Source organism: Candidatus Neomarinimicrobiota bacterium, assembly GCA_016784545.1.
In the GTDB taxonomy this organism is placed as follows: Bacteria; Fidelibacterota; UBA8477; order UBA8477; family JABMPR01; genus JABMPR01.
In genome coordinates this window covers 1-81,121 of sequence record JADHUM010000007.1, presented here as the reverse complement: position 1 = coordinate 81,121, position 81,121 = coordinate 1, and the positions used below count along the sequence as shown (strand labels likewise).

The following is an 81,121-nucleotide window of genomic DNA, read 5'->3' as shown; positions in this document are numbered from 1 at the left end:
AATAACAAGAATAAATACAACTTATCTAGTTTATTATCAAAAGGTTACGCATGATCTGTCTAGTCGCGGGATCGAAACCCTAACTAAGTATCCTCTATTGGACCCCCGTTTTCACACAGCCTCTTAATTCGGGTGCTTTAAAGAAATCCTATTTAGGCTCAAATTCCTACTTCAGAAGCAGCATTCGTTTGGCCTGGGTGCCAAATTCGGTTTCCAGGACAACCATATACACGCCAGCGGCATAAGCACTTCCATCAAAGTGAAGGGTATGCTTTCCACTTGGGAGATTGTCATTCACCAGAATTTCCAATTCTCGACCTCGAATATCGAAAATGGAAATCTGAGTTTGCATACTTGAAGGCAGATCAAAACTAATCACCGTCTCGGGATTGAAAGGATTGGGATAGTTCTGATACAGGCTGACCTGAGCTGGCAATTGGGTTTCAAGTGAAGGATCAATTGAAACGCCTCCCATCTTTTTAACAACCCTGAGTTCATCAAAATGAATTTGACCAGCAGCATCACCGGCTTCCTCATCATAGGATAATTGAAAACTATCGATACGATACCCATCTCCATCAAGTATTTCGTTGCCAATCCAGATTCCCACCAGTTCCGGATCGCTCAAATCCCATTCAAGCAGTCTCCAACCTTCCCAATCCACAACATGATAAAGGGATACTTCATGATTGGGCCAGGAAACACCAATTTTTTCATCCAATGCAAAACGCAGCCTGTTTCCGCTGGCATCTCCATAGACAAAGCATTGCAAAATGTATGAATTATCGAAGACAACATCCCGCGCTGCTCCACCGGATAGATATTCCCTGATCATATACGGACCTGCTCCCCCATCATATTCAGGATCCCAGGCGTATTTCAGATAAGCAGATTTCTTCCTTGAGCTATAATCATAGGATGCAGGCAGGTAGACCAGATTGGTATACTCAAATTCTGTGAGAGAACCGAGAATTCCAGCAGTGGTACCGCTATATCCAGGGGCAGCCCACGATCCCAGGGTTCCGCGCATATCATCGATGAGAATGGACTCGGTGTAATGATTCAATTGGGTTACAAAGCTGACAGTCACTTCTTCAACCATGGCATTCCCGGCAGTATCCGTTATGGATGTGTTTAGATGAAGCGAATAGGTCTCGCCACCAATTAGTGGTTCTTCAGCTCGAACATCAATAATGGATCTGACTTCATTGGCTGAATGAACAGGATCAATTTCAATCTGTTCATCCCCCATCATTAAGGTGACATTGGTTTCATTTACAGTAGCTGGATCCAGCAGTTCGTTGAATGTGAAGCTGAGAACCCCCATCACATCAAAGGAATCTACACCGGCAGCTGGATCAGGAAACATGGACCTGATTTCTGGTCCGGTTAAATCCACACTATGAGTTGAGAAGCTAATTGAGTAGGCATCTCCGGGGACCCCATCCCCATTTCCATCAAGTTGCACACCATTTACGTCCATTGATGTGGCACCGATGGTCAGAGTATAGGTCGTACCAAATTCATAATGACCATCTACATAAAGTCTCAGTCTTTTATCACCAGGACTCCATAAGTAATCATCCATCTCAATGTCAGGTGTGAATACAATGGCGGCATTCACACTGGCAATGTCCATGGTCTTGCTAAAGTTGATATCAATGATATCGACCACACTTACTGTATCTCCATCCGTTGGTAGGATATCTGCAACTTGTGGTGCATACGATGGTAATGGGGCTGACACTACTATGTTTGAGGTAAGGGATTCATTCCAGTACCGATCCAGCATGGTGGAGGCATAATAGTATTCAGCGTTATGATCCTGATTGCCATCAAAGGCGTCAACTATGCTGTAATTATCCTGTCCAAAATGAACATCAACAATTGTGGATTGATCCTGATCGATACTATTCAGTGCATCCCGATAAACCACAAACCATTGGTCCTCAGATAGACCGGCTGGCGGTGCAATATCTAGCTGGATGTTTAGTTCATCTAATTGAGTCAGACTAATACCAGGGGTGCCTGGGGTGGCATCCAGGATGAGGCCCGTATCACGAACCTTGGTCTTTTTGGCAAAGAATCCAGCCCCGGCATTGTCGAAATAATCAAAGTCCTTCCAGCTGCCATATGAGAAAAACTGGAAACCATCAACCCAACTGACATTTCTGACCGCATTAATAATACTGGTATGATTTCCCCAGCTATCCACCATTAAATAAGAGCCAGGACCTGCCGTAAAGAGGCGTCCAGCCGTAATCCCGGGCTGAATATACTCACTCCAACAATCAGGGCAGTTGCCTTGCAGCATGCCAATAAATGAAGTGGCTGTCAGCCAGTGATAGTGCATGGGTGTGAGTTGGTCGATACTACCATCATTAAACCATTTTGCAGCATCTTGATAGACCACATTATACCCGTTCCACCCAGACCAATTGTATTTCCCCAGCGCAGCAACAGACAGACGCACATAGGGCTTCTGGGTCTGAATAGAATCGTGCAGAGCTTCAACCAGACTGGTAACAGAGGATCTCCAGAACTCAGGCCAGCTTGCATAACCCTCAGGTATTCCACCGCTGTAGGGATGATCAATATCATATAGATAACGACCGCTTTGTGGATCGAGTAAGTTCAGCATCATGGTCGGATCTGGGACTTGATCAAGCTGACTGATCTCAGCTACGGGATCAGGGTGTGGTTGTCTGAACAACAAATCGCTGTATTCGTTCCAGCGTACATAATCGAGGTGGATCCCATCAATATCGTAATTATTGACTATCTCCATGGCGACATCTACGAGATATTCTCGTACTTCAGGCAATCCAGGAGATAGTGCTCTACTGGATGGCATGGGGATATCCTGCTGATCCCGGCAAACCCATTCGGGGTGATCCCCGGCTGGTGTTCCCGGAGCGGTTGATGCCGCTTGAAAAGTGTTAAACCAGGCGTGTAGCTCCAACCCCCGCATATGTGCCTGTTCGACGGCGTATGCCAGTGGATCATAACCTGGATAAGAACCCCCTGCGTAATACCCCCAGGGTTCAAATGATGAATTATAATAGGCTGTTCCGCCCTGGCGGGCTTGCCATAGGACTGCGTTCATGTTGGCTTCAACATGATTATCTAAAATTTCTCTTACGCGAGCCTGATTTTGAGCGACTGTGCTTCCAGCATTTATATGCTCCCAGGTAATAACCCAGGTAGACCGCCACTCATCGTTGGTGGGCTGGGCCATGATTTGTTGCACGACAAATAGAACAGTCAATATTGCGAATAGTTGTTTCTTCATGTGGGACTCCATTTTTTTCACCCGCTAATGTAAGCCAAGGGGAATGAAAAAATGCGGTACTTAAAAATAATGAAAAAAAAGGGGCTGAATTAACAGCCCCTTCTTCAAACAATAACGGTTAATTACTTAACCAAAGTCATGCTTTGAGTATACATGGCTCCATTGGCTGTAAATTTAGCGATATAGACACCAGCTGCAAATTGAGAAGCATCAAAGGTGAATGTATGTTCGCCAGCTGAGAGATAGCTGTTGTTCAATACAGCAACTTCTGCTCCGCGCATGTCATAGATGCGAAGATCAGCTACGCCACCATCCTTCAAGACAACATCAAGCTTGGTGCTTGGGTTGAAAGGATTTGGATAGTTAGCTTTTAGAGCATAGCCACTAATCATAGTACCAGTATGTTCCCATACGCCAACAACATCTTTTTCAATTTTGAAAATAGCAGGATTGTCCCAGCTATTGAAAAATGTGACGTAGGCAGTGTTACCATCAGCGGCAAAATCAATACCACGAGGTTTGATACCAAGAGCAACCATGGAAGCACCAACGATGAAACTGTCAACCATTGTATCCGTGGCTGGATCAAAAGCATAGAAACCACAGTTTTGGAAGGCTGCACCACCTGTGTTACCAACCCACAGACGACCAGCTGGATCCCAACCGGTTGCTTCTACAGAAAGACCTGGAAAAAGTGAATCAATATCAGCGGTGAAATCACCATAGACATCGCCGGTGCTGCTATTGAAACGGACCAGTCCGTGGCTACCAGTGAAATTGCAATGATAGATTGCACTTCCATCAGGAGCAACTTCGATGGTACGTGAGTAACCACCGAGCATATCGGCAGGCACCAGATTATCAATTAATTCCCAATCTGCATCATAGGCATTGATAGGACCAGCACTGGCAACAACAGCGTTACAGTACATGTTGCCATCATCATCAAAAGCAGCGGCAGTAATGGATTCTCCATCCCATGGATCATCATCTGGATCAGCCGTTGGGTAAGGTGTTATTTTGTCCATACCTTCACCAGTTAGATGATTGATGCGATAAAACGTACACCAGGAACCGGCGACGATATTACCGTTATCGTCTGTCCTCAGCCCACGATTTGAATTCTGAAGTGTATCTGTCACACCATCAACAGTTAATTGTATGATAGGTGAAAAACTGGCTTCGGTTCCATCTGGGTTGAAAACATAAATGGCACGTACACCATCTTCATAATCAGCAGTACCGCTACCTGTGTCAATCATGACGGTTTCAGAGTTATAATATGGTGTGTACCAAATTTTCCCTGCGCCATCAACCGCCAGTCCCTGTCCATAAGCATCCAATGTATCAGCAGCTTCTGTACCTAATCCACCGGTCCAACCGCCCCAATATTGGCCATATGCCGAAAAGGCAAATAGACTCAGGATTAACATCATTGTTACCGTTCTCTTCATGTAATACCTCCTAGTTTTGTATAGCCGTACACATTGGTGTTCGGCCCATGAATTGAGTTGTCGTTTTATTGCTAATTGCGCCCGTAATATAGCGCACTTGTCAAAGATTGTGCAATGCGAAATGCCCCTGTAGGGAGCTCATCGGTTGAGCTATTCATTGTCCGGGCGCAATATATATAATTGCCATTTCCCCAGGACAGATGTGTTGCTGGAGAAGTCAGCACAGCGTTATAGAATGGCTCGACGGCCTGTGTCGCAAAATTAATGGTTACGATTGCTGGACCGGCTGATTCGCTTAGACCAATATAAAAGAGACCATCAGAGTCCACGACCATGCTCAAAATATTCTGATCCGTTGAATATTCAGCATCAGCCCAATCATAGACTAATTCCCTGGGACCCAGTTCGTCACCAGCTAGAATTTCGTGGCGCCATATTGCTTCAGTTACGGTTACAGCTACATCGGTTCCCTCATAGATGCCTGCCACATAGACATAACCATCATAGACCCTCATGGCTGTATAGCTGTAGTCCTCTGCCAGGGCAACCCCGCGGTTGGTCTCAGCTGTGATATCAATAAAATACAATGAATCATTTTTGCCACCGCAGTAGAGGTTCTGGTCTACATTAAAATCAAAACAGGCTATTTTTGAACCAACCCTGTGCCAGCGATCGGCAGCACCACCTGCTGCATCAACACGATATACATAGGGATTATTCCTGCAAAAATAAACGGTTCCTCCTGGACCCATTTTCAGGTCATTGGTTGTGGCACTTAATCCTGTGCCAAATTCTGTACGGACCCCCAGGGTATCAACCTTGTAAAGAATCTTGTCGGTTCCTGCAATAAATACATTCTCATCTGCATCAACAGCTACTGCATTGGGAAGCTTTTCAGGTTTCTCCCCGATGAAGCTACCCCATTCGATTACAGCGCGTTCGATACGAAAATCCTGGTCATAAACCGCCCCGGCATAGGCACCCTGTACAGCAACCATGACTTGTACACCACTGATAGCATTTAGTGAAGCATCGGTGATGACAATGGGCATTGTCAAAACCAGTTGTGCTGCAGTGGATAACTCGGTATTAAGGGTGGCAGTAACGCCATTAAAAGTGACTTGATTCTCTGTAAGCGTTGGTGAAAAATTCTCACCGCTAATGGTTACCGTGGTGAGACCATCATAGGCCACATCTGGTGGATCCAATGAAGTGATAACGGGTGTTGCTCCACCTGCATCATCTGGATTCCAGATTGGATCTGGATAGTCATCATATTCACAGCCGATCCCCCCAATGAGAATGAGGCCAATAATTAAGCAACTGAATAAATTTTGTGTTCTCATAAACTTAATTCTCCAAATCCTACGCACGGATCATTTATCTAATATGTAAATCTTACGGTTATCATCTGAACTTCATCCAGGATTCCAAAAGGTATGTACGCATAATCAACCCCGAGACCAAAACGTGAAACGCCAAAACCAAAGGAAGAAGCTCTTTCATCGCGATTGTCGAGATAGCCATATCGTAGATAGAGCATATCCAGGAGCTTATACTCCATACCTATATTAAGATATTCTGGATAGGAACGTGAATGAACAGCATCCACACTCATCATTAATGAGTGGGCATCAGAAAAGTTGGGGATGAGATCAATCAAATCCATAGAGAGACCCATGGTGAATGTTAGAGGCAACTGGAAATTTTCTTCCAGATAGGCGATTTCATTTGAAAAATTCCTCACATTCATTCCGAAGGATATTCCCTTAAACCCTGTATCAAATAGGGTTCCAAAATCAAAAGCTACTGCCGAAGTAGAAAACTTCTGAACAGAAAGACTATCTTTCACATCTGCTTGAGTTGGATGGATCTCAACAACTGCTCCACCGAGCTGCTGTACTGCATATTTAATCTGTGAACCGATTGAAAACCTATCAGACAGACTCACCGCATATCCAAAACCCAGACTGAGAGCAGAAGGTTGAATGGTATGCGTTTCAATCCATCCTGGTTCGTGACCCCAGACCATGGTTCCCTGCATATCACCATAATTTACTGATTGAGCAGTGACCCCAAATACACCATACTTATTATTGGCAGGTTTATAGGCCATGCTCAGCGTGGTATGATTGATATCGGCAATCCAGGTATTCTTGCTGGCTACGATGTCCACCGTACCCTCCATTTCAGCCATACCTGCAGGATTGAAAAAGAGAGAACCTGAGCCGTATGGCATGGTGGTCATAGCTCCTGCCAGGGCTGCTCCTCGTGCATCTGAAATCACACTGAGGAACTGGAATCCTGTTTGAGCCAGTTTTGTAAATTCTGCAAACGCCGTACTCGAAAGAAGCAGGGTCATCAGAATGGCTAGTCGTTTATTCTTCATATCATGTCCCTCAGCGATTGATCATTCTATTGCTCGCGCATAAGGACGACGCGAAAATCATCCAATGTTGTTGCTTCCATACGAGCTAACTCAAATAAGTAGGTCCCCGCATCAAGTTCGAACTCATACCTGCCCTTTATGGTTGGTACTGGACCAGGTAAGCTATACAGACTGGCAACCAGTTCTGGTGACATATCGTCGGACGCTAAATCAATCCGAAGCATACTCCCCGAGTTGTCAGCAAACAGACTGGGTTGAGCGTGGTGATTCAGATAGATCACATAGGTCCCTGGGGTGGTTACATTCAGCAGGCGAAACGATAGACTGTCGGCAGTGAGCCGGGTGACATAGACCGTATCATTTGCTGCAAACGAGGGACGTCCCGTGGTTCCCAGGGCCGTATATATGTCTATGAGCTCCAGGGCATTGCTCGTATCCACAGCCATGATTACCGTATCCAGACCACCTCCTGCCAGGAGGATACCAAGATTGGTTCCATCAGCATAAATTGATGCATTTCTCATTCTCAGGCTAATCTCGAGGGTGTCTGCCATGGAATAGACAGCCGCTTCATCCACGGCTGATAATTCAAACTTTTCATCCTCAAAATCCTCACAGGTAACGAGAACCAGACCGAGGACGAGTATCCCCATTACAAGCTTTAAATATTGATTCCACTTCATCATTTTAAAAAATCCTCCGTTGGGTCTTAAGCCCTTAGCGAATGACTACAAATTTTCGGATTACTTTATCACCGTCTGGTGTCTCAAATGTTGCAATATAAACACCACTAACAATAATCTGGCGCGATGATGTCATGAGGTTCCAACTGGCAACACCACTTCCCACATGATTATATGTATATATCTTATCTCCACGCTCTGTGAAAATATTGATCTCACATGCAGCGGGTAAATTCCAGAATTTGATACTGTTCTTTTCACCAACGTACTGGAGGGTTTCATTTGAAATCACGTAGGGATTTGGAACGATAACCACGTTGTCAATACTCTCTGCTGGCGGTTTCAGCATGGAAGCACCCTTGTTGGTTCTGGTAAAGAAAAGGCTGCTGCGCAATGGGATTCCAGGTTCTAATTCGTTTGTGCTCCCATCATCATAGGATATAATGTAATAGAAATATAATTGGCCTCGTTCGGCTGACATATCTGAAAACTCATGAGCCAACGAACCATCAGTCACATTAAGATCAGCAATCTCATAATAGGTTGAGTCATACTGACCCTTGGCACGGTATAATTTATACCCTTCAAAATTTGGGTGTGACAATGAGGCATTCTCAGCCCAGGTCAGGTAAATCCTGTTACCCTGTGAGATCACTTCAAAAGATTGAGGCGGATCAGGAGGTGTCATACTCCCCATGTCCATCCCATTTTTATAGAGAAAACGGGCCCGACGGAAGGTTTCCATGAGACTGTCACGACTCGTGTAAACCCAGGAATTCTTGTACTCATCTGCATCAGCAACGCTTGTGAGTGTCTGCATTGATCCATCAGGCATTTCAGCTGTAGGAGTTTCACCTAATGCAACATGACGAAACCAGGTATTACCAACCTTTTGATTCATCTCACGGTTGAGGCCAGCAGCGCCCTCTGCCACAACAATCCGTACTGTGTCACCAGGTGCCATGGTGTAAGGACCAAATGACCAGGTCTGTGAATACCCACCGGCAGTAGAAAATTGATCAGGAAACTGACCCTGGGATTTCACTTGCTCAGAATGATTTAGAGGTTCATGACCAGCTGCTACAAATTGGGTGTACCCTCGCTCCATACGAGAACTACTGAATTGATCATTGTTGGTCGTCTCAGCATCGTTGGATTCAATTTTTTGAGTGGTAGAAGGTTGATAAACATCATCGGAATGATCGCTTGCTGATACATCGGCATGCAAAACGACTGCTCCCATGAATTGAGATGCACCCATTAAGCCATCAGCCAACCAACCCTGATAGTTTGGTGAACCGATGTTATCGTAGCTCAGTGTGGAATGACGACCATGCCATGAAGTGTAGGCACGCATCATTTCATTATCGTAATCGTACTCATCAATCCCCATACGCCCGTAGTCTGGGGCGCCTGAAAACATGGATGTCGTCTGAGGGCTATCTGGATCCTCTCCAATGACGCTGTTCATGGTATTCATACCCCAGCGACAGTTCTGAGGAGTTCCCCATCCCCTGCGGCCACGCCAATCAATACCGGACCCCTCGACAGTACCTTCACCAGCAACAGCATTTCTAAACTGCCAGTGAAAATAGACACCCTCTAAAGTATTGCTGTGACTGATGGTTTCATCTTGACTGACAATACCGGTGTTTACAAATGTGTACTCATAAATAAAGAAATTGTCATAGTATTGCTGACTGAAGGCATAAACATTTCTATCAAAGGAAATACCCGTGGAGGTGTTTACTGAATTGTATATCTGACGGTCAGCTTTTTGGAAAACATCAAATCCACCATCATCCACCAGATCATCCCAATCCAGATCCGAAGCCAATTCCCCATCAACTATAATGGTTGGTGCTGCAAATCTTCCCGTCATACCAAACGCCGTGGGCATAAATTCATTGGAGGCAATTTCCGGACGTGGGCGAGGTCCACAATGGGCGATCTTATAATCAAAGGTGGCGTTTGCCACGGGATCTTCGTAGTTGGCAACTGCAATCCACATGCCCTTGGCTGCCTGCATGTCCTGGTGATCATAAAATGCATTCCAACGCATGCCAAATTGTTGTTCAGCACCGACATCTTCCTCTGGTTCTGATCCAATTGCTTGATAGAAATTATGCAAGCTTCCAACTTTTATCCACCGGAATTCAGCGGCAAAGTTCAGGCTTACAAAAGCAAGGATCAGTAATAGAATTACCACACTTGAAGGTGTACTGATCTTGATTCTTGATAGATTTCGTTTCATATGAATTCCTTGAATAATTCTCAATACTTCGAATTAGAAATTATAAGCCAGTTTCACACCCACAAAAATGTCACGGGGTGCCAGGAACATGAGCGATTCATTTGGAGGATTGGCAATGTACGCTTTGTCATCAAGTACTTTCTGAATGGTGGCATCACCCACCTGAGTCCAGTCACCATCAGCTGCTGAATAACTCATATACATATTCTCTTCTTCAATCCAATAGTAGACGTTTTCAACGCCACCCAGTGCTGAACCATCGTTCGCATAGGCAGAATATTGAAAATCCATGGCCTGATAATCAACATCATCTGGTCGGTAGTCACCCAGGCGATCATCACCGCTGATATGGTTGAACCCAAGCTCTTCGTACACTTCCTCGCCAAAGTGGAGTGATTCCTGGTAATCCACATAGTTCTGGCCAGTGGCCATACTTGCTGTTGAGAAATGCTTGAAGTTGAAAAGGTTGTAGGCTTCAGCCAGGAAGGTCAGATTGACGTTCCCCATGTGGTAGGTCTTGGAGAGCTTGCTGTTTACATTATAGGAATCCTTCCAGCGGACATTGTTAATAATGCCGGCTACATTTCCATAAGTTGCATACGCTCCAGCCACCCAGCGGCCAGTAAAGGACAGATGCCAATCGCTGAGAATTTTGTCTCCCGCAAATGTTGGACCAAAGTTCTTAGGGGTATGAAGGCCAAGATTGAAGTTAACCCGAGGCTGTGGCAATGGTTTATACTGAACCTGCCTGGAATAATTTGCTTCTTCTTCGCGTTGTTCGGCTGGATTGCGATAAAAATTGCGAACCCCGAAACGACCTGAACTATAAATAGAGTAGGTGTAGTTGAAAAATGCAGTTATCCAATCGCCGCGACTCTTACTCAATTCGAATTCAAATCCACGGATATCCTGATAGAAGATGGCAGCATATCTGGAGTAGTCTACCGTATTACTCTCGAAGGTGATGGTTGAGGATTGATCCGATTTATCTTTATAATAAGCAGAGAGGTGCAATAAATACTGATCAAATATTGCCTGATCATATCCCAGTTCAAATGCCACCGTCTTTTCCATTGGCAATTCAGGATCACCAAAAGTGGACATTTCACCACCGGTCACGCGGCGCACGCCAAAGAGTTCATCAGGATTAAATTTCTGACGCATATGACCATAGTTAAAGTACAATTTTGAATTGATTGAAATGGGATGAGAGATACCTATTCTGGGTAGGAGTGTGAATGTTCCTTTAGCCTTCTTGGTTGGGATTTGATCCTCAATATCATCAGTATAACTAGACGAAAAGAAAATGTCATCATAGTCATCTACATCATACCAATCTGTATTGGGATCGAAATATTCTGCACGCAAACCGATGGAGGCGATCCACCCATCAAACTCCAGCTTATCCTGAACATAGAGCCCCATCTGATAAGGACTTCTATGCCATTTGCTGAAGGGTCGCCCAACAGGCAATACGGGATTTATGGCACCATAATTCATGTCATAGTCAAAATATTCAAACTGATAGCCCGTTTTGATTTGATTGTGCTGATTGACCTGATTGGTGTAATCCAACTTGACTTTAATTCTGGATGTGGTTGAGGTGTCCCGAGCATTACTCTTGAGACCCATGGAAAATATTCCAGCTACAGAGGCAGAGGTTCCATCATCAAATCCAAAAGGACCTTCATCAGTCAAATATTCTGCTTCACCCGGGAAAATATCAAACAATGTGGAATCGCGGCGTTCACCAGGATTTGTATCATAACTGGTTTTGGAATACTCAACTATACCTTCATAGTAAGAGTTGGTATTGATGAGGGTGGTCAGTTTCGCTGAAACCATATTGGTATTAATATCTGTGAGACAGTAATAATCTGGATATAAAAGTTTCCAGGACTGTTGAGAATTGGTACCAAAAACGCTGGCAATACCCCAGGTACTGGTAAATATGCTTGGAGTACCTGTCCCACTTGAGGTTGAAGCGGATGTATTTTTATTGAAAGTTGAAATGGATAGTTTCATTTTTGAATTGATATCTGATGTGAGTCGCAAGGTTGCCACCCAGTCTCTATAGCCATCCGTTGACATGGGTGTGAGATACATTTCCTGGGAGCCTGAGTAAGATGCAAAGAATCTTAGATTGCCTAGAGCCTTGCTGATACCTGGTACGGGTCCCCCAAATCCAGCATCAATTTGATAATCTGGTTTGGTGATATGGCCTTGTCTGCGAACTTGCCATTCAAATAGACGCTTGGCACCTGTGGGTGTCAAATCATTGGTGGGATCATCATCTGAAAGGAGTTGTTCTGATACTTGATTCCAGCCACTGAATGCTGGATATCTACTTTGAGTGAATGCATCCCAGGCACCGTTATCTGTACCGGTCCAGGCAACATCATCATCCAGATAGGGTCGCATAAAATAGGCATCTTTGTCAAATAGAGACATGCCAAAGTGTTTGGGTGCAGGTGGACTATATCTATAGGATAAACTCATGGAGTAGCTGTCCTTCCCACCCTCACGAGTCACCACATTGATAAGACCAGACTGGAGATCACTATATTCAGCATTAAATCCACCTGATTGTATCATTATTTCTTTTACCGAGCTCAAGGGGATACCTGAAATGGGGGCTCCTGTACGATCATCCTTGAGGGTAACACCATCCATCATCATGGTCATTTCATCTGCGCTACTACCGCGAATTGAAAGCCCTTCAATACCTGCCTGAAGACCAATAACATCACTGACGCTATTAATGGGCATATCGACGATCTCATCTGAGCTCAAGTTGCGCTGACTTGAAGCTACATCCTGCCGCACAACGGGTTTCGTGGCTTCAATCACCACTTCTTCTCCCTGGAGAGCCAGGCTTGATAGCCTGAAATTCTGGGTTGTGTTCAAATCAATTCTCACCTGAACATCGCTGTATGTGACAGAAGCGTATCCTATATAATTAGCGGAAAGATTGTAAGATCCAGGTGGTATGCTAAGGATGGCGAAATACCCATTAAAGTCCGTGGCAGCACCAACTCCCAATTCGCTAATCATTACATTCACACCAATAAGGGGCTCACCGGATTCATTATCTGTGATAACTCCAGAGATTTTTCCCGTCGTTGATGCGAGTATTGCTGTGCTTAATAAACACAAGAGCAACAGACTATACAGCTTCTTCATTTCCTAATCCTCGATTTATAATGCTTTTGAACACAAATTTTCCAATTCGTCAACATTAAAGCGGAACTCAAAAAAATATCCCTAACTAATTTCTTGCCATAAATATAACCGACAAAGAGTTAATACATAAACTTTATTAACTCTAATATTTCAATACCAGATCACCTGATAATGAGAAATTTTCTGTAGGTCGATCGACCATCTGGTAATTCAAAATGAGCAAGATACACGCCGCTCACTACAGTCTGCCTAAAATCAGTCAATTCGCGCCATTCCTCATCCCCACTACCATCTGTATGATCGATTGTTTTAACCAAATCCCCGCGTTCCGTATAAATACGTATGATGCACTGACCAGGAATATCCAGAAACATGAGTTTGTTTGACTCACCCAGATAATCCAGCTTGGTTCCACTTCTTCGAATGTTAAAAGGATTTGGAACGACTCTGATAGCATCCAGATCTGTTCCGGCTTGTCGCTTCAGAACGGCTGATTTTGTGGTTTGGGTATAGTATCTACCACTATGTAGAGAACCCTTCGGATTCATTTCAGTCTGATTATTCGATCCATCATTAAAAGCTACAATGTAATAGTAGTAAGCTTGCCCACGAACCGGCGTCGTATCATCGAAATAGTAATCAATTGTTGGATGATCAGTGCCAACACCACAGGCAAAAATTTCTTCATGGGTGGTATCCGGCTTGCCAATGGCTCGAAAAATCTTGTACCCAGCAAAGTCAGATTCAGACTCAGAGGGGCTGGCCAACCAGCTCAGACTAATTCGATCTCCCCCAGATTCAACATTGAAATTTGTTGGGGGTTGAGGCGGTTGTGGAATATCGAAGCCATTATCAAAATTTCTCAGAGCACGGCTAAAGGTCAGCATGATTGAATCCTTACCCGTGTATACCCATGAATTTTTGTAGACATCCTTGTCAGTCGTTGTTGAACCATCAGGAAGGTCGAATGGACCTGTATCAGAGGGATCCCGATAAGCTTGCTGCCATCTTGCCCCAATCTCTTCACAAGCCTGACGACTAAGACCACTTACGCCTTCTGCCTCAATGATGACAACACTCTCACCATGAGCCAGATCGAAAGGTCCATAGGTCATCATGACATTGGTACCACCGCCATCACCATGGATGGTTTGAGGATCAAGTCTGTGAGTTATGGATGTAAGGTTCTCCTCATCCATCCTGCCCGTGCCACCCAGTCCGCTGTGTGGGTTGCCACTTAACATGCTGTAAACTGCTGTCATGCCGGGAATATCTTCTACCCGCTGGTAACCGACACTTGGATATGTATCTCCTGCATGCCACCCCAGGAAGGTAGGTTGATTAATGTTATCACTGGAGTCTGATGCACTCACATCAACATGCAGAATGGCTGATCCTGTATTGTGGGGGGAAACCAGCCGCCCGCTGCCATTCACATCTGGTGCCCCGATATTGTCCCAGGTCAGGAGATTTGATTGACCCAGATATGACCAACCAGCTCTGATCCAATCTTTGATAGGATCGGCCACCGTAATAGCATCCTGATAGTGATCTGCATAGGTTTCACCACGTCTGGTCACCCAATTGTGTTTTCCATAGGACTGACTGCCCTCAGTATATGAAGCTGTCTCGCGACCCATACTATAGCGAGTCCCCCACCCCATGCGAACCCCTCGCAATGAGTCGGTGAGCTCAATATCAGCATCCCAGTTAATATTTCCCGTATTGGTGAAGGTGTAGATTTTGATAAAGTAATTGTCATGATATTGCTGGCTATATGCTAGAATTGTACGCGTTTGGGTCAGACCCATTGATGTATTCACCACATTGGTAATGATTCGATCAGGAATCTGATTCTCATCCAGCGTATCAATTTCGTTGGCAAAAATGGATGTTAAATCCTCGCCGTCTACATAGATAGTGGGATTGACGAATTTAGCACTCTCAGTGATTGACATGGGGAATAATGATATCCCCTCGTCACCCAGATAGAAATAGACGGCATATCTGGAAAAGTCCACGCCCTCCTCATCCTGAAAATCTTTACAGGCAATCCAGGCTCGTTTGATAACTGAGTTGTCCTGATAGGGATATTGGGCAGGCCAACGCAACCCTTCATAATAGGTGCCTGTCCAGGCCCGTTCGGAGCCGTATGCAGAGAAATGGGACTGCAATGAACCCACGCGGAGATACCGCTTCTCCGAAGCCGAGACCTGAGCAAAGCTATTCATAGCAAACAGGGTAAGGCACAGAGTAATAATTGTCATTTTCTTCATTATGAACCTCAAAACTTAATTCTTACGCCAATAGTGAACTGGCGAGGATTAAGAAAACTCATGGACCGGATATTAGGCATATCAATATAGGCCTTGTCTTCAATCAATTTGTCAATGTCTGACTGGCTGATAGGTGTATCATCCCAATCATTTGTGCTATCATTCCATTTTCTGTAAGTATCATTGCTCTCGTCCCAATATATCTCGTGGGATTGTGGTGCTCCCTGGACAATTCCGATACTGTCAACAGCAAAAATGGGTCGGTATTCAGTATCCCATGATCTATATACACCTAACTCATCATTCCCGTGCTCAGTACCTTCTTCCCATGGGAGATGAAGTGAAGCGCGATAGGCTTCCCAGTCTCTGCTTCCTGCAAAACCAGCATAGCTCAGCCATTTTGAATTCAAGAGATTAGAGATATCCATAAAAAATTCAAGATCTCCCATATCTGACTTAAAGGTTCTAGATAACCGACTACTGATGCTATAGGTATCCACCCAGGGACGAGAGCGTGTACGATTATTTTCTGTCCAATTCCAGGTAGATCCCGCCCGAAAACTGGTCAGGAAGGTCAGTCCCCAGTCCTCCAGTGGTCTGAAACCACCCAGGGATGGTCCGTATTTTTTGGGAGTATGCAGTACCAGATTCATACGTGCAAAAGGAGTGGGTACAGATCTTGATTCAACTGGATTGATATTGTTATAATCCCGCTGCTCAATAGGATCCTGATAATAATGGCGTAAACCAAAGTAACCTGATGTTTGCACCATATATGTGTAATTAATAAAACCTGTTAACCATCTTCCCTCCAGCTTGGATAGAGTGAATTCCATACCTCTGATATCAGCATAATTGTTATTCTCAGGTATGATGTAGTTAACCGAACCGCCTACATTCGTATAAGTGATCCATCCAGGTTGTTTGGATACATCCTTGTAGTAGGTAGCAACATTTAGGAGATATTTCTCATAGATACTGTGGGAATAACCAAGTTCATAGGCAATGGTTCGTTCCATCTCTAGATTTGGATTCCCGATTGAAGTTACCTGTCCATTGGATTCTCTCTGCAAACGGAATCTATAGGATGAGGCAGGTTCAGAATGAAAATGACCATAGTTAAAGTAGAGTTTGGAGTGATCCGTAATGGGATGTGAGACACCCAGACGAGGGCTGAGCGTCCAGATACTCTTGGCATCTTCTGTTTCAGCAGTTTCCTCCAGATCAGCCCCATACCCCTGACCAAAGGTCGGATCATATATATCCAATTTATAAATGGGAGCATTGGGATTATTTAACTCAGCTCGTAGACCTACATTTGCTATAAATCCTTCATACTCGAGTTTGTCCTGGACATATAGAGCCATACTAAAGGGAGGTCGATCATAAATCTGATCTCGGGTCCAGGTATCTTTATCACTTTCCGTAGATGAACGTATCTGCAAATCAGCATAATTGAAGGCGAAACCAGTTTTTATCTGATTTTTATCATTCACCTGACGTGTGTAATCGATTTTAATTGAATGATTCTGAATAAGACTGTTATCTCGGCCCAAATTCATCCACTCCCCACCGTCATAGCCGTAGGGAGCCTCATCTCGCCATACCCCGGGAGAAATCTCATACAGGCTGTCACTTCGCGCCTCAGTACCAAAAGTTGAATACTTATTTCTTAAATATTGATAGACCACTTCATAGAAACTGCTCTCGTCCAGCATATGGTTGAGTTTAAAACCAACATTCGTGCGGTAGATATCTGCCGGGCTATAATAAGCCGGCATGAAGAGTATGTTACTCCCACCCTTCACCAGACTGGCCACGCTATAGACTGAGCTAACCATGGCCCCAGTTGGTGTCGTCGTCCAGCTATAGGTACTCGCCGATCGATCTTCTGAGTAGGCAAAGGTTGAGGTCAGCTTCATGTTTTTAGAAATGTCAGAATTCAATTTCAACCTGGTTGTATTTGATGAATAGGCATCCCGCACGAGAGGTACAACAAAACCTGTCCTTTCGCTGCGATGACTGAGGTAAAATCTCGTATTTCCAAGGGATTCCATCCCGGGAACACCTCCACCAAAACCAAAATCAAGGGTGTAATCAGGATCAGTAATAAATCCTTCTCTGCGGTGCTTCCACAGGAATTCCCGCTGAGCTGCAGCAGGGGTCAGATCATTGGTGGGATCATCATCCTGGAGGGTGATCAAAGAGCGGGCATTCCACCCTTCAAAATCTGCATATTGAGCCCTTGTATAGCTGTCCCAACCTGTCCATTCCCCATCGCCATTGAAATCTTCAAAAGGTTCATTGGGATCATACTCCTGGTTGGAGTTTAAATCTTCATAATTCTCACCAGTGGTCCCCATCCAGGCCACAGCATCGTCAAGATATGGCCTCAAATAGTACGAAGTAGCATCATAGGGAGAAATTCCAAAGTTTTTGGGAGCAGGAGGCGAATAATAATATGAAAATGATCCTGTCATTCCGGTTTGGCTACCTTCGGCAGTAATCACATTAATGATTCCAGAGCGAATATTTCCATATTCTGCATTAAAACCACCGGATTGTACCTGGACTTCTTTCACTGAACTCAGGGATAGTGCCAGGGTCGGCATATTTGAACGTCCATCATTCAGCTGAAACCCATCCACAATAAAAGCAGTTTGTGAACTGCCGCCACCGCGTATGGAAACGCCTTCGGCTCCTGCCTGTAGACCAACCAGGCTGGCCACATTATCAATTGGAATTTCAGAAATGGCTTCTTCTTTTATATACATTTGACTGGCTGATAAATCTTTCACAACAACGGGTCGGGTGGCTGTGACGCGGACTTCCTCTACACCAAGCACTTTGAATGTCATGTCATGATTGATGATTGTGGTCTGATCCATTGCCACTCCGACTTCTTCATTGATAATGGGTGCATAGCCGATCATCATAAAGCGCAGGGTGTAGTTTCCTGGTGGGATATTCAAGATATAGTATTGACCACGCATGTCTGTAGTTGCACCCACACCAAGTTGATCAATGACAATGTTGACACCAACCATGGGTTCACCGTTTTGATTGTCACGAATGGTTCCAGAAATTTTTCCCGTTTGTCCACCGAATACCAGGTTCAGGGCACCAAGAAGAATAACGGCTCTTAAAATATTTTTTGTAAAAGTCATGTGCTTATCCTCCCCAGATCTCAGAATGAAAATCGTGCTGAGACACGATGCACTTCGTTCCACACGCCTTTTGGTGTGTAAGCATAGTCAAATACCAATCCGAATTGTTGAATTCCCACCCCAAAGGTCAGGTCATTCTGATCAAAACTATCTGTATTCTCATCTTCACTTGTATAGAATCCCGTCCGCAGGGCAAGGAGACTGACCGGTTTATATTCGAGGCCGATTTTCAGTTGCTCCGGATGTGAACGATAGTGCAGAGCATCAACAGCCACCTGAAGCTGCTGATTTCCCATACTTTCACGAAACAGATCAAACACATCCATACCAATCCCTAATGAGAAGGTCAGGGGCAATTGGAAACTCTCTTTCTCCATTTTTATTTCATCGGAGAAATTGCGAACTGACATACCGAATGCCAGGCTATGCCAACCCGTTTTAAAAATGGTACCTACATCAAAAGCGTTTGCGAAAGCAATATGGTTTTTAACAGTATCAGCATTGCCATATTCGTCAGGGTAGACACTTCTTGCATAATTTAAGCCAATATATTTTATCTGACCTCCCACTGCGAATTTATCACTGAGGGCAGTGGCATAACCAACACCAGCAGCATAGGCACTGGGTCTAAGCATCTCAGTATCGATATAGCCCTTATCGTTCCCCCAAACCATGGTTCCCTGCATCTCACCGTAGTCGACTGTCATGAGAGAGGCTCCGATGACACCATACTTCCCATCAGCAGGATTGAAGGCCACCGTAAATAAATTGTGGGTGATATCGCCGATCCATTGATTCTGACTGGCCATAATGTCTATGGTGGCATCCATGCGTGCCATACCAGCTGGGTTGAAAAGCAAGGAGGCGCTTCTCATCTCAATGATGGTCATGGCTTCTGCCATCCCACCGCCCCAGGCATCTGAGCCAACGCTTAAGAATTGTGCCCCTGTTTGACCCAATTTATTCTGAGCAAAACCAACCTGTACCAGCATACTTGCAGCAAGAGTGATTATGATCAATTTCTTCATGACAGATCCTCCATCAACAGAACGTCTCATATAAATCATTTCTATTATTTATTGCCCCCTGAAAACCAAACCAGTCATTTTGACCTGTGCGACAGCGTGCAACATATTTCAATTAAACAATCCTGAAACAGGACCATTTAATGAATCACCAAACTGATAAAACAAATAGCATGTGCCCAAAATATAACGCGGGTTAGTTAATTCGGAATATTTATTAACTCGTAAATCAGGGAAATTTGGAGATTTTTTTCCCGTGGAGGCTAGTGAGCTTCCAACCAATTGTCACCTATTCCAATATCAACTGTAAGAGGAATATCCAGATCAACAGTTCGCTCCATGGTCTCTCTAGCCAGGGGAGTTAGCGCTTCAATTTCATCCTCTGGAACTTCAAACACCAGCTCATCATGCACCTGAAGGATCATCTTGGTCTTCAATCCCTCTGCTTTAATCCGCTTATGGACCTGGATCATGGCCAATTTGATGATGTCGGCAGCAGTTCCCTGAATGGGCATATTTGTGGCGATGCGTTCTGCTCCTTCTCTGCTCATTCGATTTGAAGCATCAATATCCGGGACGGGACGCCTTCTACCAAAGAGGGTCTGGACGAACTTATTTTCACGGGCAAATTCGATGGTCTCATCCAGATAATTTCGAATACCTGGATAGGTATTGAAGTAATTGGTGATCAATTCAGCCGCTTCTCCCCTGCTTATTTCCAGTTCGTTGGACATGCGAAACGGACCAGCCCCATACATAATTCCAAAATTCACCACCTTGGCGCGACGACGTTGATCATCTGAGACACCAAAGAGGTTGGTTCCAAAAACATGAGCTGCTGTGGCAGTATGAATATCTTCACCATTCTTGAAGGCCTGAATGAGGCGCTCATCCTTGGAGTACTGGGCCATCAACCTGAGTTCTATCTGTGAATAATCAGCGGCTATAATTTTCCACCCACTGGACTGTGGTCTAAAAGCCTTGCGGATGTCCCTACCCAATTCAGTTCGAACCGGTATGTTCTGAAAATTTGGATTGGTGGAACTCAAGCGACCCGTGGCAGCAATAGTCTGGTTAAAATTGGAATGAATTCGACCTGTTTTCTCATGAATCAACAATGGCAAAGTGTCTGTATAGGTGGATTTGAGTTTGGCAACTTGCCGGTAATCCAGCATATAACGGGGAATGGCATGTTCCTTGGCCAATATTTGCAGGACATTCACATCAGTGGAATAGCCTGTCTTGGTCTTGCGAATGGGTTTGATGCCTTTTTTCTCAAAGAGTATCTCAGCCACTTGACGCGGAGAGGCCACATTAAACTCTTCACCGGCTTCTTGGAAGATGGCTTTTTCCAGGCGGACAAGTTCCTGCCTCAGGCTCACTGACATTTCATTCAGAATTTTTGCATCCACAAAGGTCCCCTCACGTTCCATATCCATGAGGACTGGAATCAGGGGCAAATCTATGTCATTGAGAACTGAAGTGAGTTTATCCGTCTCAATTTTTTCAGAAAGGATCTCGTAGAGCTGGTAGGATATATCAGCATCCTCAGCTGCATATTCACTAATGACATCCAGGGTTACCAGATCCATGGTAATCTGGTCTTTACCCTTCCCTATCAATTCTTCAATATGAATGGGATCTATACCCAAATGCTGGACACTGAGGTCATTCATTCCATAACCACGTCCACCTGGATTCACCAGATACCCTGCGATTTGTGAATCAAAACCAACACCGGCTACTTGAATTCCATAGCTTTTCAGGACAGATAAATCAAATTTGAGATTGTGACCCGTCTTTTTGATAGACTCAGAGTCCCAGAATGGTTTTAGCTCTCTCAGGACGATATCAATATCCTCAGCAGTAAAGCATCCATCAGGCGGATTGGGATATTTTACGGCTATGTACACGGCGCTATTGGCTTCCCAGGCAAAGGATAATCCAACAATCTCTGTGGTGAGGACATCCAGACTGGTGGTTTCCAGATCGAAGGCGACCATTTTTTTGCTCTTGAGGATTTCCACCAGTTCAATAAGCTCTGGAATGTGTTTTACCACAGTATAATTGCGTGATCGCTCCTCACGAGCAGGTGCATCACCTGATGCGTAAAGTGCCCGTACATCATCAAGAGGCTTCATGAGGTTGAACAGTTCAAATTCTTGAAAAACACTACGGGCTGCATCAATATTCATGGATTCGATACGAATCTCTTCCCAGGTGGGCATATCTTCCATATCGGTTTTTATGGTAACCAATTCACGAGATAACAATGCCTTTTCCTTGTTCTCCTCCAGCTTGAGCTTCAATTTTGGATTTTTTACATCATCCAGTTTCTCATAGAGCTCCAGCATGGTCCCATGTTCCTGAATCAGCTTAACGGCTGTTTTGGGGCCTACACCAGGGACACCGGGCACATTATCAGAGGCATCTCCCATAAGTCCCAATAAATCGATGATTTTTTCTGGCGGGACTCCCCACTTTTCTTCAACGTAGGCGGATGTCCAGACCTGATTGTCCTTGGGATTTACGATTTGAACCTTGTCATTGACCAATTGGGCAAAGTCTTTATCTCCAGATAGAACTTTTACTTCAAAGCCCTGTTCAGCTCCAAGTTTCGAAAGGGTTCCAATAATGTCATCAGCTTCAAAACCTTCACGCTTGACGTAAGGTATATTTAGTTTGGTGACGATATCATCGATCACAGGCAACTGAGCTGCCAATTCATCAGGCATCTTTTCACGAGTCGCTTTGTAATCTGGATACTGCTTATGTCTAAAGGTCTTCTCCTTGGTATCCATGATAACCGCCAGATATTCTGGATTCTCACGGGTCATGAGTCGCAGCAGGGCATTCATAAAACCAAAAATGGCACTCACCAATTGCCCCTTGGAGTTGATCAGGGGATTTCTAATGAAGGCAAAATGAGATCTATAAACGAGGGCTGAACCATCTATTAAATATATTACTTTGGATTTTTTATCGGTCATATCGTATCCTGATTATGAGTTGAAAGATGCTAAGATATAAGCATTTCCACATGCTTATGCCAGCAAGAAGTCTGGCAATCATTAGCCGAGAGAAGTATTTAGGTGATATTGCCCAGTGGAATGAAGGTACTGCCTGGTCCTGATGCATATAACTCATAAGCGCCGGCATCATCTATTTTCAATTTGACAATACTTCCGGACTCATAAACACCTGAAACAATTACCTGCTGGTCTATCTCAGGGGCATCCCAGATGGTGCGACCCAGCATTTGCTCTTCGTTATCTGGATCAGGACTATCGATGATGATATCCAGTTCTGTGCCGATCAACGCCTGATTATTACTGAAAGCAATACTATGCTGCAAATCCATGACGGCATCCATGCGAGCTATTTTGACCTCTTCAGGAACATCATCTTCCAGATCGGCCCCACTGGTGTCTTCTTCTTCGGAATAGGTGAACACGCCTAACCGATCAAATTGGATTTCTTCCAGGAAGTTCAGCAGCGTATCAAAATCTTCATCTGTTTCACCAGGGAAACCCACAATTACTGAGGTTCTCAATTTAAGCCGAGGGATTTCCCGTCGGAGTTCAAGCAGTAATCTTCTCAGACCATCAGCATCCAGACCACGCTTCATTGCAGTGAGCATACTGGTAGATGCATGTTGTACAGGAATATCGAGATAAGGCAGTATCCGCCTCGCATTCTTGAAGATGGGAATCAGCTTCCTGGAAAAATGGGAAGGGTGGGCATAGTGCAAACGGATCCATTCCAGACCTTCAACCTCATCCAATTCTGACAAAAGTTCGTGGAGATAACGTTTGGGTTTTAGGTCCCAGCCGTAAGTGGTTGTGTCCTGACCAATCACCATCATTTCCTTCACACCCCGAGCCACCAATGAGCTTGCCTCTTTAATAAGAGAATCTACTTCTCGACTTCGTTGTTTGCCCCGCATCAAGGGTATTGCACAGAAACTGCATACATTATCGCAGCCCTCACTGATCTTGAGATAGGCATAATGGCGGGGAGTCAGCAGCTTTCTTCGATGATCAGGGTCATCTGCCAGATGGGGTTTGGCAGCGATATATTCAAATATGTTTCTAAAATCTTCAGTAACAAAAAACTTGTCAACTTCAGGCATTTCCTGGGTGAGCTGTTTCTTGTAACGCGCTGATAGACAGCCTGCTACAAGTAACTCTTTAAGTTGACCATCGGTTTTCAACTGAGCCGCTTCAAGGATGACTTCCACCGATTCTTGCTTGGCGTCTCCAATAAAACCACAGGTGTTTATAATAATGGTACTGGCATCCTCAGGTTCATCAACCAGTTGTATTCCAGCAGATTCCAAACCACCGGCAATAATCTCACTATCAACAGTATTCTTTACGCAACCAAGACTGATGATGTGGACTTTTTTATTTTGTATTGAGGCAATCATACATAATCTATTTTAGCATCTTCCGGTCGTTGTACCCCACGACTTAAGTCGTGGGGTAGGAACCTACCTCAAATAATGCCTGCACATAACTCGCTGCATCGAAATCCTGGATGTCTTCACGCTGTTCGCCAATTCCAATATACTTCACGGGGATATCAAGGTTATGATGGATGGCAATGGCTATGCCGCCCTTGGCTGTTCCATCTAATTTAGTGAGAAACAGATGGTCTACTGGTGTGACCTCTGAAAACTGGCGAGCTTGAATGAGCCCGTTCTGACCTGTGGTTGCATCTATGACCAATAAGGTTTCGTGGGGAGCGGAGGGAATCACTTTTTTCACGACACGTTGGATTTTATCCAGCTCTATCATCAGGTTCTTCTGAGTGTGCAAACGTCCAGCTGTATCAATGAGAACCACATCTATTCCCCGCTGACGCGCACTTTGAAGCGCATCATAGACCACAGAGCTTGGATCTGCGGCTTCTTTTTTGGTCAGTTCTGCACCACTTCGTTCAGACCATACTTCCAATTGCTCAATCGCTGCTGCACGAAAGGTATCTCCAGCTACCAGCAGGACGCTTTTACCCTGTTTGGTGTAGTGGTAAGCCAATTTCCCAATGGAGGTGGTTTTTCCAGTACCATTTACACCCACAACCAGAATGACATGCGGAGTTTCAGTCACTTCAACAGGTGTTGGATCAGCCTCCATACGACGCATGAGATCAGATTTAAGAAATTCTACCACTGAATTCATTTCAACAACCTGGTTGAGGGGGAAATTTTTCCGCAAGTCTTCGATAATGTCTATGGAAAGTTCAACACCAATATCCGCTGAGATAAGAATTTCTTCGATTTCCTCGATTAATTCATCAGTGAGTGGAACTGATCCCGTAAATAATTTACTGAGACGGTTGCCAAACTGTGTACGTGAACGGCTTAAGCCTTGTTTAAGTCGATTAAATGCAGACGAAAAGATCATATGTTAACACTTTACTTAATAATTATGGTCGAGGCGTTACGAGGGATTCTTAACATCAACCTGATAAAGATGGTAATAACGTTTCAGATATAACACCAAGGAGATGGATCCAATGAGAACAGTAAGATATAGTAAATATTCAGCCCATGGATAGAGGTCAAATATCATGAGGATGAAGGTGATACTGGTGAGGAATATGGACCATTTGCCTGTACGATTGGCTTGCATTTCACGCCTTGAATCCTTGCTAACATAATATCCCAAACCAAATATTAATAGCTCTCTAAGCACGATAAAAGCCACAAACCAGCCTGGGATTGCCTGAGAGATTGGTTTTGCAAAGAAGAGCACACCAAAAACAACAATCTTGTCTGCCATTGGATCAAGGAATTTCCCAAAGCGACTCACTTCGTGGTAGGAACGTGCAAACCAGCCATCCAGATAATCTGAGAACATGGCCATAATGATCCAGAATACGGCCCACATGGGAAACTCTGCAATTCCTCCTTCCCATGTATTCAACAAATACACAAGAGGAAAGACCATAAAAGCCCTGGCCACTGAGGTCACATTGGCAGCGGTAAAAAACTTTTTCATGGATGCATAATTTACCATTTATTGACTAAACCTGACTCCATATTCATCTAATTTAAAGAGGGGGTCAAACATCAGATCCTGAGTACTGCCCACTCTGGCAATTTTGCCATTCATCAGACAGATGATATCCGATGATTCTCTTACAAAATCAGCATTATGCGAGATGACGATAACCCTCGCATTCTTGGCTGTCAAATTATGTAATTTTGATAGAAGCACCATGTTTTCTTTTGCCATCACACCAATCTCTGGTTCGTCAAGGATCAAACGGACCGGTTCGAGATAAAATACGCAAACCAATGCCATGCGACGGCGTTCTCCCCCACTCATGAGCAGAAATGGAAAATCAAGCATTCCTTCTCCATGGGAAAATCCAAGCTCTTCAATAAGACGGATCAATTTTGGCCGGTTTATTTCCTGAGAGAGTAAAGCGCTCAGCTGTTCGCTTACGTTTTCGGCGAATAGGAAACGGTCAAGATGCTGGGGTAAATAATACCACTTTTCTCCAGGAGCATCAGCAGATACCTCAGCCAGAGTTTCTCCGAAGGTGCTTTTTCCAGATCCATTGTTTCCTATCAGGCATACATATCCATCACCACCCAGCGTGAATTTATGAGAATCCAACTCAAAGGTCTGATTGTCTTTATATTTCTTGCTCAATGCTGGAATTGAAAGGCTCATAAGGCAACCAGGTCCACATTGGTTTTATCTAAATCGATGGCATGGGTTCCCCACTCGAGCTCCGAGGAAAATTGAGTGACATGCAAAATTGTTTTTCCAGATAGATGGGTTTTTACCAGGAAAGCCTTAAGCAGTGCTGCCTTCCCTCGATCCAGATACGAGCTGGGCTCGTCCAGTATTAACAGGGGTGCATCTTGGGTCATGAACTGAGCCAGAGCCAGGGATTGCATTTCTCCGCCAGATAGACTTTCCACGCTTCTATCCATGAGTGTTTCCAAACCCAGGGATTGGATAATATCTTGGAACTGTGGATCGGCACGGCGATCCCCCTGATATTGCAGTTCTTCAGCCACCGTTTCTGAGAAAAAAAGGTCCTCTATCTGTTGGGATAAATAGGAAATTTGATTCTGCTTCAGGCCATCGGGATATCCAAACCTAACCCTTTCGTCATTGATGAGTATCACACCTGATTGTGGTGTTTCCAATCCAAGAATGAGCTTAACCAGGCTGCTTTTGCCACTGCCATTCGAACCAAATAGCGTGACGAATGCACCTGCAGGAATACATAGATTCAAATCCTTAAATATAGGTTTTTGAAATGATTTCCAGCGATACGTGAGTGCCAGATTATTGACCTTAATGTGGCACTTCATGGGTTTATTTCTCTCGTTGAATATTGAAATCGATAAACTGAATCATAGAGTGTTTGACAGGTGAATCAGGGAAACCGCTTAGCGTGGCTTTGGCCTTGTCAGAATAGTCCTGAAGTTTTTGTTTGGTGTATTCCAGTCCCCCAAAGCGATTAATGAACTCCAGGACATTTTGCTGGATGACTTTGTCACCACCCTTTTTGATCAACCGTTTGAATTCACGTTGTTCCTGTTTGTTGCACTGCTGCAACGCATGTATCAAGGGTAAGGTTACCATGTTGTGTTTAACATCCAGACCAATGGGTTTTCCCACAGATGAAGCTCGACCTTCAAAATCGAATAAATCGTCTTTGATTTGAAAGGCAATACCAAAGTTTCTGCCATATTCATAGAGGGCATCCCAGACCTTCTGGTCACTTGATGTGGTCATAGCACCCAGTTTACATCCCGTTGCCAGGAGGGAAGCAGTTTTATCCTCAATCATGGCATAATAAGCTTCCTCTGTCATGGTGTCAGAGCGAGCACGGTCGATCTGGTCAATTTCACCTGTCACCAATTTGTCAGCCGTATTTGCCAGAAGCTCAAGCATCTCAGGATGTTTTAGAGCGACCATTTTTACCAAAGCTTTTGAAAAGAGATAATCACCAATGAGCACGCTGATCTTATTACGCCAGATTGAATTGATGCTGGGAAGACCCCGTCTGGTTTCAGCTTCATCCACAACATCATCGTGGACCAGGGTTGCAGTATGCAATACCTCTACCAGCGTGGCGGCAGAATAGGTCTGTTCTGTGCATTCCCCGCTCAGCCTGGCTGAAAGCAACAAAAGCATGGGGCGCATTTTTTTTCCCTTTTGGGCGATGACATATTTCATGACCTGATTAATTAGAAAAACATGAGATTTGAGAGAATTCTCAAAATAATGCTGAAAACTATTCAACTCAGCCTGAATAGGCCGCAGGAGATCATCCAAGGAAATCTTCAAGCAACTCGTCCTCTTTATTTATTCCCTCAGATTCCACTTCTTCCATCTCGGATTTTTCCTGCTTTTTTTGCTTCACAAGTTTGGCTACAAAAATACTGATTTCGTAGAGGAGAATCATGGGCATGGCTACCCCTACCATGGTAAAAGGATCAGCAGGTGTAAAAATAGCTGAAACCATGAGTATGCCGAGATATGCAAAGCGACGAATTTTTCTCAAAATATTGGGAGTCACAATACCGATCTTGGCCAGGATAAATACAATGACAGGAAGTTCAAAGGCCATGCCTGTAAACAAAATTAGAATGGTGATATAGTTGAGATAGTCGGTGATGGTTACATAGTTAACCAGGCCTTCGAGGCCGTAATTCAATACTGCAAAAAACTTCAGCGACCAGGGTATCATGACAAAATATGAGAATAGTCCACCCACAACAAAGCTCAGGATGGTGGTGATAATGAGCATGGGTGCAAATGACCGCTCGTCATCCAGAAGCCCCGGTGCAATAAACTTCCAAATCTGGTGAATAATAACGGGGAGAGAAAATACAATACCCAGGACAACTGCCACACGCATCTTAGCCAGGAAAACGCCGAGGATGGTTGTATTCAACAACTCCAGCTTGGGTTCAGTTTGTTCAATGGGAATGCTCAAAATGTATATGAGTTGGTTGGAAAAAATGAAACCAATGATGGCAAATAGGAGGATACTGCTGAAGGCTTTAATTACTCTCCACCTCATCTCTTCCAGATGATCCAACAGGGGCATTTCAGAATTGCTTACTTTTGACATAGTCGATTAAGATAAAAGGATTAGAGGTGAGAAAAACCTCAATTGACGGAAGATGCTAACAATTCTGTGCTCCCAGCAGTTTTCCCATGCGGAGTGAACTTTACTGCCTTTTTCAGTTTGAAATGAGAATTCTTTTGCTATTAATATTTGGAATTATTGAATTTGAATTACCCTATGGCCTGACTTATTTTATTAGCTAATTATGAATCGTCGCTACACACATAAGAATCAACCACCTTATCCGGATACAATTGTATCTCGAAATACATCCATTGCTGGATTTAGTCTGGTGGAGCTTATGATAGTCATCCTGATCATTGGTGTCCTCGCAGCTGTCGCAGTTCCCATATACCGGGGTGGTATTGAAAAAGCCGTTAGAGCTGAAGGCGAGGCTGCATTGGGTTCAATACGCAACGAAGTTCGAGCCTATTATGGTGAGTGGGGTGTATACCCTACTGAAGACCTAGGTCAAATTATGACCCAGGATTGGCATAACATCCAACCGGGTGAGTTGGATGGCAATAATTTCACAGAAAACTCCTATTACTACCAGGGTGGTGGTTACATCTATCTTATCGGTGTTCACCGGGGTACTGTTATGGAATTTCACCGCTCCCTTAACCAGGATGGCTTATTTCAAGACTGGGATGTTAAAGTTGATGAATAGGTATTGAATGGCAAACTGGCATTTGGTATCTGATCCGACTACACTTTTACTTCGCTTCATCCTTCAATAGAGAATCCACAATCTTTCCAGGCAAGATGCTCATGACATTTTCAGTAGTCATTGCTTGATCCAATAGCATCCTTCTCTCCTGGGTCCAAAATCTGTGGAGGACATTTTCATCAATATGAGATTTGATCTTAAATCGGATTCTGTCCCTGAAATTCTGACGAATGATACCGTGCTCATCTAAAAATTCGCGATGTTCTGCCAGAGCGTCTGTCAAAGCTGAAATACCTTCATCCTTGAGCGCACTGGTTTTGATGACCTGGGGCGGCCACAACCCTTTTTCAGGATGTCTCATTTCCAGCATGGATTGTATCTGTGCAAAAGCCTGATTGGCCCCCTGTCTATCTGCTTTATTAATAATAAATAGATCTGCGATCTCCATGAGCCCCGCCTTCATGGCCTGAATATCATCTCCAGATTCTGGAACGAGAACAACCAGTGTGGTATCAGCCGCTTTGGCAACATCCAACTCCACCTGACCCACTCCAACTGTCTCATAAACAATAACATCATAACCCGCGGCATCGAAAATATCAGCAGCATCCTGGGCCCTGAGAGCCAACCCGCCATGACTGCCTCGCGTGGCCATGGACCTGATAAAAACCCCTTTGTCAGCATAGTGACGCCCCATACGAACTCTATCTCCCAGGATGGCACCTCCAGTAAAGGGACTGGTGGGATCAACTGATATTACAGCAATACGTTTGTCCAGGTTTCGCCAATAAGTAATGATGCGATCGACCAGTGAGCTTTTCCCGGCCCCCGGGGGTCCAGTAACGCCGATACGATAAGCACGACCCAGATGGTTGAATAAAGCATCTGTTATAGCCATGTCCAGATTATCGGCATTTTCTACATATGAAAGCGCCCGGGAAATGGCCAGGCGCTTGGAATCTAATATTCCGTTTAGATCAATTTTCATGGGAAGTAAGATCAGAATTTGAGCTGATAAATTTCCTTGAACTTACTGTATTTACGGATAATCACCTTTTGTCCATCACGAGTAAGCCAGTGCTTCTCTTCTAATTTTTTCATCATACGTGAAACCGTTTCGCGTGTGGTTCCAGCCATGTTGGCAATATCCTGCTGCATGGGCATGTTCCCAAGGGTGACGTCTCCCATTTTATAGGTTCCGTTTTCTTCAGCCAAACCGATGAGTATAGATGCAATCTTACCCTCTGCATCACTAAGTGTCAGATATTCCAGGTGCATGTCAGTTTTTCGAAGACGCAAGGCCAATTCCATGAGCAGGGCGGTAGCAACTGACGGGTGATGTTCCAGAAGATCTAAAAATTCGCGACGATTGATGGTTTGGATTTTGCATTCAGTTAATGTTATCACATTTGCTGATCTTGTTTCACCGTCCAGAATCGCCAGCTCCCCAAAGAAATCTCCCTCGCGCAGGAAGGCCAGAACCGCTTCACGTCCATCTTCAGCCAGACGAGTAACCTTTACAGAACCGGTCTCAATTACAAAAAAGTTGTCACCGGACTGCTCCTGATGGAGTATATGCTGATCTTTGTCGTAGGTTTTCTCCTGGCAGACCTCGGCCAGATGTGTTAACACTTTGTCGTTTAGATCAGAGAATAGAGGAACCATCCTTAAAGAATCTTTGATTTCTTCTAACCGATCGCTCATCCTGTTCTCCTCCTGAGTGACGACTTCGTCAAAATTTTTGAGTTCCGTCCATGATATCTAAAACCCATTTAAAACAACATTGTTAATTATTCAATAAAGTAGGAGGAAATGGGTCAAAGCAAAAACAGAATTTTCAAATTAGAAAATTAATTCACGCACTTCACTCTGGCAGAAAGCTATGCAAATGCTTGATTTTTATTTCTACTTAAAGCGTTGACAGAGGTGTGATGCGCATCTATATTCGCGGGCATTTTTGAGGAGAAAGAAGAAATATGCCTGTAAAAAAGACCATCGCAAAACGTATCAGACAAGCTGATAAAGCTCGTATACGCAATAAGCATTATAATTCATTGATGAAAAGCGCTATCAAAAAAGCCATGGCTACAGACAATGCCGAGAACGCAACTGCTCTCGGTCGTTCTGCCATCGCAGTGATTGACAAAGTAGCCGCTACCGGAATTATCCATAAGAACAAAGCTGCTAACCAGAAATCGCGTGTTGCCAAACATATGGCCACCTTTTCCTAAGACGCTTCTCACATTTTATAGTCGTTTCGATTATAGCGTTATTTAGACCGGTGCTTCACCGGTCTTTTTTTATTCTTTAAAATGGAGTGTCACTCAACCGGACATTGAGCTTGCCTGCCAAGTCGTAGCTTGAACCCCGCCCTCGGTGGCGGGTGGAGTGAAGACTGGTCGAAATGTTCAACGGAATAGTGGGATGAGCGTCTTCGAGGGGCTCAGTCTCCTGAGCTTAACGCTAGTATACTTCGTTGGTTAAACAGTGTACCGAACCACCGGCATATCGAAAGCTGGTCAGGGGTGTCACATACCTCTGAATGCCCATCTCAGCAAGTTGTTCTTCGATGCCAGGGGTTGAAAATCTGCTACTGTTCACCATAATCCCAGGAGCAATGAGTGCATTGACAGCATAGTCGCCCAATTCGTCTTCAATACCAGATGAGTCTAACAGAGAAACTTCCATAACCTTGACACCCAGCGAACGGATTGCATCCATGCTTTTATTATCGAGCATATCAGCCGTTACAATCACAGCCTTCATTTCATTGTCCACGGAAACCACTGGTGTGAAAACAGTGTCAAGATGGTAGCCTTGGGATTCCACCAGGATATAATGATCGGGACGAATAATGCTGCGTACAAAATCATGACCTGCTTTGTTTGAACGAGATAGACCGCCGAAATAGTAACTTCCATGACTGGTTTCCAGATAATTAATATCTCCACCCTCCAGGAGAGCGCCTTCAGGCAGGGTAACCACCGTCTTCCCGAGCTTGGCTTCAATTAGTTTTGTATGAAATTCGCCCTCATAGATCCGATCTTTCACACTAAAGCGACTTTTAATCCAGATACCCCTGAATATCATTCCCCCATCTCTAATAAAGACAGCATCATGGTAGAGACTATCAGGTTGATTCAACTCATCTGGAAAAGGTACAATATGGAGGTGGAAGCCGGCAGTCAACAGCGTATCAATAAAGTTCAGCCACTCTTGCCTGAGCAAGTTTTGATCCGGCACAATCCCATGCTCCTGGGCATATAGCGTGGCGAAATTCATGCTGGATTCTGTTTCGCCCTGATGAACAGGATAGCCATTGTGCCACATTCCTTTGACTTCATCAGTGACAGGGGCCAGACCCAACAATATAATTTCTCGATTGTGTAAATGTGCATTCATGGGATCAAGATAGCTCGATTGTCCCTGAGAGAAAGCAACTTCTCCCCAGGGGTACCATGAGAAACATTTTCATTCAGTAGATATCTAAGCATTGGAGATCAAGCATATTCCGATTTAATTAACGGCCATGGATATTAGTAAGATATTAAGCGAATGGCCATTTGATCCCCTCACGGTTAGTGCTAGAATAATTAAGGCTAAAGATGGTAGACAACTCGTTCAGATGCGGGTTGATCTTGGTCTTATCCAGATGGAATACACCGGTAGACCAGATGGCTATCATCCTGAAGGTTTTGACTCTTACCTGGACTATTACCGCTCCTTGGCTGCCAAGGAAAAAGAATTCACCCTTGATCCGCGACAATCCTTCAACTTGAGACAAGAGGGGTTGCAGTTCTACCATCGCTATCTCAGTCTCCATCAATTGAAGGACTACCGTGGTGTCATTCGTGATACCCGCCACAATCTTGATATCCTCAACGTCATCGCCAATTATGCTGGAGCTGTAGAGAATATCACAAGTCAACAGCATCGACCCTATGTGATGATGATGAATACTTCTGCTAAAACCATGTTAAAACTTGAAGTGGACGATAAAACGGAAGCCTTGAGAATATTAAAAGCAGGTGTTCGTCAAATCAAACATGTCTATAAAAATGTTCTTGAGGATCCTCAACCAGATTTAAGTCCTGAAATTTTTCAACTTCGTGAATTGCAGCATCGCATCACTGATGATGGGGTTCCCTCTGAGTTACCGGTTCAGGAAAAGCTCGAAATTGAGCTGCAGATGGCTTTACTTTCTGAAAATTATGAGGAAGCAGCCATACTTAGAGACCAGATTTCCCGATCTTCCAAGTAGGCACTATTTAAATCTATAAATTATTCTGGTAAAATCAGCGACCGGTAGGTTGCCAGATTTACAATTGGTGGTTTAAATAAATCCTGAAGGACCATTCCCACTGCACCCAGGGTTCCGGCTCGATTCTTCAATGCACCCGCTTTAATTTGCACTACTTCAGCAGGAATCATCAGGACATCTGCCTTGGCACACCGCACTGCGGCGTCAAGTACCATGGGACACTTGTCAATGACGGGTCCACCCATGATAATCAATTCAGGATTAAAGAAATTGATCACACCAATCGTGAGAATACCAAGTATTTCACCGAACTCATTGAGGGCATCCAGTGCGAGAGGATCATCATCTTTTGCAGCGGTGGCAATGCTTTGAAGATTGATTTCAGTGTTCCTAAGGGTCGTCATTCGTCCATTTGCACTTACAGCCTGTTGCATGGAAAACTCTAAGTGTGGCGTGGTCAGAATCTCACCAAAACGGCGTTGATCCTGATAAAGGATTGGATATTTGCCGCGATTAATCCCACGGGCAGATATTTCGGTATAACCAACTTCACCGGCAGAGGAAGTAATACCACGATAAATGTCACCGTTGATAATGATTCCAGCCCCTATTCCTTCACCAAGCCATATATAGACAACATTCTTTGCCTGCTGGCCGGCGCCCCAATGGTATTCACCCAGTGTGATGGCCTTTACGTCATTCTCCATATAGATTTTTGTGTCCAGAGATTCTTCAAAGTACGATTTAATGGGAAAACCTTCCCAGGCTTTCAAGGAGTGGGTGGATAGAATAGAACCGTTCTCGTAATCTATGAGTCCTGGTAAAGCAATACCAACACCCAGAATCGATTTCATCTTCTCTTCATCACCAACCATTTTCTCAACAGATTTGGTTATTCGGGTCAAAATGGCTTTGGGGTTGGTGTTGTTGTTAAAATTCACCACGCCTTCATGTAATATTTCTGCATTCATATTGGTGATGAGTAAGGTGGCGCGATGTAAATGTATTTCTATTCCAACTGCCAGACCTGCATCGGCATTAAACTCCAACATCACAGGTCTTCTGCCACCCTGAACAGTGGATTCCCCTTTGCCGATCTCAAAAAGAATATTGGTTCCAAGTAAACGGCGAACAATACCGCCAATGATCACTTTTGAAACGCCCATTCTACGTGCGACTTCAGATCTGGAAATAGGTCCTTCATCACGAACAATACGCAATACTGAGATTTCATTAATTTGACGTACGAAATGGAAATTGGATTTTTTCATACATAACTCCAGGATCAACCAAACCTTCCCATCCCATGATGAATGCTTGAGTTTGTTGAGTCCTACTTTACGATCTAAGTTTCAGTTACTATTCCCAGGCCAGTAAGTTAGTCTTTTTTACATACTAATGCTATCGCTTTGTGTATTGATTCAACTGAGGGCATGCTTAGATTCAAGTGACTGTCAAAAAATGCTAAATCCCGGCGTTGCCTGATCTGAACAATGGGGCAAGTGCATAGGTGATTATCACAAACATGGTCGCTGCTTACAATTAAAACAGGATAAAATCATGAGCTCACACATACTATTTGAACCTGCGAATCTCTCCCCCTTCGCCCCCATTTCACTCCTCAGATCCGTTGCTGAGCTACGTTATGGCATCTTTTCCAATCTTGAGAGAGCTCAACGAATTCTTCCCGAAAACTCCGTGGAATTGTGGGTTCGTCCCATTCTGGCTAAGGAACATGCTGAAAAGTATCCTGAAACACCTATAAATAAGCATGCTGACCAGGATGCCATCTTTCTTAATGCTGCAACACCAGCCTGGATGTATCCCTCGGCACTCAATATTTTAAAAGAATCCAATAAAGCAGCAGTTGTCATAGATGGCCAAATTGTGGCTGCCCGACCAGGTTCGGGAATAAAGTTCTCAGCAGATTTTCACAAGACACTTGACAGATTGCCAAAAATTGAATGTGATGCAGAAATATGTAATAAGCAACCCTTGTGGATCTGGGAATACCTTGATATAATTGATTCAGCCCTGGAATTCGATGCGCAGCTGTGGAAGGAAGAAAATAATATCCTGACAAAACTCCCTTCAGATCTTTCAACCCTGACGGAACGCAATATTTTCATCCATAATACAGCTCAGATTAGTAAATTTGTTCACCTGGATGCCAGCAATGGACCCATTGTCATCGATGAGGATGCCAAAATTAGTCCTTTCACTTCCATCGTGGGTCCCGTTTATCTGGGTAAGCGAAGTTCTCTCAAACCCTCTACCTCTATCCGGCATTCTGTGGTCGGAAAAATCTGTAATCTGGGGGGTGAAATCAAGGGTTGTATCATTCATCCCTATTCAAACAAGAGCCATGATGGTTTTCTTGGGGATTCCATTCTGGGCTCCTGGATCAATCTGGGGGCAGGAACCAGCACCAGTAACATGAAGAATAATTATCAGAAGATTCGCGTGTCATGGGATGGAAACAATTACGAAAGTGGTCGTCAATTCCTTGGATCCATTATAGGCGATCATACAAAAACTGCCATCGGGATTCGCTTGAACACAGGGACTCTGATTGGCCCCTTTTGCAATGTCTTTCAGGCTGATTTTCCACCCCGGGCTATTCCCTCTTTTTCATGGGGAAATGGGACCCATGAGTTGGAAAAGGCAATTCAAACAGCCGAGCTCATGATGAAGCGAAGGAGCTTAACCCTCTCTGAGACTGAGATTAACCTGATTCAAGATCTGGCTGCAGATCACACACCCTTTATTCATTTTTAAGAATTATCAAGAGCTCCTCATGAACACATCAAGGATATTCAGATTTTCTGTAGCAACCCTGGCGATATTTCTACTGGTCACCTGTACACATCAGCCTGAACTTGTTGATTCGTCACCCTGGGTAAGAGCCACACTCAAGAAATTAAGCCTGCGTCAAAAAATTTCTCAGATGATGGTTTATTCCATGAGCCTGGACTATCTGCCCGCAGAGTCAGCCCGTTGGAAGGAAATTGAAGGGCTCCTGGAAACGGATGGCATTGGCTTCATCCATGTCTGGGGTGGCGAGACCGCTTCTGCATTGACGCTGCTCAACCAAATGCAATCCAGATCCATGGTGCCCATCATGGTTCAGGCAGATCTGGAATACGGACTTCAAAAAAGATTTGGAGCTGGGACACAAATTCCGTGGCCCATGGCTCTGGCTGCCACAGGTGATCCAAACCTGGCTTTTGAAGCAGGTCGAATAACTGCTGAAGAAGGGCGCGCGCTTGGGGTACATCTCGCACTGGCTCCAGTCGTCGATGTGAATAACAACCCAGACAATCCCATCATTAACACCCGCGCTTTCAGTGAGGATCCTGATGAAGTTTCACGTTATGCCATCAGTTTTATGCAGGGACTTCAGTCACAGGGTATGCTGGCCACTGCCAAACACTATCCAGGGCATGGTGACACTCAGACTGATTCTCACATATCCCTGGCCAAAATTCCTTCTGATTCTGCTCGTCTATGGAATGTGGAGCTCAAACCTTTTCAAGCCATCATTGATGCTGGTGTTGATCTGGTGATGGTGGGTCATCTGGATGCAGGTGAATTTCAGTTGGAACCTGGAATCCCATCCAGTCTCTCGCCCTACTGGCTACAGGATATTTTGAGATTGAAGCAGGGATTTAAGGGAGCAATCATCACCGATGCCATGGCCATGGGAGGTATTACCCGAAATTTTCCTGATCGCTATGCCTTAATCCAGACCATTAAGGCTGGCTCTGATATCATTATACAGAATAGAAATTACAAGGGCTCAGTGGACTGGGTTGAGGAAGCCGTAAATGATGGATTGATCAGCGAAAGTCGGATTGATGAATCTGTGATGAGAATTTTAACTCTCAAGCAAAAACTTGGTCTGGATAAAAAGAAAACTTTAAGTCTGGATGACATGCAGTCCCGACTGGGCACCACCCATAACAAGCGTGTGGCTCAGGATATAATGAGAAAAGCTGTTACTCTCGTGCGTGATCAGCAAAATTTAGTACCGGTAAACCTGACTGATTCCCAACACGTCTACATTGTCGATATCCGTGATTGGGCTCATGATCATGACCAATCAACTGTTTCGATAGAGTTACAAAGAGCGCTGCCTAACTCTTCATCCTGGATATTGGACAATTCAGATGATGTTTTCGCCTATGACTATGTTTTGGAGAGCATCCCCGATTCAGCCCATGTCATCGTCAACATTTTTAGTCGCACCAAAATGAACAAGGATCGGGTACTTTTACCTCCTATTCAAAGTACCTTCGTTGATTCCCTCTCCGGCAAAACGCCCCATTTGATTGTTACAAGTTTTGGGACACCCTATTTAATCAGGGCTTTTCCAGACATCCCCACCTACCTCGTGACGTATAGTAATCAAACAGAAATGCAGCGAGCGCTGGCTAGAGCATCGCTGGGAAAAGCTGACATTGATGGTAAACTTCCCATCACTATTCCTGGAATAGCACAACGGGGGGATGGCTTATCACGAATTGGGCTCCCCTTTACCAGCGTCACGACCCACGTTAAGCCCAGGCTTCAGCCAACTATTCTGCAACATGTTGCTCCAGAAGACATAGGAGCTGACCCGGGCAAAATAATGCCCTTTGTGAATCAGGCTCTTGAGGAAAATGCGTGGCCAGGTGGCGTACTTCTGGCAGCCAAAGACGGCAAAATATTTATGCATGAATATTTTGGTGAACACACTTATGACTCAGAACGGCACACCTATCGGGGAGATATTTTCGATCTGGCATCTGTCACCAAGGTGATAGCTACAACCTCGGCAGCCATGAAACTTTATGAGGAAGGGAAACTCAACCTGGACACAACAGTGGTTTCCTATCTCCCAGAGTTTGCAGGGCCCGATTCAACAATTGATTCTTTAAAACAGATAATTACCGTGAAAAATCTGCTTACCCACACCGCAGGAATGAAACCCTTTAAGAAATTTTTTCGCATGGATGCACCCAGCCGGGAAGCCCTGGTGGACAGCGTGCTTCAATCAGAACTGGATACAATTCCAGGTACCAAATACAGGTATTCTGATATTGGTTTGATTACCCTTGGGATGGTGATTGAGAAGCTAGCCGGAGCTGATTTAAAAACCTTTACAGATAGTGTCATCTTCAAGCCCCTGTCTATGAAGGCAACTGGCTATCAACCCCGGGCGAGACTTGATCGTATTGTCCCAACTGAAATAAGTGAGTTGGACAGCATGCTGGTACATGGTTTTGTCCATGATGAAAACTCCCATTCCCTGGGTGGCATTACTGGCCATGCCGGTCTTTTTTCTACTGCCATGGATCTGGCCAGGTTTGCGCAGATGATGCTGAATAAGGGGTCGTTGGGTGATACCGTCATATTTAAACCAGAAACCATTGAATTATTCACACGTCGGGCGAACATGCTGGATGAAGAGAACTCCCGCTGTTTGGGATGGGATAGTCCTCATGAAGCCAGCTCAGGCGGTGTTTATCTAAGTGCCAATAGTTTTGGTCATACTGGGTTTACGGGAACCTCTATCTGGATTGATCCTGACAATCAAATGTTTGTCATTCTCCTCACCAATGCGGTGCACCCCAAACGTAGTTATAAGTATCCCAACTATTTTGACTGGCGTCAACGCGTCCACGCATCCGTATATGAAAGTCTGGGTTTTAGCGAAATCACACCGGGTCTGGAATGGAGAGATCGCTGGATCGAGGAAGAACGCCGTCGAAATTCCTTGTGGTATAAGCTTTTCCATTAATCTACGGTGACACTAGATTTGATAAACCCCGAGGTAATTGAGAACGTCATCTCGAGCGGAGTCGAGAGGTGATTCCACCGGAAACCAGATTACGTCTTCTCAAGCGGAGTCGAGAGATGCTGCATATGGAAAACACAATTTAATATCCCTCGACTCTGCTCGGGATGACGAACTATTGATTAATTATGACAATTACAAAAAAATAATTAGGAGCTGCAATGCATATAAAGATTCAACCACATACCCCCTCATCCCGCGAGCGCTATGAGCAGCATGGACACTACCATGCCGGTGATGCCGGTCTTGATTTGTTTATTATGGAAGATCAGGTCATCAAAGCTGGAGAAACAGTGCCCCTAAAATTGCAAATATCCTGCGAAACGTCCTCAGGCCAGCCCTACTATCTCATGCCCCGTTCAAGTATCTCCAAGACCCCTTTAAGGATGTCAAATTCAATCGGATTGATAGATGGCGGATACCGAGGTGAAATTATCGGTATGGTTGATAATATCAAAACCGAGGATTATCAAGTTTCTGCAGGTGATCGCTTGTTCCAATTGGTTGCCATGGATGGATCACCCATCACCTTTGAGCTAGTGGAATCCCTGAGTGAAACCAGTCGAGGAGCAGGCGGATTTGGCAGCACTGGGAACTAGCTTTTAAATCTTCTGGAAAATGGTCAGGCCGGCTGAAAGTTTCAGTCGCTTCAGCACATCAGAAATTATTCCAAATGCTTTCATGAATATCCAGGTCATGAAAAATGAAAGTTATTGTATTATATAATTGTTATTATTTAGCTTATCATCGGAACTTTGTATTCCCTTCCCTCTGATTTTTACTTGGAGTCAGCTTGTAACCTGAATATAATTTGGCGCTCTAATGGTGTGAGTGCTAATAGAGCATATTTTTGAATTATATACGTCAGTTGCAACTGACAATCCTTTAAAAGAAACGAGAGGAAAAAGAAAAAAATGGCAAAATACATCGAATTTGATCAGGAAGCCCGGTCCAAACTAAAGACTGGTGTTGATATTCTGGCAAACGCTGTAAAAGTAACCCTGGGACCCAAGGGTCGTAATGTGGTTATCGACAAAAAGTTTGGTGCACCGACTATTACCAAAGATGGTGTCACCGTGGCAAAAGAAATCGAACTTGAAGATCCCCGTGAGAACATGGGTGCCCAGATGGTTCGCGAAGTTGCATCAAAGACGTCTGATATTGCTGGTGATGGAACCACTACTGCAACTGTACTTGCTCAGGCTATTGTTACCCAGGGCTTGAAGAATGTCACTGCTGGTGCCAATCCCATGGAAATCAAGCGGGGTATTGATGCTGGTGTTGTCGAGGTTGTCAAGTTTCTGAATGCGCTCAGCAAACCAGTGGCCAGCAGTAACGAGATTGCCCAGGTTGGAACCATTTCAGCCAATAATGACAAAGCTATTGGTGACTTGATCGCTGAGGCCATGGACAAAGTTGGTAAAGATGGTGTGATCACGGTGGAAGAATCCAAAACTATGGATACTCACCTTGAGACCGTTGAGGGCATGCAGTTTGATCGCGGTTATCTCTCCCCTTACTTCGTGACCAACGCTGAGAACATGGAAACCCTCCTAGAAGATGCCTTGATCCTGATCTATGATAAAAAGATCAGCACCATGAAAGACTTACTGCCAATTCTTGAGAAATCATCACAGACTGGCCGTCCGCTCCTCATCATCGCTGAAGATGTTGATGGTGAAGCTCTGGCTACTCTGGTTGTGAACCGTCTCCGCGGCACCTTAAAGGTTGCTGCTGTTAAGGCACCTGGTTTTGGTGATCGTCGGAAAGCCATGCTTGAGGACATTGCCGTTCTCACTGGTGCAACCGTTGTATCTGAAGACCAGGGTTACAAGTTAGAAAATGCAACCCTTGAGTATCTGGGTACAGCCAAAACTATCATCATTGACAAAGACAACACAACCATCGTTGATGGAGCTGGTGAAAAAGAGAAATTGACAGCCCGCATCAATGAGATCAAGGTTCAGGTTGAGAACACGACTTCTGATTATGATCGTGAAAAACTTCAGGAACGTCTGGCCAAATTGGCTGGTGGTGTTGCTGTACTGAATGTTGGTGCTGCTACTGAAGTTGAGATGAAAGAGAAGAAAGCTCGTGTTGAAGATGCTTTGCATGCTACACGTGCTGCTGTCGCTGAGGGAATCATCCCTGGTGGTGGTGTTGCTCTCCTGCGTGCCGCAGAGGCATTAAAACTGACACTTGAAGGTGATCAGCAGTTGGGTATTGATATTCTTCGTCGCGCCTTGGAAGAACCGATTCGTCAGATTTCCAAGAATTCTGGTTGGGAAGACTCCATTGTGGTACAGAAAGTCAAAGAAGGCAAAGATGACTTTGGTTTTGATGCTCGCGCTGAAGATTTTAAGAATCTTCTTGAAGCTGGTATCCTTGATCCAACCAAGGTGGCCCGTACAGCTCTTGAGAATGCAGCTTCAATTGCAGGTCTCTTGCTGACCACGGAATGTGCCATTACTGATAAGCCCGAACCATCATCAGCTGGAGGTCCAGGGATGGATCCTGGTATGGGTGGCATGGGCGGTATGGGTGGCATGTACTAAACCACCCCGTAATACTGCACTATCAAAAGGCCGGTCATTTGATCGGCCTTTATTTTACCAATGAGTACAACTTAACACGTCTTCGCGAAGGAGTGTAACGACTGCGGCGATCTCTTTTTTTTACAACGAATTAGACGAACTTTTCGATTGGTTTTATTAACCACAGAGTGCGCAGAGAACGCAGAGGATTTTTAGAGGCTTCGTTGGGGAAGAGTGGAGCGATTGCAGCGATCTCTTTTTTTCACAACGAATTGTACAAACATTGCCAATGGTTTTATAACCGCAAAGTGCACAGAGACCGGCAGAGGACTATTAGATTCTTCTCTGCGAAGGCAGGTAGCGACTGCGGGATCTTTTTTTTGCAACGAATTTAACGAAGAGAACGAACTCAATTTTGGGATGGAATAGATTTATCTTACACTCTGTATGCTGTAGTTGACCTATGCTTCTTGGTAAACTATATTGCGCGGCTTTTTTGATGGCGTGGTGCCCAAGTTGGTCTAAGGGAGTGGTTTGCAAAACCATCATTCGCCGGTTCGAATCCGACCCACGCCTCTTTGAAATTATGAATTACGAATTGTGAATTATGAATTTATCATTTACAATTTATAATTCAATTTTTGGCCCGGGTGGTGGAATTGGTAGACACAAGGGACTTAAAATCCCTCGGCCTTAAAAGCCGTGCCGGTTCGATTCCGGCCCCGGGTACACCTCTAATACTCTGATACACAGCTACATACGAATATCATATAATTCTAATTACTTTGTTGCAAGTGATGGACATTTGAGACAAATCACGCCACCACATGTCATAATCTTTGACACTATTTTAGCACAGTTTTGAAGTGAGAACCCTTGGTTGGTGTACTCAATTTCGATATTATGACATTGACTCAAAATAGCGCCTTGCTTCCTTCATGACACGAGGAGCGAGTAGAAGCGTAGCCGTCATGGTGGGAATAGCCATGAGTGCATACATGCCATCGATAAAATTGATGGCGACATCAAGGGTAATGATTGAAGCAAATGCAAGAACAAGTACATAAAATATTCTGTAATATTTTTTATATCGACTACCAAAAAGGTAGGAAGTACATTTACTACCATAATATGAATAGCCAATCATAGTTGACATGCTGAAGATAATCACACAAATTATCAGTATGTAGCGCCCTACCTCACCTAATTCATGTGAAAATGCCTGTGTAGTTAGCGTCACACCATTGCTTTCACTAGCCTGCCACATACCAGAGAATAGAATTGCGAAGGCGGTGACACTACAAACAATAATGGTATCAATGAACGGACCGATCATAGCCACAAGACCTTCGCGCACAGGCTCCTTGGTTCTTGCCGCACCATGAGCCATGGCCTCGGTGCCAATTCCAGCCTCATTAGAGAAAGCAGCCCGACGGATGCCGGTGATGATGACTGCACCTAAGGCACCACCTAATACAGCATCTCCTGTGAAGGCGTCTTTGAGAATGAACATAAACATTTCAGGTATCTCTGTATAATGTTTAACCAGAATAGTGATGCCAGCCAACATATAAAGACTAACCATGACTGGCACCATCCGTGAAGCGACCAGGCCAATGCGCTTGATTCCGCCAAATATGACCAGAGCAACGATTACAGAAATTACCACTCCTACAAGAAGATTACCCATGATAGCATCACCGACAAATAAGCCCTGCTGTTTGAATACCTCATCGCGAATGATCTGTGTTAATTGGTTCGACTGAAATGGGGCGAGACATCCAAAAAGGCCGGCAAGGCTAAACCAGATTGCCAAAGGTTTGAATTTTATACCTAAGCCAGTTTCGATATAGTACATGGGGCCCCCCATAATCCGACCCTCATCATCTTTTCCGCGATAAAGAATACTTAAAGAGCAGGTGAAAAATTTTGTAGACATACCGAGAATTGCACTGAGCCACATCCAAAAAATGGCCCCGGGACCACCTGTATGAATGGCAATTGCCACTCCACTGATATTACCCATTCCCACCGTACCGGCGAGGGCGCTGGAAAGTGCTTGAAAGTGGGAAATGTCACCCGGATCGTCTTCAGAATCATATTTACCCAGGAGTATCATAAAAGCATGACGGAAAAACCGGAAGGGAGTAAACCGACTGTAAAAAGTAAAAAAGAGTCCACCACCAAGGAGCAACACCAGCAGAGGTGTACCCCACATAAAACTTGAAAATTTTTCAAACAATACATCTATGCTTAGCATGCGTTCTCCGCTTGTATCTATGCCTGAGTAACTGTTCCAAAATTATATCTGGACAGAGTGTTTCGTGACTTAGATGATGGATATTTCCATTTTATGGAAGGGTAAGAATTTGCATAGCGCCATGGTGTCGGATACTCAATACTTGTAGAGCACCTACTCCAATTGTATCGCCAATCAGTTTCTTGTAGTCACCAATGTCGTCTTTATGAATATATGCCTGGATGGAACCAGCAAAACCCCCTCCATGCACGCGAGCAACCCCCCTACCATTTTTTTCAATAAATAGCTGAGAGACACCCAGGGCGTAAGTAAGACCCTGATCTCGACCATCGCTACCGGGTGGAATGGAATTTTGAAGGATATTTTGAGACGAGGCTCCACTAGCACACACAGCCTTTAAATAGGCTTCAAAATCTCCTACTTCCAATGCCGAGACCATTTGATCGACGCGCTTATTCTCACTGTAAAAATGCATGGCGCGCAAGATTGATCTATCCCCCAGCTTGCTTCTGATGGAGACTATATTTTTTAGGAAGTCAGCCTCGTGAACAGTACGTAAAACGTCAGATTCCAATAGATTTGCTACTGCTCCCATTTCGAAGGGAATTGAAGCGTAGGCTGGAGTAAGATCAGCGTGATTACCACCTGTATTAATCACAAGGAGTACATACTTTTCCGCACTAAAATCATGACTTATTTTCTGAATATCTAAATGATTGGGATCCTTAAAATCAATTGCCATTATCCCACCAACAGCTGATGCCATCTGATCCATCAATCCACAGGGCTTGCCAAAATATTGATTTTCTGCACATTGTGCTATTTGGGCAATCTTACCAGCAGATAATCCACTCTGGTTATAGAGATGATTGACTATCGTGCCGATGAGAACTTCAAAACTTGCTGAGGAAGAAAGTCCCGACCCCATGCCAACATCACTGGTTATTTCTGCAGAGAAGCCACCACACTCTCCCCCAGATTCCACAATACCTGCAATCACCCCTCGAATGAGCGAACTTGTTTTTCCTTTTTCAGAAGGTCTTATATTTAGATCTGAAACTTCAACAGTAAATATTTCATCAAAGCCCTTCGAGCGGACAACTATTCTTCCATCTGATCTCTTTGCTACGGCCGCTAGAGCATCATTTCTTACTGCTGCACAAATAACCTTGCCAAGATTGTGGTCAGTATGATTGCCTCCTAATTCAGTTCGACCCGGCGCGCTAAATAGATGAGTTGCCTCAAAATCTGCTCCTTCTATTAACTCTGAGATTCTATTTAAGGCGAGTTGATAGTCTTCTCCCCCTCCATACAAGTCCTTGAATAAGTCCAATTGGCCAGATTCTCGAATCTGTTTATTCAATTTATCTATTGACCACATCGACATCTAAAACTCCAATTTTATTAGACTTTATTCTGATATTTCTACTAGATGTTTAGCAGCCATTTCTGGAGTAATATCTCTTTGTGATTCAGCAAGCATCTCGTATCCGACCATAAATTTCTTGATTGTTGCGGATCTAAGCAGGGGTGGATAAATATGGGCGTGCATCGTCCAGTGGTCATTGTCCCCTCCCGTATTTGGTGCTATATGCCAACCCATACTATATGGAAAGGAGATGTTAAAAAGCAGATCATACTTCTTTAACAATACCTTGAGGATGTCAGCTAGATCACAGATTTGATCTGAATTCATCCCATTCATCTGAGTCAGATTCATTCTGGGAATAATTATCGTTTCAAAGGGCCAGGTAGCCCAAAACGGAACCAATGAGACCCAGGATTTGTTTTGATAGACTATTCGCTCACCCCCAGCACATTCCTTTTCAACATAATCCAATAATAAGGGACGCCCGTGAGTTTCAAAATACGCCTTTTGGTTTGCATCTTCGCTTTCAATTTTTGACGGTACGAAATCTCCGGCCCAGATCTGACCATGAGGGTGAGGATTTGAAGCACCCATCATTTTGCCTTTATTCTCAAATATCTGCACATAGCCATATTTGCGCATAAGATCTTTCTCTTGATCCCTCCAAGTTTCTATGATTGTTTCGATTTCACTCAGGGATAATTCAGCAAGTGTCTGATCGTGTCGGGGTGAATAGCAGATAACTCGTGTCGTTCCGCTGGCTGTCTTCCAGTGAAAAAGGTCATCACCGATATCTGATGAGGTATGGTTCTCGTCAAGCAATGCCGGAAAATCATTGGTGAAGACGAAGGTTCCCTGATAGTCAGGGTTCTTATCACCTTTGGCTCTACTTCCTCCTGGACAGAGATAGCACTCAGGATCATGAGAGGTTAATGATTCTATCTGAATTGCCTCAAGCTGACCAAGCCATGGACGATCTGCACGGTGGGCTGATACTACCACCCATTCTCCTGAAAGCGGATTGTGCCGCCGATGAGGCTGGTCTCCCGGAAATTTCATTCGTGCACCGAAGACCTACCAGAAGACTGCGTACAGTGCTACCAGGATCACTCCGATAATCATTGCACTGATATTAAAGACAGGTTCCGTTTCGAAGTATTTCCTGGAAACAGGAATCCCCTTGGGATCGCTGGTACCTTTGCCTTCAATCTGGCTGACAATAGCAATAATAATCATAGTGGCAATCCAGACGATCATCATCTGATGCATCCAGGGCATGGAGGTACCCAACTTGAGCACCAGGGCAAGGGGGATTGAAGAAACAGCACCCCAGATGGCAGCATTGTTAGTCGATCTCTTATAAAATAGACCCATCATGAATACACCAAGTATTCCGGGGCTAACCAGTCCAGTGTATTCCTGAATGTACTGAAACATTTCCTTCACGGAACCCAGGGTTGGAGCGACCAGAACGGCAATAACCAGGGCAGCCAGAACAGCTAAGCGACCCACTTTGACTGTGGCTTTGTCATCAGCACCTTTATTGATGTAGGCACGATAAATATCCATGGTGAAAATGGTTGAGGTTGAATTCAACATGGAAGCCAGAGAGGACACGATGGCTGCAGAGAGCGCCGCAAGCACGAGTCCTTGCAATCCAGTGGGCACAAATTGACTGATTAACCAGGGATATGCTTTATCATAGTTGATTCCCACTCCACCTGTACTAAAGGCCTCTTTCACACCCGGAATGGCGGCTGTGCCTTCAGGAGACGTGAACATGACATAGGCAACGATACCAGGGATCACAACAATGAGAGGAATGATAAGCTTCAGGAAGGCCGCAAAAGCAATACCCTTTTGAGCTTCTTTTAAGGATTTGGCAGCAAAGGTTCTCTGAATGATATACTGGTTAAAACCCCAGTAGTACAGATTGGCCACCCACATCCCACCTACGAGAACGGCAATACCAGGTAGATTACTAAAACTGGGATGTCCCTTCTTTAGAATCATGTGGAAATGATCACTCGCGACGTTGTAGATATGTGATAAACCATTCAACATTCCACCATCTGGTGTTACATGGTTCACAGCGATGATGGAGGTAATCAAACCACCCACTATCAACAGGATAACCTGAATAACATCAGTCCAGGCCACAGCAGACAGACCGCCCCAGATGGAGTAGGCTGCAGCAAAGAAAGCCAGCGCCAGGATACCATGCATGATATAATCACCATTGCCTGTGCCTAAAATGGTATCAAGTGCCTTAGCACCGAGGAAAAGAACTGAGGTGAGGTTTACAAAAATAAATAATCCAATCCAGAATACTGCTAGAATTGTTTTCAGGTTTTTGCTGTAGCGAACCTCAACAAACTGGGGGATGGTATAAATTTTCTTTTCAATAAAGATGGGCAGAAAATATTTACCGACGATGAGTAAAGTAAGCGCTGCCATCCATTCGTAGGAAGCAATTGCCAGACCCAGAGAAAATCCAGATCCTGACATGCCTATAAACTGTTCAGCAGAGATGTTTGCAGCAATCAGCGATGCGCCAATGGCCCACCAAGGTAGTGATTTACCAGCGAGGAAATAGTCCTCGGCGTTCTTCTCATGACCTTCTTTGGTTCTGGATACCCATAAGCCAACCGAGACTATGAGAATAGCATAGGATGCAAATACCAGATAATCGACTAATGAAAACTCCATTGTGAATTCCTTATTTGTTTAAAACATCAAATTTGTATTGGATTTGATGGTCATATTCGTCGTTCGCCTCAAGCACCGGGGATGGAAATTTGTTCTCTCTGGGAGAATTTGGATATTCTTCTGGTTCCAGGCAGACAGCTTGCCATTTATCAAAGGAGATTCCACCCTTCCCCTTAACGCTTCCATTCAGAAAGTTTGCTGTATATAACTGCATAGCTGGTGCATTCGATGAGAGGGTAAGCGATCTTCCACTTTCGATATCCTCGAGCACAGCCATACTTCTCAGGCTACCGTTTGGCTCGTTAATTATGAAACAGTGGTCAAATCCGCCTGCAATTGTTAACTGGGAATTATCATCCACGATTCGCGAGTGGATTGGAATTTCATTTCGAAAATCAAAGACTGAATTTGCTACAGATCTTATTTCTCCAGTTGGAACCATATGTTCGTTGATTGGTAAATATTTTTGAGCCTCAATTGAGAGTAAATGAGAATCAAGGTCAGATGCAGGTGTACCGGACAAATTGAAATATGGATGCAGTGAAACATTTATCACTGTCTTCCGGTCACTCATTGCCCTTATTCTAATATTCAATTCGTTGTCATCATTTAGGGCATATAGGGCACTAACAGATAAATTTCCTGGGAAGCCTTGATCACCATGCGGGCTATTATGACTCAATAAAAGCATTTCGCCCTTCCCCGAATCTAATTTTTCAGCCTCCCATACAACCCGATTGAATCCAATTTGACCACCATGAATACAATTTATCCCATCATTTTTTGTCAATGGATAAGCAGTATTATCAAGTACGAATGTTCCCCCCGCAATTCTATTTGCAAACCTCCCGATTACAGCACCCATATATGATTCATCTTCCAGATATCCTTCCAGATTGTCATACCCCAGGAGTATATCAGAAAAATTGCCGCTCAAATCAGGTGTCTTTATGGATTGCAATATTCCACCATAATTGAGAACATTGACAGATAGCTTATTATTATTTGTCAAACAATATTTGGAGATTTTCTCGCCAGTTTTTAGCTGACCAAAAGGATATTCAGAAATTATACCACACGTCTTTATTTTGACATTCTCACTCATTTTGAACTTCTTAATTTTGCGATACCTATAACTTATTTTATTTGTCGCTGAGTTGATTCTCTAACGATAAGTGTAGTCTCAACTATCCGGGTAAATTTCTTCCGTTTCTCCATTACAGTATTTAGTTCATCCATCAAAATTTGGACAGCTTCTTGTCCCATTTTATATCCATGCTGGTCAATGGTTGTTAAGGGAGGGTCAATAAGTTCAGTAATGGGATTGTTACTAAATCCAGTAATTCCAATATCGGCAGGAATGTTTAATCCCATTGCAATTACTTCTTTGTGAGCACCAACGGCTACTGGATCATTAATGGCAAAGATCGCATCTGGCGGATCAGATAACTCAAATAGAGTCTTTATCCCTATTGTACCGGATCGTTCTTCTAAGGTCCCATGAATAACAATTTCTTCATCATACTCAATGTTATGTTTTGCCAGCGCTTCTCTATACCCTCTTAATCGTTCCCTTGCTATACTCAGATAGGTTGGCCCAGCGAGGTGACTAATGCGTCTATACCCCATTTCTATCAAATGTTGGGTGGCCTTAAACGCCCCCTCGTAATCATCAACAATCACTTTGGAAACATCTAAATTATCCAGGACGCGATCAAATAGTACAACGGGTATGCCCCTTCGCAGAAATCGTCGAAAATGATCTCCATCCTGTGTTGTTTGAGAGACAGATGCTACGATTCCAGCCACTCTATTTGATAGCATGTTGTGAGTATTTAAGACTTCACGGTTATAATCCTCGTTAGATTTGGAAACGATAATTGTGAATCCGTGCTTGTACGCTAAATCTTCCATCCCATCTATTGCTGAGGAAAAAAAGTCATGCTTTATCTCTGGCACAATTACCCCAATTGTCCTTGAGGCGTTTGTCTTAAGATTCTTGGCTATGCTATCCGGGAAGTAGTCAAATCGCTCCGCCACCTTTTTAACTTTGGTGATAGTTTCTTCTGCAATGCCTGCATGGTCTTGTAAGGCACGTGAAACAGTCGAAATGGATAAACCAAGTTCGTTAGCGATATCTTTTAATGTTGGTGATTTTCGATTCATGAATTGCTATCCCTCTCCTACTTCATCAGCATCAACTTGGAGATGTGATAGTTATCATCGGTCTGAAGACGGCATAAATACATACCTGAATCATATCCTGCGGCATGTAATTGCAGAGAGTATGTCCCTGCTGGTTTGGATCCTTGATCCAACACTTCCACGAGCTGTCCCCGAATGTTATAGAGCTCAATTCGAATATCTGATCTTCTATCTAAATCATATAGAATTGTCGCAGTGGAATTGAACGGATTAGGATAGCTGAATACCTTATGTCCCACAGGCATTTCAGGATCACTCGCAGCACCATCCACTATGGTAAACTTATCCAGGCGCCAGTAATAATGTTGCTGATTACCACTGAAAGAAAAATAGACTTCTTTATCTTTGACTGCTTCGAGATCAATGATCTCTTGTTGCCAAACTCCAATTAGAGCCTCGTGAACAGCAATGGTTTGTAGGGTGTACCAAGGTCCATCTGAATTGGAGCCATATTGCAATTTTAAGGAATGCTCTGGCGTTCCACCTGCTTGAGTAGGATCCCAAGCTCTTATTTCTTGAAAGCTGAGTTTTGGTCTTCTAGCACTTCTAAGATCAATTTGCGGGGAAATCACCCTAAAAGACCCTACCCAGTTTGGTCCATACGACAGTGCTCTATCACCATCAAAAGGAGCTGAAACCCAGTGATCATTTACTTTGTCGTAAACTTCCATACTATCCTGGGAGGTCAGGAGGTCCAAAGAGCTAGCATTTGGGAGACTCCAGCCCGAGGTACTTGATCCTGGCTGATCATATTCAAAATCTTCCCAGTACACAAATCCATAGGGCATCCCAACCATGAAGGATTTGCTGTAAGTAACCAGCTCCGCTGTATCAGTAATTTGAATAAAGAGCTCCAGCTCCTCACCTTCTGGAAAATCGGGAGATAACGAAAAGGGAATGATCAGGTAGGTTGACTCGTCGATATCCAATCTGCTAATGGTGTACGAAGTGTCTAAATCGACGAGATAGTCAACATCCTGCTCATCAGGTCTAATGGTGATCGTAATATTTTCGCCGGCTCGCTGACCATGGTTAACCAGATCAAGTACGAGGGATACCCGTTCACCTGGATCAAATTTCCCATCTGAATTCCCTGAAACTTCAGCCGCTACAATATTCGCATGGTACTCTGCTTTTTGCCCAATTGTTATACTGTAGTAGTATCTCATGCTATCCAATCCAGAGTGGATGGTATAGATTAATTCTGCTATATAGGGCACGGGTATGTTGGAATTCAAATCTACAGTATGTCTTATTTTCAGACTCGAATCCACCTCAATTTCACCAAAATTAAAATCCGGATTATGAACAGTTATCCAATCCCTGCTTGAGCCTGAGGAGTGTAGGCTGAGATTTGAATTTTCTGAGCTCTGCCCCCCTACATTTTTTATTTCAAATTCAAGTTCAACTGACTCTCCCGGATCAGCCAACCCGTTTTGATTGTCATCAGCAACAATCTGTGGTGAATTGAAAATTAAGAAACTACTTGAATCTGGTAGATCAGTATCGAGGACAGCCCCTGCAGTTTGAATGTGATTCTGGAAGGCAGTGCGGGTTGTATCATTCCAATTGATAACCCCATCATATATATATGGGCTCATAATATATCGACTGTCATGGGCTACATGGGTTGCGCCCCAATTATGACCGGCTTCGTGGGCTTGAAAATTAGCCAACCAACGGGTTTCTCCCATCCCCCAAAACTCAACAAGATGATGGCGCCCAAACTGTCCGATTGTGTTAAGCCATGCATATGAGTAGCCAATGATCCTGCCAGTCCAGAATGTTGCAATGTCATGCCAATTTGAGACGCCACCGCCTGCGACCCAATTATCAACAGCCCTCAAGTAAGCACCTGCGTCAGTTGTCTGAGGCAGACCCCCAGAATAAGAATCAGCGAAAATGATCATCTCAACAAGCTGATATTGAATATTGAGTTGATTGTAGTAGGCGTCCATATAGTTCAATATGCTGAGAAGTTCGTTTGCGAGCTCCATGCTGGAATTCGCTTTCAAATAGGCTTCATAATCAGCGATTATTGCGATTTCGGCGGTAAGCATACCATTCTCCGAAAAGGTCTTATGCATAGCAATATTATTTGGATTGAGGATTTGCTTCGAGTAGGTCGTTGGTGATAAGCTAAAGTCATCCTGATAGCCACGGACCTGCTCAATCCCTCCACCATTTTGAATAGCACGAATCTGAATCGAGCTGGATTTTTCAAATTCTTGATTTTCCAGAACAAGCCTCTCGCCAGTACTTGTTTGAATGAACCCGGATAGATAATTCCTAGCCACGGTTAATCTCACCTGACTGCTAGGATCATCTGTAATCGTCCCTCTGTAAGTGGATGCCAGGGGTTCCTCAATCTCGTAGTGCCTATCATCCCTGATTTCAACGATCCGAGCACTCGCCTGTACAAGGTGAAAGCGTTCAAGATGTAAATTGTAGATATCATTGCGACCCAGATCAATTTCCAATCTTACAGATTCTTCTGCTTTAGCATCCAGCAACACTTGAATATCGCCTGTGATTGATAGGGAGACGCCTTTATCCACTGAAAGAATCAACGATTTCTTTTCTTCGACTCCCATGAGTTTTGCAGTATGGTTTGCAGCTGTGATGTCCTGGACTACCAGCACGCAGAAAAACAATAACAAGCATCTCGGGCTAAGAGGAAAGAGCAATTTGTCTGAGCCAATCTTCATAATTTATTCAGCTTAAATGCCTCAGTTCCCCTCAGGCAGTCCAGATTGGGCGTTACGCTTGTTGAAGGGCTGCAGCCTGAAATTAAATGAATAATCCTGTGCCTGAAGTGTATAGGCATCATGGGGTCGAGCACCCCAGCTATTATCCCCACCTACCCCCATTTGCTGAAGATCAATATTCCAGGTGACAATACTTCCTGGTTTTACATATGTTCGTCCGTGGCGCTGGGCTTTGCTCACAAAATCAAGCAATTCATAATCGTACTGATGAGCAGCTGTGCTTAACAAAGGATCACCATAAGCCATCATGCCATTGCCCTCTTCATCATAAACTGCCATCCACCTCACATCGGTTTTATTCCCAGTTTCCTGCGGTCTCACGTACGGAAAATACTGATCCCAAATAGAACTTGAATATCGACCGATAGCTGCACTTGTTTTGCGGTCCCAATAGCTTTCATGTGGTCCCCGTCCGAACCATTCAACTTGCTTAAGTGAGCCAGGGAGCTTGAAGGTCATACCGTATCTGGGTATCTCAGGCAGGGACTCAGCTTCTACCTTGAGATTCATGGAGATATCTGTCATCCCTTGACCATTGATGACATAATTCAGCACAAGACCTAGACTGTCAATAGTATTATCGAATGTAGCCTCTATCATGACCTGTGAATCATTAATTTTGTCCGAAACCAAATTCACCAGCTGCATCCTTTCAGGCATATCTTTCCATACAGCGCAACGATTCTGCATACCGTTACCAATATCATTGTCATTTGGAGCGCGCCAGAATTGAGGGGCGAGGGCAGATTCGATATATTCGGTTTCAAGATGCTTATATGATTCTATTAATCCGCTCTGCTCACCGACTGAAACTGAGAACCCATCTCCAACAATAAGCAACATTCCATTCTTCTTGATTATTTCGAGGGTGGGGCTGGATTGCTCCACTTGATCTGCTACTGGAGCCTGGATTAAAAATTGATCCCAGGCAACTACATGATTCACAGGTAAGAGCTGTTTCGCTTGTTTTACTTTTGAAATGACTTTCAGGTGATATTCATGTGCCTTATTTACCTCATACTCAGTTGTCACTATTTCCACCTTCACAGTTGAACCTGCCTCAATGAATGGCAGCACAAGCTTTCCTTTGGCCACAGTGACTCCATCCTCGGCTATTTCCCAGCTATGCTCCAGATTGGAAAGATCAAGGAAGTCATATCGATTGGTGACACCTATTGTGTTGGTCACAGGGTCATAATCGCTGAACTTTAACGGTTGATAAACTTTCTTAACCTCGTGGATATGTGGATTTAGAGAACGGTCCGCAGCTACCAGACCATTTGCACAAAAATTTGAATCATTCTCTGCATACTCATCTCCGAAATCACCACCATAGGCCCAATACCATTCACCTTCTGGGGTTTCCTTATAAATGGTCTGATCCACCCAATCCCAAATAAAGCCACCCTGAAGATGTTTATACTCATCTATGGCATCCCAGTAGTCCTGCAGGTTCCCGACACTATTGCCCATGGCATGTGCATACTCACACAGGATTAACGGCCTTTCTTGAGTTTCGGAAGCGTATTTGGAGATAAATTCAATACTCTTATACATTGGGCATACAATATCAGTATGCGCCTCATACCAGGCCGGTTGATACTGAACAGGTCGGGAAGAATCTCTCTGCTTGATCCATTTATAAAGTTTTACAAAATTTTCACCATCACCTGCCTCATTGCCCATGGACCAAATAATAATTGAGGGATGATTTTTATCTCTCTCCACCATCCTTTGACCTCGATCGAGCCATGCACCCAACCATTTTGGATCATTTGCAATAAGACCATAACCTTCATCATGATATCCCATACCATGTGATTCAATATTGGCTTCATCTACCACGTAGAGACCATATTCATCACATAGTTCATACCAGCGCAGATGATTAGGGTAGTGACTAGTCCGCACCGCATTGATGTTATGCAGTTTCATCAGGCGAATATCCTGAACCATGGATTCTTCGGAGATATATTTACCAGTGTGAGGATCATGTTCATGTCGATTAACACCACGGATGGTGATGGGAGTTCCATTCACCAGGAGCTGCCCTCCAGCGATGCTCACATTTCGGAATCCGATTTTCTGGCTAATCACTTCAACGGGTTTATTCTGAGCATTAATTAGGGTGAGGATAAGGGTATACAGTTCCGGAGTTTCAGCTGTCCAGGCTCGTACTTCTGGAATTTCATAACTATATGTGATTGTCGTTTGTGACGAGCCGACCATTTCCACAGCCTGATCATTTTTATAAATATCTTCCCCTCCAATAGCTTCAAGAATCCGGCATTGGAGTTTGTAGCCCTGGGGCTTCACTGCTTGAGTGTTTTTAATATCCACGTCAAGTTTGAATAGACCATTTGTATAGTTTTCACCTAAATCTGCATGGACGAAGTAATCACTTATCCGAGTTTTTGGTGAGGCATAGATGTAGGCATCGCGTTCAATCCCGCTGATCCGCCACATATCCTGACCCTCGAGGTAACTGGCATCACTAAACCGGTAGACTTCCAGTGATACACTATTCTTACCTGGTTTAACAAAATCCGAAATCTCAAACTCAACAGGTGTTTTGGACCCTTGTCCATAGCCAACAAATTCGCCATTTATCCATAGATAATAGGCAGATCTGATGCTGCCAAAGTGGATAAATACATCTCGTCCATCCCAGTTTTTGTCAATAGTAAAATTTCTGCGATATGAGCCCACAGCGTTATAGTCGTGGGGAACCTTTGGTGGATCAGGCGTGAAGGGATATTCTTCATCCAGATAGATTGGTGTACCATAGCCTTGCATTTCCCAATTAGTTGGGACTTTAATTTTATCCCAGTGACCTACATAACGAAACTTCTTGAAAAAATTCTTGGGCCGCTCGGTTGGGGTAGCGGAAAAGTTAAAATACCATTCCCCATTCAAGTCAAACACATATTGGCTGTTATTGCGAATATCAGCGACTGCCAGAGCTTCATTTTCATATGGAAATTTTACCGCGTGAGGAGCCACCCTGTTGATATTGATGATCTCAGGGTTCTCCCAATATGTTTTAGAATCCATATCAACTGGTGATGCCTGTAGCAAACCTGCAAATGCAATACTCATAATAGCTTGGCCCGTATGTTTAAATTGTATCATTATGATTGCTCCTGCTTTATAATCGAATCTCAACTTGATTGCTCATAAGGTCTGCATATTCCTCCCTGGTACGGATCAGCAGAGGTGGACCGTCATTAACCAAAACTTCTGGTGGCCGAGGACGCGCATTATACTGGGATGACATACTGAAACCATAAGCCCCAGTATCCTTGATGGCTAGAATATCTCCTTCACGTAACTCAGGAAGCCGATATTGCTTGGCGAAGTCATCTGCTTCACAAAGATTTCCCACAATATTGTACGCCTGGTGTGCACCATCGGGATTAGAAATATTCTCGATTTCGTGGGACGAACCATAGAGCATAGGTCGGATGAGATGGTTAAAACCTGAATCGACACCAGCAAAAGTGACTTCCCTATTTTTCTTGAGCACCTTCACTTGCACATAAAGTGTTCCGGCTTCACTCACCAGGTAGCGTCCAGGTTCAAAGCGAAGATGGATTTCTCGGTTGGTTTCCTGCTCAAATTCAATCAATAATTGACTGAGTTGGTACCCCACCTTACCAATATCAGTTGCTTCAATTTTTCTGGGTTTTGGATTTAATCCACCACCAAAATCGAGGTATCTGAGTGTAGGAAATTCTTTAGCTGCCTCCAACATCAATTGTGCACTTCTCCGAAGAATATCATCTCGCATAATGACATGACTGGAATGAATGTGCAGACCTTCCACCTGGATTTCATATTTAGAAACGACTGCCAGAATCTTATCAAACTGAGCATATGGAATGCCGAATTTGGATTGCTCGTACCAACCCAATGAGCTTTCCTTGTTATTCTCCAGAGCTATATGTGGATTAAAGCGAATACAACAAGGTACGGAGGCACAATATCGTATTCCAAATTTTTCGAGATTGGATAAGTTTTCGATATTTATACCTACCCCAATCTCAACAGCCCTTTCCAACTCAGAAAAATCAACCAGATTGGGAGTAAAAATGATCTGATTTGGCTCAAATCCGGCTTCTAAAGCCATTCTAATCTCAAAAAGGGAGACAGTGTCAACCCCAGTGCCCAACTCCCGCATAACCTTCAATATTTTCTGGTTTGAAAGTGCCTTCATGGCATAATACAGTCGAGTTTTACCCTGAGGAAGTGCATTTGTTAAATCTTTATGTCGTGCTCGAATGAGATCAGCATCATACACATAGCAGGGTGTCCCCACTTTTTCGATAATTTGGCTAATATTCAATTTGAATCCCCAATCACTCCTACAATTGCCATTGCATCATGAGCAGGTGGGCTGCGGACCATGAAAAGTGATTTACTTTCATCCCTTCGCCAGTAAGCGGATTATAATTCTCACGGATAGGACCCGTAGCATTCAACAGACCTTCTGCTCGTTCAATAATCTGCCTTGAAAAAGTATCTGCATCTTCTGTATATCCATATCGTCTTAAAGCAGAGACAGCAAAAAATGCCTGATCCAGCCACACTGGTCCCCTCCAATATCCCGACATGAACGCAGGATTGTCCTTTGCCACAGTTGGAAACGGTATGTGAGTAGCAAATTTTTCTTGATCAATCATAAGTTCTCTAACTGCAGCAGCTTGTTCCGGAGTGGCTAGCCCAACCCAGAGAGGTATCCAACCTTGTGGGCCAAAAACTTTAATCTGGGATTTGTCATCGAGTTTTACATCATAGAAGAATCCAGATTCCATGTCATACATCAATTTTCTAATTTGTTTTCCCAACTCTACGGCTTGGGCTTTGTATTCAACAGCCTCTTGCGGTCGATTCAAGGCTTCTGCCAGATCTGCCAAACATAGTTTCTCATACCATAAATAAGAGTTCAGGTCAACCGATTCCTGGTCCATGGACCAGGCAAACTCATTATTTCTTAGCATGGCAGTTGAATCATAATGGAGTCCATCATCTACACCACTTTCCCACTTTGCTGCCTCAATGGTTCCATCTGTACTGCCATATTCGCACAATCCATTTTGATCGTGATCGCGATTTTCATACCACCATTCATGGTATTTTACCAACTTTGGATAAATATTATCTACAAAATCAAAGTTTTGACTGATCTCGTATAATTCTTTCACCGACCAGGCCGCAAGCGGTGGCTTGGTATTGCGCCAATTGTCCTCAGTACTGTCTGCATAAACACAATCTGCGATCATTCCATATTTATCCTGGTGATCAAACATGGTCAGGATCTGTTCTTCGGCGAGCTCTGGCTCAAACCTGGCAAGCGCGACGGCATGTTTCCAGGAATCCCAACCCCAAAAGCCATTAAAATACCATACGGATGCAGACGGGAATAGACCTCCATGCTCCAGAGATCCTCTTGGGGCTCTCCAATTGGTGATTAAGGTTTCCAACGACTTGATGGCTACTCGTTGGTATGAGACATCCTTCAGGAGGATGGACTCAGAATCAAGAATAGAGTTTATATAGCCATTCCATCTCGTTTCATTCTCATCACTGGATTTGGCTGAATTGAGAAGCAGTGCCTGGGCGTCAGCGGAAATCTGCTCCAGCACTTCGACCTGATTCCCTTCAGAAAGGCTAATGATAATAGGGAATTCAGTTTCCTCGCCGGGATTGACCAAGATTGTATTGGAATATGTGATTTCATACCCGCTCCCGTCTGCGTTCAAATTGATGTCACTAATTACCTCGGAGGGTATGTGAATACCGATCAAATCCTCTGATCTCTTGAGTAAGCCAAGAACGGAGGATTTCGTCTTAAAAAATGATATGTCTTCCAACCAGGAGTCACCCCTCCATTTTAGTGAGATGCTCATTGGTTCAGACGATACATTTTTAATTATTGAAACGATGATGGCCAGTTGGTGATTATCGAACCACAAGGATTGGTTTAGCTCAATTTTTGTTGAGAACAATGAAGTTTGAATTCGCCCAGGCAGGTAGTAGTTCGTTCTTTCCGCACCGCCAAGCAAATCTTGAGATTCACCCCCTTCGACCTCAGTCACTTCAAGAGCTGCGATTATCTTGCCAACCCATTCACCTCTAGACATGAGCATCGGTCCAACAAAACCACTCAATTCTGAGGAATAATCGCTGTCAGGAAGTGCAAAACCAAACCAGGCACCCTGATCTGCAAAAAAGAAGGCATCAAAATCATTGGTATGCTGTGGAGTAGCAACAATATCCAGAACATCAGGAAATTCAATTCTGGTTCTCTGCGCTTGCAACTCGTCTTGTACGGGCGCACACTCCTGGATTAATAGAGTATTCAGTATAATCATTAATAGCATGGGAACAGCTCTGGTCATAGTCCTATTATTTGTGCCTAAAAACATACTCTCCACCTTCTTTTCGCGTTGGTTTTTGCAGGCGATTATTGAAGCTTATTGAAGCAACTGACTCTCAGTTCACTTCAATATATTTGGCTAGAAGCTAGCTGATATGGATATCCTGTTTACCGGTGAAAAATCCCCAGCCTGGCTTAAAGCATAGCTGATATGCGTGCCAATACTACCAAGTGACAGATTCACCCCTGCTCCCAGGGAGAGACCTTCAGAGTCATAATTGAACTTATAACCAGATCGAAGAAAGAACATATTGTTCAACCCATACTCCAGACCCAGGTGTACACGCTCGGTATAATCCCTTGGGTGAACCGCATCAAGAGCAAGCAGCAAGGATTGGTTTTTAGACATCCCCAACACTTCAAAAACGTCTGCAGCCAAACCAATAATAAAGGTTATGGGCAGCTCAAAACTGTATTGCTCATAGATCATCTCCTGACTGAAATTCCGAATACTCATACCAAATCGGAAGCTACTCGTATTGGGGTAAAAAATGGTCCCAAAATCCCATACCAAACCACTAGTAGTATTTGATTTATTTTCACCTTCAACTTCATTCTCACCTAGTTTTTGGCTGGCATACCGCATGTGACCGCCGAGAGAAAACTTGTCCGTTAGCTTCTTGGCGTAGGCAAATCCAATTGCACTGGCCGCAACCTCGACACTCCCAGTCTCAATAAATCCAAATTCATTATCTGCTACCTGTGTCCCGATGATATCACCGTAGTCGGCAGTCTGATAAGAAAATCCGAAGGTACCGATGTTTCCAAATCGCTTTGAAATACCCAAGGTGATGTACGAGATATCAGCAATCCATTGTGTCTGGTTTGTAAACACATCCATTCCTCTGCTTTGCAGGGCTATCCCAGCAGGATTATAGAACAAATTCTCAGCCCCATTTCCAGCGAGAGTCACTGCTCCCCCCATGGCAGCCGCCCTTGCATTAGCATCAATCTTCAAGAATTGATATCCAGTTTGACCAACCTTTTTCAGTTCGGCCTGACCAGGCACCACCGCAATCGCCAGGACTAGTCCAAAGAGCAGGATTCTTGTATTCAATCTATTCATCATCATCTCCATAACTAGACCACCATTACCTTACAATCACAAATTTGACCATGGCGGATTCTCCCGTATCGTTGTCCGTGACATGGGCTATATAGATTCCGCTGGCAAGGCGTTGTCCGCTCTCTGTAACTGTGTGAAGATTTGCTACATTGCCTCCCCAATGTTCTGCACCAGATTTATCTTCGTGCTCCAGGGTCTTTACCAGATCTCCACTTTCAGTATAAACCTTTATTGTTGCCAGTGCTGGCAAGCCTTTGAATACGATCTTCTCTTCCTCACCAGGCCAATTATTGCCTGAAAGATTCAATGGATTTGGAACCACGCGAATCGCAGAAAGTGTTTCACCTGGTGCCTCTGTACGGTAAACAGCAGCTGTGGTGCGGTTGATATTCCAACCAGATTCCAAACTACGTACTCCTCCATGTGGGCTGGGACCGTTGCTCAATCCATCATCGAAGGCAGTGACATAATAATAGTAGCCTACACCCGGCACAGCCGTTGTATCTTGAAATTGGTGGACAACTGGAGTCCCCGTATTGCCACCGCAAATAAAGACCTTGATAAAGCTTGTATCAGGATGGCTTCGATACACCCGGTAACCAGAAAAATCAGCATCCAACTCGCTCTCAATGCCCCAATTCACCTCAATAAAATCCGGGCGTCCAATAACCTCTAAACTTGGAGGACGTGGTGGGACGGGTAGATCATAGTCATTTTGTACACCCATCTGGGCTGCAAAGGCATTTTTAAAAAGTGAATCTCTTCCGGTAGAAACCCAACTGTCTTTGGCCCAATCATTCGTATCGTCGTAGAGGTCAGGATTGTCTTGGAATGGAGGTGGTAAAATGTCCAGGCCGTCCCAGGTTGCGTTACCCTGTGCCCAGTCTTCTCCCACACTTTGTCCCAGCTCAGGACTTATAGTTCCTACAACCAGCGCAAAAACAATCCGAATTGACTCATCAGGTCCCAGGGTGTAGGGACCCATGGAGGCATGGGTAACCGCTCGCCAAAGCCACCAGGGAAATTCATCAGGGTATTTATAACCTTGTTCGTCCATGCGCTCGCTGTGCTTGGTACCGGCAAAAACATTATCAGTTTGATATGGGAGATTATACGGTGCATTTCCAAATCCATTTTCCAGAACATCATAAACTTTGGCAATGTCGCTTGGGCTATAATTGGCTGCTTCAAATTTTAAATATTTAAGCTCTACTGTATTTACACCTGTGATGGCAGGTTGAGCCCAATTATCGGTTTTGTCCGAGGGCGAAGTATCCACATGAAGGATTGCTTCACCTACATGGAAGGCAGAGCTTAGAAAATCACTGCCAGCATCAGGACCACCATAATCATCGTAATCACTTTTCGACCCTCTGGCGGGGTACGCATACATCATACGGAGAGAATCATCAAGTCTTTCTCCATAGGTTGAATACCATGGTTCACCCCTACCAGGAGCGTAAAAATTATTCATGCGCATGAAGTACAGACCCTCCAGGGTCTGATTGGGAAGTTCAATATCGTCATCCATATCAACATTTCCTGTGTTGGTAAATGTCCAATCGTAGATAATAAAATCATCATAATCAGGACTACTCCAAACAAACGCCCGCTGGTCCAGGGTTAGACCTATAATTGTGTTCACCTTGCTCTCAAACATCATATCAGCGGTACCAGGTATATAATCAGGATCAACAAAATCTCCCGATAATGGAAATGCATCACTTAATATCTCACCATTAACCTTCACAATAGGGGGCTCATGTCTCAAATAGCGACGCAGTGTTAATCCGTCCTCATCCTTAATGGGAAATGTATTATTGATCTCATTGGCACCAGCCGTAGCCGGCCCTACAACACGGTGGTTCCACAAATTTCCATTCTCATCAGTCCAGTCCTTTATACCCAGATGCCATCCAGCATTGTAGATGAGTGGCACCCAGTAGTCATCGTAGTAGTAATAGGCAGAACGACTACCCGCTAGCTGATCCTGATCGGTATTGTCAACCACCTTAACTTCGATGTTTCCGATCCGAGCCCACTTAAAGGTACCGGCCTGTAAACTGAACATACTCAAACAAAGTAGCAGGACGATATGTAGCAGATGTCTATTTGCTGATCTATTTTTCATTGTCCTTACTCCCTTAAAAATTAACTCGAAGACCGAAGGTGAACCTTCTGGGATTCAGATCCAGGAGAAACGCCCTATTCGGCATATTGATGTGTTCCTTATCTGTATCTCCAACACGATCATCACCCGCTTCAAATCCTGCATCCTGGTATGTTTCACCCTCGTACATGGGAAGATGTAAACTGTACATGTAGTCTCGGAAATCGTCCCCTCCATCGAAAGCAGCCATGCTCATATACTGTAGCCCAAGGAAGTTTTGGACATCCAGAAACGCATTGACCCTGGATGAAGAGAGGGCAAAATCTTTGGAAAGACGTAGATCAACGGCCAATCTGTCCTTCCACTGGACATTGGAAGCAAGCTTGAATGTTTCAAGAGGATCCCATGTCATATAATCTCCTGCTTTCCAATTGAAGAGAATGGACATTTGTAAATCTTTGAAGATCCGATGACCAAATAGCTTGGGCCCGAAATAGTCTGGGGTGTGGAAATTCACATTCGACCGAGCAACTGGACGTGCTAGAGGTTTTTCCTGCAATGGATTCTGGGCACTATATCTGGCATCTGACCTGGGGTCTTCATAGTAAGCTTGACGCCCAAAATATCCAGAGGATCGAACCACATAGTCGAAATTAAGCCAACCCGTTACCCAATCTCCTGATCGTTTCTCAACACGTAGTTCAAAGCCTCTGATATCCTCGTAATTAGCATTTTCCACGGTCTGGTAGTTTACACTTCCATCTATACTGACATAACGCACATATCCACTCTGGTTTGCCACATCCTTGTAATAGCCTGAACTGTGCAGCAGGATCATGTCGTTTAGAGCATATTCCACTCCCAGTTCATACGCTGTTGTTCTGGGGATATCCATAGAGGGATTCCCTAAGAAAGTGATTCCCTCATAAAATGTACCGTATCCTATTTCATACATATCAAGACTGCTGGGCATGGAATAGAAGTGCCCGTAATTGAAGAATAGCTTTGCCTTGTCAGAAATGGGATGACTTATACCAAGACGGGGTGAGAGTTTGATTCTGCCTTTAGCAGGTTCTGTGGTAACCACTTCCTCAAAGTCATATTTCTTGGTTGAAGAAAAGTTAGCGTCGTAACGATCAACCGTGTACCAATCCTTGTTGGGCTCATTCAAATCAACCCTGAGACCTACGTTTGCAATAAGCCCTTCGATCTCAACCTTGTCTTGTACATATGCCCCTACCCTCAGGGGAGAACTTTGAGACTGTGCTCGCCAGTTATTCGGCGGAGCATAATCATAGCTGGTAGAATAATCACTATTTAGATCGTCATAGTTTAGCTCGAACCCAGTCTTGAGCTCGTGTCGTTTATTCAACTGACTCGTTAGATCGAATTTTACATTTAGGTTACTCGTGGTAGTATTATCTCTGGCTACACCGCCCAAAGAGGCAAATACCATGTTATCACCGCTGGGAGTATAACGGTCATCAACAATAAATCCGAAAGGAGCTTCGGTTACACCCTGGGAGCCGAAATAGCGAACGATTGATGTATCCCTCATATCCTGGGGTCCTGAGGATCTATTTTTTATACCGGTGTTAGAAATGCGCAGACTAAGAAAGGTTTCCTGATTCACCACATAATCCAAACTAAAGCCCAGCATATTTCGGTAGATATCGAAAGGGCTTAGCGCTTCTGGCCAATAGAGTGAAGCACCCCCACCATTGGCATAGGCATCACTGTTGGCCATATAGTGGTTAAAGATGTCAGTTGCGGACCTCAGGTAATAATTGAACCCCGCTCCTTCTGGATCCTGAGTGACAGTGTTGATCTCACCATATAACGCTTCCAGTTTCATCTTCATCTTTGCCATTGGTCTAAAGACGAGTTTAAGCTGACTATTTGCCTCCTTGAAGTAATCCCGGCTCGTGGGCAGGGCAAACATTTCAAGACGACTATGGTGACTGAAAAAGAAATTCACATCCCAGAGCCGCTTTGTAAGCAATGGAATGGGTCCACTAAAAGAGATGTCAAGATTGTAGTCAGGCAAGTGACCATATTGCCCTTCCTGCTGTCCCAATTCCTCAGAGCCCTCAACTCGATGATACCACAGAAATAGGTCTCGGGCTTCCCGAGGGTTCATATCATTGTTTGGATCTGAGTCAAGTAAAGTTCTATTGGAAATTTTATTCCACCCCTCAAAATATGGATAACTGGCCTGTTGTTCTTCAGTCCAACCTCCATCTTTTGTCCCTGTCCACATCACCAGGGGGTCTAAAAAAGGTTTTAGATAATAGTTATCTGGACTGAATAAACTGTTGCCCCCATGTTTAAGTCCTGAAGGGTTAATCTGAAAATCGATTGAACCACCGTAAGAATCCGGGGAACCGTCCTTTGTGACTACATTTATTAGGCCGGAACGAATGTTACCATATTCTGCATTGAAGCCCCCCTTGATAACATTGATCTGATCGATAGCAGAGAGATTCACCATCATGATGGGCTCATTGCTCCGATTGTCAATGACTGACAATCCATCTACCATCAAAGCAGTTTGGTCGAATCCTCCGCCTCGCAGACGGTTTTCATCAAAACCAGCTTCTAGATCAAGATAATCCTTTACATCCCTGACCATCGGCACGGAGGTCATATCTTCACCGGAAACACTCAGTTCACTTGCAGAACGATCCATCACGATGACTTTTCGATCAGCAACCACGATCACTTCACCACCCTCTAGAACCTTCGTAGTTAGCGAAAAATCGGATCGCACTGTATGATCGACGATAACATATATACCAGTTATTGTTATGGATTGGTAGCCAATCATGGAAGCGGTGATATTGTATTCTCCAGGAGGTACATTTGTGATATAGTAATCACCCTCTAGATCTGATTGCGCACCCAATATCGTACCGTCGACAACAATATTGACACCAGGCAATCCCTCTCCATTTTCAGCATCAATTACCCGCCCGGCAATTTTACCCGTGACACCGGCAATTACCGGACTCTGCAGGCTGATAAATAGAATCGAAATCATCAGAACTGCTGAAATTTTTTGCATGGTTATGCGACGATTTTGATTTTTCATAGGTCATGCCTTCCTCAAGATGATACAGATAATGACGTAGGTACCGTCACCGTGTTGGAACGGTTGAATCCAAAATAAGTTATTGAAATCAGGGCTTCCGTTTGGGAAGCCCTGATTGGATCAAAATAGAATCACTACCACATATAACGTGGTGTGGCAGTATCCCCATATCCTTCACCAAGGTAATAGTACCAAACTTCATTACCCTGATTTCCCTGTGTGATAACCAAAACATCACCATAAAATGTGGCTTTATTTGGGTTTTCAGTAGGAAGCTCTATAAGCTCTTCGACGACCCCACTCGGTGTGATGCGAACCAGCATAGTCCCACCCCATCCATCCATGAGATAGACATTGCCAAAACTATCTACAGCGAGACCACTTGGTGTGTAATCCTCTGTTTGGAGTATGGTTTCAATGCTGCTGGTAGCAATAGTGTCCTGTGTCGAAGCATCTGGTAATGGTGCTCGGAACAGACCGTTACTCCCAGAATCGCTCTTGGTATACCAATAGACATAATCACCATTCAAACGGGTTGGACTTCCCCATCCCCTGTCTGAGAGTATCTGGGTAACAGTGCCATCTGAGTTGCGACGCCAGAACCCACCGTCTGCGGTACCAACATAGAGGTTTTCGTCTTCGTCAAAGTCCAGACAGAAAGGATTGTCGATGTCTGTATCTGGAACATATGTGACACCATCACCGCCAGTTGCTAATGGGAGTCTCATCACACCATATGTTCCCCATACAACTGCTGCGTAGAGGTAACCATCAGGTCCTACAATCATCTCACCTTCACCCCAGACTGTGTTTCCAAAATATCTCTGGTTACCATTTGGACCGATTAAATAGATATCGCCTGGATCCTGACCACGTACGTAAAGTTTGCCCTCACCATCAAAGGCGATTCCACCCTTGGTTTTGGGCAAATCAGGAACAGAGTCTACATTAAAGATTGGTTTCACAGATAATTCCAGGCTATCACTGGCCAAATCTGATCCAAGATTACGAACAGAAACGTAGGCATCAATCGTCTCACCAGATAAACTCATGGTGGGTACGGTAAATGTGAGAGTCGTCTCTGTACCTGCACTTGGGGTAGCGGATTCAGTTACAGCAGTAGTTATGCCAGCAAGTTCCACTAAATTCATATTCAATGTTGGATTGAAATCTGAACCTGTGATTACAACAGGTTCACCTGAATATGCGCTAGGGGTTGACAGGCTTGTTACCACTGGTGGTTCCAGCACTTCCTCTGGATCATCCTCTTCACAATAGGTGAAAAGAAAGACGATGGGGATAAGCACCAAAACAAATAGTAGCTTCATTCTCATTTTACCTCTCCTTATATTGATATTATTCTGGACAATGGGTTTCATCCTGATCATCCAATTTTCCAAACCGTGTTATTTCACAAATTTGGTTATGCAATCGTTTGCATAAATTATAATTCGTACATAAATGTTTGTCAATATATTTATGCAATCGTTTGCATAATAATATTTATAATGTAGCATTTATCAATATATTATTGCCTAATGGCAACTATCTCAGTTAATTATGCTGTAGGTTAGAATGTTAAAGTACTGTTATTTAAAAGTTTCTCTGATCACACAGATATTTTGTGAGACACTCTCTTCCCTATTAAGAATATCCACCACCCTGGTCATGAGCTCACGGACACGCGCTTCCTGCCGTTCCATATGATTTTGAGACAATCTCTCCAAATGCCAACTCAACATTCCGTGAGCTGTCCAGGCGATATATGTAGGCAAAGCTTCCCATTCTTCAGGACTCAAAAGCCTATGCTCTAGGTAACCGTTGAGAAATGATTCCAGGAAGGAATAGGAAAGCTCATTGTTGGGAAAACAAAACCCATTGATCGCCATTGCCAGATCAAAAAGTAGCGTATCGGTACACGCCTCTTCTAAATCAATAATTGCTCGGAGAGCATTTCCCTGGAATATTGTATTGTCTGGAAACACATCTGCATGGATGAGCCCTTGGGGTAAATCAGCAGTCAGCCGTTCGTTAAATACTGCACTCACACTGGTGAAGTATTTGTAGATATCAGGTAGTTTCACAGGTGCGCTTTGAAGGATTTCAGCTAATTCCAGACATGTATCAATATTGATCGTGTTTGACCTCGAAAAATTTACTGGTGGAGCAATATTACTTAGTTGGCCAACACAACTCCCTATCTGTCTTGCTGCCTCTTCTGATAGTGCCGGATGTACACCCGTGATGAAATCATAGATTACCGCGTAGCCTGGTGCAAGTTCAGTAAAAAAACTTCCATCACCCTTGGCAATTGGGTAGGATGTTTTAAACTCAAATCCACGAAGATGCTCTAGCAAATCCAGCTCTAGTTTTAAATCCTCAAGACCTTTTTCTAACACCCATCTGAATAAATATGGTCCAGACTCCGTTTCTAATTTGAAACTTCGGTTGGCGAAACCTGGAGACAATTCTTCAAGACTTACAAATTGTCCAATTTCATACTCTCGTAGTACTCTATTAATATGCTCGATACTGAGATCACTATTCATCATTGTGCATAATACACCTTTGGTAAGGTGAATTCAATCCTATTTGATGATGTTCACCTCTCCATCAATTATTGGTCTGAATATTTTGTCACAAACATGGTAGCATCCCATGTATCAATGAGTTATTTTGGACTTAAAATCCCTCGGCCTTAAAAGCCGTGCCGGTTCGATTCCGGCCCCGGGTACCAACCTTAACTATTTGATATTACTGATTATGTTTTATGTGCGACAAATTATCGAGATTGGTCATTTTCGCCACACGTTGAGACATATCACGCCATTTCATGCCATTAAATTTGACACAGTTTTATTAAATGATATTGCACTAATGGTTCCATGAATTGATTAAAACCGTAATTCCTACTTCAAATACACCATCTTGATCGTCTTGCTGTAATCTCCAGCCTCAAGTCGGCAGAAATACATACCTGTACTCACTGGATTACCTAAATCGTTGGTACCGTTCCAATGGATGGAGTAAGCACCTGCTGGCTGGTGTGTATCAGCAAGAATTGTGATGGTTCTGCCAGTGATATCGTAAACTCCAAGTGTCACAGCGGATCGAGTAGGAAGATCGTACCTGATGGTGGTGGTTGGATTGAACGGATTCGGATATGCAGGACCAAGAGTGACTACAGTCGGGATGAGTCCTGCCAAATTTGAATTCGTCGCCAAAGGATCTACGACAATAAACTGCCCCATCATGCCTGCATCCTCGTGGGTGAGCATGTGGCAATGATACATGAATGGTACAGTTGGATTGGCAAAGTCTTCAAATTTTGTGATAAATCGGACTGTTTCCATTGGCTTCACCAACACCACATCTTTACGGCCCTGCTCAGTAGGAGCAGGTGGGACACCATTTCTATCTAGGACGTAAAATTGAACATCATGAATATGAAAGGGATGAGCAATGGGAGACTGATTTGTGATTGACCAAACCTCAATATTATTGAGTGGAATAACTTCATTGATCGTTTCCATATCAAAGTACGATCCATTGATTAGAAAATCACCATTTATTGAATTAGGACCCATAACTTCCGGTGTCAGAGTGAACTGCCGGGTAATGTCGGACTCACTTTCGGTTAGCGGGGTGTCAGAAGCCAGATTCGACACAATTGTTGTGACCGCATTCACAGTTGGATCCACGATTTCAAACCGCATGACCTCAAAATCTGATCCATTAAGCGGATTGGGATTGTATCCATCTAATGACTGCATGGACATCATTCCCGGTTGAGCTGCACCATAAATGCCGTTTTGTAACTCAGCAGCATAGCTCAGTAGTGATGTGGTAGACCCTGTGGTTAGAGCAAAATCAACCAGTATTTCAGCTCGTTCGCCTGGAGCCAACATTAATCGAGTCAGCTCTACAGAAACATTCAACAATCCTCCATCTGAAGCAATCATGTGAAAGCTCTGATTATTTGACAAGCCAAAATTAAACACTCGCTGGGAGGATCCATTCAACAGTCGAAATCGAACGACTTGCTCTGGGACTACTAATCTTGGGTCCATGACAGCGTTAACCATCAATTCTGTATCAGAGTTAGTATGAGCAACTATCTCCCCTGTTGGATTTATTGATTTTGTTTGAATAACTAGGGGGAAATCATCAACCCCATAGGTTCTTGGCAGTTCTAATGCTGCTTCCTCGTCATCCTTAACAATAATAAATCCCGATAGTCCCTTCGAAACATGCTCATCAGTATGTTCATGGAGATGTGGATGATACCAGTATGTACCCGCCTTGTCCAAGACCGTAAATTGGGGATTCCAGGTTTCGCCAGGATGAATAACTGTATGTGGTCCGCCATCATTCTCTGCAGAAACGTGCAGCCCATGCCAGTGAATTGTAGTTGGCTCACCCAATTGGTTCTCCACGGAAATATCCGCGAATTGGCCCTGTTCCATAATAAGGGTGGGACCAAGTACAGGCCCATTGACACCCATGGTCTCGGAATCAATTCCTTCCTGGAATTGGAAGTTTCCATTCTGAAGAACCAAATGAAATTCTTGTCCGCTCAGTGTATCTGGTATGGTTACTTCTGTCTGTGCAAATAGTGGCATCGCACAGGCGATGCATATCAGATAAGTTGCTCTATTCACTTCTACCTCTATCGTTTGGTACCAACTCAATTCAACTTGCCTAAGTGGCCAATTTCAGGATTCGGAAGGCTCCCCTAGCAACTACGATGAAGAGAATAGCTCCGATTACGAGATCGGGGTACGCAGTCGAGGTGAATTTTACCAGAACACCTGCTGTAATCACCCCAAGATTCACAATAATATCATTCGATGTGAAAATTGCACTTGCCTTCATATGAGCTTCATCGCTTTTTGCTCTATTGATCACAATTAGTGACGCTGTGTTGCCAACAAGTGCGAAAGCGGATATAATGATCATAACTTCGAATACGGGTATTTCTGTGTAACCCAGGAACCTTCGGATTACCTCGCCGAATCCCAGGATCGCAAGTCCCAACTGGAACCAGCCACTTAGTTTGGCTACCTGCTTCTTGTAGGACAAAGCCTTTCCTATAGCCATGAGGCTGAGCACATAGACAATCGAATCCGCCAACATATCCAGGGAATCTCCCAGCAGCCCCATGGAAACAGCTATGAATCCCGCAGTCATCTCAATCAGGAAGAAGGACACGTTTATAACCAGTACGATCCAAAGTGCTTTCCTCTGGTCGTCTTCCTGGTTAGCCTTGTTTTCAGCTACGGACTCAGTCGTCTGTACCAGTTCTGCCCCTAGATCCAATTCCTTGAGGGATGCTGTGATAGGATCGGAATTACCCTCGTGGATCACCTCAAGCTGTCGAGCTTCGAGATCGAAATGAAGGGACTGGATTTCTCCAATCCCTTCAAGTTTCATCCTGATCATCTGTTCCTCTGAGGAACAGTCCATCTTGGGGATATTGTACTCAGTTTTCTTCATACTTAGCGTGGTTTAATTTCTCGTATGGAATCTGGATATTATCCCATTGCTCGCGGTTGAACCATTATTACCCATATGATTCATATTCATCATGCCACCGCCTCCATGATGATGCATCTGCATCCCTTCCTGGATGCAAATCGAGTACATCGTGGAATCCATGAACATACTATCTGGATGGAAAGTCATAATGGTTTGATCATCATTCCACTGGAACTGCCCATTCATCATCCCATGCATTTGGCCCATCATGTTGGTAGGGATTTCATCTAGATCACCCATAAACACGCCGAAGCGCGATTGACACGAGCTGGAATCCATACCCTCAGTAAATTCAATCGAAATGCTCGCATCTGGATTAATATTAACGGCTCCATCGACAGGAGTCACCCTGGATAATTCGGCAACACTAACCTCATCCTGCTCCATTGTGTCCTCACATGAAATGATTACCGCGATAAAGGCAAGTAGGAACAAACTACTTGGTAACAATCTGGCCAAATTTTTATATCTCATTTACTCTTAACTCCCTGATTTCAATTAATTGTATATATCAAATACTGATTAATGCAATTTTTGTTCCAAACAGCAACAGATGGAGTTGTTTTTTTATCAGTTTCGCTAGTGCTGATGGCGAACTCCTCTTCGTACTAAAATGATGTTTATCGGTAGGGCCGCAAGAAAACCCGCCACTAGGGCTAAGAACATACCTAACCAGAAAATGCCATCAGTCAGAGATGCCTCCATTACTCCGGGTGAGTATACCTGCACCAGCACTTCGGCTGTTTCCATAACCAGGATGCTTACACCCTCTGCTACCAGTATGATTCGAAAGGCTTTCCTGAATGACATCTTAGCTCTCAGGAGTGGCCACATTCCCAGGACGAAACCAAATACAAATCCGAGTGAAACAGCCAATGCAATGGAGGCTACATTCCCCCAACCCCACCAAGTGGCAAGAATCATCCCAACAACCTCACCTAAACCACAGCCAATCAAGCAATGCAGTGTTGCCGAGAAGGCTAACTTGAGTGACCCTTCCTCAGTTTTAGTTTCTGCCATCATATGATGTTCATGATTGTGTGCCTTGCTGTCCATGTATCCTCCATCTCTTCTAAATGTTCCATGTTCCATTTTCCTCTTTCTTGTGATTGATTGAAAAATCACCCGGAGGTCCTAGTCTATCAGGTAGCTAAGATGAAAGATTTTGAAGACGATGCGTTACACAATCATGGAAAAGTGTTATAAGATTATTAAAGATGGCCAATATGATCTATCGATTTTCTATCAGCCTGGTGCAAAGCCCTGAACTGGGAAGCACTCATACCCGTGGTCTTTTTAAATTGATTGGAAAGGTGTTGCACACTGCTATAGCCTAATTTGTACGCTGTCTCAGAAAGTGTTAGTTCGTTATATATCAGTAGCTCCTTCACTCTCTCAATTTTCTGTAATATAAAATATTTTTCTATAGTCAACCCTTCTACCGCTGAGAATAGAGAGCTTAATGCGGAATAATCTTTAGACAACTCTCTTGTCAGATGTTCAGAGAGGTTGACCTCCAGACTCCCTAACCGATTGCTATAGATTAGGTCAATAATTGATGTGCGAATCTTTTCGATAATTTGGGCATTTTTGTCCAGCAACAACTCAAACCCATTTACTTGCAGAATCAGATCAATCTTCTCCAGGTCTACTCTTTGTTCATCTGTATAGATTTTTGCATGCCCCAGTCTTTCGACCATCACATGATACCCCAACTTCTCCAATTCCTCTTTTATCACTCGCTTGCAACGGTCACAAACCATATTCTTTATATTTAGACTGGTTACCTTTAATGAACTTTCCTGATTCTGACTTACCAATTTGACTTCCTTTCTCGAGTATTTGCAAAATAACCAAAATAGACATAACTCCTAAATTGCATCCTTGTCTAATCTTATATCGGGATAATTATCATAATCGCAACGAATTAATTTGATGACTCTTGGCTACCATTGATTAGAATACATGACTATATTTATCATGAGGTGAAGTATGTATCGTAGAATAGTGGTGGTGTTAATCTTTGGGTTTGGGATTTTAACTGCTCTAGAAATAGAGGGAGATAATCAGATGATGCGGAGTGATTCAACTCAAGTTATGGAGGTAGCCTGCGGTGAATGCCTGTTTGGACTTCCAGGAGATGGATGTGATTTAGCAGTCAGGTTCGATGGCAAAGCGTATTTCGTATCGGGGACTCATATAGATGCCCATGGAGATGCCCACGCACATGACGGCTTTTGCAACACAATAAGAACTGCAAATGTTTCAGGAGAGTTACTTGGAGATAAGTACCATGTAAATTCACTTGAGCTGATACCAAATAAAAAGCAAACTACTCACGATTAGTACATAACTGTAATACAGGCATAATTTGATATTAGAATCCATGATTACCTGTCCCGAGTGTGGTCATTCAAGAACAGAGATAATGCCTGCAAACGCTAGTGTTCATTTTTATGAATGTACTAGGTGCGGGAAAATGTTGAAGCCAAAGCCTGAGGATTGCTGTGTGTATTGCTCTTATGGAACTGTTAAATGTCCCAGTATGCAGGAGCATTAGTAATCCCCCAGCACACGCTCAGGACCCCCAATCTCATAAAGGGTAGCTCATTATCTAGGCATTGAAGTCTCAGGGTTTTTATGAATTTCAATAGACAAATGTACTATCCCCAAGTCCTTTGGGATACTGTTTTTATATTCTGCTAGAGAATCTGGATTGCTGGACACTATTGAGATCTGTGCTGCATAGATACTCGGACCAATCGACCAGACATGTATATCTGTTATCTCCTTATCATCACCATCATTTAGCGCATCCTTAATCGAATCAAGAACTGTTTCCGGAGCCTGTTCATCTAACAAAATCTTACTCGTAGAACTCAAAAGTCCAAATGACCAGCGGGCAACAAGCACTGCACCAACAATTCCCATTATTGGATCCATCCAAACAGAACCGAAGTATTTTGCAGTAAGCAAGGCAACAATGGCTAACATCGAGGTAAGTGCATCAGCCATTACATGAAGATAGGCAGACTTCAAGTTATGATCATGGTGATGCTCGGAATGCTTATGATCGTGATCATGATTCTCAACACCCAGAATCAACACGCTAACACCATTAACAATGAGCCCTAAAACAGCCACTAAAATCGCCTGATTAAATACTATCTCAACAGGGTTTAGTAGACGAACAACACTTTCAAAGCCCATGTACAGAGCAAATATCGCCAGAAGGATTGCCCCAATAAAACCACCCAGTGCATTTACCTTTCCTGTACCAAAACTGAAACGATCATTCCGGGCATTTCGACGTGCATAGGCATAGGCAAAAGCTGTTACGCTGAGGGCTACGGCATGCGACGCCATATGTAACCCGTCTGCCAAAAGTGCCATGGAACCATATTTGATTCCTGCCACTATTTCTACCAGCATCGTGATGGCAGTGATTACTATAACTACAAGCGTGCGCGATTCACCTGGTCGACGTTTGTCTTGTCCAAAAGTGTGATCATGGTGCCAGTTTTGCATTACAAATCAGTCCTCATGATGTTAGCCCTAGCCCACTTGGGCAATTCATACCCTTCATATGAACTTATTCTCCGGTATGATCTTCACAAGCCACAAAGTGTCAGTTGCTAGGGACCAAGCTGAATCCAGTATGTCCAGTATGTATTAATTATTCAATGCTAGTATACATGCACCATGCTGCCGGTTGTTGGTTTTGCTTGGAATGTTTTGATGACTGAATAGGTTGCTCCATGTTTATAGTTGAACAAGCAAATGAATATCAGGATGGCAGTTAAAGCAGTTGAACACAATGTGGAAGATTAAATTTAATCCCATACTTATAAAGCAACATGCTAGATGGTCGATAATACTTCGTCTAGTCATGACCATGTCCCTTTTATCCCCTTTTCTACATGTGCATCACCTTCATGCCGCAGAGCTTGTTGTCGCTGGAATCAATATACTTCAGGTTGTCGAAGATAATGACCAAGGTGCGCATCACCACGATGAGCCTAAATCCTCCCAATCCAGTGACCATAGCCACACATTTGTTAATCACACCGATTGGAAATTATTCCGACCACAATCGAACAATTCATCTATATCGGATAATGAATTTGTTGGTCCGAATGGAAAAGACTTATGGAACAGGCAAAGACCTATTACCAGATTCCACCTTGTTGAACGACCGATTCTTGGCGTCATAAAAGTATTCACCTCTAAAATTCGGGGTCCCCCAACCCTTTCATAAACTTCCCAGATTTACCAAGTTACACCTAAGAACTAATTCAATTTTAATGTCCGTATCACAAGGACTATTAATGAGGTTTTATTAATGAACAATTTATTCACTCTGAAAAACATACTGCTGGTATTAGCAGGCACGGTGTTTCTGTTTGCGGGTACTCCAGATGCAATGGCCCATGGCGTGACTCAAGGAGATAAGGGCTTTATACAGGAGAGCTCTGGTACTATGATCGTACCATTCATATACCTGGGCGCTAAACATATGGTTACCGGATATGACCATTTACTCTTCTTGTTTGGGGTCATATTCTTTTTGTACAGGCTCAAGGATGTGAGCATTTACGTCACACTTTTTGCTCTTGGACACTCTGTCACCCTACTTTCAGGTGTTCTACTCAATATAAGTGTAAATGCATACATAATAGACGCTGTCATAGGGTTTTCTATTGTGTACAAGGCTCTCGATAATATGGGGGCATATCAATCCTGGTTTGGTATTCAACCCAACACGAAAGTTGCAACTCTCATCTTCGGGCTGTTTCATGGATTTGGACTGGCTACTAAGATCCTGGACTATAAAGTGTCTTCTGATGGACTTATTCCTAACCTGATTTCTTTTAACGTTGGTGTGGAATTGGGCCAGATAATGGGACTGGCAATCATACTCATTATTATGGGCTACTGGCGTAGATCTATAAGGTTTATGGATCACGCCTATAATGCCAATGTACTGCTCATGGCTGGAGGGTTCATTTTCGTTGGTTATCAACTCACCGGCTTTTTTACTTCATAAACTTCTAAGGAATACACTCATGCACAATAATCAAATAAGCAATAATGATCTCCCTTCGAAAGCGCAGCTGGTCAAATCAACTATCATCGCAGCTGGTATAGCACTAGTCATTCTAGTTACTGCCATACTCCCTGCTGAGTATGGAATAGATCCAACTGGCATCGGTAAACTGATTGGGCTGACCAAAATGGGCGAGATTAAAACCTCTCTGGCAAAGGATGCTGCTATTGAACGGGCGAAAGATGAAGCAATGAAAGCTCAGATGCTTTCCGCTAAGAAACCCAAGGAAGTGGCACCAGTAAAAACGAAAATACCGAAACCAAACGACGACATAAATACAGACTCTATGACATTTACGCTTAAACCAGATGAAGCGACAGAGATCAAACTGGCTATGCTAAAGGGTAATAAAGTTACCTTTTCATGGACCTCAGATAACGGAGAGGCAAACTTTGATACTCATGGTGATTCAAAACCATTGAACATCAAGTATCATAACTATGCCAAAGGTTCAAAGGACAGGGATGAAGGAACATTGGAAGCATCCTTCGATGGGCATCATGGTTGGTTTTGGAGAAATCGAACATCAGGCATCATGAACATCACCCTCGAAGTGAGCGGTGAGTTTTCTGATATAAAGAAAGTACTCTAGAGTAAGTCGTCAGAATAATTGGCGCAGGTTTTGAACATCCATCGGAGAATGCCGTACTATTCTCCATAGAGATTCTTAATATGATGCATGACACTCCTAGAAATAGTACTTATCGCTATCGGGCTCGCTATGGATGCATCAGCCGTCTCAATGACAGCAGCAGCTTCAGGTTTTGCCCACCAGACACGTCAAGTATTTCGCCTGGCTTTCCATTTTGGGCTTTTTCAAGGAGTCATGCCTCTAGTAGGATGGTTCCTTGGCTCGACCATCGTTGAATACATTGAAAAGTGGGATCACTGGGTTGCATTTACCCTCTTGGCTATAGTGGGCGGGCGTATGGTTTTCTCTTGGTTTGATACTAATGAGGAGAAAATCCTAAACGACCCAACCCGTGGATGGACCCTGGTCACTTTGAGCATAGCAACTAGCATTGATGCACTAGCTGTGGGCTTGAGTTTCTCAGTTCTAAATGTGAACATTTGGGTGGCATGCTTGCTGATAGGGTTCATCACCTTCACACTCTCCATAATTGCTGCAAGAATTGGAAGGGTAGCAGGAAGTCTAATGGGCAAAGGTGTAGAGGTTTTTGGTGGTCTAATACTCATTGGGATCGGAATACGAATACTTTTTTCACACATATCTTAGAAATATTTTTAGGAAACTAAGCAATGCCAATACCAGCAATTCTAATCACAATCGCTCTCGTCCTGTACACAACTGCAACATGGAATGAGCGGATAGCCGGAATTCTGAATCGATCACACCTGATTTTATTCTGGTCAGGATTGTTTTTCGATGTATTCGGGACAGGGCTTATGATCCACAATTCTACAATCGAAACCTTTAGTCTTCATTCTTTGTCGGGGTATGCAGGTATTTTCTTCATGTTGGTTCATACCATCTGGGCAACAGTTGTCCTTGTGCGAAACAAAGAAACACTACGAATCCGGTTTCATCGCTTCAGTGTGGTAGTATGGACTCTCTGGATGTTCTCCTACATCAATGGTGCATTACTGGGGATGTCGGCATAGTTCAGAAAAGGTCCCGCGCAAGAACCCTTGCCCATACTTTCTGGCGATGACGATAACGCCTTCTAACCTGCTTTTTTACTGGCATAATTTGTACGCATTTTTCATTTGAAGATTTTGACACAATTTCAGTAACCTACTGACTATCAACAACATACTAAGGACTTAAAATCCCTCGGTAGCAATACTGTGACGGTTCGACTCCGTCCCCGGGTACACCTTCTAACATACTGATAATATATCACTTGTAATTATGTTATATTGCTGATATTCCCATATCATACACTTGATGATATGGACAAATCACGCCACCACATGCCATATTCTTTGGTATCATTTGATACTATTTGAGATACAGCATCTTGATTGTCTGATTGTACTCCCCTGCCCGCAGCCGAGCGAAATAGACTCCTGTACTCTTTTGAATCCCTGATGCATTCATCCCATTCCATTGGACTTCATAATGACCTGGCGTTTGAACTTGATCACGGAGTGTAGTAAGCTCCCTACCTGTTACATCGTAAACCGTTAGTTTCACATCTGAAAACTCAGGCAAGTCGTAGCTGATGGTAGTGAAGGGATTGAAGGGATTGGGATAATTCTGCTGAAGAGAAAATTCCCTGGGAATGGCCGAACCGTCATTGTTGATAGCGACAGTTCCCAGGAGGACTCTCTCCTCCTCCCAGTAGGTCATACCATCCGATTTCAATGCAACCTTGAAATTGATCGGCGTTCCTTCAGGGCAGTCATCTTTAATCTGCAGGGCGAAATGGCGAAGGGAGAGCTGTATTTCACCCGCTGCGATATCGCTAAATGATGAACTGGTATAGCCACCCACCGCAAGCGAATTGGTATCGGTTGGTGTTATCTCCGCAGAAATGTTCCCGATCGTCGTTTCCGAACCCAGATTTTCCAGGAACAGATCGAAATACACAGTTTGTCCTGGTGGTATGGCTTCCTGTGCAGGGTGCAGGTGATCCAGTGATTGTACTGTCAAGGGACCGGCGGTGGTGAATCTAGCTAATTCGTGGTGTCCACAATACTCACCGGATTCCAGATCTTCAGCAGTAAGCCGTAGAGTATAAAAGCCTTCGTCCATCGGTGATGTCAACGGGGCAGCTGCGAAGCCATCGTTTTCACTGCCATCCGCATGCAGGCCGTCATCGAAGAACAGGAAGCTGTCGATCGCTGTGGTGTCCTGGTTAAACAGAACCGCGGAGGCTGCATAGTCATGTGACTGCGTGTTGATGATGGTGGCCGTTGCTGTAAAGTTCTGTGACTCTGGGGATATGTACGTGGAACTGATATTCAAACCTGTTGCCCACACGCCAGAAACGGCAAAAGTATCGCTGTTGAAAAATCTCCAGATAAACTGTGCAGCAACCATGTCCAGGTTTTGTGTCCCCAGATAACCCCAACCCTCATAGAGTTCATCCGATGGGATGGTATGCCCAGCACCCTCCATTCGAATGTATATGGTCTGTTGCCCTGCTGATTCACCATTGTACTGAAAGAGCGTTAGTGTCGAGTGGTCATCCGATGATAAATCTGGTAGCGGGAGCGAGTCCATAGTGGTGATGCTCTGATTGTGGTCAACCCAGAGATCCACGATTTCCTGTCCTGAATAAAACACATCGTCACCTGCAAATGGCAAGATGGGATCATCTGTACCTAGAAAGAACATTACCGGGATTTGGGGAGCATTGTCCAGGCTGTTGGCAATAGTTGGGGTTATGCCACCTACGATGGATGCAACTTTTTTGATGCGATGGTTCAAGTCACCGGCTAGACGGAAGGACATCATCCCTCCATTTGACATGCCCATGGAATACACTCGTGAAGTGTCGATGGCATAGACTGCAAATAGGGTATCGATCAATTCAGACAGAAAGCCCACATCATCGACATCAGGCGTAGGAAACCAAGGGTGGTCTCCAAGGCCACTGTTCATGCGTTGTTGGATAGCCTCTGGGAATACGAGGACAAAGTTTGCAGTATCCGCCACTTCGACCATACGTGTAATCTCCATAGTGCGTATCGCGCTACAATCATAGCACGGAAGATTCAACACCAAGGGCAATCCCGGCTGAAAATCAGGCGGTGCATAGACGTAGTAGCTCCTGGTGTGCCCCTCGAATACGAGGCTGTCTGAAACAAGCTGTCCAAAAGCGACAACCCGCAGCACCATGAGGATGAGCATAAAGTACAATGGCTTCAAAATATTCTCCTTCAAATTTTAATATCTCATGTGACCCTATCTATCGTAGATAGACCATCTTGATCGTCTTGTTGTAATCCACCGATTCCATCCTGCAGAAATAAATGCCTGTACACATCATCTTCCCCAAGCTGTCGCGGCCTTCCCACACAACATTGTGTTGCCCAGCCGGCATCTGATCCTTGACCAGGGTAACAACCTCCCGTCCAAGGACATCATAAATGACGATAGAGACTTGCGTATCCTCGGGCAGTTGGTAATGGATCTTTGTGCTGGGATTGAAGGGATTGGGATAGTTCTGTTCAAGCTTGAATTCCTGAGGCTTTGCAATCTTTTCAACCATCACCGGGAATTCGGGTTGTTGGTACTTGATCGTGGTGCTGACACTGCGCATCATTTCAGGCCCAAACGACCCACCAGAGTAATAGTTATTCCCTGATACGATAATCTGACTCGTTGCATTTAAAGCAATACTATGGGCTGCAT

General features: G+C 44.0%; 57 protein-coding genes and 2 tRNA genes. 14 read left to right on the top strand and 45 right to left on the bottom strand.

Going from position 1 to position 81,121, the window contains the following annotated elements; translation table 11 throughout:
- Positions 1-166 precede the first annotated feature (166 nt).
- The 18 genes from ISR87_03055 to tatC all read right to left on the bottom strand — a co-directional run bounded on the left by ISR87_03055 (position 167) and on the right by tatC (position 28,834).
- Positions 167-3,292: a family 10 glycosylhydrolase gene (locus tag ISR87_03055; protein ID MBL7024407.1), complete on the bottom strand. Its 3,126-nt coding sequence runs from the start codon at positions 3,290-3,292 to the stop codon at positions 167-169.
- Positions 3,293-3,414: 122 nt separating this feature from the next.
- The gene (locus ISR87_03050) at positions 3,415-4,746 is read right to left on the bottom strand and encodes a T9SS type A sorting domain-containing protein (GenBank protein MBL7024406.1); all 1,332 of its coding nucleotides are present in this window, start codon (positions 4,744-4,746) and stop codon (positions 3,415-3,417) included.
- A gap of 71 nt (positions 4,747-4,817) precedes the next feature.
- Complete coding sequence (locus ISR87_03045; GenBank protein ID MBL7024405.1) at positions 4,818-6,092, bottom strand: IPT/TIG domain-containing protein; 1,275 nt, start codon at positions 6,090-6,092, stop codon at positions 4,818-4,820.
- A gap of 38 nt (positions 6,093-6,130) precedes the next feature.
- Positions 6,131-7,135: a PorV/PorQ family protein gene (locus ISR87_03040; protein MBL7024404.1), complete on the bottom strand. Its 1,005-nt coding sequence runs from the start codon at positions 7,133-7,135 to the stop codon at positions 6,131-6,133.
- A 26-nt stretch (positions 7,136-7,161) separates the two neighbouring features.
- Positions 7,162-7,821: a hypothetical protein gene (locus ISR87_03035; protein MBL7024403.1), complete on the bottom strand. Its 660-nt coding sequence runs from the start codon at positions 7,819-7,821 to the stop codon at positions 7,162-7,164.
- Between the two features lie 31 nt (positions 7,822-7,852).
- Complete coding sequence (locus ISR87_03030) at positions 7,853-10,072, bottom strand: hypothetical protein (protein MBL7024402.1); 2,220 nt, start codon at positions 10,070-10,072, stop codon at positions 7,853-7,855.
- Between the two features lie 33 nt (positions 10,073-10,105).
- Positions 10,106-13,255 carry a TonB-dependent receptor gene (locus ISR87_03025; GenBank protein ID MBL7024401.1) on the bottom strand — a complete coding sequence of 1,050 codons (3,150 nt, stop codon included), beginning with the start codon at positions 13,253-13,255 and terminating at the stop codon, positions 10,106-10,108.
- Positions 13,256-13,416: 161 nt separating this feature from the next.
- A complete protein-coding gene (locus ISR87_03020) occupies positions 13,417-15,531 on the bottom strand; it encodes a fibronectin (protein MBL7024400.1) in 2,115 nt (704 codons plus the stop codon).
- An 8-nt stretch (positions 15,532-15,539) separates the two neighbouring features.
- Positions 15,540-18,698: a TonB-dependent receptor gene (locus ISR87_03015; GenBank protein ID MBL7024399.1), complete on the bottom strand. Its 3,159-nt coding sequence runs from the start codon at positions 18,696-18,698 to the stop codon at positions 15,540-15,542.
- A 20-nt stretch (positions 18,699-18,718) separates the two neighbouring features.
- On the bottom strand, positions 18,719-19,726 hold the full coding sequence (locus ISR87_03010) for a PorV/PorQ family protein (protein ID MBL7024398.1): 1,008 nt from the start codon (positions 19,724-19,726) through the stop codon (positions 18,719-18,721).
- A gap of 260 nt (positions 19,727-19,986) precedes the next feature.
- Positions 19,987-22,713: a DNA polymerase I gene (gene polA, locus ISR87_03005; GenBank protein MBL7024397.1), complete on the bottom strand. Its 2,727-nt coding sequence runs from the start codon at positions 22,711-22,713 to the stop codon at positions 19,987-19,989.
- Positions 22,714-22,811: 98 nt separating this feature from the next.
- Positions 22,812-24,152 carry a 30S ribosomal protein S12 methylthiotransferase RimO gene (gene rimO / locus ISR87_03000; GenBank protein MBL7024396.1) on the bottom strand — a complete coding sequence of 447 codons (1,341 nt, stop codon included), beginning with the start codon at positions 24,150-24,152 and terminating at the stop codon, positions 22,812-22,814.
- A gap of 43 nt (positions 24,153-24,195) precedes the next feature.
- On the bottom strand, positions 24,196-25,131 hold the full coding sequence (ftsY, locus tag ISR87_02995; protein ID MBL7024395.1) for a signal recognition particle-docking protein FtsY: 936 nt from the start codon (positions 25,129-25,131) through the stop codon (positions 24,196-24,198).
- 36 nt (positions 25,132-25,167) lie between these two features.
- Positions 25,168-25,728 (bottom strand): CDP-alcohol phosphatidyltransferase family protein, encoded by a 561-nt coding sequence (locus ISR87_02990; GenBank protein MBL7024394.1) that lies wholly within the window; start codon positions 25,726-25,728, stop codon positions 25,168-25,170.
- Positions 25,729-25,746: 18 nt separating this feature from the next.
- Positions 25,747-26,409 carry an ATP-binding cassette domain-containing protein gene (locus ISR87_02985; GenBank protein ID MBL7024393.1) on the bottom strand — a complete coding sequence of 221 codons (663 nt, stop codon included), beginning with the start codon at positions 26,407-26,409 and terminating at the stop codon, positions 25,747-25,749.
- Positions 26,406-27,062 (bottom strand): ABC transporter ATP-binding protein, encoded by a 657-nt coding sequence (locus tag ISR87_02980; protein MBL7024392.1) that lies wholly within the window; start codon positions 27,060-27,062, stop codon positions 26,406-26,408. The genes ISR87_02985 and ISR87_02980 overlap by 4 nt, the downstream gene beginning before the upstream one ends.
- 4 nt (positions 27,063-27,066) lie before the next feature.
- Positions 27,067-28,044 carry a polyprenyl synthetase family protein gene (locus ISR87_02975; protein MBL7024391.1) on the bottom strand — a complete coding sequence of 326 codons (978 nt, stop codon included), beginning with the start codon at positions 28,042-28,044 and terminating at the stop codon, positions 27,067-27,069.
- Positions 28,025-28,834 (bottom strand): twin-arginine translocase subunit TatC, encoded by an 810-nt coding sequence (gene tatC, locus ISR87_02970; GenBank protein MBL7024390.1) that lies wholly within the window; start codon positions 28,832-28,834, stop codon positions 28,025-28,027. Before tatC ends, ISR87_02975 begins: the two co-directional genes overlap by 20 nt.
- A 202-nt stretch (positions 28,835-29,036) precedes the next feature.
- Between tatC and ISR87_02965 the strand changes: the two genes are divergently transcribed.
- Positions 29,037-29,501 (top strand): prepilin-type N-terminal cleavage/methylation domain-containing protein, encoded by a 465-nt coding sequence (locus tag ISR87_02965; protein ID MBL7024389.1) that lies wholly within the window; start codon positions 29,037-29,039, stop codon positions 29,499-29,501.
- A 46-nt stretch (positions 29,502-29,547) separates the two neighbouring features.
- On the opposite strand, the gene meaB is transcribed toward ISR87_02965, so the two are convergent.
- Positions 29,548-30,489: a methylmalonyl Co-A mutase-associated GTPase MeaB gene (gene meaB, locus ISR87_02960; protein MBL7024388.1), complete on the bottom strand. Its 942-nt coding sequence runs from the start codon at positions 30,487-30,489 to the stop codon at positions 29,548-29,550.
- Between the two features lie 11 nt (positions 30,490-30,500).
- Positions 30,501-31,205, bottom strand: a complete 705-nt coding sequence (locus ISR87_02955) for a Crp/Fnr family transcriptional regulator (protein ID MBL7024387.1) — start codon at positions 31,203-31,205, stop codon at positions 30,501-30,503.
- A gap of 272 nt (positions 31,206-31,477) precedes the next feature.
- On the opposite strand from ISR87_02955, the gene rpsT reads away from it, so the two are divergent.
- Positions 31,478-31,732 (top strand): 30S ribosomal protein S20, encoded by a 255-nt coding sequence (gene rpsT, locus ISR87_02950; GenBank protein MBL7024386.1) that lies wholly within the window; start codon positions 31,478-31,480, stop codon positions 31,730-31,732.
- A 232-nt stretch (positions 31,733-31,964) separates the two neighbouring features.
- Here the strand turns inward: rpsT and ISR87_02945 are convergent, their stop codons facing one another.
- Positions 31,965-32,903, bottom strand: coding sequence for a hypothetical protein (locus ISR87_02945; protein MBL7024385.1), 939 nt, complete (start codon positions 32,901-32,903; stop codon positions 31,965-31,967).
- 127 nt (positions 32,904-33,030) lie between these two features.
- On the opposite strand from ISR87_02945, the gene ISR87_02940 reads away from it, so the two are divergent.
- The gene (locus ISR87_02940) at positions 33,031-33,762 is read left to right on the top strand and encodes a UvrB/UvrC motif-containing protein (protein MBL7024384.1); all 732 of its coding nucleotides are present in this window, start codon (positions 33,031-33,033) and stop codon (positions 33,760-33,762) included.
- A 20-nt stretch (positions 33,763-33,782) separates the two neighbouring features.
- Here the strand turns inward: ISR87_02940 and ISR87_02935 are convergent, their stop codons facing one another.
- Entirely contained in the window at positions 33,783-35,033 is a 1,251-nt protein-coding gene (locus tag ISR87_02935; protein ID MBL7024383.1) for an ROK family transcriptional regulator, read from the bottom strand.
- A 289-nt stretch (positions 35,034-35,322) separates the two neighbouring features.
- On the opposite strand from ISR87_02935, the gene ISR87_02930 reads away from it, so the two are divergent.
- The 6 genes from ISR87_02930 to ISR87_02905 all read left to right on the top strand — a co-directional run bounded on the left by ISR87_02930 (position 35,323) and on the right by ISR87_02905 (position 42,864).
- Positions 35,323-36,540 (top strand): hypothetical protein, encoded by a 1,218-nt coding sequence (locus ISR87_02930; protein ID MBL7024382.1) that lies wholly within the window; start codon positions 35,323-35,325, stop codon positions 36,538-36,540.
- A gap of 19 nt (positions 36,541-36,559) precedes the next feature.
- Positions 36,560-39,544 (top strand): serine hydrolase, encoded by a 2,985-nt coding sequence (locus ISR87_02925; GenBank protein ID MBL7024381.1) that lies wholly within the window; start codon positions 36,560-36,562, stop codon positions 39,542-39,544.
- A 218-nt stretch (positions 39,545-39,762) separates the two neighbouring features.
- Positions 39,763-40,200, top strand: a complete 438-nt coding sequence (locus tag ISR87_02920; protein ID MBL7024380.1) for a dUTP diphosphatase — start codon at positions 39,763-39,765, stop codon at positions 40,198-40,200.
- Positions 40,201-40,515: 315 nt separating this feature from the next.
- Positions 40,516-42,156 carry a chaperonin GroEL gene (gene groL / locus ISR87_02915; protein ID MBL7024379.1) on the top strand — a complete coding sequence of 547 codons (1,641 nt, stop codon included), beginning with the start codon at positions 40,516-40,518 and terminating at the stop codon, positions 42,154-42,156.
- A 480-nt stretch (positions 42,157-42,636) separates the two neighbouring features.
- Positions 42,637-42,711, top strand: a tRNA-Cys gene (locus ISR87_02910).
- A 68-nt stretch (positions 42,712-42,779) separates the two neighbouring features.
- Positions 42,780-42,864, top strand: a tRNA-Leu gene (locus ISR87_02905).
- Positions 42,865-43,036: 172 nt separating this feature from the next.
- Here the strand turns inward: ISR87_02905 and ISR87_02900 are convergent.
- The 20 genes from ISR87_02900 to ISR87_02805 all read right to left on the bottom strand — a co-directional run bounded on the left by ISR87_02900 (position 43,037) and on the right by ISR87_02805 (position 73,453).
- Entirely contained in the window at positions 43,037-44,353 is a 1,317-nt protein-coding gene (locus tag ISR87_02900) for an alanine:cation symporter family protein (GenBank protein ID MBL7024378.1), read from the bottom strand.
- A gap of 133 nt (positions 44,354-44,486) precedes the next feature.
- Positions 44,487-45,782: a galactokinase gene (locus ISR87_02895; GenBank protein ID MBL7024377.1), complete on the bottom strand. Its 1,296-nt coding sequence runs from the start codon at positions 45,780-45,782 to the stop codon at positions 44,487-44,489.
- Between the two features lie 24 nt (positions 45,783-45,806).
- A complete protein-coding gene (locus ISR87_02890; protein ID MBL7024376.1) occupies positions 45,807-46,823 on the bottom strand; it encodes a UDP-glucose--hexose-1-phosphate uridylyltransferase in 1,017 nt (338 codons plus the stop codon).
- A gap of 15 nt (positions 46,824-46,838) precedes the next feature.
- Positions 46,839-48,473 (bottom strand): sodium/sugar symporter, encoded by a 1,635-nt coding sequence (locus ISR87_02885; GenBank protein MBL7024375.1) that lies wholly within the window; start codon positions 48,471-48,473, stop codon positions 46,839-46,841.
- Positions 48,474-48,483: 10 nt separating this feature from the next.
- Complete coding sequence (locus ISR87_02880; protein ID MBL7024374.1) at positions 48,484-49,578, bottom strand: galactose mutarotase; 1,095 nt, start codon at positions 49,576-49,578, stop codon at positions 48,484-48,486.
- 32 nt (positions 49,579-49,610) lie between these two features.
- Positions 49,611-50,639 (bottom strand): LacI family DNA-binding transcriptional regulator, encoded by a 1,029-nt coding sequence (locus ISR87_02875; GenBank protein MBL7024373.1) that lies wholly within the window; start codon positions 50,637-50,639, stop codon positions 49,611-49,613.
- 17 nt (positions 50,640-50,656) lie between these two features.
- On the bottom strand, positions 50,657-53,320 hold the full coding sequence (locus ISR87_02870; GenBank protein ID MBL7024372.1) for a T9SS type A sorting domain-containing protein: 2,664 nt from the start codon (positions 53,318-53,320) through the stop codon (positions 50,657-50,659).
- Between the two features lie 87 nt (positions 53,321-53,407).
- Positions 53,408-56,578 (bottom strand): DUF4981 domain-containing protein, encoded by a 3,171-nt coding sequence (locus ISR87_02865; protein MBL7024371.1) that lies wholly within the window; start codon positions 56,576-56,578, stop codon positions 53,408-53,410.
- Between the two features lie 16 nt (positions 56,579-56,594).
- Positions 56,595-57,791 carry a diaminopimelate decarboxylase gene (lysA, locus tag ISR87_02860; GenBank protein MBL7024370.1) on the bottom strand — a complete coding sequence of 399 codons (1,197 nt, stop codon included), beginning with the start codon at positions 57,789-57,791 and terminating at the stop codon, positions 56,595-56,597.
- Between the two features lie 19 nt (positions 57,792-57,810).
- Positions 57,811-59,874, bottom strand: a complete 2,064-nt coding sequence (locus ISR87_02855; GenBank protein MBL7024369.1) for a glycoside hydrolase — start codon at positions 59,872-59,874, stop codon at positions 57,811-57,813.
- A gap of 90 nt (positions 59,875-59,964) precedes the next feature.
- Positions 59,965-60,942 (bottom strand): PorV/PorQ family protein, encoded by a 978-nt coding sequence (locus tag ISR87_02850; GenBank protein MBL7024368.1) that lies wholly within the window; start codon positions 60,940-60,942, stop codon positions 59,965-59,967.
- Between the two features lie 34 nt (positions 60,943-60,976).
- Positions 60,977-63,082, bottom strand: coding sequence for a hypothetical protein (locus ISR87_02845; protein ID MBL7024367.1), 2,106 nt, complete (start codon positions 63,080-63,082; stop codon positions 60,977-60,979).
- A gap of 13 nt (positions 63,083-63,095) precedes the next feature.
- On the bottom strand, positions 63,096-66,152 hold the full coding sequence (locus ISR87_02840; protein ID MBL7024366.1) for a TonB-dependent receptor: 3,057 nt from the start codon (positions 66,150-66,152) through the stop codon (positions 63,096-63,098).
- 134 nt (positions 66,153-66,286) lie between these two features.
- A complete protein-coding gene (locus ISR87_02835) occupies positions 66,287-67,486 on the bottom strand; it encodes a hypothetical protein (protein MBL7024365.1) in 1,200 nt (399 codons plus the stop codon).
- 255 nt (positions 67,487-67,741) lie between these two features.
- Complete coding sequence (locus ISR87_02830; protein MBL7024364.1) at positions 67,742-68,704, bottom strand: homoserine kinase; 963 nt, start codon at positions 68,702-68,704, stop codon at positions 67,742-67,744.
- A 357-nt stretch (positions 68,705-69,061) separates the two neighbouring features.
- Positions 69,062-70,813 (bottom strand): multicopper oxidase domain-containing protein, encoded by a 1,752-nt coding sequence (locus tag ISR87_02825; protein MBL7024363.1) that lies wholly within the window; start codon positions 70,811-70,813, stop codon positions 69,062-69,064.
- Between the two features lie 40 nt (positions 70,814-70,853).
- Entirely contained in the window at positions 70,854-71,648 is a 795-nt protein-coding gene (locus ISR87_02820; GenBank protein ID MBL7024362.1) for a cation transporter, read from the bottom strand.
- 12 nt (positions 71,649-71,660) lie between these two features.
- Positions 71,661-72,164, bottom strand: a complete 504-nt coding sequence (locus tag ISR87_02815) for an Ig-like domain-containing protein (GenBank protein MBL7024361.1) — start codon at positions 72,162-72,164, stop codon at positions 71,661-71,663.
- Positions 72,165-72,269: 105 nt separating this feature from the next.
- Positions 72,270-72,746, bottom strand: coding sequence for a DUF4396 domain-containing protein (locus ISR87_02810; GenBank protein ID MBL7024360.1), 477 nt, complete (start codon positions 72,744-72,746; stop codon positions 72,270-72,272).
- Positions 72,747-72,901: 155 nt separating this feature from the next.
- Positions 72,902-73,453, bottom strand: a complete 552-nt coding sequence (locus tag ISR87_02805; protein MBL7024359.1) for a helix-turn-helix transcriptional regulator — start codon at positions 73,451-73,453, stop codon at positions 72,902-72,904.
- A gap of 310 nt (positions 73,454-73,763) precedes the next feature.
- On the opposite strand from ISR87_02805, the gene ISR87_02800 reads away from it, so the two are divergent.
- Positions 73,764-74,036 carry a hypothetical protein gene (locus tag ISR87_02800; protein ID MBL7024358.1) on the top strand — a complete coding sequence of 91 codons (273 nt, stop codon included), beginning with the start codon at positions 73,764-73,766 and terminating at the stop codon, positions 74,034-74,036.
- A 264-nt stretch (positions 74,037-74,300) separates the two neighbouring features.
- Here ISR87_02800 and dmeF read toward each other — a convergent pair whose 3' ends face one another.
- Entirely contained in the window at positions 74,301-75,218 is a 918-nt protein-coding gene (gene dmeF / locus ISR87_02795) for a CDF family Co(II)/Ni(II) efflux transporter DmeF (protein ID MBL7024357.1), read from the bottom strand.
- An 814-nt stretch (positions 75,219-76,032) separates the two neighbouring features.
- Here dmeF and ISR87_02790 point away from each other — a divergent pair.
- The 4 genes from ISR87_02790 to ISR87_02775 all read left to right on the top strand — a co-directional run bounded on the left by ISR87_02790 (position 76,033) and on the right by ISR87_02775 (position 78,420).
- The gene (locus ISR87_02790; GenBank protein ID MBL7024356.1) at positions 76,033-76,737 is read left to right on the top strand and encodes a HupE/UreJ family protein; all 705 of its coding nucleotides are present in this window, start codon (positions 76,033-76,035) and stop codon (positions 76,735-76,737) included.
- A 19-nt stretch (positions 76,738-76,756) separates the two neighbouring features.
- Positions 76,757-77,389 (top strand): transmembrane anchor protein, encoded by a 633-nt coding sequence (locus ISR87_02785; GenBank protein MBL7024355.1) that lies wholly within the window; start codon positions 76,757-76,759, stop codon positions 77,387-77,389.
- Between the two features lie 87 nt (positions 77,390-77,476).
- Entirely contained in the window at positions 77,477-78,034 is a 558-nt protein-coding gene (locus tag ISR87_02780; protein MBL7024354.1) for a manganese efflux pump, read from the top strand.
- Positions 78,035-78,057: 23 nt separating this feature from the next.
- On the top strand, positions 78,058-78,420 hold the full coding sequence (locus tag ISR87_02775) for a TIGR03987 family protein (GenBank protein ID MBL7024353.1): 363 nt from the start codon (positions 78,058-78,060) through the stop codon (positions 78,418-78,420).
- Between the two features lie 340 nt (positions 78,421-78,760).
- Here ISR87_02775 and ISR87_02770 read toward each other — a convergent pair whose 3' ends face one another.
- On the bottom strand, positions 78,761-80,635 hold the full coding sequence (locus ISR87_02770; protein ID MBL7024352.1) for a T9SS type A sorting domain-containing protein: 1,875 nt from the start codon (positions 80,633-80,635) through the stop codon (positions 78,761-78,763).
- 40 nt (positions 80,636-80,675) lie between these two features.
- A partial coding sequence (locus ISR87_02765) for a T9SS type A sorting domain-containing protein (GenBank protein ID MBL7024351.1) occupies positions 80,676-81,121 on the bottom strand: 446 nt, incomplete at its 5' end.

Excerpts from the sequence above, each read along its gene's own strand:
- ISR87_03015 (MBL7024399.1), bottom strand. The coding sequence starts at position 18,698 with ATGACTTTTACAAAAAATATTTTAAGAGCCGTTATTCTTCTTGGTGCC.
- ISR87_02775 (MBL7024353.1), top strand. The coding sequence starts at position 78,058 with ATGCCAATACCAGCAATTCTAATCACAATCGCTCTCGTCCTGTACACA.
- rimO (MBL7024396.1), bottom strand. The coding sequence starts at position 24,152 with ATGATTGCCTCAATACAAAATAAAAAAGTCCACATCATCAGTCTTGGT.
- ISR87_02790 (MBL7024356.1), top strand. The coding sequence starts at position 76,033 with ATGAACAATTTATTCACTCTGAAAAACATACTGCTGGTATTAGCAGGC.
- ISR87_03025 (MBL7024401.1), bottom strand. The coding sequence starts at position 13,255 with ATGAAGAAGCTGTATAGTCTGTTGCTCTTGTGTTTATTAAGCACAGCA.
- groL (MBL7024379.1), top strand. The coding sequence starts at position 40,516 with ATGGCAAAATACATCGAATTTGATCAGGAAGCCCGGTCCAAACTAAAG.
- ISR87_02800 (MBL7024358.1), top strand. The coding sequence starts at position 73,764 with ATGCGGAGTGATTCAACTCAAGTTATGGAGGTAGCCTGCGGTGAATGC.
- ISR87_02805 (MBL7024359.1), bottom strand. The coding sequence starts at position 73,453 with ATGGTTTGTGACCGTTGCAAGCGAGTGATAAAAGAGGAATTGGAGAAG.
- ISR87_02865 (MBL7024371.1), bottom strand. The coding sequence starts at position 56,578 with ATGATACAATTTAAACATACGGGCCAAGCTATTATGAGTATTGCATTT.
- ISR87_02845 (MBL7024367.1), bottom strand. The coding sequence starts at position 63,082 with ATGAAAAATAGATCAGCAAATAGACATCTGCTACATATCGTCCTGCTA.
- ISR87_02885 (MBL7024375.1), bottom strand. The coding sequence starts at position 48,473 with ATGGAGTTTTCATTAGTCGATTATCTGGTATTTGCATCCTATGCTATT.
- ISR87_02835 (MBL7024365.1), bottom strand. The coding sequence starts at position 67,486 with ATGAGAATGAAGCTACTATTTGTTTTGGTGCTTATCCCCATCGTCTTT.
- rpsT (MBL7024386.1), top strand. The coding sequence starts at position 31,478 with ATGCCTGTAAAAAAGACCATCGCAAAACGTATCAGACAAGCTGATAAA.
- ISR87_03045 (MBL7024405.1), bottom strand. The coding sequence starts at position 6,092 with ATGAGAACACAAAATTTATTCAGTTGCTTAATTATTGGCCTCATTCTC.
- ISR87_02980 (MBL7024392.1), bottom strand. The coding sequence starts at position 27,062 with ATGAAGTGCCACATTAAGGTCAATAATCTGGCACTCACGTATCGCTGG.
- polA (MBL7024397.1), bottom strand. The coding sequence starts at position 22,713 with ATGACCGATAAAAAATCCAAAGTAATATATTTAATAGATGGTTCAGCC.
- ISR87_02985 (MBL7024393.1), bottom strand. The coding sequence starts at position 26,409 with ATGAGCCTTTCAATTCCAGCATTGAGCAAGAAATATAAAGACAATCAG.
- ISR87_02880 (MBL7024374.1), bottom strand. The coding sequence starts at position 49,578 with ATGAGTGAGAATGTCAAAATAAAGACGTGTGGTATAATTTCTGAATAT.
- dmeF (MBL7024357.1), bottom strand. The coding sequence starts at position 75,218 with ATGCAAAACTGGCACCATGATCACACTTTTGGACAAGACAAACGTCGA.
- ISR87_02930 (MBL7024382.1), top strand. The coding sequence starts at position 35,323 with ATGAGCTCACACATACTATTTGAACCTGCGAATCTCTCCCCCTTCGCC.
- ISR87_02840 (MBL7024366.1), bottom strand. The coding sequence starts at position 66,152 with ATGAAAAATCAAAATCGTCGCATAACCATGCAAAAAATTTCAGCAGTT.
- ISR87_03010 (MBL7024398.1), bottom strand. The coding sequence starts at position 19,726 with ATGAAGAAATTGATCATAATCACTCTTGCTGCAAGTATGCTGGTACAG.
- tatC (MBL7024390.1), bottom strand. The coding sequence starts at position 28,834 with ATGTCAAAAGTAAGCAATTCTGAAATGCCCCTGTTGGATCATCTGGAA.
- ISR87_02855 (MBL7024369.1), bottom strand. The coding sequence starts at position 59,874 with ATGTTTTTAGGCACAAATAATAGGACTATGACCAGAGCTGTTCCCATG.
- ISR87_03030 (MBL7024402.1), bottom strand. The coding sequence starts at position 10,072 with ATGAAACGAAATCTATCAAGAATCAAGATCAGTACACCTTCAAGTGTG.
- ISR87_02900 (MBL7024378.1), bottom strand. The coding sequence starts at position 44,353 with ATGTGGGGTACACCTCTGCTGGTGTTGCTCCTTGGTGGTGGACTCTTT.
- ISR87_02935 (MBL7024383.1), bottom strand. The coding sequence starts at position 35,033 with ATGAAAAAATCCAATTTCCATTTCGTACGTCAAATTAATGAAATCTCA.
- ISR87_02990 (MBL7024394.1), bottom strand. The coding sequence starts at position 25,728 with ATGAAAAAGTTTTTTACCGCTGCCAATGTGACCTCAGTGGCCAGGGCT.
- ISR87_03035 (MBL7024403.1), bottom strand. The coding sequence starts at position 7,821 with ATGATGAAGTGGAATCAATATTTAAAGCTTGTAATGGGGATACTCGTC.
- ISR87_02940 (MBL7024384.1), top strand. The coding sequence starts at position 33,031 with ATGGATATTAGTAAGATATTAAGCGAATGGCCATTTGATCCCCTCACG.
- ISR87_03040 (MBL7024404.1), bottom strand. The coding sequence starts at position 7,135 with ATGAAGAATAAACGACTAGCCATTCTGATGACCCTGCTTCTTTCGAGT.
- ISR87_02820 (MBL7024362.1), bottom strand. The coding sequence starts at position 71,648 with ATGAAGAAAACTGAGTACAATATCCCCAAGATGGACTGTTCCTCAGAG.
- ISR87_02895 (MBL7024377.1), bottom strand. The coding sequence starts at position 45,782 with ATGTCGATGTGGTCAATAGATAAATTGAATAAACAGATTCGAGAATCT.
- ftsY (MBL7024395.1), bottom strand. The coding sequence starts at position 25,131 with ATGATCTTTTCGTCTGCATTTAATCGACTTAAACAAGGCTTAAGCCGT.
- ISR87_02875 (MBL7024373.1), bottom strand. The coding sequence starts at position 50,639 with ATGAATCGAAAATCACCAACATTAAAAGATATCGCTAACGAACTTGGT.
- ISR87_02810 (MBL7024360.1), bottom strand. The coding sequence starts at position 72,746 with ATGGACAGCAAGGCACACAATCATGAACATCATATGATGGCAGAAACT.
- ISR87_02955 (MBL7024387.1), bottom strand. The coding sequence starts at position 31,205 with ATGAGCGATCGGTTAGAAGAAATCAAAGATTCTTTAAGGATGGTTCCT.
- ISR87_03050 (MBL7024406.1), bottom strand. The coding sequence starts at position 4,746 with ATGAAGAGAACGGTAACAATGATGTTAATCCTGAGTCTATTTGCCTTT.
- ISR87_02945 (MBL7024385.1), bottom strand. The coding sequence starts at position 32,903 with ATGAATGCACATTTACACAATCGAGAAATTATATTGTTGGGTCTGGCC.
- meaB (MBL7024388.1), bottom strand. The coding sequence starts at position 30,489 with ATGAAAATTGATCTAAACGGAATATTAGATTCCAAGCGCCTGGCCATT.
- ISR87_02830 (MBL7024364.1), bottom strand. The coding sequence starts at position 68,704 with ATGATGAATAGTGATCTCAGTATCGAGCATATTAATAGAGTACTACGA.
- ISR87_02815 (MBL7024361.1), bottom strand. The coding sequence starts at position 72,164 with ATGAGATATAAAAATTTGGCCAGATTGTTACCAAGTAGTTTGTTCCTA.
- ISR87_02890 (MBL7024376.1), bottom strand. The coding sequence starts at position 46,823 with ATGAAATTTCCGGGAGACCAGCCTCATCGGCGGCACAATCCGCTTTCA.
- ISR87_02925 (MBL7024381.1), top strand. The coding sequence starts at position 36,560 with ATGAACACATCAAGGATATTCAGATTTTCTGTAGCAACCCTGGCGATA.
- ISR87_02965 (MBL7024389.1), top strand. The coding sequence starts at position 29,037 with ATGAATCGTCGCTACACACATAAGAATCAACCACCTTATCCGGATACA.
- ISR87_02785 (MBL7024355.1), top strand. The coding sequence starts at position 76,757 with ATGCACAATAATCAAATAAGCAATAATGATCTCCCTTCGAAAGCGCAG.
- ISR87_03055 (MBL7024407.1), bottom strand. The coding sequence starts at position 3,292 with ATGAAGAAACAACTATTCGCAATATTGACTGTTCTATTTGTCGTGCAA.
- ISR87_03020 (MBL7024400.1), bottom strand. The coding sequence starts at position 15,531 with ATGAAGAAAATGACAATTATTACTCTGTGCCTTACCCTGTTTGCTATG.
- ISR87_02920 (MBL7024380.1), top strand. The coding sequence starts at position 39,763 with ATGCATATAAAGATTCAACCACATACCCCCTCATCCCGCGAGCGCTAT.
- ISR87_02780 (MBL7024354.1), top strand. The coding sequence starts at position 77,477 with ATGACACTCCTAGAAATAGTACTTATCGCTATCGGGCTCGCTATGGAT.